General features: G+C 69.3%; 92 protein-coding genes, 1 tRNA gene and 2 pseudogenes (2 of these 95 only partly in view). 28 read left to right on the forward strand and 67 right to left on the reverse strand.

Annotated features, from left to right (window positions below):
* Positions 1 to 871, reverse strand: partial view of an acyl-CoA mutase large subunit family protein gene (locus tag SALPAC6_RS0115095; protein WP_018254229.1) — the 5' portion only. The gene continues 713 nt to the left of window position 1, outside the view; 871 of the gene's 1,584 nt are visible here — the first part of the coding sequence; its start codon is at positions 869 to 871; its stop codon lies off the left edge, out of view.
* Positions 872 to 1,074: 203 nt separating this feature from the next.
* On the opposite strand from SALPAC6_RS0115095, the gene SALPAC6_RS0115100 reads away from it, so the two are divergent.
* Together SALPAC6_RS0115100 and SALPAC6_RS0115105 are read left to right on the forward strand one after the other, a co-directional pair.
* Complete coding sequence (locus SALPAC6_RS0115100) at positions 1,075 to 3,057, forward strand: serine/threonine-protein kinase (RefSeq protein WP_026189697.1); 1,983 nt, start codon at positions 1,075 to 1,077, stop codon at positions 3,055 to 3,057.
* 47 nt (positions 3,058 to 3,104) lie between these two features.
* Positions 3,105 to 4,796, forward strand: a complete 1,692-nt coding sequence (locus SALPAC6_RS0115105; protein WP_018254231.1) for a phospho-sugar mutase — start codon at positions 3,105 to 3,107, stop codon at positions 4,794 to 4,796.
* Positions 4,797 to 4,933: 137 nt separating this feature from the next.
* Here the strand turns inward: SALPAC6_RS0115105 and upp are convergent, their stop codons facing one another.
* Positions 4,934 to 5,566, reverse strand: coding sequence for a uracil phosphoribosyltransferase (gene upp / locus SALPAC6_RS0115110; RefSeq protein WP_018254232.1), 633 nt, complete (start codon positions 5,564 to 5,566; stop codon positions 4,934 to 4,936).
* A gap of 122 nt (positions 5,567 to 5,688) precedes the next feature.
* On the opposite strand from upp, the gene deoC reads away from it, so the two are divergent.
* The 9 genes from deoC to SALPAC6_RS0115155 all read left to right on the forward strand — a co-directional run bounded on the left by deoC (position 5,689) and on the right by SALPAC6_RS0115155 (position 17,377).
* Complete coding sequence (deoC, locus tag SALPAC6_RS0115115; RefSeq protein ID WP_020493591.1) at positions 5,689 to 6,699, forward strand: deoxyribose-phosphate aldolase; 1,011 nt, start codon at positions 5,689 to 5,691, stop codon at positions 6,697 to 6,699.
* 5 nt (positions 6,700 to 6,704) lie between these two features.
* Positions 6,705 to 8,135 (forward strand): aldehyde dehydrogenase family protein, encoded by a 1,431-nt coding sequence (locus tag SALPAC6_RS0115120; protein ID WP_018254234.1) that lies wholly within the window; start codon positions 6,705 to 6,707, stop codon positions 8,133 to 8,135.
* On the forward strand, positions 8,128 to 8,967 hold the full coding sequence (locus SALPAC6_RS0115125) for an aldehyde dehydrogenase family protein (protein ID WP_018254235.1): 840 nt from the start codon (positions 8,128 to 8,130) through the stop codon (positions 8,965 to 8,967). Before SALPAC6_RS0115120 ends, SALPAC6_RS0115125 begins: the two co-directional genes overlap by 8 nt.
* Positions 8,968 to 8,998: 31 nt before the next feature.
* Positions 8,999 to 9,451 carry a BlaI/MecI/CopY family transcriptional regulator gene (locus SALPAC6_RS0115130; RefSeq protein ID WP_018254236.1) on the forward strand — a complete coding sequence of 151 codons (453 nt, stop codon included), beginning with the start codon at positions 8,999 to 9,001 and terminating at the stop codon, positions 9,449 to 9,451.
* Positions 9,452 to 9,461: 10 nt separating this feature from the next.
* Positions 9,462 to 10,367 carry a M56 family metallopeptidase gene (locus SALPAC6_RS0115135; protein WP_018254237.1) on the forward strand — a complete coding sequence of 302 codons (906 nt, stop codon included), beginning with the start codon at positions 9,462 to 9,464 and terminating at the stop codon, positions 10,365 to 10,367.
* Between the two features lie 97 nt (positions 10,368 to 10,464).
* Entirely contained in the window at positions 10,465 to 12,138 is a 1,674-nt protein-coding gene (cydD, locus tag SALPAC6_RS0115140; RefSeq protein WP_018254238.1) for a thiol reductant ABC exporter subunit CydD, read from the forward strand.
* Entirely contained in the window at positions 12,138 to 13,973 is a 1,836-nt protein-coding gene (cydC, locus tag SALPAC6_RS0115145) for a thiol reductant ABC exporter subunit CydC (RefSeq protein ID WP_018254239.1), read from the forward strand. Before cydD ends, cydC begins: the two co-directional genes overlap by 1 nt.
* Before the next feature lie 167 nt (positions 13,974 to 14,140).
* Positions 14,141 to 15,076: a hypothetical protein gene (locus tag SALPAC6_RS0115150; RefSeq protein WP_018254240.1), complete on the forward strand. Its 936-nt coding sequence runs from the start codon at positions 14,141 to 14,143 to the stop codon at positions 15,074 to 15,076.
* 60 nt (positions 15,077 to 15,136) lie between these two features.
* Positions 15,137 to 17,377, forward strand: a complete 2,241-nt coding sequence (locus tag SALPAC6_RS0115155) for a hypothetical protein (RefSeq protein ID WP_018254241.1) — start codon at positions 15,137 to 15,139, stop codon at positions 17,375 to 17,377.
* A 213-nt stretch (positions 17,378 to 17,590) separates the two neighbouring features.
* Here the strand turns inward: SALPAC6_RS0115155 and SALPAC6_RS0115160 are convergent, their stop codons facing one another.
* The 5 genes from SALPAC6_RS0115160 to SALPAC6_RS0115180 all read right to left on the reverse strand — a co-directional run bounded on the left by SALPAC6_RS0115160 (position 17,591) and on the right by SALPAC6_RS0115180 (position 24,246).
* The gene (locus SALPAC6_RS0115160) at positions 17,591 to 18,181 is read right to left on the reverse strand and encodes a GTP-binding protein (protein ID WP_026189698.1); all 591 of its coding nucleotides are present in this window, start codon (positions 18,179 to 18,181) and stop codon (positions 17,591 to 17,593) included.
* 1 nt (position 18,182) lies between these two features.
* Complete coding sequence (locus SALPAC6_RS0115165) at positions 18,183 to 18,560, reverse strand: DUF742 domain-containing protein (RefSeq protein WP_033666474.1); 378 nt, start codon at positions 18,558 to 18,560, stop codon at positions 18,183 to 18,185.
* Positions 18,561 to 18,655: 95 nt separating this feature from the next.
* On the reverse strand, positions 18,656 to 19,060 hold the full coding sequence (locus SALPAC6_RS0115170) for a roadblock/LC7 domain-containing protein (protein ID WP_011904728.1): 405 nt from the start codon (positions 19,058 to 19,060) through the stop codon (positions 18,656 to 18,658).
* Positions 19,057 to 22,566, reverse strand: coding sequence for a sensor histidine kinase (locus SALPAC6_RS0115175; RefSeq protein ID WP_018254244.1), 3,510 nt, complete (start codon positions 22,564 to 22,566; stop codon positions 19,057 to 19,059). Before SALPAC6_RS0115175 ends, SALPAC6_RS0115170 begins: the two co-directional genes overlap by 4 nt.
* Before the next feature lie 585 nt (positions 22,567 to 23,151).
* A complete protein-coding gene (locus SALPAC6_RS0115180; RefSeq protein ID WP_018254245.1) occupies positions 23,152 to 24,246 on the reverse strand; it encodes an adenosine deaminase in 1,095 nt (364 codons plus the stop codon).
* A 170-nt stretch (positions 24,247 to 24,416) separates the two neighbouring features.
* Between SALPAC6_RS0115180 and SALPAC6_RS0115185 the strand changes: the two genes are divergently transcribed.
* Entirely contained in the window at positions 24,417 to 25,304 is an 888-nt protein-coding gene (locus SALPAC6_RS0115185; RefSeq protein ID WP_018254246.1) for a putative RNA methyltransferase, read from the forward strand.
* Here SALPAC6_RS0115185 and SALPAC6_RS0115190 read toward each other — a convergent pair.
* The 11 genes from SALPAC6_RS0115190 to SALPAC6_RS0115240 all read right to left on the reverse strand — a co-directional run bounded on the left by SALPAC6_RS0115190 (position 25,301) and on the right by SALPAC6_RS0115240 (position 37,575).
* On the reverse strand, positions 25,301 to 25,954 hold the full coding sequence (locus tag SALPAC6_RS0115190) for a DUF4272 domain-containing protein (protein ID WP_018254247.1): 654 nt from the start codon (positions 25,952 to 25,954) through the stop codon (positions 25,301 to 25,303). The two genes, SALPAC6_RS0115185 and SALPAC6_RS0115190, sit on opposite strands and share 4 nt — an antisense overlap.
* Positions 25,955 to 26,072: 118 nt before the next feature.
* A complete protein-coding gene (locus tag SALPAC6_RS0115195; protein WP_018254248.1) occupies positions 26,073 to 27,353 on the reverse strand; it encodes a thymidine phosphorylase in 1,281 nt (426 codons plus the stop codon).
* Positions 27,354 to 27,376: 23 nt separating this feature from the next.
* Complete coding sequence (locus SALPAC6_RS0115200; protein ID WP_018254249.1) at positions 27,377 to 28,093, reverse strand: cytidine deaminase; 717 nt, start codon at positions 28,091 to 28,093, stop codon at positions 27,377 to 27,379.
* Positions 28,093 to 29,373: an ABC transporter permease gene (locus SALPAC6_RS0115205; protein WP_018254250.1), complete on the reverse strand. Its 1,281-nt coding sequence runs from the start codon at positions 29,371 to 29,373 to the stop codon at positions 28,093 to 28,095. Before SALPAC6_RS0115205 ends, SALPAC6_RS0115200 begins: the two co-directional genes overlap by 1 nt.
* A gap of 5 nt (positions 29,374 to 29,378) precedes the next feature.
* Positions 29,379 to 30,692 (reverse strand): ABC transporter permease, encoded by a 1,314-nt coding sequence (locus SALPAC6_RS0115210; RefSeq protein ID WP_018254251.1) that lies wholly within the window; start codon positions 30,690 to 30,692, stop codon positions 29,379 to 29,381.
* On the reverse strand, positions 30,689 to 32,344 hold the full coding sequence (locus tag SALPAC6_RS0115215; RefSeq protein ID WP_018254252.1) for an ABC transporter ATP-binding protein: 1,656 nt from the start codon (positions 32,342 to 32,344) through the stop codon (positions 30,689 to 30,691). Before SALPAC6_RS0115215 ends, SALPAC6_RS0115210 begins: the two co-directional genes overlap by 4 nt.
* A gap of 130 nt (positions 32,345 to 32,474) precedes the next feature.
* A complete protein-coding gene (locus SALPAC6_RS0115220) occupies positions 32,475 to 33,536 on the reverse strand; it encodes a BMP family lipoprotein (RefSeq protein ID WP_018254253.1) in 1,062 nt (353 codons plus the stop codon).
* A gap of 276 nt (positions 33,537 to 33,812) precedes the next feature.
* Positions 33,813 to 34,154: a hypothetical protein gene (locus SALPAC6_RS0115225; protein ID WP_018254254.1), complete on the reverse strand. Its 342-nt coding sequence runs from the start codon at positions 34,152 to 34,154 to the stop codon at positions 33,813 to 33,815.
* Positions 34,155 to 34,214: 60 nt separating this feature from the next.
* Complete coding sequence (locus SALPAC6_RS0115230; protein ID WP_018254255.1) at positions 34,215 to 35,150, reverse strand: sugar ABC transporter permease; 936 nt, start codon at positions 35,148 to 35,150, stop codon at positions 34,215 to 34,217.
* Positions 35,150 to 36,163 carry a carbohydrate ABC transporter permease gene (locus SALPAC6_RS0115235; RefSeq protein ID WP_018254256.1) on the reverse strand — a complete coding sequence of 338 codons (1,014 nt, stop codon included), beginning with the start codon at positions 36,161 to 36,163 and terminating at the stop codon, positions 35,150 to 35,152. Before SALPAC6_RS0115235 ends, SALPAC6_RS0115230 begins: the two co-directional genes overlap by 1 nt.
* Positions 36,164 to 36,273: 110 nt before the next feature.
* The gene (locus SALPAC6_RS0115240) at positions 36,274 to 37,575 is read right to left on the reverse strand and encodes an extracellular solute-binding protein (RefSeq protein ID WP_018254257.1); all 1,302 of its coding nucleotides are present in this window, start codon (positions 37,573 to 37,575) and stop codon (positions 36,274 to 36,276) included.
* Between the two features lie 347 nt (positions 37,576 to 37,922).
* Here SALPAC6_RS0115240 and SALPAC6_RS0115245 point away from each other — a divergent pair, with 347 nt between their 5' ends.
* Together SALPAC6_RS0115245 and SALPAC6_RS0115250 are read left to right on the forward strand one after the other, a co-directional pair.
* Positions 37,923 to 38,990: a LacI family DNA-binding transcriptional regulator gene (locus tag SALPAC6_RS0115245; RefSeq protein ID WP_018254258.1), complete on the forward strand. Its 1,068-nt coding sequence runs from the start codon at positions 37,923 to 37,925 to the stop codon at positions 38,988 to 38,990.
* A 170-nt stretch (positions 38,991 to 39,160) separates the two neighbouring features.
* Positions 39,161 to 40,792, forward strand: coding sequence for a glycoside hydrolase family 13 protein (locus SALPAC6_RS0115250; RefSeq protein WP_018254259.1), 1,632 nt, complete (start codon positions 39,161 to 39,163; stop codon positions 40,790 to 40,792).
* 76 nt (positions 40,793 to 40,868) lie between these two features.
* Here SALPAC6_RS0115250 and SALPAC6_RS0115255 read toward each other — a convergent pair whose 3' ends face one another.
* The 7 genes from SALPAC6_RS0115255 to SALPAC6_RS30255 all read right to left on the reverse strand — a co-directional run bounded on the left by SALPAC6_RS0115255 (position 40,869) and on the right by SALPAC6_RS30255 (position 47,368).
* Entirely contained in the window at positions 40,869 to 41,309 is a 441-nt protein-coding gene (locus SALPAC6_RS0115255) for a hypothetical protein (RefSeq protein ID WP_018254260.1), read from the reverse strand.
* 7 nt (positions 41,310 to 41,316) lie between these two features.
* Positions 41,317 to 42,306: a YihY/virulence factor BrkB family protein gene (locus SALPAC6_RS0115260; protein ID WP_018254261.1), complete on the reverse strand. Its 990-nt coding sequence runs from the start codon at positions 42,304 to 42,306 to the stop codon at positions 41,317 to 41,319.
* 117 nt (positions 42,307 to 42,423) lie between these two features.
* Positions 42,424 to 43,002 carry a 2'-5' RNA ligase family protein gene (locus tag SALPAC6_RS0115265; RefSeq protein ID WP_026189702.1) on the reverse strand — a complete coding sequence of 193 codons (579 nt, stop codon included), beginning with the start codon at positions 43,000 to 43,002 and terminating at the stop codon, positions 42,424 to 42,426.
* 30 nt (positions 43,003 to 43,032) lie between these two features.
* Positions 43,033 to 44,058, reverse strand: coding sequence for a tryptophan--tRNA ligase (gene trpS, locus SALPAC6_RS0115270; RefSeq protein ID WP_018254263.1), 1,026 nt, complete (start codon positions 44,056 to 44,058; stop codon positions 43,033 to 43,035).
* Positions 44,059 to 44,091: 33 nt separating this feature from the next.
* Positions 44,092 to 45,114 carry a hemolysin family protein gene (locus SALPAC6_RS0115275; RefSeq protein ID WP_033666463.1) on the reverse strand — a complete coding sequence of 341 codons (1,023 nt, stop codon included), beginning with the start codon at positions 45,112 to 45,114 and terminating at the stop codon, positions 44,092 to 44,094.
* A gap of 1,038 nt (positions 45,115 to 46,152) precedes the next feature.
* Entirely contained in the window at positions 46,153 to 46,959 is an 807-nt protein-coding gene (locus SALPAC6_RS0115285) for a class I SAM-dependent methyltransferase (RefSeq protein ID WP_018254266.1), read from the reverse strand.
* Between the two features lie 220 nt (positions 46,960 to 47,179).
* Complete coding sequence (locus tag SALPAC6_RS30255; RefSeq protein ID WP_080636159.1) at positions 47,180 to 47,368, reverse strand: hypothetical protein; 189 nt, start codon at positions 47,366 to 47,368, stop codon at positions 47,180 to 47,182.
* Positions 47,369 to 47,894: 526 nt separating this feature from the next.
* On the opposite strand from SALPAC6_RS30255, the gene SALPAC6_RS0115290 reads away from it, so the two are divergent.
* The 3 genes from SALPAC6_RS0115290 to galE all read left to right on the forward strand — a co-directional run bounded on the left by SALPAC6_RS0115290 (position 47,895) and on the right by galE (position 50,103).
* Positions 47,895 to 48,641, forward strand: a complete 747-nt coding sequence (locus SALPAC6_RS0115290; RefSeq protein WP_026189705.1) for a helix-turn-helix domain-containing protein — start codon at positions 47,895 to 47,897, stop codon at positions 48,639 to 48,641.
* Positions 48,629 to 48,823: a DUF397 domain-containing protein gene (locus SALPAC6_RS0115295; RefSeq protein ID WP_018254268.1), complete on the forward strand. Its 195-nt coding sequence runs from the start codon at positions 48,629 to 48,631 to the stop codon at positions 48,821 to 48,823. The genes SALPAC6_RS0115290 and SALPAC6_RS0115295 overlap by 13 nt, the downstream gene beginning before the upstream one ends.
* A gap of 299 nt (positions 48,824 to 49,122) precedes the next feature.
* Positions 49,123 to 50,103, forward strand: coding sequence for a UDP-glucose 4-epimerase GalE (galE, locus tag SALPAC6_RS0115300; RefSeq protein WP_026189706.1), 981 nt, complete (start codon positions 49,123 to 49,125; stop codon positions 50,101 to 50,103).
* A 55-nt stretch (positions 50,104 to 50,158) separates the two neighbouring features.
* On the opposite strand, the gene SALPAC6_RS0115305 is transcribed toward galE, so the two are convergent.
* The 8 genes from SALPAC6_RS0115305 to SALPAC6_RS0115340 all read right to left on the reverse strand — a co-directional run bounded on the left by SALPAC6_RS0115305 (position 50,159) and on the right by SALPAC6_RS0115340 (position 57,830).
* Complete coding sequence (locus tag SALPAC6_RS0115305) at positions 50,159 to 51,466, reverse strand: sulfate adenylyltransferase subunit 1 (protein ID WP_018254270.1); 1,308 nt, start codon at positions 51,464 to 51,466, stop codon at positions 50,159 to 50,161.
* Positions 51,466 to 52,377, reverse strand: coding sequence for a sulfate adenylyltransferase subunit CysD (cysD, locus tag SALPAC6_RS0115310; RefSeq protein WP_018254271.1), 912 nt, complete (start codon positions 52,375 to 52,377; stop codon positions 51,466 to 51,468). Before cysD ends, SALPAC6_RS0115305 begins: the two co-directional genes overlap by 1 nt.
* Before the next feature lie 69 nt (positions 52,378 to 52,446).
* Entirely contained in the window at positions 52,447 to 53,271 is an 825-nt protein-coding gene (locus SALPAC6_RS0115315) for an inositol monophosphatase family protein (RefSeq protein WP_026189707.1), read from the reverse strand.
* A 62-nt stretch (positions 53,272 to 53,333) separates the two neighbouring features.
* Positions 53,334 to 53,924, reverse strand: a complete 591-nt coding sequence (pth, locus tag SALPAC6_RS0115320; protein WP_018254273.1) for an aminoacyl-tRNA hydrolase — start codon at positions 53,922 to 53,924, stop codon at positions 53,334 to 53,336.
* A 93-nt stretch (positions 53,925 to 54,017) separates the two neighbouring features.
* Positions 54,018 to 54,719, reverse strand: coding sequence for a 50S ribosomal protein L25/general stress protein Ctc (locus SALPAC6_RS0115325; RefSeq protein WP_018254274.1), 702 nt, complete (start codon positions 54,717 to 54,719; stop codon positions 54,018 to 54,020).
* A gap of 367 nt (positions 54,720 to 55,086) precedes the next feature.
* Complete coding sequence (locus SALPAC6_RS0115330; protein WP_018254275.1) at positions 55,087 to 56,067, reverse strand: ribose-phosphate diphosphokinase; 981 nt, start codon at positions 56,065 to 56,067, stop codon at positions 55,087 to 55,089.
* A 52-nt stretch (positions 56,068 to 56,119) separates the two neighbouring features.
* Positions 56,120 to 57,658, reverse strand: a complete 1,539-nt coding sequence (glmU, locus tag SALPAC6_RS0115335) for a bifunctional UDP-N-acetylglucosamine diphosphorylase/glucosamine-1-phosphate N-acetyltransferase GlmU (protein ID WP_026189708.1) — start codon at positions 57,656 to 57,658, stop codon at positions 56,120 to 56,122.
* Between the two features lie 100 nt (positions 57,659 to 57,758).
* A tRNA-Gln gene (locus tag SALPAC6_RS0115340) sits at positions 57,759 to 57,830 on the reverse strand.
* 298 nt (positions 57,831 to 58,128) lie between these two features.
* On the opposite strand from SALPAC6_RS0115340, the gene SALPAC6_RS0115345 reads away from it, so the two are divergent.
* Positions 58,129 to 58,812: a TetR/AcrR family transcriptional regulator gene (locus SALPAC6_RS0115345; protein ID WP_018254277.1), complete on the forward strand. Its 684-nt coding sequence runs from the start codon at positions 58,129 to 58,131 to the stop codon at positions 58,810 to 58,812.
* A gap of 1 nt (position 58,813) precedes the next feature.
* Here the strand turns inward: SALPAC6_RS0115345 and SALPAC6_RS0115350 are convergent, their stop codons facing one another.
* The 8 genes from SALPAC6_RS0115350 to rsmI all read right to left on the reverse strand — a co-directional run bounded on the left by SALPAC6_RS0115350 (position 58,814) and on the right by rsmI (position 67,669).
* Positions 58,814 to 59,290: a DUF4383 domain-containing protein gene (locus tag SALPAC6_RS0115350; protein WP_018254278.1), complete on the reverse strand. Its 477-nt coding sequence runs from the start codon at positions 59,288 to 59,290 to the stop codon at positions 58,814 to 58,816.
* 146 nt (positions 59,291 to 59,436) lie between these two features.
* On the reverse strand, positions 59,437 to 59,892 hold the full coding sequence (locus SALPAC6_RS0115355; protein ID WP_018254279.1) for a DUF4383 domain-containing protein: 456 nt from the start codon (positions 59,890 to 59,892) through the stop codon (positions 59,437 to 59,439).
* A gap of 128 nt (positions 59,893 to 60,020) precedes the next feature.
* Positions 60,021 to 61,820: an ABC-F family ATP-binding cassette domain-containing protein gene (locus SALPAC6_RS0115360; protein ID WP_018254280.1), complete on the reverse strand. Its 1,800-nt coding sequence runs from the start codon at positions 61,818 to 61,820 to the stop codon at positions 60,021 to 60,023.
* Positions 61,821 to 61,919: 99 nt separating this feature from the next.
* Positions 61,920 to 62,867, reverse strand: a complete 948-nt coding sequence (locus tag SALPAC6_RS0115365) for a 4-(cytidine 5'-diphospho)-2-C-methyl-D-erythritol kinase (protein ID WP_018254281.1) — start codon at positions 62,865 to 62,867, stop codon at positions 61,920 to 61,922.
* 96 nt (positions 62,868 to 62,963) lie between these two features.
* Positions 62,964 to 63,836, reverse strand: a complete 873-nt coding sequence (gene rsmA / locus SALPAC6_RS0115370; protein WP_018254282.1) for a 16S rRNA (adenine(1518)-N(6)/adenine(1519)-N(6))-dimethyltransferase RsmA — start codon at positions 63,834 to 63,836, stop codon at positions 62,964 to 62,966.
* Between the two features lie 79 nt (positions 63,837 to 63,915).
* Complete coding sequence (locus tag SALPAC6_RS0115375; RefSeq protein ID WP_018254283.1) at positions 63,916 to 64,896, reverse strand: TatD family hydrolase; 981 nt, start codon at positions 64,894 to 64,896, stop codon at positions 63,916 to 63,918.
* Positions 64,897 to 64,928: 32 nt separating this feature from the next.
* A complete protein-coding gene (metG, locus tag SALPAC6_RS0115380) occupies positions 64,929 to 66,731 on the reverse strand; it encodes a methionine--tRNA ligase (RefSeq protein WP_018254284.1) in 1,803 nt (600 codons plus the stop codon).
* Positions 66,732 to 66,820: 89 nt separating this feature from the next.
* Positions 66,821 to 67,669 carry a 16S rRNA (cytidine(1402)-2'-O)-methyltransferase gene (gene rsmI, locus SALPAC6_RS0115385; RefSeq protein ID WP_018254285.1) on the reverse strand — a complete coding sequence of 283 codons (849 nt, stop codon included), beginning with the start codon at positions 67,667 to 67,669 and terminating at the stop codon, positions 66,821 to 66,823.
* 85 nt (positions 67,670 to 67,754) lie between these two features.
* Here rsmI and SALPAC6_RS0115390 point away from each other — a divergent pair, with 85 nt between their 5' ends.
* Together SALPAC6_RS0115390 and SALPAC6_RS0115395 are read left to right on the forward strand one after the other, a co-directional pair.
* Positions 67,755 to 69,446: a dolichyl-phosphate-mannose--protein mannosyltransferase gene (locus tag SALPAC6_RS0115390; protein WP_018254286.1), complete on the forward strand. Its 1,692-nt coding sequence runs from the start codon at positions 67,755 to 67,757 to the stop codon at positions 69,444 to 69,446.
* Between the two features lie 418 nt (positions 69,447 to 69,864).
* Positions 69,865 to 70,521: a 4'-phosphopantetheinyl transferase family protein gene (locus SALPAC6_RS0115395; RefSeq protein ID WP_018254287.1), complete on the forward strand. Its 657-nt coding sequence runs from the start codon at positions 69,865 to 69,867 to the stop codon at positions 70,519 to 70,521.
* A 278-nt stretch (positions 70,522 to 70,799) separates the two neighbouring features.
* Here SALPAC6_RS0115395 and SALPAC6_RS0115400 read toward each other — a convergent pair whose 3' ends face one another.
* The 8 genes from SALPAC6_RS0115400 to SALPAC6_RS0115435 are packed head-to-tail and all read right to left on the reverse strand — an operon-like array spanning position 70,800 to position 78,796.
* On the reverse strand, positions 70,800 to 72,200 hold the full coding sequence (locus SALPAC6_RS0115400) for an NADH-quinone oxidoreductase subunit N (protein ID WP_018254288.1): 1,401 nt from the start codon (positions 72,198 to 72,200) through the stop codon (positions 70,800 to 70,802).
* Positions 72,201 to 72,203: 3 nt separating this feature from the next.
* Positions 72,204 to 73,694, reverse strand: coding sequence for a complex I subunit 4 family protein (locus tag SALPAC6_RS0115405; protein WP_026189709.1), 1,491 nt, complete (start codon positions 73,692 to 73,694; stop codon positions 72,204 to 72,206).
* A 4-nt stretch (positions 73,695 to 73,698) separates the two neighbouring features.
* Positions 73,699 to 75,564 carry a proton-conducting transporter transmembrane domain-containing protein gene (locus tag SALPAC6_RS0115410; RefSeq protein WP_018254290.1) on the reverse strand — a complete coding sequence of 622 codons (1,866 nt, stop codon included), beginning with the start codon at positions 75,562 to 75,564 and terminating at the stop codon, positions 73,699 to 73,701.
* On the reverse strand, positions 75,561 to 75,863 hold the full coding sequence (locus SALPAC6_RS0115415; protein WP_018254291.1) for an NADH-quinone oxidoreductase subunit NuoK: 303 nt from the start codon (positions 75,861 to 75,863) through the stop codon (positions 75,561 to 75,563). Before SALPAC6_RS0115415 ends, SALPAC6_RS0115410 begins: the two co-directional genes overlap by 4 nt.
* On the reverse strand, positions 75,860 to 76,423 hold the full coding sequence (locus SALPAC6_RS0115420) for an NADH:ubiquinone oxidoreductase subunit 6 (chain J) (RefSeq protein ID WP_018254292.1): 564 nt from the start codon (positions 76,421 to 76,423) through the stop codon (positions 75,860 to 75,862). The genes SALPAC6_RS0115415 and SALPAC6_RS0115420 overlap by 4 nt, the downstream gene beginning before the upstream one ends.
* Before the next feature lie 3 nt (positions 76,424 to 76,426).
* Positions 76,427 to 77,356, reverse strand: a complete 930-nt coding sequence (locus SALPAC6_RS0115425) for a complex I subunit 1 family protein (RefSeq protein WP_018254293.1) — start codon at positions 77,354 to 77,356, stop codon at positions 76,427 to 76,429.
* Positions 77,349 to 78,482: a hypothetical protein gene (locus SALPAC6_RS0115430; RefSeq protein WP_018254294.1), complete on the reverse strand. Its 1,134-nt coding sequence runs from the start codon at positions 78,480 to 78,482 to the stop codon at positions 77,349 to 77,351. The genes SALPAC6_RS0115425 and SALPAC6_RS0115430 overlap by 8 nt, the downstream gene beginning before the upstream one ends.
* The gene (locus SALPAC6_RS0115435; protein WP_018254295.1) at positions 78,473 to 78,796 is read right to left on the reverse strand and encodes an NADH-quinone oxidoreductase subunit A; all 324 of its coding nucleotides are present in this window, start codon (positions 78,794 to 78,796) and stop codon (positions 78,473 to 78,475) included. The genes SALPAC6_RS0115430 and SALPAC6_RS0115435 overlap by 10 nt, the downstream gene beginning before the upstream one ends.
* Before the next feature lie 136 nt (positions 78,797 to 78,932).
* Here SALPAC6_RS0115435 and SALPAC6_RS27875 point away from each other — a divergent pair.
* From SALPAC6_RS27875 to SALPAC6_RS31405, 3 genes and pseudogenes are all read left to right on the forward strand, one after another.
* A pseudogene (locus SALPAC6_RS27875) lies at positions 78,933 to 79,156 on the forward strand (alkaline phosphatase D family protein); the annotation flags it as partial.
* 163 nt (positions 79,157 to 79,319) lie between these two features.
* A complete protein-coding gene (locus SALPAC6_RS0115440; RefSeq protein ID WP_018254296.1) occupies positions 79,320 to 79,988 on the forward strand; it encodes an esterase/lipase family protein in 669 nt (222 codons plus the stop codon).
* A gap of 203 nt (positions 79,989 to 80,191) precedes the next feature.
* Positions 80,192 to 80,312: pseudogene (locus tag SALPAC6_RS31405) on the forward strand (DinB family protein); the annotation flags it as partial.
* 301 nt (positions 80,313 to 80,613) lie between these two features.
* Here the strand turns inward: SALPAC6_RS31405 and SALPAC6_RS0115445 are convergent.
* Complete coding sequence (locus SALPAC6_RS0115445) at positions 80,614 to 84,129, reverse strand: bifunctional glycosyltransferase/CDP-glycerol:glycerophosphate glycerophosphotransferase (RefSeq protein ID WP_018254297.1); 3,516 nt, start codon at positions 84,127 to 84,129, stop codon at positions 80,614 to 80,616.
* A 590-nt stretch (positions 84,130 to 84,719) separates the two neighbouring features.
* Between SALPAC6_RS0115445 and SALPAC6_RS0115450 the strand changes: the two genes are divergently transcribed.
* Entirely contained in the window at positions 84,720 to 85,718 is a 999-nt protein-coding gene (locus SALPAC6_RS0115450; protein WP_018254298.1) for a CDP-alcohol phosphatidyltransferase family protein, read from the forward strand.
* A gap of 776 nt (positions 85,719 to 86,494) precedes the next feature.
* Here SALPAC6_RS0115450 and SALPAC6_RS0115460 read toward each other — a convergent pair.
* The 3 genes from SALPAC6_RS0115460 to SALPAC6_RS0115470 are packed head-to-tail and all read right to left on the reverse strand — an operon-like array spanning position 86,495 to position 88,831.
* Positions 86,495 to 87,289, reverse strand: coding sequence for an ABC transporter permease (locus SALPAC6_RS0115460; protein WP_018254299.1), 795 nt, complete (start codon positions 87,287 to 87,289; stop codon positions 86,495 to 86,497).
* On the reverse strand, positions 87,286 to 88,263 hold the full coding sequence (locus SALPAC6_RS0115465; protein WP_018254300.1) for a daunorubicin resistance protein DrrA family ABC transporter ATP-binding protein: 978 nt from the start codon (positions 88,261 to 88,263) through the stop codon (positions 87,286 to 87,288). Before SALPAC6_RS0115465 ends, SALPAC6_RS0115460 begins: the two co-directional genes overlap by 4 nt.
* 28 nt (positions 88,264 to 88,291) lie before the next feature.
* Positions 88,292 to 88,831, reverse strand: coding sequence for an EXLDI protein (locus tag SALPAC6_RS0115470; protein ID WP_018254301.1), 540 nt, complete (start codon positions 88,829 to 88,831; stop codon positions 88,292 to 88,294).
* 240 nt (positions 88,832 to 89,071) lie between these two features.
* Here SALPAC6_RS0115470 and SALPAC6_RS0115475 point away from each other — a divergent pair, with 240 nt between their 5' ends.
* A complete protein-coding gene (locus SALPAC6_RS0115475; protein ID WP_018254302.1) occupies positions 89,072 to 90,292 on the forward strand; it encodes a cytochrome P450 family protein in 1,221 nt (406 codons plus the stop codon).
* A gap of 142 nt (positions 90,293 to 90,434) precedes the next feature.
* On the opposite strand, the gene SALPAC6_RS26065 is transcribed toward SALPAC6_RS0115475, so the two are convergent.
* Complete coding sequence (locus SALPAC6_RS26065; protein WP_027661643.1) at positions 90,435 to 91,100, reverse strand: FMN-binding negative transcriptional regulator; 666 nt, start codon at positions 91,098 to 91,100, stop codon at positions 90,435 to 90,437.
* A gap of 127 nt (positions 91,101 to 91,227) precedes the next feature.
* Between SALPAC6_RS26065 and SALPAC6_RS26070 the strand changes: the two genes are divergently transcribed.
* Genes SALPAC6_RS26070 through SALPAC6_RS0115495 form a run of 3 tightly spaced genes read left to right on the forward strand, consistent with a single transcriptional unit; the run spans position 91,228 to position 93,771 of the window.
* The gene (locus SALPAC6_RS26070; RefSeq protein ID WP_050563449.1) at positions 91,228 to 92,205 is read left to right on the forward strand and encodes an ACP S-malonyltransferase; all 978 of its coding nucleotides are present in this window, start codon (positions 91,228 to 91,230) and stop codon (positions 92,203 to 92,205) included.
* Between the two features lie 22 nt (positions 92,206 to 92,227).
* Complete coding sequence (locus tag SALPAC6_RS0115490) at positions 92,228 to 92,482, forward strand: acyl carrier protein (protein WP_018254305.1); 255 nt, start codon at positions 92,228 to 92,230, stop codon at positions 92,480 to 92,482.
* 29 nt (positions 92,483 to 92,511) lie between these two features.
* Positions 92,512 to 93,771: a beta-ketoacyl-[acyl-carrier-protein] synthase family protein gene (locus SALPAC6_RS0115495; protein WP_018254306.1), complete on the forward strand. Its 1,260-nt coding sequence runs from the start codon at positions 92,512 to 92,514 to the stop codon at positions 93,769 to 93,771.
* 67 nt (positions 93,772 to 93,838) lie between these two features.
* Here the strand turns inward: SALPAC6_RS0115495 and SALPAC6_RS0115500 are convergent, their stop codons facing one another.
* From SALPAC6_RS0115500 to SALPAC6_RS30800, 13 genes are all read right to left on the reverse strand, one after another.
* Positions 93,839 to 94,582, reverse strand: a complete 744-nt coding sequence (locus SALPAC6_RS0115500) for a thioesterase II family protein (protein ID WP_026189712.1) — start codon at positions 94,580 to 94,582, stop codon at positions 93,839 to 93,841.
* Positions 94,579 to 95,826 (reverse strand): cytochrome P450, encoded by a 1,248-nt coding sequence (locus SALPAC6_RS0115505; RefSeq protein ID WP_018254308.1) that lies wholly within the window; start codon positions 95,824 to 95,826, stop codon positions 94,579 to 94,581. Before SALPAC6_RS0115505 ends, SALPAC6_RS0115500 begins: the two co-directional genes overlap by 4 nt.
* On the reverse strand, positions 95,823 to 96,830 hold the full coding sequence (locus tag SALPAC6_RS26075; RefSeq protein ID WP_223874251.1) for an alpha/beta fold hydrolase: 1,008 nt from the start codon (positions 96,828 to 96,830) through the stop codon (positions 95,823 to 95,825). Before SALPAC6_RS26075 ends, SALPAC6_RS0115505 begins: the two co-directional genes overlap by 4 nt.
* A gap of 1 nt (position 96,831) precedes the next feature.
* Positions 96,832 to 97,608, reverse strand: a complete 777-nt coding sequence (locus tag SALPAC6_RS0115515) for a thioesterase II family protein (protein WP_050563450.1) — start codon at positions 97,606 to 97,608, stop codon at positions 96,832 to 96,834.
* A 22-nt stretch (positions 97,609 to 97,630) separates the two neighbouring features.
* On the reverse strand, positions 97,631 to 97,855 hold the full coding sequence (locus SALPAC6_RS0115520) for an MbtH family protein (RefSeq protein ID WP_018254311.1): 225 nt from the start codon (positions 97,853 to 97,855) through the stop codon (positions 97,631 to 97,633).
* Positions 97,856 to 97,908: 53 nt separating this feature from the next.
* Complete coding sequence (locus tag SALPAC6_RS0115525; protein WP_026189713.1) at positions 97,909 to 99,258, reverse strand: lysine N(6)-hydroxylase/L-ornithine N(5)-oxygenase family protein; 1,350 nt, start codon at positions 99,256 to 99,258, stop codon at positions 97,909 to 97,911.
* Between the two features lie 17 nt (positions 99,259 to 99,275).
* A complete protein-coding gene (locus SALPAC6_RS0115530) occupies positions 99,276 to 103,067 on the reverse strand; it encodes a non-ribosomal peptide synthetase (RefSeq protein WP_018254313.1) in 3,792 nt (1,263 codons plus the stop codon).
* Positions 103,064 to 104,281: an NAD(P)/FAD-dependent oxidoreductase gene (locus SALPAC6_RS0115535; RefSeq protein WP_018254314.1), complete on the reverse strand. Its 1,218-nt coding sequence runs from the start codon at positions 104,279 to 104,281 to the stop codon at positions 103,064 to 103,066. The genes SALPAC6_RS0115530 and SALPAC6_RS0115535 overlap by 4 nt, the downstream gene beginning before the upstream one ends.
* A gap of 58 nt (positions 104,282 to 104,339) precedes the next feature.
* On the reverse strand, positions 104,340 to 110,672 hold the full coding sequence (locus SALPAC6_RS26080) for a non-ribosomal peptide synthetase (protein WP_080636068.1): 6,333 nt from the start codon (positions 110,670 to 110,672) through the stop codon (positions 104,340 to 104,342).
* 269 nt (positions 110,673 to 110,941) lie between these two features.
* Positions 110,942 to 111,169: an acyl carrier protein gene (locus SALPAC6_RS0115545; protein WP_018254316.1), complete on the reverse strand. Its 228-nt coding sequence runs from the start codon at positions 111,167 to 111,169 to the stop codon at positions 110,942 to 110,944.
* A 26-nt stretch (positions 111,170 to 111,195) separates the two neighbouring features.
* Positions 111,196 to 112,728 (reverse strand): amino acid adenylation domain-containing protein, encoded by a 1,533-nt coding sequence (locus SALPAC6_RS26085; protein WP_263404717.1) that lies wholly within the window; start codon positions 112,726 to 112,728, stop codon positions 111,196 to 111,198.
* Positions 112,729 to 112,801: 73 nt separating this feature from the next.
* Positions 112,802 to 114,061, reverse strand: coding sequence for a cytochrome P450 family protein (locus SALPAC6_RS0115555; RefSeq protein ID WP_027661642.1), 1,260 nt, complete (start codon positions 114,059 to 114,061; stop codon positions 112,802 to 112,804).
* An 8-nt stretch (positions 114,062 to 114,069) separates the two neighbouring features.
* On the reverse strand, positions 114,070 to 115,343 hold part of the coding region annotated (locus SALPAC6_RS30800; RefSeq protein ID WP_018254319.1) for a non-ribosomal peptide synthetase (this coding region is incomplete at its 5' end). 8,209 nt of the annotated region lie beyond the right edge of the window; 1,274 of 9,483 annotated nt are visible.

Below are 115,343 nucleotides of genomic sequence, written 5' to 3' on the forward strand. Positions count from 1 at the left end.
ACTTCGGATTCTTCGCCCCGAACTCGTCCCGCATCAGCCGCGCCCAGATCCGCCGGGCGGCACGGAACTTCGCCACCTCCTCCAACAGCGTCGTCCGGGCGACGAAGAAGAACGACAGCCGAGGCGCGAAGTCATCCACCGCGAGCCCCGCGGCGATCGCCGCACGCACGTACTCGACCCCGTTGGCCAGGGTGAAGGCGATCTCCTGAACGGGTGACGCGCCCGCCTCGGCCATGTGGTAGCCGGAGATGGAGATAGTGTTCCACTTCGGTACCTCGGTGCGACAGTAGGCGAAGGTGTCCGCGACCAGGCGCAGCGAGGGCTTCGGCGGGAAGATGTACGTCCCGCGGGCGATGTACTCCTTGAGGATGTCGTTCTGGATCGTGCCGTTCAACGCCGCCCCGGGCACGCCGTTCTCCTCGGCGACCAACTGGTAGAGCAGGAGCAACACCGAACCCGGTGCGTTGATCGTCATCGACGTGGAGACCTTGTCCAGCGGGATGCCGTCGAAGAGCAGTCGCATGTCCTCGATGGAGTCAATGGCGACACCGACCTTGCCCACCTCACCGTGCGCGATCGGCTCGTCCGAGTCGTACCCCATCTGGGTGGGCAGGTCGAAGGCGACGGAGAGTCCCATCGTGCCCGCCCGAAGCAGCTGGTGGTAGCGCGCGTTGGACTCCGCGGCGGTACCGAAGCCGGCATACTGGCGCATCGTCCAGGGACGCGCCGTGTACATCGTGGGATAGACCCCGCGGGTGTACGGGTACTCCCCCGGGTCACCCAGCCGGGAGTCCAGGTCCTCCGGGAGGTCGGCCGCCGTGTAGACGCCCTGAATCGGGAAACCGGACTCGCTTGACCGCCGTTCGCTCATTACCGGATGGTAAGACGACCTGCTCCGGCACCGAATGCGGGATTGGGCACACGCCCCCACCTGGCCAACCCGGCGCACCCGGTCGGACACGCATCGTCGACTTTGCCAAATGTCCGTCGCGGCGGCTTTCGCAACCGGCATCCGACCCAGCAAGATAGGGGGGTTGTGTCCCAGCCCCCCTCGAAATCCCCGGTGGCTCTTCAGTGACTCAGATCCCGACGTGGAGCGGCGGACCTGTCAGTCCTCCCAGCGACCGCGCAACACCCAACACCATCATCGGCGGGCGCTACTCATTGCGCTCGGCAGTGGGCAACGGCGGCATGGGCACGGTCTGGCGTGCCGCAGACACCCTCCTGCGCCGAGACGTGGCCGTCAAGGAGGTCGTCCTACCCCAAGGACTGGCCCCCTCAGACCGCGACGCCATGTACGAACGCACCCTGCGTGAGGCCCGTGCCGCAGCAGCGATCCAACACCCCGCCGTCGTCCAGGTTTACGACGTGGTCACCGAGGGTGGCCGGCCGTGGATCGTGATGGAGCTACTCGATTCCCGCAGCCTCGCGGACATGGTGATCGAAGACGGACCGTTAGCCCAGCGGGTGGTAGCCAAGATCGGCGTCTCGCTGCTCGGCGCGCTGGAGGTGGCGCACGCGATCGGCGTGCTGCATCGTGATGTCAAGCCCGCCAACGTGCTGATCTGCTCGGACGGCCGCTGTGTGCTGACCGACTTCGGCGTGGCCCGGATGCCCACCGACGTGCAGCTCACCACGCCCGGCATGGTGCTCGGCTCCCCACACTTCATCTCCCCCGAACGGGCGATGGGCCAGGACTTCGGGCCGCCCAGCGACCTGTTCTCCCTCGGGGTGACCCTCTACACAGCCGTCGAGGGGCGCCCGCCCTTCGACAAGGGCGATCCGATCGAGACGATGCACGCAGTCGTCGAGGACCCGCCGGCCCCGCCCCAGCGCAGTGGCCCGTTGGTGCCGGTGCTGATGGGGCTGCTGGAGAAGGACCCGGACCGCCGGTTGCCGGTGGACACGGCCCGGGCCATGCTCCGCGAACTACTCGCCGGCCCGCTGACCAGCAACGCGGCTGCGGTCAACTCGGTGACCGACCCGTACTCCGTGGTGCGGGTCCAGCAACGACCAGCAGCGGTCCCACAACCGGCCGCACCCGCCCAGCCGGCCCCACCAGCCCGGCCGAAGCCGAGCGGCACGATTGGCGGTCGGGCGATGCTCGCGGCCGGTGAGTCACTCACCGACCGACTGGCCGCACTGCGCCGGGGCGAGCGGCCCGCGGTGGAGTCCCGGGCCACCCCCGCCGCCCTGGAGGACACCAGCGCCGACGCGCTCGCCGGTCCGGTGAACACACCTACCGGGGCGATGCCGGTGCCGAGCCGCACCTACGGCGGGGATGTCACCCAACGCATCGGCGGCTACCCGGGCCCAGCCGCTCCCACCGCGGGCGGGGCCCAGTGGTCGGTTCCGGGCACCGGTCAGGCGTGGACCAGCGCACCGCAGCCGCCGGCACCGGCCGGCGGTCTCGCCGACCGGGCGCGGGCCACCGGCGACCAACTCGTTCGCCGGGTGAAGGGCTGGCCGGGCAAGGTCCAACTCGCCGTCGCGGGCGGCCTGGCCGTGGTGCTCCTGATCGGCATGTTCACCCTCACCGGCGGAGACGATTCAGAGATCCCGGCGGCACCACAGACGGCTCCGACGTCAGCCGCTCCCGCCGTCGAGCTCCCCGAGTTGGTGGAGCACTCGGCCCGGGGGGTACGGGTCCTGGTGCCGAAGGGTTGGGAAGAGAAGGTCGGCGGGCTGTACACCGACTACGTCGATCCGGAGGACAACGGCCGACGGGTCCGCGTCATCACCGAGAAGTGGACCAACACCTCAGCCCGCTGGGTACAGATCGCCGAGAACGGGTTGCAGACCCGCTCCACCTCCTGTGTGAAGCCGTACCGTCAGATCGCCATGGACGTCGATACGGAGCTGGCCGGCAAACCGGCGGCCGAGTTCGAATACACCTGTGGCGAAGGCGCGGAGATGCGGCACGGCATCTGGCGTGGCGTCGCCCACGAGGGCCAGTCGTACTCGTTCTACCTGACCGTCACCGACGCCCGGTTCGAGGAGAGTCGACCGATCTTCGACGAGATGGTCAAGTCCTTCCAGCTGACCGCAGCCGGCTGAGCCTGGGCGAGCCGACGCGGTGATCCGCCGACGTGCTATCAAGAGGCATGTCGGCGGATCACCACCACCTCAATGACCTTCGCGAGCAGGCCCAACGTTGGCTCGACGACGATCCGGACCCGGCCAGCCGCGCCGAGCTACAGGCGGTGCTCGACCGGCTTCCGGCCAGCGCCCCGGAGCTGGCCGACCGCTTCGCCGGCCCGCTGACCTTCGGCACCGCGGGCCTGCGCGGCCCGTTGCGTGCCGGCCCGAACGGAATGAATCTCGCGGTGGTCACGCAGGCCGCCGCCGGGTTGGTCGCCTGGCTCACCGACCACGGCGGCACCGGTCCGCTGGTGATCGGGTACGACGCCCGCACCGGCTCCCGCGCCTTCGCGGAACGGACCGCGCAGGTCGCCACCGGTGCTGGCCGCCCGGCGCTGCTGCTCCCCCGCCCGCTACCAACGCCGGTGCTGGCCCACGCGGTACGCCAACACGGGGCGGTCGCCGGAGTGATGGTGACGGCCAGCCACAACCCGCCCCAGGACAACGGCTACAAGGTCTACCTGGGCGCGCAACTCGGTGGCGAACTGGGCGCGGGGGCGCAGATCGTGCCGCCGGCGGACGCCGAGATCGAGTCCGCTATCCGCGCGGTCGGCCCGCTGACAGCCGTACCGCTGGGCCCACCCGGGCAGCTCCTCGACGACACCCTGGTGGCGTCGTACGTGCAGCAGGCCGTCGCGGTGATCGCACCGGACGGGGCGCGCGACCTGAAAGTGGCGTACACGCCGCTACACGGAGTCGGCGCAGCGGTGCTCGCCGCGGCGTTCACCCACGCCGGTTTCCCCACCCCGCAGCTCGTGCCAGACCAGGCTGAGCCGGACCCGAAGTTCCCCACGGTCGCCTTCCCCAACCCGGAGGAGCCCGGCGCCGTTGACCGGCTCACCGCCCTGGCCGACGCGACCGGCGCGGACCTCGCGATCGCCAACGACCCGGACGCGGACCGCTGTGCCGTGGTGATCCGGGAGCCGGCCGACCCCACGGTAGACCGGGACGCTCCGGGGTGGCGGATGCTCCGCGGTGACGAGGTGGGGGCTCTCCTCGCCGACCATCTGATGCGACGCGGTCGAGCCGGCCTCTACGCGACCACCATCGTGTCCTCGGCGCTGCTGCGCGCGATGTGCACCGCCCGCAACCTGCCGTATGACGAAACCCTGACCGGATTCAAGTGGATTGTCCGGGCCGGTGGTGGGTCCACCCCGCTGGTCTTCGGCTACGAGGAGGCGCTGGGCTACTGCGTCGCCCCCGATCATGTCCGGGACAAGGACGGCATCACCGCAGCACTGACCATCGCCGAGCTCGCCGCTGGGCTCAAGGCGGAGGGGCGCAGCCTGGCCGACCGGCTGGACGAGTTGGCGGCCGAGTTCGGCGTGCACCACACCGACCAGCTCTCGGTACGCGTGGACGACCTACGGGTGATCACAGACGCGATGGCCCGAATCCGCGCCGCGACCCCGAACACGCTGCTCGGAGAGTCGCTTATCGAGTCCCGGGACCTGCTCCCGTCGGCCGATGTGGTGATCCTGCGCAGCGCCGCCGCCCGGGTGGTGATCCGACCGTCTGGCACCGAACCGAAGCTCAAGGCATACCTGGAGGTGGTGCAGCCGGTCGTGACGGGTGACATCGCCACGGCCCGCCGCCGCGCCGCGGCGGCCGTCGCCACGTTGCGCAGCGAAGTCGCCGCCAGCCTGGGGGTGTAGGGCGGAGCGCGACGCAGCAACGCCGACCATGCCGGGCCGGAAGCGGCGCCACCCAGACCGACGCCCTCGCCGAGCGCCGCCGACCTGGGCGGAGGCGGCGCCGGCTGCCACCCAAACGCCGGCCGTGGACCGGTCGGTCAGAAGCGGGGCATACCGCCGAACTGTCGGTCACCGGCGTCGCCCAGGCCAGGGACGATGAACCGACGGTCGTTGAGGCCCTCGTCGACTGCGGCCGTTACCAGGCGCAGGGGCAGGCCGGAGCGGTCCAGCCGGTCAATCCCGACCGGCGCGGCGAGCACGCAGAGCACCGTGATGTCGGTACACCCCCGATCGGCGAGCAGCCGGCAACAGTGCTCCAACGAGCCACCGGTGGCGAGCATCGGGTCGAGCACCAGCACCGGCAGTCCGGTGAGGTCAGCCGGGAGCGACTCCATGTACGCGCGGGGCTCGAAGGTCTCCTCGTCCCGGGCCAGGCCGACGAAGCCCATCGACGACTCCGGCAACAGACTCAGCGCGGCGTCGGCCATGCCGAGGCCGGCCCGCAGCACCGGCACCAGCAGCGGCGGATTGGCGAGTCGGGTGCCCTGAGTGCTGGTGACCGGGGTTTGCACCGGGTAACGCTCGACGGAAAGGGAGCGGGCCGCCTCGTACACCAGCATGGTGGTGAGTTCGTGTAGCGCGGCGCGGAACGAGGCCGAGTCGGTCCGGGCGTCGCGCATCGCGGTCAACCGCGCCTGGGCGAGCGGGTGGTCAATGACGTGTACGTCCACGGTCGCTCAACCTACCCGCCCACGGCCCTGGGCACCCTCGGTGTGGCCGGAACGAGGGCGCTGGCACGCACCGTCACCGTGGCCAAGATCACAGTCTCGAGCTCCGGCGTAGACTCCGGCTCATGACGGCGACAGCGATGTCGGCCCGGTCGGACCTCACCGAGCTGGGACGATCCGAGACCGCCCTCCGGGCGTTCCTTCACGGCCTGCCCGGCGTGGACCAGGTCGGCGCCGAGCAGCGGGCGGCGCAGCTCGGCACCCGTTCGATCAAGGCCACGGCGAAGGCCTGGGCGATCGACCTGGCGATCCGGATGGTCGACCTGACCACGCTGGAGGGGGCCGACACCCCCGGGAAGGTGCGGGCGCTCGCCGCCAAGGCCCTACGCCCCGACCCCGCCGACCCGTCCTGTCCGCACGTCGGCGCCGTCTGCGTCTACCCGTCGATGGTCCCGTACGTGGCCGAGGTCCTTCGCGGGCCGGCCGGCGGGGCAGGACCGGCCGGCGCCGCAGCGGCACCAGCCGGAGCCGGCGTGGTACACCTGGCCAGCGTGGCGACCGCCTTCCCCTCCGGCCAGGCACCGCTGGAGGTCAAGCTCGCCGACACCCGAGCTGCGGTCGCAGCCGGCGCCGACGAGATCGACATGGTGATTAACCGGAGCGCCTTCCTGACCGGCCAGTACCAGGAGGTCTACGACGAGATCGTGGCCGTCCGGGAAGCCAGCGGCCCGGCCCACCTCAAGGTGATCCTGGAAACCGGGGAGCTCTCCACCTACGACAACGTCCGCCGCGCATCCTGGCTCGCCATGCTGGCCGGCGCGGACTTCATCAAGACCTCCACCGGCAAGGTCCCGGCGGCGGCCACCCCGCCCGTGACGCTGGTGATGCTGGAGGCAGTCCGGGACTTCCGTGCCGCGACCGGACGGCAGGTCGGCGTGAAGCCGGCCGGCGGCATCAAGACCACCAAAGATGCCATCAGGTACCTCGTGCTGGTCAACGAGACGGTCGGTGCGGACTGGCTGGACCCGGACTGGTTCCGGTTCGGCGCCTCCAGCCTCCTCAACGACCTGCTGATGCAGCGCACCAAGCTGACGACCGGCGACTATGCCGGTCCCGACCACTTCACCCGGGACTGAGCGCGATGTTCGAATACGCCCCCGCCCCCGAGTCGCGCTCGGTGGTACGGCTTCAGCCCGCGTACGGGCTCTTCGTCGGCGGTGAGTTCGTCGACCCGACCGACGGCGGTAGCTTCACGTCGATCAACCCCGCCTCCGAGGAGGTCCTCGCCGAAGTCGCCGCGGGCGGCGTCGGTGATGTCGACCGAGCGGTCCGCGCCGCGCGAACCGCGTACGACCGGGTCTGGGGTCCGATGCCGGGCCGGGACCGGGCCAAGTACCTGTTCCGGATCGCCCGCCTCATCCAGGAGCGTTCCCGCGAGTTGGCGGTGCTGGAGTCGTTGGACAACGGCAAACCGATCAAAGAGTCCCGGGACGTTGACCTTCCGCTGGTAGCCGCCCACTTCTTCTACTACGCCGGCTGGGCGGACAAGCTCGACCACGCGGGGTTCGGGCCCGGCCCCCGGCCGCTCGGGGTGGCCGCGCAAATCATCCCGTGGAACTTCCCCCTGCTCATGTTGGCGTGGAAGATCGCCCCGGCGCTGGCCACCGGCAACACCGTGGTGCTCAAACCCGCGGAGACGACCTCACTGACCGCGCTGCTCTTCGCCGAGATCTGCCAGCAGGCCGACCTCCCCGCCGGCGTGGTGAACATCGTCACCGGCGCGGGTGAAACCGGCCGGGCCCTGGTCGAGCACCACGACGTGGACAAGGTCGCCTTCACCGGCTCCACCGAGGTGGGCAAGGCCATCGCCCGCGCCGTCGCCGGCACCGACACGAAGCTCACCCTGGAGCTGGGCGGTAAGGCCGCCAACATCGTCTTCGACGACGCCCCGGTGGACCAGGCGGTCGAGGGCATCGTCAACGGCATCTTCTTCAACCAGGGGCACGTCTGCTGCGCCGGCTCCCGCCTGCTGCTCCAGGAGTCGGTCGCCGACCAGGTACTCGCGTCGCTCAGACGGCGGATGGCCCTGCTGCGCGTGGGTGACCCGCTGGACAAGAACACCGACATCGGGGCGATCAACTCGGCGGCGCAGCTGGCCCGGATCAGAGAGCTCGCCGACGCCGGCACGGCCGAGGGTACTCAGCGCTGGTCGCCCCCGTGCGAGCTGCCCGAGCGCGGCTTCTGGTTCGCGCCCACCATCTTCACCGGGGTCATCCAGGCCCACCGGATCGCCCGCGAGGAGATCTTCGGCCCGGTGCTGTCCGTACTGACCTTCCGCACCCCGGCGGAGGCCGTCGAGAAGGCCAACAACACTCCGTACGGGCTCTCGGCCGGCGTGTGGACGGAGAAGGGCTCCCGGATGCTGTGGCTGGCCGACCGGCTCCGCGCCGGCGTGGTCTGGGCCAACACCTTCAACAAATTCGACCCCACCTCGCCGTTCGGCGGTTACCAGGAGTCGGGCTACGGTCGCGAGGGCGGCCGGCACGGGCTGGAGGCGTACCTGAATGTCTGAGCGGGTCGCGGTACGAAAGACGTACAAGCTCTACATCGGCGGGAAGTTCCCGCGCAGCGAGTCGGGACGGTCGTATCTCGTGCAGTCAGGTGAGAACAGCACGGCCAACGTGGCGCTCGCCTCGCGCAAGGACGCACGGGACGCTGTCGTGGCGGCCCGGGCCGCCGGTTCGGGTTGGGCCGGCGCGACCGCGTACAACCGGGGTCAGATCCTCTACCGCGCCGCCGAGATGCTGGAGGGCCGACGCGAGCAGTTCGTGGCCCTGGGCATCCCCGGTGACGAGGTGGACGCCGCGACCGACCGTTGGGTCTGGTACGCCGGCTGGTCGGACAAGCTGCCCCAGGTGCGGGGCGGTGTGAACCCGGTCGCTGGCCCGTACCTCAACCTGTCGACGCCGGAGCCGACCGGCGTGGTGGCGGTGGTGGCCCCCGCGGCACCGGCGCTGCTCGGCCTGGTCAGTGTGATCGCCCCGGCGATCGTGAGCGGAAACACGGTGGTCGTGGCGGCCTCGCCCACCGACCCCCTCGCCGCGGTGACGCTGGCCGAGGTGCTGGCCACCGCCGACCTGCCCGCCGGGGTGGTCAACATCCTGACCGGTCGCCTCCAGGAGACCGTCCCGTCGCTGGCGGGCCATCGGGATGTCAACGCCCTCGACCTGACGGGCGTGGCCGACGCCGAGCTGGCGACGAGTCTGGAGGTCAAGGCGGCGGAGAACCTCAAGCGGGTACTGCGTCCCGTCCCAGCCAACCACGACTGGTACGCCGATCCCGGCCTGGCCCGGATGACGGCACTGCTGGAGACGAAGACGGTCTGGCACCCCAAGGGCGGGTAGCGGACACTACTACGCAGGGTAGGATTACCGGGTGACCCGGCTCGGCGAGCTCGAACGCGCAGTGATGGATGTGCTGTGGGACCTACTCCCCGGCAGGTCAGCGGGGCTCATGGTGCGGGAGGTCGTCGATGCCCTCGCCGGGCGCGAGCTGGCCTACACCACCGTGCTGACCGTGCTGGACCGACTCTCCGGCAAGGGCATGGTGCGGCGGGAACGCGAGGGGCGGGCCTGGCGCTACCGGGCCGCCGCAAGCCGAGAGGCGCACATCGCCAAGCTCATGCTCGACGCGCTGGATCTCGGCGGTAGCCGAGACGCCGCCCTGGTGCGCTTCGCCCGGTCGGTGACCGGCACCGAGGCGGAGGTGCTGCGCGCCGCGTTGAGCGCGGCGGGCGAGCCCAGCACACCGGCCAGCCCCGTCACACCGGCGGACCCCACCACACCGACGGTCCCGGCCACACCGGCCGCCAAGGCGCCGGAGCACTAGGGCGGCCCGCATGACGTACGCGCTGCATTTCGGGCTCGCGGTGCTGGCCTGCTGGCTCACCGCGCAGGTGTTGGCCAGTTCGACCTGGACCTGGCGCAGCCCGCGGGTGGCCATTCTCTGCTGGCAGGCGGTCGGCCTGGCGGCTGGCCTGGCGGCGATGGGTCTCCCGATGGCCCTCGGCCTGGCCGCCTACGACCTACCGACCGGCAGCGCCCTCTGGGCCCTCGCCGGGGAGCTGCGGCGCGGCGCGTGGCCAGCCGGGGTATCCGCGCTCCAGCTCGGGCTCGTCGGTCTCGGCTGCGGAATCGGCGTGGTGCTGTTCACCACCACCCTCCGCAGCCTGTACAGCGCTGTCCGGGCCCAACGCCGCCACCGGGATCTGCTCACGCTGGTCGCCCGGCAGGATCCGACGGTGCCCGGCGCACTGGTGCTCGACCATCCGAGTGCGGCCGCGTACTGCCTGCCCGGGGTACGGCCTCGGGTTGTCGTGAGTGCCGGCACCCTCGACCTGCTGGACCGGGCCGAACTGGCGGCCGTGCTCACCCACGAACGGGCCCACGCCCAGGAACGGCACGATCTCGTCCTGTTGCCGTTCACCGCGCTCCGCCGGGTGCTGCCCTGGCTCCGCTGGGTACGGGACGCACACGAGCGAGTCGCCCTGCTCGTCGAGATGCGCGCCGATGACAAGGCCCGCGAGCGGCATGCCGAGGCACCCCTGGCGGGCGCGCTGCGCCGGTTCGCCGCCGCTGGTGACCGACTCACCCCGGCCGGCACCCTGGGCCTTGGCGACCACGACCTCGAACTGCGGGTCCACCGGCTGCTGGAGTCGGGACGACCGCCCCGGCTGGTCGGGGCCACCGCGCTGGCGGTGACGACCACGCTGGTCGCCCTACCGGTCTCGCTGTTCCTGAGCTGATGGCCGCGGCACCACCGGAGTCCGGCCCGACTAGGCTTTGCGAAATGTGCAGGTGGGTGTTCCGGGGACGGACTGACCGTAGGGCACCGGGACAGCGGTGAACCGTCGTCCCTTCGATCCACGTCTGCTGCGACGGGTCCCCGCGGCCCGGCGCGACCTCGCCGTGCTCGCGCTCCTCGGCGTACTCGCCGCGGGTCTGGTGCTGGCGCAGGCGACCGCGCTCGCCGCACTGCTCGCCACCGCGTTCGACGGACAGCTCAACCGACCCGCGTTGGCCGGCTTCGTCGCCGCGATCAGCGCCCGATCGCTGCTGGTGTGGGCGCAGGGAACGGTGTCGGCCCGGGTCGCCGCGACGGTCAAGGCAGCGCTGCGGGCCGAGTTGCTCGGCGCGGTCGGTCGACACGGCCCGACCTGGGTCGCCGGGCAGCGAGCGGGACAGCTGGCCACCCTGGCCGGGCGCGGGCTGGACGCGCTGGACGCCTACTTCACCGGGTACCTGCCGCAGCTTGTACTCAGCGTCACCGTGCCGATCGCCGTACTCGCCCGGATCTTCGTCGCCGACTGGAGCTCCGCCCTCATCATCGCGGTCACCCTCCCCCTCATCCCGATCTTCGGTGCGCTGCTCGGCTGGCAGGCGCAGGCGGCGACGGAACGTCAGTGGCGGCGGCTCGCGCTGCTCGGCGGGCACTTCCTGGACATGATCGCCGGCCTCCCGACGCTGTGGACGTTCGGCCGGGCCCGGTCGCAGACCGAGGTGGTCCGCCGGATGGCCGACGGGCACCGGGTGGCGACCATGCGAACGCTGCGCATCGCGTTCCTCTCCGCGCTGGTGCTGGAGTTGGTCGCCACCCTCTCCGTCGCGCTGGTCGCGGTGCCGGTCGGCGTCCGGCTGCTCGGCGGCGGGCTGACCCTGCAGACCGCGCTGCTGGTGCTGCTCCTCACCCCCGAGGCGTATCTGCCGCTGCGGGCTGCCGGCAGCCGCTTCCACGCCAGCATGGAGGGGCTCACCGCGCTGGACGAGGCGCTCACCCTCTCTGCCGGGGCACCCGACGCCGGCGCCGGGGCAGGCCCGGCCCAGCCGAACGGCCGGGGCGTGATCCGGTTCGAGGGTGTCACCGTCGCCTACGATCGGACCACGGCGCTACGCGATGTCACGCTGACCATCCAGCCCGGCGAGCGGATCGCGGTGGTCGGGCCGAGCGGCGCCGGCAAGAGCACCCTGCTGAACCTGCTGCTTGGATTTGTTCGGCCTACCTCCGGCCGGCTGACCGTGGACGGCGTCGACCTGGCCCAGGCCGACCTGGACGCCTGGCGCCGCCACCTCGCCTGGGTTCCGCAGCGGGCCCACCTCTTCGCCGCCTCACTGGCCGACAACATCCGTCTCGGCTCCCCTGACCTGCCCGACGCCGCGCTGTCCGACGCCGTACGCGACGCGGCGCTGACCGATGTCGTCGCCGCGCTCCCCGACGGGCTGTTCACCCGCCTCGGTGAGCGGGGGCACGGCCTCTCCAGTGGTCAACGACAACGGGTCGCGCTGGCCCGTGCCTTCCTCCGGGACGCACCGGTGGTGCTGCTCGACGAACCGACCGCCCGCCTGGACTCAGCGAGCGAGTCCGCCGTCCTCAGGTCCACCCGCGCGCTGGTGGCCGGTCGCACCGCGCTGCTGGTGGCCCATCGTCCCGCGCTGCTGGCCGACGCGGACCGCGTGCTGCGGGTCGCCGACGGGCGGGTTACCGAGCTCACCTCGACCCCTGCCGCGAGGACGACCTGATGAGTGTCTCCGACCCGACCAGCTATCCGGGTGCTCCCCCGACCGACGGCACCGAGGACGATGCGGCGGCGCGGTCCACCGGGCGTGCCGACGCGCCGGAGTGGGTGGTGCTGCGACTGGCCCGCCCCTATGTGAACCGGCTAATCGGGGCGGGCCTACTCGCCGCCGCCACCGAATTCGCCGCGCTGGCCCTGATGTCCACCGCGACATGGCTGCTGATGAGCGCCGCGGGCCGCCCGCCGCTGGACCGGCTGACGGTGGCGATCGTCGCCGTCCGCGCGCTCGCCATCGGGCGCGGCGTGCTGCGCTACACCGAGCGCCTGGCCGGGCACGACGCGGTGCTGCGGCTGGTCACCGATGTCCGTACCCGCGTCTTCGCTGCCCTGGCGTCCCGGCGGGACAGCGCCGGGCAGCGCTCCGGCGACGCCCTGAGCCGGCTGGTCTCCGATGTCGAAGCCGTCCAGGACCTGCTGCTACGGGTCCTCGTACCGGCCACGGCAGCCGGGGTGGTAGGCGTGGTGGCCGTCGCCGCGACCACCTTCGTCTCACCGGCCGCCGCCGGAGCGCTCGCGGTGGGACTACTGCTTGCGGGGGTCGCGCTGCCGGCGTTGGCCACCGCGCTGACCCGACGCGCCGCCGCCGAGCTGGCGCCGTTACGCGGCGCCCTGGCCACCGACGCCGTTGACCTCACCCACGGCGCTGCCGACCTCGCCGCCTTCGGGGCCACCGATCGGGCCTGGGGGGCGGCAACCGGCCGGATCCGGCGGTTGGCCCGAATCGAGCGACGGTTGGCCGCGACCGGCTTCGCGGTGGACGCGCTGGGGGTCCTGGTGGCCGGGCTGACCGCCGGAGCGGTGCTGCTGGTGGCCTTGGCCGACGGCGTAGCCGGGGTGCTGGTCGGCGTCCTCGCCGTCGGCACGCTGGTCGCCGTCGAGGTCGCGCTCGCCCTCGTCGGCGCCGCCCGGCAGTGGACCGGCCTCCGCGCCGGCCTCACCCGGGTCGCCGCGCTACTCCAGGAGGCGCCGGCAGCATCCGCGGCCACCCCGCCGGTGCGCCCCGCCCCCACCGCCGCGGAGATCCGATTCAGCAATGTCACCGTCCGCTACCGCAGCGAGGGGCCGCCCGCCCTCGACCGGCTCCGCCTGGACCTGCCCGCCGGCCGGCGAGTCGCCGTGGTGGGGCCGAGCGGCGCCGGCAAGAGCACGCTCGCCGCCGTCCTGACCGGAAGCGTACGGCCGACCACCGGACAGATCTTCCTGGACGGACAGGAGCTCTCCGCCTACCCGGCGGAGCTGCTCCCCCGCTTCGTCGGGGGCCTCCTCGCCGAGACGTACGTCTTTCACGCCACGGTCCGGGAGAACCTGTTGCTCGGTCGCCCCGGCGCGACCGAGGCGGACCTTGCGGCGGCGACCGGCACCGCCGGGCTGGCAGGTTGGATACGGGAGCAGCCTGACGGCTGGGACACGGTGGTAGGGGAAGAGGGCGGGCAGCTCTCCGGTGGCCAGCGGCAGCGTCTCGCGCTGGCTCGGGCGCTCCTCGCCGAGCCGGCGGTGCTGGTGCTCGACGAACCGACCGAAGGGCTCGACCCGGTGGCCGCGGACGACGTACTGGCGTCCGTGCTGGCCGCCACGCCGGCCCAACGCTCCGTCCTGCTGATCAGCCACCGGCTGCGCGGCCTCGACGCGGTTGACGAGATCCTGGTGCTCGAATCTGGTCGGGTGGTCCAACGCGGCCGGCATGCCGACCTGGTCGCCACCCCTGGCTGGTATCGGGATCAGTGGCAGCTCCAGGAGGCTGCCGAGCGCGGCTATCTCGCTCTCCACCCGCTGCCCTGACCGGGCCAGCGGTTCCGGACTGACGCGCGGTCCGGGCTACCTCCCGCCGGCGGTCTCGGTCGGTCGCACGTCCGTAATTCCCGATCGCCGCCGGGGTGCCGACACCACAGTCCGCTGTTGCCCACTAGGGTATGTGCGCGTAGTCACCCGCCGGGTCGACCTGGTGGGTGGGCAATCCGAAGCACACGGAGGTCAGCGTGGCCCGCAAGTCGCCTCAACGACCCGACTCCGACGAGCCTGAACTCGACGAACCGGCGGCCTCCGGCACCGCCGCCGCGTCGGTTGAGGCCTCCCGCGCGCTCTGGGCGGAGCTGCGGATCGACCCGGTGGAGATCGCGCTACCCACCGGTACCGGCTACACGCTGCGGGCCTACCGCCCAGCTCGGGAGCTGACCCCGACCGAGGTCGAAGAGCGCGACCAGGACGATCCCTTCCTCGCCCGGCGACAGGTGGTGACCGAAGAGGACGACGACGATGAGGTCGTCATTCTCGACGAGGAGGTCGCCCAGGAGTTCGCGGAGAGCGACGAGGAGGAGCGCAAGGCCCGCGGCGACTCCGGCGACGAGACGGAGGCAGCCCCGGCCGAGGACGCGGACGACGCGGACGACGCGGACGACGAAGAGGTACCGGTCTTCCTCAGTCACAAGGGTCGGCTGCTGCTCTTCAAGACGGCCGAGTCCCTGGTCAGTTTCGTGCGCTCCGGCGCTCCCAACGATCTGTCCCAGCTAGACAGTTGGGGTGAACTGTCCGAGCGGCTGGAGCCGGCCGATGTCACGCCGCTCGACGAGGACACCTACGAGCTCGACCTGGTCGTGGAGAACCTGCGCGGCGGGCACGACGCGTGGGACTCGACGCTGCTCATCGAAGCCGGAGAGATCGCCCGCGACCTCTCGTACGCGCTGCGGCTGCCCGCCGTGCTGGAAATGCTCTCCGCCGGCTCCAGCCTTGACGACCTGGACGAGGCGCTACGGGCGGCTGCCAACGGGGGGATCGGCGCGTTTCGCGGCCGGCGCCGGCTCAAGAAGATCGGGGCACAAACCGCAAGCCTGGGCTGGCGGACCATTGTCGGCAAGATCTCTGCCGTTGTGGACTGGCGCGACTGACCCGTACCAGGGAGCATCATTCTGGCAGAGAAGACCTGTGTCCCGGGAGGAGGACGACGCGTGGCGCTCGTGCGCGTGTACTGCGGTCTGGCCTCGGCGGATCCGGCTGAGCGGCCAGCTTCCGTCGGTTCGACGCTGACATCCGCTGTGGTGGACGACGCTGGTCGTCTGCTACACGTCTGCGAGATCAGCGACGACCCCGCCGGCTACGCCCAGTTGGTCACGCTGCTCGTGGAGCGGTCAGGCGGACCCAGCGGCGCGGCGATCGCCGCCGACAACGATGACCACACAGTCACCTCCCTCGTCAGCGCCGCTGGTCGTCCGCTGGCGATCGCCGACGACGACTCGGTGGACGACTTCGCCGAGCGGTTCGCCGACGACGACTCCCTTGAGGAGGTGCAGGCATCAGCGGTGCAGCGACGGGCCATCGGCCTCGCCCGCGCCCTGCAGGCCGGTGCACTCTCCGCCGTCGCGCTCCCCGCTCCTCGGGACCTGGCCGGTTACAAGCCGGTCCTCGCCGCGCACGCCGCGCTCGCCAGCGGCCGGCATTCGGCCGCGGTCGCGCTACGGGAAGTGCTGCGGGAGCTCTTCCCGGCGGCCCTACAGGCCTACCCGGATCCGGCCGAACCGGTTGCGCTGGCCGTGCTGGACGCCCTTCCCGAGCCCGGGATGCTGACCAGCACCGAGCCTGACGAGCCGACCGGCCGAGTCGTCGCGGACCTCACCGCCGAAGGCATCGCCGCACCAGAGGTGGTCGAGGCCGCGATCACCTCCCTCCGGGTCGCGGTCTCCGAGACCCCGCGCCGCGCCTCGGTCAGCCGGGCCCTCACCTCAGCGGTGTCAACAACCGTCCGGCAGGCCGTCGCCGCGGTCCGGGCCTGCGACGTCGGCTGCGAGACGTTGGTCGGCGTGCTCCACGATCGAGCGGGCGCTCCGGTGCCGGGCCGACGGGCCGCCGCCGGACGCGGTGCACCGATCGACGACCCCGTGTCCGCCGGCGCTGCCCTCTCCACCCGGCCGACTGCGGCCCGCCGGCCCCGACCAGAGGCGATGCCGGGCCAGACCGCCCCGCCGTCCCCGCGCCCGATCGGCCCCCCACCGGTTGCGCCGATGCCGGTTACACCCCCGCCGGTGGCCCCGGAGCCAATCACACCCGCGGCCGTGGCCGGTCCGCCGGTGACTGCGGCACCGGCTCAGCCGGCGGCGACGCCAAGCCCTGTTGACGGCCCGACGAACCGCCTCATCTCGTCGCCCGGCAGCACCCCCGCCCCGCCGTCGCAACGCGGCTCGGGCTCACCGGCGGAGGCGGGTGAGCCGTTCCGGGCGACGTTGACCACCGCGGCGATCCAGAATGCCCGCGCTGAGCGGCAACACACCATCACCCCGCCGCGACCCAACACGAAAGCCGAATCGCCGACACCGAGCGGCGGGTTCAGCGTGACCGACCCCAGCGTGCCGGTGCCCACTCCGCGCCCCAGCCGCGATCCCGCTCCCCCGGGCTCGCGGGCAAACTGGCCGCTGGTCAACAACCCGGACCCGGCGGACAGTTCCGCGCTCAACCCGATGGCCGACTCGTATGGCGGGCAGGGGGTGGACGCTCCGACCGATCCAGGCGCGGAGAATCGGGTGCCACCGCCGTGGCTGGCCGACGACATGCCGCAGGAGCCGCCGGCGCTCCGCCTGGTCGAGCCACCACCGCTGGCCGACCGCGCGCTGCGCGACGGGGCCGACCCACAGCTCGAGACGCCACCGCTCCGCCTCGTTGACCAGGATGGGCCCCGCAGCCACCAGCCCGCCGAGCACCCCAGCGGGCGGCAGTTGCCGGCGGTGGAGCACCGTCCCCCACCGATCGCCGACGACGGGGACGGGGACCTGCTCATCTTCGCCCAGGCGAAGTCGGCCTGGTTCGTCGGTCAGAGCGAAGACGACGAGGTGGACTGGTCGTCGCTGAACGACACTGGCTGGCAGGCGGCCGAGCAGGCAGCGGAGCAGGCGGCGAAGGCGACGGCCGCCTCCGAGACTGCAGCGGGCCTTCCCATTCGGGTGCCGCAGGCCAACCTGGTCCCCGGTTCACCGAAGCGGGACGAACGGCCGCTGCGGATTGTTCGCGATCCGGCCAGCCTCGCCGAGAACACCACCGGCTACTTCCGCGGCTGGCGTCGGGGACAGGAGATCGGGGGCTTCGCGGTCGGCGGCCGACCGGGGCGCGAAGCCGCTGGCGGCTGGGACTTCACCCGGGACACCGGTGACCGTGACGAGGAACGAGAGTACGAGTACCGCTCAGCCGGATACCGATCCTGACTCCTGGGGCCCGGCCCCTCAACCAGCACCAGCTAGATCGCGAACAGCCCTCGGCAGTTGGCCGGGGGCTGTTCGACTTCCTCGGCCCAGCATGCTGCGGCATCGGTACGGCGAGTACGGGACCGGTACAGCTCAGCTACTCCTGGCCAGCGGCGTTGAGGGGGGTTGACTGTCCGGCAACGGCAAAGCCGTCGCCGGACAGCCGCACGTCAGTCAGGCCCGGGCGACGGCCCGGGACCGGCGCATGGTGAGCACGTACTCCACAAGCGAGATCAGCACGTGTTTCGTGGACTCTCGGTTGCGGGCGTCACACGCCACCACCGGCACGTTGCTGGAGATCGCCAGCGCGTCCCGGACCTCCTGCGGGTTGTGGTACTGCATCCCATCGAAGCAGTTGATGGCCACCAGGTAGGGCAGCCGCCGATGCTCGAAGAAGTCGATCGCCGCGAAGCAGTCAGCGAGTCGACGGGTGTCGACCAGGACAACCGCGCCGATGGCGCCACGGACCAGTTCGTCCCACATGAACCAGAACCGAGTCTGACCGGGCGTACCGAACAGGTAAAGGATTAGGTCCCGGTCGATGGTGATCCGGCCAAAGTCCATGGCCACCGTGGTCGTCGACTTCCCCGGCACCTGCCGATTGTCGTCTACGCCCACGCTTGCGGAGGTCATGATCGCCTCCGTGGTCAGCGGCGTGATCTCCGAGACCGAGCCGACCAGAGTCGTCTTACCGACGCCGAATCCACCGGCAATGACAATCTTCGCCGATGTCACGCGGCCGCTCGAGGTCGGCGGACGCGCCACGTCAGAGCCTGCGAAGTCCACTCAGCACCCTTTCCAGCAGTTCAGTGCCCACCACGTCGTCCGAGTCGTCCAGAATAGTCGGCTCATGGACCGCGACCAGGCCGTCTGTCGCCATGTCGGCGATGAGCACCCGGGCCACCCCGAGCGGAAGCTGCATACGCGCCGCGATCTCGGCTAACGACTGCACACGTCCATCACAGAGCGCGGCGATGTACTGGTACTCACGGCCGTGTCCGCCGTTGCCGGTGGCAACGGCTCGCCCGCGCACTGTCGTCTCGATAAGCGCTTCCATCGCGATGTCAAGCCGCGGACGGGTGCGACCCCGGGTCACGGCGTACGGACGGACCAGCGCGCCGGTCGGTTCGTCATGATCGTTCATGTCGCCGCTCACCTCCTTCACACCCGGGACCGGCCGGCGCGGACCGCCCCCCTCGTTGTTGTCCTTGCCCCGCCGACCACCCGGCCAGCGAAACGTCAGCCCGGCATGCCCGCAGCCGCACGCGGCTGCGGGGTCAGCGCATCACCCACCCGGTCAACCAGGAGGGCCATCTCGTAGCCGACCTGCCCCACGTCAGAGTTACGGGCGGCGAGCACGGCAAACGACGAGCCATCCGAAATCGACATCAGGAAGAGGAAACCGTTGTCCATCTCTACCACGGTCTGAAGCACGGCGCCGCCCTCAAAGCAGCGGGCTGCTCCCTGGGTAAGGCTGACCAAGCCGGATGCGATGGCAGCCAACTGGTCGGCCCGGTCCCGCGGAAGGTCCCGTGAGGCCGCGAGGAGTAGGCCGTCCGCCGACACGGCGACCGCATGCGCGACTCCTGGCACCCGATCGGCGAAGTTGGCGAGAAGCCAGCCGAGGTCCTGCGTAGTAGTCATCCTTCTTGCTCCTTCTGCCCGCTCCCGGCCATTGGGCCTGAGCCAGATTGCGAGGACTGCCCACCCGGATTCCCCTCCGGGCCGGTCCGGTTGCTGTCCGAGGGGTTCTTGCGCCCCCGCTGGACCCCACGGTGATACGCGGAGAGCAGCCCTCGGACCGACTCGGGCGTACGCCGCTGAACCGCTGCCGATGGTTTCTCCACCGCGCCCGGTACCAGCTGCGCCATCGGCGTGCGCTTCGGCAGGCCAGTAGAGGTGGTCGCCACCACCTGTACGTCGCTGGCCGCAGTAGCGGCCCGCCACCCATCATCGGCGGCGGTGCTCCAGCTTTCACCAGCTCTTCCCCGCCGCTGGGCGAACCCGCCCGTGGGGGATGTGCTCCCGTTCGCTGTTATGCCGTTCTGACGCGACGTACCACCGGTCGTCGGGGTTTCTGCCATTGGTGTGTTACCTGTCGTTGCGGGTGGTGTCTGCTGCTGCCTGTCCGCATCTATCCTGGCGAACTGCTGGGGCGCGGCACCACCCGCCCCCATGGCACCGCCGCCCCCGGCAGCGTCGGAGCCCTTTGCTGTCTCCTCTGGACCGGGTCGTCGGGTGCGGAACCAGGCTGACTCCAGTTCCCGGAAGATCGGCAGTTCCATCGTCGCGTCGGCCAGCGGCTGCTGGCTCTGAGGCGGTGCGGTCGACGGTGTGGTTGGCATCCCCGGCGCCGCGGTTGGCTGGGGGCCCGGCACCGGGGCGGCGGGACCGGCCGACGCGGGAGCGGCGGGGTATGCGGCGGACGGAGGGCCAGCCGGACCGGCTACCCGGGGCAGCTCGGTGGTCAGGTCGGGGGCTGCGGAGACCCGTTCGGAGGCCGGGGCAGCGGTGCTGTCTCCGGCTGCGCTGGGCACCGGTGGCCACACCGGCGGGGCGGCGCTGCTCGGGGCCGTGGTGGCCGGACGCTGTGGCAACGGCGCCGCATACGGCTGGCCGGAGGCCGGCGCCGGGGACGTCGGTTGCCCGAAAGCCGGCGCCGCGGAGGTCGGGGTAGCCGACACCGGCGACGCGGAGATCGGCATGCCCGCGGCTGGCGGCCCGGATACCGACCACCCGGAGTACGGAGTCGGCGGCGGGGCGTACGGCTGGGCCTCTGGGCTGCTCGGCAGCTGTCGCGGAATCCCCGGCTGCTGACCGGTGACCTCCGGCTCGCCCGAGGGACGCCGTTGCGGTAACACGTCGCTCGGTTGCCCGTTGGTAAGGAACGGGGCAGACGACTCGCCGCCGGTGGTGGCGCTGTTCGCGCCGGTGAGATCGGACCACGCCGGCATCGCCCGCGGCGAGCCCGTGGGCGTGCCCGCACCGTTGCTGTGCGCCGGGTCGAAGGGCCGGCCACCGAGCGTTACCTGGTTACCCGACTCACCCGGGCGGGGTCCGGAGAGCGAACCACTTGATGCGGAGAACGCCTCAAAAGACGACGTCGAGCTGGTGTTCGCCGCTGACGGCAGGCCAGGGGGCAGCTGCGACCCGGCAGCGAGCGCCCGGGGCACCAGCACGCCCGCCGGCAGGCTCACCTCCGCGACGCTTCCCCGATCGGCGGCGGAACGCAGCTCCACCGTGACCCCGTGCCGGGAGGCCAGCCGGGCAACCACGACCAGACCCATCATCCGAGAAACCGCCACGTCCACCTGTGGCGGGGTGGCGAGCTTCTCGTTCAGTTCCCGTAGCTGCTCCGGGCTGATGCCGATGCCGCGGTCCTCCACGTAGAGGGAGGCACGGTCACCGACCCGGCGCGCTTCCACGACGACCTGCGACTCGGGCGGCGAGAACGCCGTCGCGTTGTCGAACAGCTCGGCGACGAGGTGTACCAGGTCGTTGACGGCGGCGGCGACGACCTCGATGTCGCGATCAATGACGCCGAACTCGATCCGCGTGTAGTGCTCTACCTCGGACTGGGCGGCGCGCAGCACGTCGATCAGGGCGGCCGGCTCCCGCTGCACGCGGCTGGAGTCAGCGGCGGCGAGGACCAGCAGATTCTCGTCGTTGCGGCGCATCCGGGTGGCGAGGTGGTCGAGCTGGAACAACTCGGCCAGCCGGTCCGGGTCCTCCTCGCCCCGTTCGAGTCGGTCGAGTTGGCCGATGAGTCGGTCGACCAGGGTCTGCGACCGGCGGGCGAGGTTGACGAACATGGTCGCCACGGAAGCCCGCAGGGCGGCCTGCTCCGCCGCGGTACGCACCGCCTCCAGGTGAACCGCGTTGAACGCCTCGGTCACCTGACCGAACTCATCCTTGCTACGCACCGGCAGCGGCTCGGCGATCCGGTTGGCGAGCTGTACCGGAGTTTGCTGGCCGCCGGCGGCCTGCGTCTCCCGCAGCCGGGCGACGGCCTGCGGCAGCCCGTGCCGGGCGATCATAAGAGCGCCCTGTCGCAGTTCGCGTAGCGACCGCGCCATCGAGCGGGCGACCAGGTAGGCAAAGAGGATGGCGAGCAGCAGCATGCTGAGCAGCAGCCCGGTCTCCAGGAACACCTGCAGCCGTACGGCCGACCGGAGTTCGTCAGCGAGCTGGACGGCATCTCTGTCGACCTTCGCCTCCACCTCCCGGACCAGGGCGGCGTACGCGACCATCGCGTTGTCCCACTGGTCGGGGGTGAAGCCGGCGCTCGCCAGGTTTCTGGCGTCGGAGAGGCCACGCAGGTTGCTGTTGTAGGAATCCGCCTCGCGGGCGTCGGGACCGGCCACCGTTTGGTCGTACAGCTCCTGGTCGGCACGGTCGGCGACGGCGGCGAAGGTCTCCAGCCACTGTCGCTGACCGGTCCAGGTGGAGATGTAGGTGTTCCGCAGCTCGGGTGTGAGCTGCTGCCGGATGAGGGCGATGTGCACCACGTCCCGCTGCTGGGAGAGGTACTCCTTGTTCCGGGTGAGGGCGGTCGCGGCCCGCATCTGGTCGCTGAGCTCGGAGTCACCGGCCAGCTGGGTGGCCGAGTCCCGCAGGTTGATCAGATCGGTGAGCAGCGCGTCGTACTGCTGCTGCGCCTGGGTGATGCTGAGCCGACCGTTGGTGACCTGGCTTCGCGTTCCGGGCAGGTCGGTGAGGGTCTGGTCGATGAAGCGGAGCTGGTTCTCCAGCGTGGTGGGCAGGTCCTCGACCTCGCCCCGCCGCTCGGCGTAGGGTTCCTTCGCCCGGTCGACGCGGGCGGAAGCCTCCTCGTACGCCGTGCTGCGTTCCTCCCGCTGGGCCGCCCGGTCCTCACCGAGTAGCCGGATCGCCTCCGTCCGCTCATCCTGAAGCTGACCGACCAGGTCACCCGAGTAGGCGACCAGACTGGCGAGGTCGCCGGAACGATTGGCGCTGTTGAGTGTCTGCAGGTGGTCAACGATGCCACTGGTGCCCACGACGACCGTTGCGACGGTCGGCACGATCAAGATGAGACCGAGCTTGGACCAGATCGGCAGGTCGCGGAGCCGACCAGCCGGCCGACGCAGACGCGACAGGAGAGAACCTGCCGTCTTCGGTCGTTTGCTCACGTCACCGCCCTCGCGATTGCAGCCTTTGCGTTGCCCTCGGGCAACACCAGGTGACCGACCCATTGGTTCGGACCATCCGAGATTCCACCACGCCGCCCCGGAAAGAGAAAGCCCAGGCTGCTCTTGACCGCTGCGACAGCGCGATGTTTAGGGGTTTCGATCGCATTCAGTCTGACCTGAGTTACCCAAAGCAATGGAGTGCCTCCTCCACGTGGCCATACCAGCCGCCTCGTCGGCGAGTAAAGTCGTACATATCCTGATGAACCAGGCTTCTCAGTTCGGCTCAAACAGCTACTGCCCGAATTCTGGGAACCCACTGCTGCCGACACCGAAGGGGTGGGTCGATCGGGAGCGATGCCCCCTGACGTCAGGGCGCGGCGGGGAAGGGCGCTCCAACAACCCAGCGATGAGACCGGCGCGCCATCGTACGCAGTCGGCAACGAATTAGGTACAGCTAATCGGTCAAGTTAAACAGCCATCTCGCCGCTCTTGGCCACCGAAGGGACGTTTGCCACTCACGCCAGCAGCGCCGCCAGCGACGGGGTGCACACCGAGCGGCCGACGCACCGACACCGGCGCACCACCCTACGACTGCCCGGCACCGCTCAACAGCCGCCCGTACGCCGGCTTGATGACCTCGTCGATAATCTGTAGCCGCTGGTCAAACGGGATAAAGGCACTCTTCATGGCGTTAATCGTCAGCCACTGCAGTTCCCGCCAGCCGTACCCGAACGCGTCCACCAACAAAGCCATCTCCCGTGACATGGAGGTGCCGCTCATCAGCCGGTTGTCGGTGTTGACCGTGACCCGGAACCGCAGATCCCGCAGCAGCCCGATCGGGTGGTCGGCGATCGAGGGGGCCGCCCCGGTCTGCACGTTCGACGAGGGGCAGAGCTCCAAGGGAATACGCTTGTCCCGCACGTAGGCGGCCAGCCGGCCAAGCACCGGCTCCGATCCGGGCGTAATGTCATCCACAATCCGGACACCGTGGCCGAGCCGATCTGCTCCGCACCACTGGATGGCCTGCCAGATCGACGGCAGCCCAAACGCCTCACCGGCGTGGATCGTAAAGTGGAAGTTCTCCCGCTGCAGGTACTCGAAGGCATCCAGGTGCCGGGTGGGCGGGAAGCCGGCCTCGGCCCCGGCGATGTCGAAACCCACGACGCCGATGTCCCGGTGCCGCACGGCCAGTTCGGCGATCTCCTGCGACCGGGCGGCGTGTCGCATGGCGGTCAGCAGCGTGCCGACCCGAATCGGCGTGCCCTGCGCCGCGGCAAGGTCACTGCCCTCGGCGAAGCCGGCGATCACCGCCGCGACCACCTCGTCCAGGGTGAGACCCCGCTCCAGGTGCAGCTCCGGCGCGAACCGGACCTCCGCGTAGACAACACCGTCGGCGGCCAGGTCCAGCGCGCACTCCCGGGCCACCCGCTGCAGCGCCGAAGCGGTCTGCATGACCTGAACGGTGTGCGCGAAGGTCTCCAGATACCGCTCCAACGAGCCGGAGCTGGCCGCTTCGACGAACCAGTGGCCCAACGCCTCCGGGTCGGTCGTCGGCAGCGCGTGCCCCGCCTCAGCGGCCAGCTCGACGACCGTCGCTGGTCGCAGGCCACCATCGAGGTGATCGTGCAGCAGCGCCTTGGGGACCTGGACGATGTCCTCGTATCGGAGAGTCGCGACCATGTTCAGACCCTAGTCGGCACCGGCGTCTGCGCAGCGTCAGACCCGGCGGCGCGTTGCCCGGGTCACGTCCGCCTGCCGGGCGCGCAGTAATCGGTGCGGCGACCCGGTCGATAGGATGCCGGTCCACCGGGTGACCGCCCGGCTCGCCACCGACCGGCCCGGAGCCCGACATGGATCCCCGCATCTGCCACCGGCTGCGCTGCTCAATCTGCGCCCTTCCGCTGGCCGAGGCGACCGCTGGCACCATCCAGACGCTGACCTGTCCGCGCCGGCACAGCTTCGACATTGCCCGACAGGGCTATGTGAACCTCCTGGCCGGCCGGGCACCACACGTCGGGGACACCAGCGAGATGGTCACCGCCCGCGCCGACTTCCTCGCCGCCGGTCACTACGACCTGATCTCCCGGGCGCTGGCCGAAGCGGCCGCGGTCGCCGTCGCCCGCCACCGGGCCGCGCACCTCCAGCCTGGGGCAACCGCCGCGGCGCACCCCCTGGTGGTGGAGCCCGGTGCCGGCACCGGCCGGCACCTCGCCGCGGTGCTGACGACGCTGCCGGACGCCGTCGGCCTGGCCCTGGATGTGTCGAAGCCGGCGCTGCGCCGCGCGGCCCGAGCGCACGAACGAGCCGGGGCGGTGCTGGCCGACACCTGGCAGCAGCTGCCCCTGCCCGACGCGTCGGTGGCCGTGTTGTTGAACGTCTTCGCCCCGCGCAACGGAGCGGAGTTTCACCGGGTGCTCGATCCGGCCGGCGCGTTGCTGGTCGTCACGCCGGCCGCCGACCACCTCAGCGAGTTGGTCGGCGCACTTGGCCTGCTTCGGGTAGATCCGGCGAAGCCCGACCGGGTGGCCGGGCACCTCGGGGAGCGCTTCGCCACCGAGTCGGAGACCGAACACCGAACCCGGCTGACGTTGACCCGCCCGGAGATCGCCGCTCTGGTCGGGATGGGACCCAGCGCCTGGCACACCAATCCGGCCGGGCTCACCGAACGGATCGCCACCCTGCCCGACCCGGTCGAGGTGACCGTGGCCGTCCGGCTCGGCGTCCACCGCCGCCGCTAGGTGGAGAGATCCACCTCTTCCCAGCCGGTGGGCTCGTCGTGGTAGGGGCCGCGGAGGACCACCGCCCACTCCAGCGCCCACCGACGCTGCCCGATCGCATTCGCGTCCACCAGGCCGGGTGGGGTTCGCCGGGCGTGCTCCACCTCGAGATAGGCCCAGTCCAGGCAGTAGTGCAGGTCAAGCAGGGCCGCCGCGTCCGCCGGATGCCGTGGGGCGGTGAGGGTCCTCGACTGCCAGTGCCGGACCGTCTCGCCGGCCAGAATATTCGGCAGCCGCTCCACCAGCCGCTCGTCCACCGGCAGCGTCGGGTCCAGCTGCCGGGTTAGGCCGAGTACCCAGGCCAGGGCGTACAGCGCGTCGAAGTGCAGCACGAACGAGCGGTGGTCACCCTTACCGCCGGTAACGAACTGCCACTCCGGCGGGGTGACTGTCTCCACCAGATGCGAGGCGAGCAGCCAACTCATCGCGGCCTGCGGCGGCATGCCGAAACAGCGGGCCAGGATGAGGTGCAGCACCGCGACGCGCGTCTCGATCTCACCGGTCGGGCGCAGCTCGATCTCGTCGCCGGGCTCCCACACCAGTGGAAAGTGTGCCGGCGGCAGCGGCAGACCCAGCCGAGACAACTCCTCCAGGCTGGCCGCACGCACCATTCGGGGGTTTGGGGCAGGTACCGCCACGACGGTAATCCTCGTCTGTGTGGACTGGCTGGCCAGATCATCCTCCTGGCCAGGCAGGATAGCCCTCCGCTGCGGGAAACGGAACGGACGGTCAGCTGATTCGCTCAAGCACCAGCGGCCGCTGTTCCGGGGCGGACGCCGCGATCCGTACCGCCCGCACCGCCTCGGTCCGGGCCGCCGGGATCCGGTCGGCCTCCTCGGCCCGCAGCTCAAAGAGGGGCTCACCCGCCCGGACCAGATCACCGGGGCGCTTGTGCAGCAGCACCCCCGCCGGCGCGGACACCGCGTCCTCCTTGCGGGCCCGACCGGCACCGAGCCGCCACGCGGCCACCCCCATCCCGTACGCGTCGATCTGGGCCACCACACCATTGTCCTCAGCGCGGACCACCTCGACCTCCGGGGCGGTGGGCAGCGGGGCATCCGGGTCCCCGCCCTGGGCCCGGAGCATCGCCCGCCAGGCGTCCATCGCCCGGCCGTCGCGCAACGCCGCCGCCGGGTCGGCGTCCGGCAGCCCGGCCGCGTCCAGCATCTCGCGGGCCAGGGCCAGGGTCAGCTCCACCACGTCGGCCGGTCCGCCGCCCGCCAGCACCTCCACGGATTCGGTCACCTCGACCGCGTTGCCGATGGCCAGCCCCAGTGGGGTGGACATGTCGGTCAGCAGGGCGACCGTGCGGACGCCCTGCGCACCGCCCAGTTCGACCATGGTGTGGGCCAGTTGCCGGGCCTGGTCGACCGACTTCATGAACGCACCGGAGCCGACCTTGACGTCGAGTACCAGAGCGCCGGTCCCCTCAGCGATCTTCTTGCTCATGATCGAGCTGGCGATCAGCGGGATGGCCTCCACCGTGCCGGTCACGTCCCGCAACGCGTACAGCTTGCGGTCGGCCGGCGCGAGACTGGCACCGGCCGCGCAGATCACCGCGCCGACGCCGCGGAGCTGGGCGATGAACTCCTCGTTGCCCAGCGATGCCCGCCAGCCCGGAATGGACTCCAGCTTGTCCAGCGTGCCGCCGGTGTGCCCGAGGCCCCGGCCGCTCAGCTGCGGTACCGCCGCGCCACAGGCCGCCACCAACGGAGTCAGCGGCAGGGTGATCTTGTCTCCGACACCGCCGGTCGAGTGCTTGTCAACCGTCGGTCGGTCGACCGCCGAGAGGTCCAGCCGCTCTCCACTGGAGATCATCGCCGCGGTCCACCGGGCGATCTCCGGCATGGTCATCCCGTTCAGCAGGATCGCCATCGCGAGCGCCGCCATCTGCTCGTCCGCCACCTGGCCCCGGGTGTAGGCGTCCACCACCCAGTCGACCTGTGCGTCGGAGAGGACCGCGCCGTCCCGCTTGGCCCGAATGACATCAACCGCCGCAAATTCCGCCATGAGATAACCCTCTCCCCACGTCCTCAGCCCGGCCAGCGGATCGGGATCTCCAACGGCGGCTCACCCTCACCCGCCCAGAAGATCGTCCCCGCCGCGTCCACCACCACAACCCGGGGTACCCGGGCCAGCCCCCAGGTGATCGCCTCCGCTGGATCGTCCCAGCTCGGTCCCTCCTCGAGAACGCCGGTCTCGCCGTCGCCGGCCTCCCCCGCCGAGCGTTCCCAGTACGCCGTCCACACCTGCTGCCCCGCCGACAGGTCCGGGTGCACGAAGACCGTCCCGCGTCCCCGCCAGGCAGCCAGCCGCTCCGGCACCACCGGAACCGGGTCCGCCCCGGTCACCGCCTCCAGATCCGCCGCGTCGAAGGCGTACGGCAGCAGCTCGGCCATCCGTAACGCTCCGTTCTTCGCCTCGATCAGACATTCCGGGCCACCGTGCTCCCAGAGCAGCTGCCGGCACCGCCCGCACGGCATCAGTGGCTCCCCGGTGGCGTCAACGCAGGAGAGCGCGATGATCCGCCCGCCACCGGTGGCGCGCAGTGCGGAGATCACCCCGCACTCGGCGCAGAGCACCATGCCGTACGACGCGTTCTCCACGTTGCAGCCGACCACGACGCGACCATCGTCAACCAGGGCGGCCGCCCCTACCGGAAACTTCGAGTACGGCACGTACGCGTACCGCATCACCTCGGTCGCCGCGGCGCGCAGCCGCTCCCAGTCGATCTCCATCTGGCGTCCCATCAACCCTTGATGTACGGCTTTCCGTCGGCGGCCGGCGCCCGGACCCTACCCACCAGCCCCGCCACCGCCAGGATCGTCGCCAGGTACGGCAGCATCGCCAGGAACTGACTCGGGATGGCGCTGTTGATTGCGCTCAGATAGGTGGCGAGCTGGTCGGCGAAGCCGAAGAAGAGCGCCGCGAGCAGCGCACCGGTCGGGCTCCACCGGCCGAAGATCAGCGCTGCCAGGGCGATGAAGCCCTTACCACCGATCATGTTCTTGGTGAACGAGAAGAGGGCGAGCGTGTAGGACGCACCACCGATGCCGGCGACTGCCCCCGCCAGCAGCACATTGCGGTAGCGCAGCCGCAGCACCCGGACGCCGAGGGTGTCGGCGGCGGTCGGGTGCTCACCGACCGAACGGGTACGCAAGCCCCACCGGGTACGGAACAGCCCGATGTGAATCACCAGGACCAGGAGAAGGCCGAGGTAGAGGAAGATGTTGCCGGCGAACAGCGCCGGCCCGAGCACCGGAATCTCCGACAGCAGCGGGATTTCCCAGTCGCTGAACCGTGGGGCGCTGTTGTACTTCGCCGGGTCGGGCTGCATCAGCCGCTCGTAGAGGAAGCCGGTGATGCCCACCGCGAGCAGGTTGAGCACGATCCCCATGACCACCTGGTCCACCAGGTAGCGAATGGCGAAGACCGCGAGCAGCAGCGAGATGAAGGTGCCGCCGATCGCCGCGGCGATGAGGCCCACCCAGAGGTTGCCGCTGAGGCTACCGAAGAGGGCGCCGCTGAAGGCGCCCATCAGTAGCTGACCCTCGATGGCCACGTTGACCACGCCGGAGCGTTCACAGAGCACACCGGCCAGCGCCCCGAAGATCAGCGGAAGAGCCAGGATGAAGGTGCCTCGGACAATGTTGACCAGGGGCATGAAGTTCTGCCCGGCCGGCGCGGTGGAGACCTGCCAGCAGAGGAAGCTCACCACGAAACCAACCAGGCCGACACCGAGCACGAGAGTGAACCAGCGCGTCGGCAGCCCGGCGAGGATCGCCACACCGGCGGCGAGGGCGACCGCCCCGAAGAGGGCCGCGCCGACCGTACCGTTGATCTTCAACGCGGCGCCGCTGGCGTCCTCGCTGAGGGTGAACCGGGCTGGCTCACTGCTGGCGAGCGCGGTGAAGAGCAGCACCGCCAGCAGGCCGAGCGCGGTCAGCACCAGGCCGGCCTTCCGGGTCCGGGTCCAGAACCCCTCGTTGACCGGGGCGACCGCGACGTCGTCAACAGCCATGGTGGACATGCGCGTCACCAGCCCTTCGCGAGGCTCGTCTGCGGCCGGGCGGCCCGGGCGGCCCGAAGCTGGAAGATCGCCTTCACCAGGGCCGGTGCGGCGATGAAGATGACGATCAGCGCTTGGAGCACAGTAACCAGTTCCAGCGAGACACCCGAGTACGACTGCATCCGGTTACCGCCGGCCTGTAGCGCACCGAAGAGCAGCGCGGCGAGCAACACGCCCCACGGCTTCACCCGGCCGAGTAGCGCCACCAGGATGCCGTCGAAACCGACCTGGGCCACAACCAGCGGGGTCAACGCGGCGGCGGTGGTGCCGAGCACCATCTGCGAGCCGCCGAGGCCGGCCAGGGCACCGGCGAAGACCATGATCAACACGTAGGTTCGGGTGACACTGATGCCGGCGGTACGCGAGGCCGCCGGGTTACTCCCCACGGCCCGCAGCTCGAAGCCGAGGGTCGACCGGTTCAGCAGCCAGGCAACCGCCCAGGTCACCAGCACGGCGAGGATGATTCCGGCGTGCACCCGCAGGTTGTCCCCGAACAGCCGGGGGAACTGCGCGGAGGCGTCCAGCGGCCGGCTGATGGCATCCGAGCGGTTCGGATCCTGCACCCCGTTCTGCACGATCAACCAGACCAGGAAGTACGCCGCGACGTAGTTGAGCATGATCGTGTTGATCACCTCGTGGGCGCCGGTGCGGGCCTTGAGAATCCCCGGGATGAAGCCCCACACGGCACCGCCAAGTGCACCGGCGAAGACCGCGACGAGCAGGTGCAGCCCGGCCGGCAGCGGCAGCAGGAACCCGGCCAGCCCGGCCGCGATGACGCCCATCGTGGCCTGACCCTGGGCACCGATGTTGAACAGGCCACCACGGAAGGCGAGCGCCACGGAGAGCCCGGTGAAGACCAGCGGGGCGGTGTAGGTCAGCGTCTCCGAGATCGGGCTCAGCGCCGCGGTGAGGCCGACCGCGTCGGGGTCGAGGATCGCGCCCTTGAACAGGTTCGTGTACGCCTCGCTGACCAACGTCCAGCTGGCGTTGAGGGCGTCGCCCGGGCGGGCGGTGAAGTAACTGTAGGTGCCCAGCACGTCCGGATCAGAGACGATCATCAGGATCCCACCGACGACCATCGCCAGAAGCAGCGACAGCACCGTCACCGTGAGGGTGTTGGCGGCCCAGAGATTCTCCACGAAGAGCCGCCCGAGCGCGGGGCGCTCCGGTGGCTGCTGACTCGTCGGCTCGGCTCGCTCGGTGTTGTCGAGCGCCATCCTGGCCGCCTGGTCCGCGGTCGCCGGTTCCTTGTCCGGGGAGCCGGACCCTGTGTTGGTCATGCCTCGTCCTCGCTGCCGGGGCCCGATGGGGCGGGCGTCCCGCCGTCGGTACCCGCCGTCGCCCCGTTCGCCCCGGCTCCCGCCGTGTCCGGACCGATGCCCGACATCCGCAGGCCGATCTCCTCACGGGGGACATCCGGGCCGACGATGTCGACGATCCGACCGCGGCACATCACCGCGATCCGGTCCGCCAGGCCGATCACCTCGTCGAGTTCGCTGGAGACAAGCAGGACGGCGGTTCCGGCATCCCGCTCGTGAATGACCTGACTGTGAATAAACTCGATGGAGCCGACATCGACGCCGCGGGTCGGCTGGGCGGCGATGAGAAGCTTCAGCGGCCGGGACAGTTCCCGGGCGACGATCACCTTTTGTTGGTTGCCGCCGGACAGCGTGCCCACCGCCGCCTCCGCCGACGAGGTACGGACATCGAACTGGGCGATCCGCTCCTGCGCTGACTTCCTGATCTCATCCGGTCGGAGCGCGAGCCCCTTGCCGAACGGTGGTCGGTCGTACATGTCCAGCACCAGGTTCTCCGCGATGCTGAGTTCCTTGACCAGCCCGTCGACGCTGCGGTCCTCGGGCACGTAGCCGACGCCCGCGCGGAGGACCTCCTTGGTTGACCAGTCGTCGATCCGCTCCCCGCACAGCTGCACCGAGCCGGCGAGCACCGGACGCAGCCCCATGACCGCCTCGACCAGCTCCTTCTGGCCGTTACCCTGCACCCCGGCGATGCCGAGCACCTCGCCCGCGTACACGGTCAGGTCAACGCCGTCCACCGTACGTACCTGCCGGTCGTCGTCTACCGTCAACCCGGAGAGCTCGAGAACCGGCTTGCCCGGCGTCGCGGGCCGCTTGTCCACGGTGAGCCGAACGGTCCGGCCGACCATCAGTGCGGCCAGTTCGTCCCGGCTCGCCTCCGGCGCGGCGGTGCCGACGATCCGTCCGTGCCGGATCACGGTGATCCGGTCGGCGATGGCCTTCACCTCACCGAGCTTGTGGGTGATGAAGACGATCGACCTACCAGCGGCCTTGAGCGCCCGCATGACGGCGAGCAGTTCCTCGGTCTCCTGCGGCGTGAGCACCGCGGTCGGCTCGTCGAGGATGAGCAGGTCAGCATCGCGGGTGAGCGCCTTGACGATCTCGACCCGCTGCTGGATGCCGACCGGAAGGTCCTCGATGATCGCGTCCGGGTCAACCTGGAGGTGGTAGCGGGCGGATACCTCCGCGACCTTGCGCCGGGCACGTCGACGGTCGAGGAAGCCGACGATGCCACCCCGGACCTGCTCGGCCCCGAGCATGATGTTCTCTGCCACGGTGAGGACCGGTACCAGCATGAAGTGCTGGTGGACCATTCCGATCCCGGCCGCGATGGCGTCCGCCGGGCCGCGAAGCTGCAGCGGCTTCCCGTCCACCAGGATCTCGCCCTCGTCGGGCTGGTAAAGCCCGTACAGCACGTTCATCAGGGTCGACTTGCCCGCGCCGTTCTCCCCGAGCAGGGCGTGGATCTCCCCCGGCTCCACCGTCAGATCGATGTGGTCGTTGGCGACCAGATCACCGAAGCGTTTGGTGATGCCGCGCAGTTCGAGTCTCAGCGCAACCTCCCGGGTACGAAGCGGTAGTGCGGGGAGTTGCCGGTTCACCGGCAACGGCACTCGTCGATGGAGCCGATCGGCCGCCCCGGCACCAGCGGGAGATCCTCTGGTGCCAAGGCGGCCGGACCGTCGTGCGATGCGCTCGCCGAGCAGCGCGGTAGGCGCCCCATCACGGCGAGCCGGCATCAGCTCACTGCGGTTGGGACTGCGACTCAACCTTGATCAGGCCGGCGGCGATGTCCGCCTTCAGCTTATCGACCTCGGCCTTCAGCTCAGCCGGGATCTTGCTGTCGAACTCGTGGTACGGCGCGAGCGAGACGCCCTCGTTGGCCAGGGTGCCGGTGAAGCCCGGGTTCGCCTCCAGCTTCTCGCCGGCGGCGGCCTTGAGCACGGCCTCCTGAACGGCGCCGGGGATGTTCTTCACCACCGTGGTGATGATCGCCGGGCAGTTCGAGGTGCTCTCGCAGCCGTCGACGTCGACCCAGATGATGTTGTACTTACCGCCGGAGGCCTGGGCCGCCGTGGTGGTGCCGAGACCCGCACCCCCGGCGACGGGCATGATGATGTCCGCGCCCTGGGCGACCAGCGCGTCGCTGACCTTCTTGCCCTCGTCCTGCTTGACGAAGTCGTTGGCGAACGAGCCGTTCTGGCTGGCCTTGTCCCAGCCCAGGACCTGGACGTCCTTCCCCTTGGCCTCGTTGTAGTGGTCGACCCCGTCGGCGTAGCCGTCCATGAAGATGGTCACCGGCGGGATCTTCAGGCCGCCGTAGGTGCCCACCTTGCCCGTCTCGCTGAGGCCGGCGGCCAGATAACCGGCGAGGAAGCCGGCCTGGGCGGTGTCGAACTGCATCGGGTAGACGTTGCTCTCCGGCAGCTTCGTGTCCACGATGCCGAACTGCTGGTCCGGGTTCGCCGCCGCGGCCCTGGAGGTGGCGTCCCCCATCAGCCCGCCGACGGCGAGGATGAAGTCGCAGCCCTGGTTGACGTACTGCGTCAGGTTCGGCTCGTAGTCCGCCTCGGCCTTCGACGCGACGTACTTGATGTCGATGTCCTTGTTCTCGTCCTTGGCTGCCTCCAGGCCCTTCCAGGCCGAGGTGTTGAAGGACTTGTCGTCGATCCCGCCGACGTCGGTCACCATGCAGGCACTGAACTTCTCGCCGCCGTTGCCGGCGTTGTCCTCCTCGGGCGCCTCACCGCAGGCGGTGGCGGCCAGCACGAGGCCACTCACCGCGAAGACCGAGGCGATCCGCATCCCACGCACCGAGCGCAAGACGTCTCCTTCCGTTGCGCACCGCGTCTACGCGCGGTGGCAGCCCTTATGAACCGGCCTGCACTGTGCCGCCGGTGTCTCACGTTCCGGACGCCGAGCGTACGCCCAGACGCCTACCCAGGCCGACAATCATGCGTGACTGTTGGGTGCCTGTTACCCCGACGTGATCCTGGGGTATTTCGGTCACTCGACATGCCGGTCAAAGGAGCGCGGGTGGGACGATTTCTCCTCCGGAGGGGAGTTCTCCCCAGTCGGACGCTACCGCCAGAAGACCGCCACCGCAGCGTTGACCAGGGTCAGCCCGATGATCGCGAGGAAATGTCCACGGTTGACCGCTTCCCGCTTCCGCGAGAAGAAGACCATGACGAAGATGAGCAGCGCGAGCGCCAGCTTGGTGACGAGCTTCGCGGGGTCCGGCTCACCCCCGTCCCGCAACGGCGCGGAGAGGCCGATTCCGGTCAGCAACGTGAGCGCCGCACCCCAGAGCATGGCCGGGTTGATCCGGAACCTGCCCTTGAGGTACTGCACCACCGCGCCACCGAGCAGCAGCGCGAACCCGATCAGGTGAATGTAGCGGAGAATGAGTCGTAGAGCTTCCACGCGGCCTATCTTCCCGCACCAACGACGGGTCGTAGTAGAGGGGCTTGGTCGATCGGCGCGTCAGCCCTTCGTACCACCCGCGGTCAGTCCCGAGACCAGGTGCCGTTGGGCGAACAGGAAGACCAGACCGGCCGGGACCGTCACCAGCACCGCCGCCGCCGTCAGGTACTCCCACTGCGGGTTGTACTGCGGCACGAACTGCCGAAGCCCGTACGCCAGGGTGAACTGGTTGTCGGTCTGGATGAAGGCTGACGCGTACGCGACCTCCCCCCACGCAGTCAGGAAGGTGTAGAAGGCGGTGACCGCGACGGCCGGACGGGCCAGCGGCAGCACCACCCGCCAGAAGGTGGCGAACGGGCCGCAGCCGTCCAGCGCCGCCGCCTCGTCCAGCGAGGTCGGGATGGAGTCGAAGTAGCCCTTCAGCATCCAGGAGCAGAACGGAACGGCGATGGTCAGGTAGGCGATCACCAGCGACGGCAACGTGTTGATCAACCCGAGCCGCGCCATGATCGTGTAAATCGGCACGATCAGGATGGCCACCGGAAACATCTGGGTGATCAGGAAGACCATCATCAACGGCCGGCGGCCCGGGAAGTTGAACCGGGAGACGGCGTAGCCGGTGGTCGCCGAGAGGAAGATGCCGATCCCCATCGTGCCGGCGGCCACGAACACCGAGTTCAGCAGCCACCGCAGAAAGCTGGTGTCGAAGAGCACGTAGCGGTAGTTGGCCAGGGTCGGATCCTGGACCAGGGTCAGGTTGGTGCTCTGCACCGCGTACCCGGGCTTGAACGAGGAGAGCAGCACCCAGACGATCGGACCGATCGCGACCAGCGACGCGACGATCAAGGTCCCGTGCAACAGCAGCGACGTCGCCCGGCTACGCCGACTACGGCCGGCCCGCCGCGAGGTCTGGACCGGAGCGGACCCGGCCCTGATCGGGGCCGTCGGCGTCCGCGCCGTGGACACGGCCGTCCCGGAGCTGGTCGATTGGCTCATCACCACACCTCGCCTTGCTTACGCAGTGCCCGCCGGTAGAACACGGAGAAGACCAAGAGAATGGAGAGAATCAACACGCCGTACGTGGAGGCGAGCGAGTAGTTGCGGATGCCCTCGAAGGCGGCCCGGTACGCGCCGGTCACCAGGATCTCGGTCTCTCCGGCCGGCTCTCCCTCGGTCACCAGGAAGATGACCGGGAAGAGGTTGAACGTCCAGATGGTGCCGAGCAGGATCACGGTCATGCTGGTCGGGCGCAGACCCGGCAACGTGATGGCACGGAACCGCTGCCACGGCGACGCGCCGTCGATCTCCGCCGCCTCGTAGAGCTCACCGGGAATGGTCTGCAGCCCGCCGAGCAGCGCCACCATCATGAACGGCACGCCGAGCCAGACGTTGGTGACGATCGCGGTGAACAGTGATGTCCACCGTTCGGAGAACCACGGGAGCGGGTCGGCCCCGAGCGTGGTGAGCAGCGAGTTCGCCAGGCCGAAGCGCTCGTTGAAGATGAACTTCCAGGCGAAGGCGCTGACGAAGGCCGGCACCGCCCACGGCAGCACCAGCAGTACCCGGTAGAGGCCACGGCCGCGCATCGGGCGGTTCAGCAGGATGGCGAGGCCAAGCCCGAGACCATAGTGGAAGGCCACACCGACGAAGGTCCAGATCAGGGTGATCCCGGTCCACTCCCAGAACCGGCCGACCTCGCCGGTGAGGACCCGGACGTAGTTGTCCAGCCCCGCATACTCCCACCGGTTGGGGTTCTCCTCGCAGACCTCACCGCCGGTGATCGACTTGGTGCAGATCTCCGCCACCTGGTTGGCCTCGTTGAGGTTGGTGAAGGAGAGCCAGATCCCCCGGCCGAGCGGATAGAAGATCAAGACTGCCAGGACGATCACCACCGGCAGGACCATCGCCCAGGCGTACCAGTTCCGGTCCCAGCTACGACGAAGTCGAGACGGACGGGCGAGGCGACGGTCGGGCGGCGGGGACGCTGGCGCGACGGTCACGGTGCGCATATCAGCTGAGCTCCAGTAGGTGAGCCGGCTGGCCGGCGACCGGAACGGTCGCCGGCCCGGCCGGATGCCGAGGGACGAGTGGTCGCCGGCCCCTGCCCGCCGGCGGTGGATCAGAACCCGTACGCGGTGACGACCTCAGCCTGGTACCGCTTCGCGACCTCGTCGAGCGCGTCCTTCGGGTCCCGGTTCTGGATCAGGACCTCGGTGGCCATCTGGTCCAGCGGTTCGAAGAACTGGCCGGCCTCGGGGATCCAGGGGCGACCGACCGCGGCCTCGACGGCCGGCTGGTACCCGGTCACGATCGGGTTGCTCCGCACCGCGTCGAGGTCGTAGGCCGACTTGCGCGTCGGCAGCAGCCCGAGCTTCTCCGCGAGGAAGGCCTGTGATTCGGTGGAGCTCATGAAGGCCACGAAGGCGACGGCGGCCTCGACCTTCTCCTCCGGCATGCCGGACCAGACGGTGTAGTTGTGCCCACCGACCGGACCGCCGGCCCGGGCCGAGCCGCCGGGGACCGGGGCGATGCCGAGGTTCTCCAGGCCGCCGAAGGTCGGCGCCTGCGACACGTTGTTGACCTCCCAGGGACCATTAATGATCATGGCGACCTTCTCTTCCTTGAAGAGGGTCATCATGGTTCCGTAGGAGTCCGTCGCGGATGGCTGGACGGCCGCGCCGCTGTCGATCAGATCCTTGGCGATCTTCAGTCCGGCCACGTTCTGGTCCGAGCCGACGACGATCTTCTTGGCCGGGACATCCACCAGGTCCCCGCCCTCGCCGTAGAGGAACGGCAGCAGGAAGTAGCCCGCCGGGTTGAGGTAGAGGCCGTCCGCGCCGGTCTTCTCCTTGACGGCCTGGGCGGCGGTCTTCAGCTCGGCCCACGTCGTCGGCGCCGCGGCGACACCCGCCTCAGCGAACAGCTTCTTGTTGTACATGAGCGACAGCGTGTCGGTCACCTGCGGGACGCCGTAGGTCTTGCCGTCGTACTTGTTCGAGGCGAGCGGAGTCGCCAGGAAGTCCGACTCGTCGGCGAGTAGTTCGGAGCCGTCCAGCGCGTAGAGGTAGCCCAGCGAGGCGAACTCCGGGACCCAGGCCACCTCCGCCCGTAGGATGTCCGGCGCACCCGTCCCGGCCTGCGCTGCCGTCTTGAACTGGTTCTGGGCCTCACCGAACGGAACCGACTGATGATTGATCTTCACGTTCGGATAGGTCTGGTTGAACTTGGCGATCAGCTCCTGGAAAACCGGACCCTCGTTCTTCGGGTCCGAGGTGTCCCACCAGGTCAGCTCGGCCTTCATGGCTGCGGGGTCGGTCGTTGACCCTTCCCCCGCGCTCTGCTCGTCCTCGCCACAGGCGACGAGGGTCAGAGCAAGGGCGGCGGAGGCGAGTACGGCGACTCCCTTGGCTGTGCGACGCATGTTCGCTCCTAGATTGCCTGCCGGTGTCGGCGGGACACTAGCAAGAGTTTTCTAAGTTAGAAACCCTTTGCGAACCGTCTTGCAACAACCGGGGCCATCTTGTCATCTAGACCCGTCTTATGTCGGGACTTCCGCGACAAAACGGCGAGGTCCGGACGACGGCCGACCATCACCCCCGCCCGCTGCGACCCACGTCAACCGCCGCGATGATGCTGCTCGATGCAGTCGACCCCGGGGGGCCGCACGGACCAAACGCCGTCACCGGCTCCGGCCAGCAGGCTCCGGAACCACGGCTGCAAGAACTTGCCTAGAAGCGCAAGAACCATCCGGTGAGCTACAGTGCCGCCATGCGCGCTCGACTGTCCGACATCGCCCAGCAGGCAGAGGTCAGTGAGGCCACCGTGTCGCGGGTGCTCAACGACCGACCCGGAGTGGCGCCCGAGACCCGACAGGCCGTCCTGACCGCCCTCGACGTGCTTGGCTACGAACGTCCAGCCCGGCTGCGCAAACGCTGCGCCGGACTGGTGGGCCTGGTCGTCCCGGAGCTCGACAACCCGATCTTTCCCGCCTTCGCGCAGATCATCGAGTCGGCCCTGGCGCCGACCGGCTTCACCCCCGTGCTCTGCACCCAGACCCCTGGGGGAATCCGGGAGGACGAATACGTCGAGATGCTGCTCGACCGACAGGTCTCCGGCATCGTCTTCGTCTCCGGCCTGCACGCCGACACCGCCGCCGACCACGAGCGGTACCGCGCACTGATCGCCCGCCCACTGCCGGTTGTCATGGTCAACGGCTACGCACCGAACCTCCCCGCGCCCTTCATCTCCTGTGACGACCGCGAGGCCGCCGAGCTGGCCGTCACCCACCTGGTCGCGCTGGGGCACCGACGGATCGGCCTGATCACCGGACCGGACCGGTTCGTCCCGGTGCAGCGCAAGGTCGCCGGCTACAAGGCCGCCATGCGGCGCTGTACCGATGTCTCCGCGGTCGAGCTCACCGAGCTGACCGAGCTCTCCCTCTTCGGCGTCGAGGGGGGCGAGGCCGCCGCCACCCGCCTGCTGGACCGCGGCGTCACCGGCCTGGTCTGCGGCTCCGACCCGATGGCGCTGGGCGCCATCCGCGCCGCCCGGCAGCGCGGGCTCGCCGTGCCCCGCGACATCTCCATCGTCGGATACGACGACTCCCCGCTGATGGCCTTCACCAACCCGCCCCTGACCACCGTGCGTCAGCCAGTCGCGGCGATGGCGGTTGCCGCCGTCCGGGCCCTGGTGGACGAGATCAACGGGCACGCCGCCCCACACTCGGAGTACCTGTTCCGGCCAGAGCTGGTGGTGCGCGGCTCGACCGCGGTCGCCCGGACGCCCAGCGCCGACCCCGGAGATCCCAGCCCGTCCCCCCTGGCGGTCTCGGTCTGAACACCCCGACGTCCACCCGTCGGGTTCCCACCAGGAAGTGAGCCCGGGCCAACTTGCGCAAGGTCTGCTTGACTCTTGCAAGCTCTTGCCGGCATTCTGCACAGCAACCGGCGCCACCACCCCTGCCCGCGCCGGAGACCGCCGTACCGCGCGAGATCGGGGAACCCCTCATGACCGTCCGCAACCCCACCCCGCCGAGCTCCGACGCTGACTGGTGGCGCTCCGCCGCCATCTATCAGGTCTACCTCCGCAGCTTCGCCGACGCGAACGGCGACGGGATCGGTGACCTGGCGGGCCTGCGGCAACGCCTGCCGTACCTGCGGGACCTCGGGGTGGACGCGCTCTGGTTGACCCCCTTCTACCCCTCACCCATGATTGACGGCGGCTACGACGTCGCTGACTACCGGGATGTCGACCCGGTGTTCGGCACCCTCACCGAGTTCGACGACGTGATCGTTGACGCGCACGCACTGGGCCTACGGATCATCGTCGACCTGGTACCCAATCACACGTCGAGCGTTCACCCCTGGTTCCAGGCCGCCCTCGCGGCGGCCCCCGACTCCCCCGAGCGGGCCCGCTACCACTTCGCCACGGGGCGCGGAGCGGCGGGCGAGCTGCCGCCGAACGACTGGGAGAGCATCTTCGGCGGACCGGCCTGGACCCGACTGCCCGACGGGCAGTGGTACCTGCACCTGTTCGACTCGGCGCAGCCGGACCTGAACTGGCGCAACCCCGAGGTCCGCGCCGAGTTCGAGGACGTGCTCCGGTTCTGGTTGGACCGCGGCGTCGACGGCTTCCGAATCGACGTCGCCCACGGAATGATCAAAGCGGAGGGCCTGCCGGATGTCGGCTTCGGCCAACAGACCGGCCAACGACAGGTCGAACTGCTCGGCAAGAGCCGACTGCCCTACTTCGACCAGGACGAGGTGCACGACATCTACCGCGCCTGGCGGCCGATCCTGGACAGCTACCCCGGCGACCGAATGGCGGTGGCCGAGGCGTGGGCGGAGACCCCCCAACGGCTCGCCCGCTACATCGGTCCAGACGAGCTGCACCAGGCGTTCAGCTTCGACTTCCTCGACGCCCACTGGTCGGCCGACTCCTTCCGCAAGGTGATCGACAGCGCGCTCGCCGAGTCAGCGGTCATCAACGCACCCACCACCTGGGTGCTGTCAAACCACGACAAGCAGCGACACGTCACCCGGTACGGGGATGGGCCAGCAGGGCTGCGCCGCGCCCGCGCCGCAGCCCTGCTGATGCTCGCGCTGCCCGGCTGCGCCTACGTCTACCAGGGTGAGGAGCTGGGCCTACCCGAGGTCCTCGACCTCCCCGACGACCTGCGGCAGGACCCGCAGTACCTGCGGACCGGCGAGAGCCGGGACGGCTGCCGGGTGCCGATCCCGTGGAGCGGCGAGCTGGCCCCGTACGGCTTCAGCCCCGCCGGCAGCGCGCTGAGCTGGCTGCCCGCCCCAGCCACCTGGCGTGAACTCTCGGTGGCTGCCCAGATCGGCGTCCCCGACTCCACCCTCGAGCTGTATCGCACCGCGCTACGGATCCGCCGAGCGCACCCGGCGCTCTCCACCGCCGCAGCCCAGATTGTCTGGGAGGAGACCCGGCCGGGCGTCCTCGCCTTCACCCGTACCGCCGGCGGTACGGCGCTCACCTGTGTGGTCAACATCAGCGACGCACCCGCGGTCAGCACCGAGTACGGCGAGCCGCTCGTCGCCAGCGCCACGCTCACCCCGGAGGGCTCCGGCTACCTGGTTCCGGTCGACGCGGCTGCCTGGTTCGAACGGCGCTGAGCGGGTAAGCCCCCATCAACCTGGTCGTTCGGCGTGCCCCGGGCCGCCGGGCGGCTAGGCAGCCGACCGGCGCGGGTCAACGCTCGAGGCCGGGCAACTTCGCCGCGATCCGGGCAAAACCCGCCCGGATCGCGGCCTCACTCGGCGGCATCGCCGGCTGGGCCGCCGGCTCCCGCTCCGCCGCCAGCTCCTCGTCGAAGGTGTCCTCGAAGCTGCCGTAGAGCTCGGCGCTGTCCACCTGCCCCGCCGCCTCCTCCTCGGCGGCGGCCTGGGCCGCGGTGATCTCATCGCGGATCTGCTCCGCCGACACCGCCGGCAGCAGCGGCTCGACCACCGCCATCAGCGCCTCCTCCGCCACCATCACCTCGGCCAGCGCCAACGCGGGCGCCCGCTCGTACGGCCCGCAGACCACCGGCTCCCACTCGTCGGCGTCGCCGAGCGGCCCGAAGGTGATGATCCACGGCAGGTCGAGCATCGGCGAGTCGTCCGGCAGATCGAGTGTCACGAGAGCGCCCACCCGCCAATCATCGTTCCCCGGCCGTGGGCGGATCCCCGGTTCGAGGCTCCGTCCCTTGTTTGGGTGCCGTCGGCCTGTTCGCACTCGCCTGCTCGGGAGGTGGGGAACCCTCCTCCCGATCGACCGCCACCTGCTCCGCCGCGAGGTCCACCACCTGTCCCCGGGTGCCGGTGGCCACCAACGCCGCGCCGAAGAGCACAAGTTGGTTGAGCAGATAGAGGTAGAGCAGCAGCCCCACCGCGCCCGCCACCACCGTGTACGCCGGGTTTCGCTCGGTCCGCACCACGTAGTGCCGCCCGATGGTGTTGAGCAGGGTGATACCCACCGCCACCAGCAGCACCGCCGGACGCAGCCGGACCCGGCTGGGCCGCAGCCGAGGTACCACCGCCAGCAGCAGGGTCGCCAGCACCGCGTTCACGAAGACGCTGAGCACCGCGCTGATCGTGGTGAGCCCGGCCGAGCCGGCACTGCCCAACAACCACCGCAGCAGCGCCTCCAACGTGTCCACCGCCGCTACCGAGACGCCGAGTAGCACGAACACCACCAGCAGCACGCCCAGGTCGACCAGCCGACGAACAACAAAGTTGCCGGGTTGTTGGTCAAGGCCGTACAGCAGCCGCTGGGAGGAGCGGATCGCCTCCACCCAGCCGACCCCGGTGAAGACCAGGATGGTCAGCCCCACCACGCCGACGGCCCCGCTGCTCTCTGCCACCTGCACCGGGTCAAGGAAGGGCAGGTTCTCCCGGAGGAATCCCGCCGCGGCGGCATTGACCTCGGCGTTGCCCTCCAGGATCGCCCCGAAGACGGAGTAGGCGACGAGGGCGAGCGCGAAGACCGCAAAGAAGCCGTAGTACGCGATCGCGGCGGCGAGCCGACTGCCGAACTGGCGGTTGTAGAGCAGGGCCGCCCGCAACCCGTGGTCGAAGGCCGAATAGCGGCGCCGCGCGGTGGTGATCCGCCCGTGGACACCCGCCCGGATACGGCGGAACACGTTCACCCCGCCATCCTCGCCGACAAGTCACCCACGCGCCGGCATCCGCCGCGGTAAGCCCGGACCGACGCGGACCCCCGGGGAGCGGGGTACGGGTTGCGCCGTCGGGGGCGGGGCACCGGCTCAGCCGCCGAGCCGAAAGTCCCGCCGGGGCTGCCACCGCGTCTGGCCACTATGGGAGAAGAGGGTGAACGCCTCCACCCCGAACATCGCCGAGAAGTCGGCCAGGTCCTCGTACGCCTGGTCCAGCGCCTCGGGTGAGACATCCTGCGCCACCGTGACGTGCGGATGGTAGGGAAAACGGGTTTCCCGGTGCAGCTCCGGAGCCGCCCGGATCGCCGCGGCGAGCAGTTCGCACTCGCTGATCCCGGTCGCCACCGTTACGAAAACCACCTGGGTGACCGGCCGGAACGTCCCGGTCCCCCGCAGGTGCAGGGTGAACGGGAGGTGCGCGGCGGCGACCGCGGTCAGGTGCCGTTCGACGGCCGGCAGGGCAGCACCTGGGATCTCGGTCGGCCCGAGCAGCGTCACGTGCGCCGGGACGGCCTGTTGGTCCCCCGCCGCCATCCGCCGCTGGGTCAGCACATTCCCCCAGGGCTCGGGGATGTCCACAGCGATGCCGATCTGGATTGTGCCGCCGGCTGCCGACGACCCGTCCCGCAGGTCCACGCCTCGTGCCACCCCTTTGGCCACCGCTTCCACTCCGCTCACCCGCGCACGTCGTGTCGCTGCCTACTCGCCGCGCACCGGCGGGAAGAAGCCCACCCGCTCGTACACCGCCTGTAGGGTCGGTGCCGCCACCCCCCGCGCCTTCTGCGCCCCGGCGGCGAGCAGCTTGTCGAGCTGGGCCGGGTCGTCCAGGTAGCCCCGGGTGCGTTCCTGGATCGGCGTCACGAACTCGCGCACCACCTCTCCAAGGTCCTTCTTCAGGTCACCGTAGCCCTTGCCCGCGTAGGCGCCGACCAGGTCGTCAATGCTCCGGCCGGAGAGCGCCGAGTAGATCGTCAGCAGGTTGGAGACACCCGGTTTCTGCTGGACATCAAAGACGATCTCGCGGCCGGTGTCGGTGACCGCCGAACGGATCTTCTTGACCGACCGGGCCGCCTCCTCCAGGAACAGGACGATACCCGCCGGCGAGGAGGACGACTTCGACATCTTCGCCGTTGGGTCCTGCAAGTCCGTGATCTTCGCAGTGTCCTTGACGATGTGCGCCGCGGGAACCGTGAAGGTTGACCCGAACCGGGTGTTGAACCGCTGCGCCAGATCGCGGCTGAGCTCCAGGTGCTGCCGCTGGTCCTCGCCGACCGGCACCGCGTCCGCCTGGTAGAGAAGGATGTCGGCCGCCTGCAGGACCGGGTACGTGAACAGGCCGACGCTGGCCCGCTCGTTGCCCTGCTTCTGCGACTTGTCCTTGAACTGGGTCATCCGGCCCGCCTCGCCGAACCCGGTGATGCACCCCAACACCCAGGCCAACTGCGCGTGCTCGGGCACCTGGGACTGCACGAAGAGGGTGCAGCGCTCCGGGTCCAACCCCACCGCGAGAAGCTGCGCGGCGGCCACCCGGGACCGCTGCGCCAACACCCGGGGGTCGTGCCCGGCGGTGATCGCATGCAGATCAACCACACAGTAGGTGGCGTCGTGCGTCTCCTGTAACGCCACCCAGTGCTGAACCGCGCCCAGGTAGTTGCCGAGATGGAACGAGTCGGCGGTCGGCTGGATGCCAGAGAATACGCGCGGTCGAACGGGTACGTTGGGCATGCTGGCAATTCTGTCAGCAACCCGGGGCATCCGTCAGGACGGGCCGGCGGGTCGATCGCGGCCGGACTGGGTGGGGAGCCCCGTCTCCCGTCGCGACTCGGGGAGCCGAGCGGCGGCTACCGTCACCCGAGCCACCCGACGCCCCTCCAGCGCCAGCACCCGCAGCCGCCAACCCGCCGGTGCCTCCCGCACCGGCTCCACCGGGGCGGCCGGAGCGACGGTCACCGACACCTCGTCGCCGGCCACCGGCAGCCGGCCCAGCGCGGCCATGACATAGCCACCAACCGTCTCGTACGGTCCGTCTGGCAGGTTCACCCCGGTCCGCTCGGCGAAGTCGGCCAGGTTCAGCCGGCCGTCAACCGTGGTGGGCAGGCCGGCGGTCGTCGGCTCCGGCGGTGTGTCGTACCCGTCGTGCACTTCGCCGACCAGTTCCTCAATCAGGTCCTCACAGGTGACGATGCCGGCGGTCCCCCCGTACTCGTCAACGACCACCGCCAGGTGATGCCCCTCCCGGCGCATCTCGGCCAGGGCCGGGAGCACCCGTTTACTGCCAGGCAGGCGCTTGACCTCCCGGGCCAGCTCGCCGACCGTGACCCGGGGGTCCTTGTCGGTACGCAGCAGCACGTCGTGTAGGTGCACGAAGCCGACCACGTCGTCGTGGGTCCCGTCAACCACCGGGTAGCGGGTGTGCGGCTCGGCCCGGACCACGCGCTCGGCCTGGGCGGTGCTCAGCGCGGTGGAGAGGAAGACGACGTCGGTGCGCGGCATCATCACCTCACGTACCAGGCTCGCACCGGTCACGAGGACCTCGTCGATGATCCGCCGCTCCACCGGACCCAGCACGGTCGCCGCGGCGACCAGGTCGCGTAACTCGTCCTCGCTGATCCGTTCCCGGCCGGCCGCCGGGCTGGTGCCGAGCAGGCCGGTCACCAGCCGGGTGGCGGCGGTAGCGGTGCGGACCACGACCCGGGCGACCGCCCAGGCCAGCGGGCCGGGTTCGCGCGGGGGTCGTCCCCGCACACTGCGCCGGAGCCTGGGACGACCCGCTTCCCGCATGAGATGGATGGTAGACACCCATCGCAGTGGCGGGACAGCACTGCACCGTATTCCATCCTCGGTGTGCTCCGTCAGCCTGGCCCCAGGCAGGTACAGCCGGAGCCACCCCCGAAAGTCCAGGTCGTCAACGTGGTTCCCCTCAATAGGACCGGGGCCCGATCACATGGCCGGACCCCGGATGGCGCGTCAGAAATTCATGCCACCCAAACAGCCTCTTTGGGGGCCCCATACCTTTCGGATACCGTCACTCGACCAGGGTCGATACACATGTATGTCCGCATCGGCAAGTCCCACATGTTCACCAACAGCCCAGCCCGCCACGCCGCATCGGCCAACAACGGGTCCAGCCTGTAATCGCACTCGACCGTCATCGGCAAAGTTTGTGCTGGATTCCGCATCTCCGCACTGAACCTGTCATCAATAAGCGCGACCAAAGCGACCGCAAACCGGTCGGCCTGCGCACGGCTAAAGTGTCTCCGCAACATCGTTGCGGAAACTGTTACGCCATCGTCCGTGCCGCTGGTGAGCTTATCGGCCCACCACTGGGCGGCGGCGGTGGCCTCGGGACTCGGGACAATAGAGGGCGTCATGGTGTGACTCGGGAGCGCAGCAGCCAGCCGAGGCTGTCAAACACCCCGTCCGGTTGGTATGGCCGCCAATGAGCCTGTGCCGGTGGCACCACCCAGCCGACCGTCAGCCCATCAGGGGTGCGCCCTGGCGGTGCCGGCACCCAGTCTTCCGGCCCGTGGTGAAGCCGCCCGCCGTCCCGGGCGACGTGGTCAGGATCTAGAAAGCCCGAGGCGAATACGAACATCCACCGCATCCGGTCTCCAGGGCCCAGCAGCATTGACCACCACGGCGGGCGGATGGTGGCGGTAGGTACGCGGGTGAGCAGCCGGTGGTGGATTGTCGCCCCGATCGGCGAGGCAATCTCCAATATGTCGAACTGCGATGCCCGCAACACAACCCCCCTGGGGCGCGGTTGTGCTGGCCAGCCGTGAGCGGTGTACTCGGCAATAGCACGAGCCGCCCTGGCGGTCATCGTGCGCCCACCGGGACCCGGCTGACCGCCAGCAGGTTAGCGCTAGCGTGGATCAGCTCGGGACAGCGGTCACCCATCCGGGCACCTTGTAGTGCGGAGCTGAACATACGCTCTCCGTCATCCAGCTTGTGTCGGTCAACCGCGACCGCCAACCATCCACCGGGCCCGCCGACCCCGTGCACGTTGACCACCTCCAACCCCGCCCCGGTCAGCTCACTAGTTAGCTCCGGGACAGAATGGAAATAGGTCGTTGCCGGCCATCGATCGTTACGGCTACTCCAACCCTGCTTTTGGATATCCTCGACAATAGCCCGACGCTCGATGAGCTGCCCGGCGATGGCCGCGCCGAGCAGGTTGGCGTGTCGTCCCAGTGCCACCACCGCCACTATGCCTCCAGGGCGGGTCACCCTTACCGCTTCGGCCAACGCCACCCGCCGGTCTTGCGGGTCGGTCAGGTGATACAGGGGCCCAGCCAGGAGTGCGGCATCAAACTCGCTCGCATCCCAGGGCAGGCTTCGGGCATCCCCGACAACCGCCGATACGCCCTCCCTACGAGCTTGCTCAACGTGGAGGGCCACCGGGTCGAGCAGCTCGACCGAGTATCCCCGGCCCTTCATCCATGCTGCGTGCGCGCCCGGCCCGCCCCCAATGTCGGCGACCCGACAGGGTGCCGACGGCAGGTAGCGAACCAGCAGCTCACGCAACCGGACTGACTCCAGCCGGCCCCGGATGGTTGCCCGTAGGCGGCCTCCCTCGTCATAGCTGTGCACGTAGTGATCGATCAGGTTCTGACTATCGCTCACGAGTCCTCCACATTGACGAAAAGTTCCCGCTTCCGGACCGCTTTACAGTTCGGTCCGTCCAACTCGTAGCCCTCCAGCCACGGCCACCCGGGATAGGTAGGCCGAATCAAGAACCCGGATCACTCGAACCATGATCGGGCGAACGAACTGTGGAAAGGCACAGCGGTCAAGGCGGATTGCGTCCCCCGGCCACAGCCCGTGGCTGCTGTTAGAGGACCGGTCACCTCAACTGCCCGATCACCACAGCAGCAACAACGATCACTATCACCAGCACTGCCGTCAGCCGTTGCCTGGTTGTCGGCGGATCGGGCTCCCTCGGCACCACCGGAACTCCCTCGCCATCTGGCAACGGAGGCGATCCATGAGGATCACGGTTGCGGTGTAGCGGAGATCTACTGTCGGCTGCCATCACAGCCTGCGCAGACCGGCAAGCACAGCCTGCAAAACCGCTAGGTCCGGAGGGCTGGCGCGTACAGCTCGCAAAGCGGCCCCTACGTCCAGAGGGTCAGCGGAGTCCTCCGGAGCGGGGGTGTGGTACACCCGCGCTCGCCCGATGGCGAGCGAACTCTGTTGGCAAAGATCGGTTGCAACGGGTGTGGGGGTTGGCGGAGCTGCCGCCTCCTGATCTACTCGGTGCCGATCGGCATTCGCTTGAGTACCCGCAATCACGCCTAGGAGCAGGCCAAAGGTACCCGCCACAGCGGCTACAGAGATCATCATTAGGGTGGCAGGCATAACAGCTCCTGAATGTGAATGACCGTTGGAAACCGCCCTCACCCCCAGTGAGGGCGGTTCTGACAGCGCCTCCGGCGAGTTCGGATACCTCCACCGGCTCACGTCGTCCTATGAGCACCCTGCCGGAGGGTTGCGGAGCAATAACACCGCGTTGCACGATGTATCCGAGACATCTAGGACGAACACTATGGGGTGACAAAATGAACCGTGTAGTGCAGATCGCAATGGCCGAGGCAGGCGAAACGGCCGACAGCATCGCCCGTCAGGTGGGGGTCGACCCAAAGACCGTGGCGCGGTGGGTCAGTCAGGACCGGATTCCTCAGATCAGGCACCGCGCTCAGATTGCCGAGATCCTGAAGCGGGACGTACTAGATCTTTGGCCGGACGCACACCGACGCAAGGAACCTTCGTGGTTCAAACCGTGGACGGAGCTTGAGCGCGACGCCATCGGGCTACGGTGGTTTGAGTCGGCCGTACTCCCTGGCCTGTTACAGACCGAGGAGTACGCGCGGGCTGTCCTCGGCGGAGGCCCGCTGGGGGCCGCCGTGGAGAACCACATCGCATCTCGGCTACAACGCCAGAAGGCGGTGTTCGACCGCCCTAAACGGCCGCTGTCCGTCTTCGTGATCGATGAGGCCGCCCTTCGCCGTGGAGCGGCCGAGATCATGAAGCCCCAGCTCGACCACCTCATCACGATGGCAGAGCAGCCAAACATCATGGTCCATGTGCTGCCCCTCGCCGCCGGTTTGCACCCAGGGCAGGCAGGACCCTTCGTAATCGCCACCCCACCTGAGGGCGGCGACGTGGGTTACGTTGACGATCAAGCAGCGGGCCGCATCACAAAGGACGTTACGCCGCTCTGGGCTGTCTGGGATATCGTCAGATCGGTGGCGCTTCCGCGTGACCAGACCATCGAGTTTTTGAGAGCGCGATCATGGCTGACCTGACCAGCGCCCGGTGGCGCAAGAGCACCCGCAGCAGCTCCAACGGTGGGGCGTGCGTCGAAGTTGCCGACAACCTCCCCGGCATCGTCGGCGTCCGGGACAGCAAGGACCCGACCGGCCCGGCGCTCGTGTTCGGGCCGGAGGCGTGGCGGTCGTTCGTCGCCCAGCTCCCCGAGCAGCACTGACCAACCACAAGGGCAAAACCCTCTAGAAACCCAAAAAGCCCCAACCCGGATCTCTTCCGGGTTGGGGCTCTGCGGTGCTACCGGTCGTTGCCGGCCGGGGTGGTGGTGTTGGCGTCTGCCGTTGCTGTTGGAGCTGGTGCCAGGAGCGCAACCGCATACCTCATCAGATCGTAGAGAACAACAGGGTTGTCTTTGAGATACCGAAAATAGCCCACAGGCATCCTTTATTGGGTGCAAGCCGCCGTAGGGTGACCACGGAGGGATCGCTGGCGTGGCGGCCCCGGCAGGAGGAGATCGACGTGAAACTGCTCGTCACCGGCGGCGCCGGCTTCATCGGCAGCGTGGTGACCCGTCTGCTGCTCGACGCCGGCCACGAGGTGGTCGTCCTGGACGACCTACGGACCGGGCACCGCGTCGCCGTGGCGCCCGACGCCACCCACGTCGTCGCCCCCCTGGACGACGTGGCGCAGGTGGTAACCCCGCAGGCGGGCTTCGACGGGGTGCTGCACCTCGCCGCACTGATCGCCGCCGGTGAGTCGATGGTCCGACCAGAGCTGTACTGGCATACCAACGTGGCCGGCTCCCTCGCCCTGCTCGACGCCGTACGCGTCGCCGGGGTGCCGAGGCTCGTCTTCTCCTCCACCGCCGCCGTCTACGGCAACCCGGTCGAGCTGCCCATCTCGGAGACGGCGATCACCGCCCCCACCAACACGTACGGGGCCACCAAGCTCACCGTCGACATGGCGCTCACCTCGGCGGCGGCCGGCAACGGGCTGGCTGCCGTCTCGTTGCGCTACTTCAACGTCGCCGGCGCGCACCTGGATGCCCCGGTGCCCCTCGGGGAACGGCACGACCCGGAGACGCACCTCATCCCCATCGCATTCGACGTCGCCGCCGGCCGCCGGGAGAAGCTCCAGCTCTTCGGCGACGACTACCCGACCGTTGACGGCACCTGCGTCCGCGACTACATCCATGTCACCGACCTCGCCCGGGCTCACCTGCTCGCGCTCGACGCCGCGGTCGGCGGACAGCACCGGATCTACAACCTCGGCAGTGGCAGCGGGTTCACCAACCGTCAGGTCGTCGAGGTGGTCCGCGAGGTCACCGGCTGTCCGGTTCCGGTGGTGGTCGCCCCACGCCGCGTCGGCGACCCCGCCGAGTTGGTCGCCGCCGCCGACCTGGCCCGCACCGAGCTGGGCTGGACGCCGGCCAAGCCCACCCTGCACGACATCGTCCGCGACGCCTGGACCTTCTACCACGACCTGCCGGAACGGGGGTAACCAGCACGGTGCCGGCGGCGTGTGCCGGGGGCACGTCGCCGCCGGCCGGGGCGGGTCAGCCCGCCTCGACAATCATGCCGGCGCCAACCGTCCGGTTCGTCGTCTCATCGATAATCACAAACCCACCAGTGGTGCGGTTCCGGCGGTACTCGTCCACCAGCAGCGGAACCATCGTCCGGAACCGGACCCGGCCGATCTCGTTGAGCTTCAACTCCCCCGCCGACTCGTCCCGGTGTAGCGAGTTGATGTCCAATCGGTAGTGCAGTCCGCGGACGATGGCCCGCGCCGACCGGGTGGTGTGCTTGATCACGTACCTGCCACCGAGCTGCAACGGTCGGGTCTCGTCCATCCAGCAGACCATCGCCTCGATGTCCTGGGCGACGGCCGGGGCATTGTTCGGCCGACAGATCATGTCGCCCCGGGAGATGTCAATCTCGTCAGTCAACCGTACGGTCACCGACATCGGCGGAAACGCCTCCGGGACCGGCCCGTCGGCGGTCTCCACCGCGGCGATCCGGCTGGTGAAGCCGCTCGGCAGCACCATCACCTCGTCATCGGGCTTGAGTACGCCGGAGGCGACCTGACCCGCGTACCCACGGTAGTCGGTGACGGTGGTGGACTGCGGGCGGATCACGTACTGCACCGGGAAGCGCACGTCGACCAGGTTGCGATCGCTGGCGATGTGCACCCGTTCCAGGTGGTGCAGCAGGGACGGCCCCTCGTACCAGGGCATCTTCTCCGACCGGGAGACGATGTTGTCGCCGTGCAGCGCGGAGACCGGCACCACCGTCAGGTCGGGTACGTCGAGCTTCGCCGCGAACGCGGTGAACTCGTCGGCGATCTTCTCGTAGACCTCGTGCGACCAGTCCACCAGGTCCATCTTGTTGACACAGAGGACCAGGTGCGGCACCCGCAGCAGGGAGCAGAGGAAGGCGTGCCGACGGGACTGCTCCACCAGCCCCTTCCGGGCGTCGACCAGGATCAGTGCAAGGTCGGCGGTGGAGGCACCGGTGACCATGTTCCGGGTGTACTGGATGTGCCCCGGGGTGTCGGCGATGATGAACTTCCGCCGGGGGGTGGCGAAGTAACGGTACGCCACATCGATTGTGATGCCCTGCTCCCGCTCGGCCCGCAGGCCGTCGGTGAGCAGCGCGAGGTTGGTGTACTCGTCGCCGCGGGCCGCGCTGACCGCCTCCACGGCGGCGAGCTGGTCGGTGAAGAGGGACCGGGTGTCATAGAGCAGGCGGCCGATCAGGGTCGACTTGCCGTCATCCACGCTGCCGGCGGTGGCGAACCGCAGCAGGTCCATCGGGCGGACGGACGCCGCTTCGGCACCGACCTCGGCGGTCGTCTCGGTGGTCATCAGAAGTAGCCCTCCCGCTTGCGGTCCTCCATCGCGGCCTCGCTGACCCGGTCGTCACCGCGGGTCGCGCCCCGCTCGGTGATCCGGGTGGCTGCCACCTCCTCGATGACCTTCGCCACCGTGTCGGCGTCCGAGCGGACCGCCGCCGTGCAGGAGGCGTCGCCCACGGTCCGATAGCGCACCCGGGCCTTGAACCGCTCCTCACCGGCGCGGGGGCGGATGAACTCGTTCACCGCGTACAGCATCCCGTCGCGTTCGATCACCTCACGCTCGTGCGCGTAGTAGATCGAGGGTGCCTCGATCCGTTCCCGGGCGATGTAGTGCCAGACGTCCAGCTCGGTCCAGTTGGACAGCGGAAACGCCCGGATCGACTCACCCGGCTGGTGCCGGCCGTTGTAGAGCGACCAGAGCTCCGGACGCTGGTTCTTCGGATCCCACTGGCCGAACTCGTCCCGGAAGCTGAACACCCGTTCCTTGGCCCGCGCCTTCTCCTCGTCCCGACGGGCACCACCGAAGAGCGCGTCGAAGCGGTGCTGCTCGACGGCGGCCAGGAGCACCGGGGTCTGGATCCGGTTGCGCATGCCGTCCGCGCTCTCCCGCACCAGCCCGTTGGCCAGGGCCTCCGGCACGCTCGCCACCACCAGCTGCAGGCCCAGCTCGGCGACCCGCTGGTCCCGGTACGCCAACACCTCGGGGAAGTTGTGCCCGGTGTCGACGTGCAGCACCGGGAACGGAATGTTCGCCGGGGCGAACGCCTTCTGCGCCAGCCACAGCATGACAATTGAGTCTTTGCCGCCGGAGAAGAGCAGCACCGGTCGTTCCATCTCCGCGACCACCTCGCGCAGCACGAAGATGCTCTCCGCCTCCAGCGCGTCGAGGTGGGACACCTGGTATGCGGCCGTCGTGGTCATGACATCGACTCGATTCCCGCACTCATTTCCAGACCTTTCCGGTCGGCTTTGCCAGAAGTAGCGCTCAGGCTACCCGCAATGGCGGCGCAACGCCGCAAGCAGCCGGCTGGCGAGATCCTTGCGACAGACCAACAGGTCGGGCAGTCGCGGGTTGGCATCGTTGTACCCCAGCGCGGAGCCGTCGACTCGGGACGCATGCAGACCAGCGGCGGTCGCCACCGCCACCGGTGCCGCCGAATCCCACTCGTACTGCCCGCCCGCGTGGATGTACGCGTCCACCTCGCCGGTGATCACCGCCGCGATCTTCGCACCGGCCGACCCCATCGGCACCAGCTCGGCACCCACCTCGGCGGCCAGCTCGGTGAGGAAGGCCGGGGGGCGGCTACGACTGGCGGCCAACCGGATCGGCGCTTGACCGGCGGTGGCCGCCGGCACCGGGGGGTACCCGGGTGGGTAGTCCGTTCCCAGCACCCGGTCCTGGGCCGGCAACCCGACCGCGCCCGCCACCAGTCCGTGCGGCGTAGGGGCATGCCGGGCCCAGAGCGCCACATGCACCGCCCAGTCCGCCCGGCCCGCCTCGGCGAACTCCCGGGTCCCGTCCAGGGGGTCGATGATCCACACTCGGTCGCTGGTCAGTCGGGGGGCCGTCGACGCGCCCGCCTCCGCCGCCCAGGCCAGCCGGGAGCCCTCGTCCTCCTCCGACAGGACCGCATCCTGCGGACGCCACGTCGCCAGTTCGGTGCGGAGCAGGTCGTGCGAGACCTTGTCCCCCGCGGCCTTCAGGGCACCCGGGTCACCGAAGCCCACCTCGTCGCGCAGGTTGATCAACGCCTGCCCGGCCCGGACCGCCAACCAACGGGCGAACGCCCCATCGATCATCGGAGGACTGCTCATTCCCGTGCTCCCGTCACCGCGCCACCCGCCTGAAGGAGCGGAGACCATCACCGGACCGGCCGTCAGGCACCGTGATAGAGGTTCTGGGTCGGTTCCACCCCGCGGTGGAGAACCGACTCCACGACATCCGCCGCCCGATCCACCAGGAACTCCAGCTCCTTACGCTCGACGGTACCGAAATCCGACAGTACGAAGTCCGCCGGGTCACGCCGCGCCGGCGGCCGGCCGACCCCGAACCGCACCCGGGCGTAGTCCTTCGTCCCCAGGGACTTCGTCATCGACCGCAGACCGTTGTGGCCGCCCTCGCCGCCACCGCACTTCACCCGAATCTGGCCGTAGGGGATATCCAGCTCGTCATGGATGGCCACCACCCGTGCCGGTGGCACCCGGTAGAACTGCGCCAGGCCGGCCGCCGCCGCGCCGGAGAGGTTCATGTACGTCAGCGGCTTCACCAGCACCAGCCGCGGTCCGCCGAGGCCCAGCCGTCCCTCGGCAACCTCCGCCATCGCCCGCTTGTGTCGACTGAAGCGGGCCCCCAGCCGCCCGGCCAGCAGGTCGGCCACGAGGAAGCCGACGTTGTGCCGGTTCCCGGCGTACTGCCGACCGGGGTTACCCAGACCGACGACCAGCCACGGCCCTGTCTCCTCCGCCACCGTCTGCCCCTTCCGCTCGTACCGTACCGCCCACCAATACGCCAACAGGCGCCCCCGACGAGCGGGGACGCCTGGCACCTGCGCAGCGAACGATCAGGCCTCGGCCTTCGCCTCGGCACCCGCCTCCTGCTCGGCGACCGGAGCCCCGGCCTCGGCGCCCTCCGAGCCCTCGGTGACCTCGCCGACCTCGGCCTCGGCCTCGGCAGCGGCCTCCGCCACCTCCGGCAGCGTCGCCTCGAGCTGCTCCTCGGTCGGGGCGGCGGTCACCGCGGCGACCGGCAGCTCCGGATCGGTGGCCAGCTCGACTCCGGCCGGCAGCCGCACGTCGGCGGCGGCCACCTGCGTACCCGCCTCCAGGCCCTCAATGGTGGCGTCGAGGTGGTCCGGCACCTTGGTGGCGTCAGCGGTCACCGAGAGGCTGTCGTGGTCGTGCACGATCAGGGTGCCCTTCGCAGCCTCCCCGACCAGCTGCACCGGGACCTCAACCGTGACCTGCTCGCCGCGGCGGACAAGCAGCAGGTCCACGTGCTCGAAGGTGTCCTTGATCGGGTCCCGCTGGATCGCCTTCGGCAGCGCCAGCACCTGCGTGCCGTCGCTGATGTCGATGGTGAAGAGCTGGTTGGCGCCACCGCGTCGAATCGCCGCGGCGAACTCACGGGCCGGCAGCGCGATGTGCTTGGGCTTCTCGCCGTGGCCGTACAGCACGGCAGGCACCTTGCCGGCCCGGCGGGTACGGCGGGCACCACCCTTGCCGAACTCGGTACGGGGCTCGGCGCTGATCTTTACCTCGGACACGGGGAAACTCCTGATGCTTCGCTGCGGCGATGGTCGTCTCGGTGCCGGGTGAGGGGCTCGCTGGGGCTCCTGCGTCATGACCGACCGCCTCGGAGCGCCGCGTCGATGACGGCACCTCCGTGCGGTCCTGGTCAGCGGCCCGCAGGGCACCCTCGCCGTGGCAACCGCACCAGTCTACCCGAAGGTTGTCCGCGCACTCCGGCGGCACCCCGCGATTCAATCGCTCCTGCCGGAGCCTCCCACCATCGCGCCGAGGCCGAAGCCGGCACGGTGGCCGCGGTTTCATTGATCGTGGCGACGCCGAGGCCGCCGGAGAAGCCCGGTCCGGCGGCGCTGACCACCCCGGACCGGGCTCCGACAGCGCAACTCAGCTCAGACCACCGAAGAGGGTGGTCACCGAGCCGTCGTCGAAGACCTCCCGGATCGCCCGGGCCAGCAGCGGTGCGATCGACAGGACAGTGACCTTGTCGAGCTGCTTCTCGGGCGGCAACGGCAACGTGTTCGTCACCAGCACCTCGCTGATCGGGCTGTTCTTCAGCCGCTCGGTCGCCGGATCCGAGAAGAGCGCGTGGGTAGAGGCGACGACAATCTCGGCCGCACCCAACTCCTTGAGGATCTCCGCGGCCTTGGTGATCGTGCCGCCCGTGTCGATCATGTCGTCGACGATCAGGCAGACCCGGCCCTCGACCTCACCGACGACCCGGTTCGCCACCACCTGGTTCGGCTTCGAGGGGTCCCGGGTCTTGTGAATGAACGCCAGCGGGCAACCGCCCAGCCGGTCGGTCCACCGTTCGGCGACCCGGACCCGACCCGAATCCGGGGCGACCACCGTCATGGGGCGCCCGGCATACCGACGCTCCACCTCCTCGGCGAGCACGTCCATCGCGAAGAGGTGGTCCACCGGGCCGTCGAAGAAGCCCTGGATCTGGGCGGTGTGCAGATCCACGGTGAGGATCCGGTTCGCCCCGGCGGTCTTCAACAGGTCCGCGATCAGCCGGCCCGAGATCGGCTCCCGGCCCCGGTGCTTCTTGTCCTGCCGCGAGTACGGGTAGAAGGGCAGGACCACGGTGATCCGCTTGGCCGACCCACGCTTCAACGCGTCGATCATGATCAGCGTCTCCATGACCCAGGTGTTGACCCCGTGCGTGACGGACTGCACCACGAAGGCGTCCGAACCGCGCACCGATTCCTTGTAGCGGACGAAGATCTCACCGTTGGCGAAATCGTAGGCGTCGGCCGGTGTCGGGGCGACCCCGAGCACCTCACCGATCTCCTTGGCTAACTCCGGAAAGCCACGTCCGGAGAAGAGCATCAGGCTCTTGCGGTTTTCGGCGACGATGCTGCCCATGGCCCGTCTGCTCCTGTTGGTTGGTGGTGCCCGGCGCGGTGGTGGGCCGGGGCTAGTCGGTTGCAGTATTCCCGGTGCCGTGCGCCCCAGCCGCCGGCTTGGCCCCCGCGTGCATTGCCTCACCTTCACTTGCCGCCGCCCCCGAGGACACCTCCGGGTCACCGGCCCGCCCGGCGCGCTCGGCAGCCGCCGCGGCGGCCGTGCCGGCCCGCCGCTTGAGCACCCAGCCCTCGATGTTGCGCTGCCGCGATCGGGCCACCCCCATCGCCCCGGGCGGCACGTCCTCGGCGATCACCGAACCGGCCGCCGTGTACGCCCCGTCGCCGACCTCGACCGGCGCCACGAACATGTTGTCCGCGCCGGTACGGACGTGGTCACCGATGACAGTGCGGTGCTTGCGTACCCCGTCGTAGTTCACGAACACGGTCGCCGCGCCGATATTGGTCTGCTCGCCGATCGTGGCGTCCCCGACGTAGGTCAGGTGCGGGACCTTCGACCCCACGCCGACCTCGGAGTTCTTCACCTCGACGAAGGTGCCCACCTTCGACTTCTCCGCCAGCCGCGCCGCCGGCCGCAGATAGGCGTACGGGCCGACGCCGGCCGCCGGGCCGATCTCCGCTCCGACCGCGTGGCTGCGGACCACGGTGGCGCCGGGCCCGACCAGGGTGTCCACCAGCGTGACGTCCGGGCCGACCTGCGCACCGGCACCGACCACGGTGGCACCCCGGAGCTGCGTGTTCTGATCGACCACCGCGTCCCGGTCCAGCGCCACCGTCACGTCGATCCAGGTGGTCGCCGGGTCGAGCAGGCTGACCCCGCTGCGCATCCAGGCCTCGTTGACCCGGTCGCGCAGCAGTCGCCGCAGCCCGGCCAACTCCACCCGGTCGTTGCAGCCCAGCGTCTCGATGTGGTCCGGCGCCACGTGCACCGCCACCGGCTCGCCCGCCGACCGCAGCAGGCTGAAGACGTCGGTCAGGTACTCCTCGCCCTGGGCGTTGTCGGTCGACAGCTTGCCGAGCGCGCCCCGCAGCCGGTCCGCGTCGAACGCGTAGATGCCGGCGTTGATCTCCCGAATCTCCCGCTGACCGGCGGTCGTGTCGCGCTGCTCCACGATCTGCTGGAGCTGCCCCTCAGCGTCCCGGACGACCCGGCCGAGCCCGGTCGGATCGGGTACCTCCGCGGCCAGCACCGTCGCGGCGGCACCCGCCCGCTCGTGCGCCTCGACCAACCCGCCGAGGGTCTCCGGCCGGAGCAGCGGCACGTCTCCGTTGAGAACCACCACGGTGCCACTGCTCTCCGGGACGGCGGCCAACGCGATCCGCACCGCGTGCCCGGTGCCGAGCTGTTCGGCCTGGAGCACCGGAAGGGCCTGCGGGGTGATCTCCGCCAGGTGGGTCCGGACCTGGTCAGCGCCGTGGCCGACCACCACCACGGTGCGGTCGGCGGCGAGCGGTGCGGCGGCGTTGAGCACGTGGCCGACGAGAGTGCGGCCGAGCAGTGGATGCAGCACCTTCGGGAGCCCGGACTTCATCCGCTTACCCGCACCAGCGGCGAGCACGACGACGGTACGGGAAGGGGGCTGCTGGGACACGGAAGGGCTCCCGTCGGTGCGGCGACAGTCTCGCGGTCATGCTAACCAGACATCGACGCGGCATCGGCGGAGCCTTCACAATGCTGACCGGTGGCATGAGCTGGGGTGCCTGGATTCGAACCAGGAGCTCAAGGCTCCAAAGGCCTGCGGGTTGCCGTTACCCCACACCCCATCGCCATGTCATCCGAAGGCGCAGTCGGGCAGACCTACGATCCGGAACAGCTCGGTGATCATACCTGCGATCCGCCCGGACAGCGCCCGACCGCATGTCGGATTACCGAAAACCACGATAGTCCCCGCCGCCTGAGGGCCAACCGGGTGGTGGGGCCGGCGCGGGCCACGCGCGGTACGCGACGGCGGCACTGCTCCCGACCGCCGCCGAACGGAGCACCCGAACCGACCTGGCAGGATGGCCGGTGACCGGCTCGACCCCACGACCGGACGGCACCGAGCGCCGATGAGGTGACGACATGATGGATGGCCTGGGCAGCGACCACACCCCCGGTCGGCGTCGGGGAGCCGCGGCGACCGGCAAGACCGCACGGGTACGCATGTCGGCGGCGCAGCGGCGCGAACAACTCATCTCGACCGCGCGCCAACTCTTCGCCGAACGCGGCTTCGACGCCACCTCGATCGAAGAGGTGGCGGCGCGGGCGAAGGTCTCCAAACCGGTGGTGTACGAGCACTTCGGCGGCAAGGAGGGGCTGTACGCGGTGGTGGTGGACCGGGAGGTCCGCAGCCTGCTCGACCGGATCACCACCGCCCTGACCGCCGGCCACCCACGAGAACTGCTCGAACAGGCCGCGCTGACCCTGCTCACGTACATCGAGGAGGAGACCAGCGGGTTCCGGGTGTTGGTCCGGGAGTCACCCCTGATGTCGTCGACGGGCAACTTCAGCAGCGTCATGAACGACGTCGCGCACCAGGTGGAGCACATCCTGGGCGCCGAGTTCTCCAGCCGCGGGTACGACCCGAAACTCGCCGAACTCTACGCCCAGGCCCTGGTGGGAATGGTGGCGCTGACCGGCCGCTGGTGGCTGGAGGTACGCCGGCCGCGCAAGGAGACGGTGGCGGCGCACCTGGTGAACCTGGCCTGGAACGGCCTGTCCCACCTTGAGGCGAAGCCGGGCCTGATCACCCTCCGCGGACGCTGAGTCAGGACCGGTTCGGGTCGGCGGCCGGACGGCCCGGGCCATCCGGCTCGGTCTCGGCCGGCTCCACCGGCCCGACCTTGTCGTAGAGGCCGGTGCCGAGCAGGATCAGGCCGAAGAGCATCGACACGATCACGGTCGACATCGAGAAGCTGAGGACGTTGGCCGAGGTCTGCAGCACCGACATCATCAGGATGCTGGTCACCAGGAAGACGACCCCGGCGATCAGGTTCATGTAGTGGCCGAGATTGCCCCGCCGGGACGCCCCCATCAGGAGGAAAGCGCCGAAGACCACCGAGGCCAGCGCGAACGCGAGGTTGGTGCGGAGGCCGAGCACCCATTCCCCGTCCCGGTCGAAGAGCGGGTCGCCCAGCGTCTGCGCGGTGCCCCAGACACCGAAGACCAGGATGTAGAGACCGATCAGCCCGGCAAGAACCCGGTAGATCGGCCGCGCCGGATGGTTCAGCGGGATGTGCGCCATGACGCCCTCCGACCGCTCGACGACAGCCAGGGGTCATTGTCACCCGGGCCGGGACCGCGCGTACGGAGAATCGACCGGTAGCCGCAAGCGGCACGGAGCCCGGCCAACCCCCACTGGGCGCGGCCGGGCTCCGTGGCGGAAGACGGTCAGAGCACCAGCCGCGCCCGCTGCCAGGCCTCCTGCTCCGCGTCGGTGCCGACCTTGCCGTACATCCCGACCATGAGCAGGACCAGGCCGGTCACCATCAGCACGAGGACGGTGGCGATGCTGAAGTTGAAGATGTTCGCCTCGGTCCGGAGGAAGGCGAGGCCGGCGAGGCTGAGCACGATACCCCCGTACCCCAGCCCCTGATTGATCAACACATCGACGTTACGGCCGATCGCCGTACCGGCCAGCACGGCGCCGCCGAGCAGCACGCTGAGCAACGAGAAGCCGAGGTTCGTGCCCTGGCCGAGCACCGCGCTGTCGCCCTGGGCCAAGAGCTCGTCGCCGACGGTCGCGATGAGACCGAGCACGCCGAAGGCGACCAGGTACAGGCCGGTCAGCCCGCCGATCGCCCGGTAGATCGGCCGCGCGGGGTGGTTCACGGGGGTGTGGGCCATGGCTGAGTCTCCAACGACGTTACGGTGAGGGTCGGTGCCGATTGTCCCGCACCGGCCGGTGTGACGCCGCACACGGTCCGGGCGTGCCACGACGCATCGGCGGTGCCGTTGCGGCTTGGTAGCTGCGGTCAGCCGCTCGGGATCTCGTCGGCGAGGGTCAGCCAGGCCTGTTCCACCTGCTCCCGCTCGCCCCGGACATCCTTGAGCTGGCTGTCCAGCTCAGCGACCCGCGCGTAGTCGGTCGCGTTCGCGGCAAGCTGGTCGAGCAGCTCCGCCTCCCGCTGCTCCAGCCGGCCGACCTGCCGCTCGAGCCGGGACAACTCCTTGCGGGCCTGGCGGACCTGCGCGGCAGACATCCCGGTCGCCTTCGCTGGCGCCGGCTCCGCATTGCCGGTCGCCGATGCCGGACGGCCGCCGTCGGTGGCCCGAGCCAGGTACTCGTCAACCCCGCCGGGCAGGTGCACCAGCTCGCCGTCGCCGAACATGCCGTACACGGTGTCGGCGACCCGTTCCACCAGGTACCGGTCGTGGCTGGCCACGACGATCACGCCGGGCCAGGAGTCGAGCAGATCCTCGAGCGCGGCGAGGGTGTCGGTATCCAGGTCGTTGGTGGGCTCGTCCAGCAGGAGCACATTCGGCTCACCGGCGAGCAGGCGCAGCAGCTGCAGCCGCCGCCGCTCGCCACCGGAAAGATCAGCCACCGGGGTCCAGAGCCGGCGGTCGTCGAAGCCGAAGACCTCGGCGAGCTGGGCGGCGGAGATCTCCCGGTCACCGAGCCGGACCCGGCGGGCGATCTCCTCGACCGCCTCGAGGACGCGCAGCCGGCCGGGGAGTTCGGCGAGTTCCTGGGAGAGGAACGCGGGGCGCACGGTGGAACCGGCCACGAACCGGCCGTGATCCGGTCGGGTGACGCCGGCGAGCATCCGCAGCAGCGTGGTCTTGCCGGCACCGTTGCGGCCGAGGACAGCGATCCGGTCCCCGGGACCGACCTGCCAGTCGAGGTCGCGCAGGATCTCCTTCGGCCCCGCGTCCAACCGGACGTGCTCCAGGTCATACACCTGTTTGCCGAGCCGGGCGGTGGCGAGCCGCTGCAGCGACATGCTGTCCCGCGGCGGCGGAACGTCGGCGATCAGCGCGTTCGCCGCGTCGATGCGGAACTTCGGCTTGGAGGTTCGGGCCGGCGCACCGCGGCGCAGCCAGGCGATCTCCTTACGGAGTAGGTTCTGGCGGCGCGCCTCGGTGGCGGCGGCGACCCGTTCCCGTTCCGCGCGGGCGAGGGTCCAGGCGGCGAACCCGCCCTCGTACGCCCGGACGGTCTGGTCGGCGACCTCCCAGGTGGTGGTGCAGACGGCGTCGAGGAACCACCGGTCGTGGGTGACCACGACGAGCGCACCCCGGCGGGTGAGCAGGTGCCGGGCCAGCCAGTCGATGCCGCCGACATCGAGGTGGTTGGTGGGCTCGTCGAGGATCAGCAGGTCGGCGTCGCGGACCAGCAGCGCGGCCAGGGCGACCCGCCGGCGCTCGCCGCCGGACATCGGGCCGACCGGAGTCTCGAGGCCGAGGTGCGGCATCCCGAGGCCGTCGAGGACCGCCCGGACTCCGGCGTCGCCGGCCCACTCGTGCTCGGCGCCCATCCCCTCGGCCAGCCACGCGGTGCCGAGGACCACGTCTCGGACGGTCGCGTCGGGGGCGAGTTGCAGGGTCTGCGGCAACCCGGCGACGCGCAGGTCACGACGGTGGGTCACCCGGCCGTCGTCCGGCTCCTCCTGCCGGGTGAGCAGGCGCAGCAGGGTGGATTTGCCGGCACCGTTGAGCCCCACCACACCGATCCGGTCGGCGTCGTCGAGACCGAGCGAGACATCGGTGAGCAGCGGCCCGGCAGCGCCGTAGCCCTTGGACACCCGGTCCAGGTTGACGATGTTGGCCACTACGCCCCTTCCATGGTCAGGGCGCCCGGCACCGGATCGGCAGCCAAGGACGCCCGAGGCAAGGGTACGCGGGCACCCGGCAGGCGGCGCCGGGGACGGTCAGCCGATCCGGGCCCCGGCGACCGGGCCGTGCGCGGTGCGCGCCTCTCGGCACACGTCGAGAGCGTCCAGTTCGGCGGCGATCCCCTCCGCGTCGGCCGCTCCGGTGGCGAGGAAGACACAGGTCGGCCCGGAGCCGGAGACGATGCCCGCGAGCGCCCCCGCCGCCTCGCCCGCCTTCAGGGTGGCGGCCAGGGACGGCCGCAGGGCGAGCGCGGCGTCCTGGAGGTCGTTACCGAGGGCCGCGGCGAGCACCCCGGGGTCGGGCTGCCGGAGGGCGGCGAGGAGGGTGTCGGTGCTGCCGAGCGGGGGGCCGGCGGCCCTGGCGGCTCGGAGCCGATCGAGTTCCCGGTACGCGACCGGCGTGGAGAGACCGCCCTCGGCGACCGCGACGACCCAGTGCCAGACAGTCGGCCGGGCCAGTACCGGGCTGACCGCCTCGCCCCGGCCGGTGCCGAGCGCGGTGCCGCCGTGGATCAGAAAGGGCACGTCGGAACCGAGGCCGGCGGCGATCTCCGCCAGTTCGTCGCGGGAGAGCCCGGTCCCCCAGAGGGCATCGCAGGCGACCAGCGCGGCGGCGGCATCGGCGCTGCCCCCGGCGAGCCCACCGGCCAGGGGAATCTGCTTGCGCAGGTGCAGCCGGGCGTGCGGCGGCACCCCGGTGGACCTGGCGAGGGCACGGGCGGCACGGATGACCAGGTTTGACTCGTCCAGGGCCAGTTCGCCGGTCCCCTCACCCGCCATGGTGAGGGTGAGGGTGTCACCCCGGCGGGCGGTCAACTCGTCGTGGATGGAGATCGCGTGGTAGACGGTGTTGAGCTCGTGATAGCCGTCCTGGCGGAGCGGCCCCACTCCCAGATGTAGGTTGATCTTGGCGGGGACTCGTACGCGAACCGGGCCGCTGACACCGCGAGGTTCGTCATCCTCCGGTCGCCATGCCTCGGTCACAGGGCAGTGTCCCAGGCTGAGTCCCGGCTGCCCGTCCCGGGCGCGACGGGCAGGGGCAGCGGCGTGGCATTTCGTACTTCCTCGGCGGGCACGGCGTCAGCCTACTGCCCGGTCGGAGGCGGCCAGGGCCGACGCGGCGATAGCGGCGAACTGCTCGACCGGGAGCGCCTCCCCGCGGGCGCCGGGATCCACTCCGGCGGCGGTGAGCACCGCGGCGGCCCGGTCCACGCCGCCGGCCCAGCCGGCCAGGGCCGCCCGAAGGGTTTTGCGACGCTGGGCGAACGCGGCATCCACCACCGCGAAGACCCGCTCCCGGGAACCACCCACGCCCGGTGGTTCCCGACGGGTGAAGGCGACCAGCCCGGAGTCGACGTTCGGCACCGGCCAGAACACGTTTGGCGGCACCTTCCCGGCCGCGTGGACGTGGGCGTACCAGGCGAGTTTGACCGACGGCACGCCGTACACCCGGGAACCGGGACCGGCGACGAGCCGATCGGCGACCTCCTTCTGCACCATGACCAGGCCGTGCCGCAGCGTCGGCACCTCGGCGAGCAGGTGCAGCACCACCGGCACGGCGACGTTGTACGGCAGGTTGGCGACCAACGCGGTCGGCGCGGGATCGGCGAGCTGCTCGGCGGTGACTCGAAGCGCGTCGGCGCGGTGCACGGAGAGCCGGCCGGCGGCGGGACCGGCGTGCCGGGCGGCGGTCTCCGGTAGGGCGGCGGCGAGGACCGGGTCGATCTCGACGGCGTGCACGTGCGCGGCGGCCGGCAGCAGCGCGAGAGTCAGCGAACCGAGACCCGGCCCGACCTCCAGCACCACGTCGTCGGCGGTCAGGCCGGCGGTGGTGACGATCCGCCGCACCGTGTTGGGGTCATGGACGAAGTTCTGGCCGAGTCGCTTGGTGGGGGCGACGCCGAGGCGGGCGGCGAGGTCCCGGATCTCCGCCGGGCCGAGGAGACCGGTCACGCCCGCTAGCGTAGGTGGGCGCCGGGGTGCCCCGGGCAGGGGCCCGCCGTCTCCCGGCAGATTCCCGCCAGCCCCACCGTCACCAGGGGCCGAAGGCCCGCTCGCCGGTACGGGAGAGGGCCGCACAGAGCTCGTCCAGGTCGCTGCCGGTGGTGACGGCGAGCGTGCGGACGGTGAGCGGGATCAGGTACGACGCGTTGGGCCGACCCCGGTGCGGCACCGGAGTGAGATACGGCGCGTCCGTCTCCACGAGAAGGTGATCCAGCGGGGTCACCGCAGCGGCCTCGCGCAGTGCCGCGGCGCTGCTGAAGGTGACGGTGCCGGCGAAGCTGAGCAGGTAGCCGCGGCGCACGCAGGCGCGGGCGAACTCGGCGTCGCCCGAGAAGCAGTGCATCACCACCGTCTCCGGAGCGCCCTCGTCGTCCAGGATCCGCAACACGTCGTCGTGCGCCTCCCGGTCGTGGACCACCAGCGTGCGGCCGTACCGCTTGGCGATGTCGATGTGCGCCCGGAAGCTCAGCTCCTGCGCGGCGCGCCCCTGCTCACCGGTACGGAAGAAGTCCATTCCGGTCTCGCCGACACCCCGTACCCGGTCCTGGCCGGCCAGCGACTCGACGACCCGCAGCGCCTCGTCCAGCTCCGCCAGCCGGGGCGCCTCGTTGGGGTGCAGCGCGACGGTGGCGACGACCGCCGGGGAGCGCTGGGCCACCTCCGCCCCCCACCGGGACGAGTCGACGTCAACCCCCACCTGGACCAACCGGTCCACCCCGACCTCCGCAGCCGCCTCGACCGCGGCCTGGATCGGGTCAACGGCGGAACGGGGGTCGACGGCGGTGTGGATCGGCTCGGCGGCCGGGCCGCCGTCGGCGCCCACACCGTAGCCCGGCGCGGTCGGCGTAGGGCGCGGCGGGACCCCGGCCTCGCTGATCGTGATGTCGAGGTGGGTGTGGCTGTCTGGCACCGGTTGCGGCAGCGGCGCGGGCGCCGGCGGAAACTCCCCGGCCCGCCGGGCCGCGCGCTGCTTACGGGATTCGGTCTGCTCGGTCATCGACGCAAGCATCACACACCGGGTACGCCCCCGCGGGGTGTGCCTCAGCCCGCCAGGCGGGCCAGCTCCTCATCCACGATCGACGGGTCGAGCTTGCGGAACACCGGCGTGGGCGGGTCGAGTGCCCGCCCCACCTCCAACGGCACCGACTCCCACCGGGCGCCGACCGTGTAGTCGCCGGTCAGCACCGGGTAGGCCGGCCCGCCGTCGAGGTCCTCAACCTCCTCGATCACCGGCATCGGTGCGTGCACCCCGGTGCCGCCGAGCAGCTGGTGGATCTTCTGCGCGGAGTGCGGCAGGAAGGGGGTGAGCAGTGTGTTCGCGTCGCTGACCACCTGGAGGGCGACGTGCAGGACGGTGCCCATCCGCGGCCGGTCCGCCTCGCCCTTGAGCTTCCACGGTGCCTGCTCGGAGAGGTAGCGGTTGGCCTCGGCGACCACCTTCATCGCCTCGCCGATCGCCTGTTTCTGCCGGTGCCGGCCGATCAGCTCGCCGACCGTGGCGAAGCCGGCCCGGGCCACCGCGAGCAGCCCCTCGTCGGCCTCGGTGAGCCCGGCCGGGTCGACCGGCGGGATCACGCCGAAGTTCTTCGCGGCCATCGAGATGGAGCGGTTGACCAGGTTGCCCCAGCCGGCGACCAGCTCGTCGTTGTTGCGGCGGAGGAACTCCGCCCAGGTGAAGTCGGTGTCGTTGCTCTCCGGCCCGGCCACCGCGATGAAGTAGCGCAACGCGTCGGCGTCGTAGCGCTCCAGGAAGTCACGGACGTAGATGACCACGCGTCGGGACGAGGAGAACTTGCGCCCCTCCATGGTCAGGAACTCGCTGGAGACCACCTCGGTGGGCAGGTTCAGCCGACCCAGCTCGCCCGGCTGCCCGTCGTGGGAGCCTTCGCCGGAGTAGCCGGCGAGCAGCGCCGGCCAGATCACCGAGTGGAAGACGATGTTGTCCTTGCCCATGAAGTAGTGGCTGGGGGCGTCCTTGCCCGGCCCGTCCGCCGACCACCACCGGCGCCACGCCGCTGGATCACCGGAGCGGCGGGCCCACTCGATCGAGGCGGAGAGGTAGCCGATCACCGCGTCGAACCACACGTAGATGCGCTTGTCGCCACGCTCCCGCCAGCCGTCGAGCGGGACCGGCACCCCCCACTCCAGGTCCCGGGTGATCGCCCGGGGCTGGAGATCGTCCAACAGGTTCTTGGAGAAGCGCAGCACGTTCGGCCGCCAGCCCTCCCGTGTGTCCAACCACTGCCCCAGGACGTCGGCGAGCGCCGGTAGGTCGAGGAAGAAGTGTTCGGTCTCGACGAACTTCGGCGTCTCTCCGTTGATCTTCGACTTCGGGTTGCGCAGGTCGATCGGGTCGAGCTGGTTGCCGCAGCTGTCGCACTGGTCGCCGCGGGCGCTCTCGTAGCCGCAGATCGGGCAGGTGCCCTCGATGTAGCGATCGGGCAGGGTCCGACCGGTGGACGGGGAGATGGCGCCCATGGTGGTCTTCGGCACGATGTAGCCGTTGCGGTACATCCCCTCGAACAGCTCCTGCACCACGGCGTAGTGGTTGCCGGTGGTGGTGCGGGTGAACAGGTCGTAGGAGAGCCCGAGCCCGTGCAGGTCCGCCACGATCACCCGGTTGTAGCGGTCGGCCAACTCGCGGGGGGTGACCCCCTCCGCGTCGGCCTGCACCTGGATCGGCGTGCCGTGTTCGTCGGTGCCAGAGACCATGAGCACGTCGTGGCCGGCCATCCGCATGTACCGGGCGAAGACGTCGGAGGGAACGCCGAAGCCGGAGACGTGGCCGATGTGGCGCGGGCCGTTGGCGTAAGGCCAGGCAACCGCCGCGAGAACGTGACTCATGGCCAACAAGCCTAGTGACCCCGGCCGCGGGGCCGCGAACCGATGGGCCCGCCCGGGCCGCCCTGGTCACTTCACTTCCTCGCCCCACCTCACCGGTGGACGATGTCGTAGACCTCACGTCGGCGTAGCCCGTACTCGACGGCGACCTCGGTGACCGCATCCCGACGGGAACGGCCAGCCGCTTCCCGAGCGGCGACCGCCGCCCGCAACGTCTCGTCGTCCGGCCGTTGCCGGGCTGGACCCGAGGCGCCCGCCACCACCAGCGTGATCTCGCCACGCGCCGGTTCCTCGGCGGCCCAGGCCGCCAACTCACCGAGCGGACGACGAAGCACCTGTTCGTAGGTCTTGGTCAGCTCCCGGCAGAGCGCCGCCGGCCGGTGGGCGCCGAACGCCGCGGCAAGGTCGGCGAGGGCCGCGGCGACCCGGTGCGGCGCCTCGAAGAAGACCAGGGTGCGTTCCTCGGTGGCGAGCGCGGTCAGCCGGGCGCGGCGCGAACCCGGGCTGCGGGGCAGGAAGCCCTCGAAGCAGAACCGGTCACTGGCCAGCCCGGAGAGGGTGAGGGCGGTGGTGACCGCGCTGGGGCCGGGAGCGGCGGTGACCGGCACCCCGGCGTCCACCGCCGCCCGGACCAGCCGGTAGCCCGGGTCAGAGACGCTGGGCATGCCGCCGTCGGTGATCAGGGCGACGCCGAGGCCAGCGCGGAGCGCATCGACAAGTTCCGGCGTACGGCGCTCCTCGTTCCCCTCAAAATATGAGACTATCCGCCCAGAAATGGTCACCTCGAGCTCCCGGGCCAACCGGGCCAGGCGCCGGGTGTCCTCGGCTGCCACCAGGTCAGCCGTGGCGAGCACCTCGCGGAGCCGGGCGGAGGCGTCGGCCGGGTTTCCGAGCGGCGCGCCGAGCAGGACCAGGCGTCCGACATCGGACTTCGCATCCACGAAAGGACGCTCCTTCATCGACAGTTATGAGTCTTACGTGAAACGGTGTGCGCGCGGGCCCACCTCCGCAGCCTACGATCACGGGGTGACCCAGGCGTCAACAGCGCACCCCGCCGGCCAGGCCGGGCCGGAGCAGCCCGAGCAGACGGACCGGGGCCGCCACCTCGGCAGGGGCCTTCCCGACATCGTCCGCCGCCGGCTGGCCACCATTGACAACCGGCTCGACCGGCGGTCCTGGCTGGCCACCGCGGTGATCGTCACGATCGCGGCGGTCCTGCGCTTCGTCAACCTCGGAAACCCGCCGGGCAAGATTTTCGACGAGGTCTACTACGCCCGCGACGGCTGGGCACTGGTCGACCGGGGCGTCGAGTGGAACTACCAGGACGGCGGCCCGTCATACGTGGTCCACCCACCCCTGGGCAAGTGGCTCATCGGGCTCGGCGAGTGGGCCTTCGGCTACAGCGACACCGAACAGGGGGTCTACGCCGCCGGGCACCTGATCACCACCGCTCCCGAGGTGGGCTGGCGATTCTCCGCGGCCCTGATCAGCACCCTCTCGGTGCTGCTGCTGGTCCGGATCGCGCGCCGGCTGTTCGGCTCCACCGTGCTGGGCTGCGCCGCCGGGCTTCTGCTGGCCCTGGACGGCTTCCACCTGGTGCTGTCCCGCACCGCGCTGCTCGACATCTTTCTGCTCTTCTTCGTGCTGGCGTCGTTCGGCGCACTGGTTCTCGACCGCGACGCCCGGCGCCGGCGCTGGGCGGAGACCCTCACCCCCGGGCCGGACCCGGGCGACCCGCCAACCACCGACCGACCAGTTGGTGGCTGGCGGAGGTGGCCGTGGTGGCGACTGGCCGCCGGGGTGCTGTTCGGCTGCGCCTGCGCGGTGAAGTGGAGTGCGCTGTACTTCCTCCCGGCATTCGTGCTCCTGGTGGTCTTCTGGGAGGTCGGTGCCCGCCGCTCCGCCGGGGTACGCCGGCCGTGGCGGCGCACCCTGCTCGACGAGACCCCCTGGCTGCTGCTGGCCGGGTTGCTGATGGTGGTGGCCTACCTCGCCGCCTGGTCTGGGTGGCTGCTGGGCGACGAGGGGTATTACCGGGTGCCCGACGCACAGCGGTGGCCGAACGCCCCGCTGAGCGACACCCCCGTCATCGGGGCGCTCCAGAACCTCATCGAGTACCACAAGGCCGCGTACGGCTTCCACGCGCAACTCGACGACGCGCACACATACCAGTCCTGGCCCTGGCAGTGGCTCCTCCTGGCGCGCCCGGTCGCCTTCTACTGGTCGTCCGAGGGACCCTGCGCCGCGGCGAGCTGCGCCACCGAGGTTCTGCTGCTGGGCACGCCGCTGCTCTGGTGGTCATTCCTGCCCGCCCTGGCCGCGCTCGCCTGGCTGGGCCTCGCGCGACGCGACTGGCGGGCCGGGGCGATCCTGCTCTGTGTCGCGTCCGGCCTGCTGCCCTGGTTCTGGTACGCGGCGGACAGTGGGCGCACCATGTTCTCCTTCTACACCGCCCCGGCCCTGCCGTTCCTGGTGCTCGCCGTGACCTACGTGCTGGGTGTGATCATAGGTGCGCCGGCGACGGCCGGTCCGGAGAGCACGCCGGAGACCGCACCAACGGGCAGTGGAGATCGACTACTCGTCGGCGCCGTCATCGCCGGGGGGTACGTGTTGCTGGTGGCGCTCAACTTCGCCTACTTCTATCCGATCTTCGTCGGCGAGCCGCTTCCCTACGACAGCTGGTCCAACCGAATGTGGCTGGACAGCCGGTGGATCTGACCGGTCCTGCGGGTTCTGACACGTCCTGTTGAATCTGACCGGTCCTGCCCTCGGCACCCGTGATAGCGGCAGGGCCCGCACGCTCACGTGCGGGCCCTGCAACGAAAAGCGCGCTCCGATCGCCTGCCACGGGGGAAGCGGGCGATTGGAGCGCGCAGCAAAAGCTTAACCAGGTTGCAGCGACGGCACAACTGGCCGGGTTGGGTCAGATTCCCGACGATCGCCATGCCGGGCGGTCGTTGCAGTCGAGATCGATGAGCCGCCATTGACCGGGGCCGGGAGGCGGGGGCTTCCGCACGGAGTTCGGGCTCCAGCAGCAGCACCGCGAGTGCGCTACCTTGGGCAGCCATGGCCGTCACACAGACCCTGGACCGCGCCGCACGGGCCTTCCGTCGGCGACACCTCATGGGAGCAATCGATGCGTGACCTGCTGCCTACCACCGTCGCGGTCGTGGTCGCGGAGCCGCCCGACTGGGAGGGCGTGCTGTTGCCCGAGGAGCAGGCGGGCCTCGGCGACCGAGCTGTGGCCGGCCGGCGTCGTGACTTCACCGCTGGCCGCGTCTGCGCACGCCGCGCCATCTCCGCGCTCGGCCGGTCGCCGGTCGCCCTCCCCACCGCCGCCAACCGAGCACCGGTCTGGCCGGCCGGGGTGGTCGGGGCGATCACCCACACCCGCGGCTACTGCGCCGCCGCCGTGGCCCGGGCCGACGAGATCCGGTCGGTCGGCCTCGACGCCGAGCAGCACCGGCCGCTGGACCCGGGGGTGGTCCGGGCGATCTGCCTGCCGGAGGAGGAGGCGCTGTTTCCACGGCTGCCCAGCGGCGTCTCCTGGCCGACCGTGGTGTTCAGCGCGAAGGAGACTGTCTACAAGGTCTGGCACCCGGTCGTCGGCACCTGGTTGGACTTCCATGACGCAACCGTGACGCTGGATCCGGAGGCGGGACGATTCACCGCCCGGATCGCCCCCGCACGGGTAGCCGCCGCCACGGTGCACGCCCCACCGGCCACGGTGTCCGGCCGGTTCGCCGTTGACGGCGGCCTGGTCCGCACCGCGGCGGTGTTGCTTCCGGCGTAGCGACCGGACTCATTGGCGCCGATCGGCGCGACACCACCCTGCGGTCGGAGCGCCAGCCCGCGCCTGAGAGCACGCCTTGAGCCCGCACCCGGATCCTGACCTAGCCACCCAGTACAGACATAACCAAAAACATTACAAATTCACTCACGTAAATTACTCTCTTTTGGTGCCGCCGACCAACGGGAGGGGATGCGGGCCTTTCTCGACAAGCGGACGCCCCGGCTCACCGGTCGGTAGCGGCCCGGTGAACCCCGCCGCTGACCTCGTGCTCCGGCTCGCTACCCGCCGGCGGCCCGCCACACCAGGCCGGCGGCGACCCCACCGACGAGGCTGAGCGCGGCTGCCACGACGGCCACCGTCGTACTCCATCGCCCTGGGCGGTCGGGCGGGGCGAGCGCCCAGGGCTGATAGAGCGGAACCAGCCACCGCAGGTAGTAGAAGAGGCTGAGTGCGGAGTTGCCGAAGACGACGACCGCCAGCACCGCGTATCCGCCGTCCCAGGCAGCGCTCGCAGCGGTCAGCTTCCCGACGAAGATCGCCGTCGGCGGGGTGCCGACCAGACCGAGCAGTGCCACCACCAGGGCGGCGGCCAGCCACGGCGCGGCCGCCGCCACCCCACGCCAGGACGTACGGTCGCGGTGCCGGGGTAGCGCGGCGGTGACCGCGAAGGCGGCGACGTTGGTGACGGTGTAGCCGGCGAGATAGACCAACAACGACGGCTGGGCGAGGTCGCTGCGTCCGGTGGCGACCACGGGCACCAGCAGGTAGCCGACCTGACTCACCGTTGACCAGCCAAGCAGCCGCCGCACGTCGGTCTGCCAGTACGCGGCGAGGTTACCCAGCAGCATGGACGCCACGGCCAGCGTGGCCACCACCGCCGGCCAGTTCGAGGTGCCGGGGAGGACCCCGGCGAGCCGGTGGACCGCGAGCAACGCACCGATCTTGGGCACGGTGGTGAGGAACGTCGCCGCCATGGCCGTACCGCCCTGGGCCGCGTCGGGCACCCAGAAGTGCGCGGGGAATCCGCCGGCCTTGAACATCAACCCACCGATCACCGCGACGGCGGCGGCGGTGACCACCACGCGCGGCGCCGCCGGCAGCCGAGCGGCGAGTTCGGCGTAGGCCGTGGCGCCGGTGATCCCGGAGAGCAGCGTGACACCGAGCAGGAGCAGGATGCCGAAGAGGGCGCCGAGGAGGTACGTCTTGAGCACCGCTTCGGCGCCGGCGCCGGTGCCGGCCAGACCGATCAGCGCGTACAGCGGAATGCTGGCCAGCAGAAAGCCGACTACCAGGGCGAGCAGGTCGGTGGCGCCGGCGAGCAGCACCGCACCGGCGGTGGCGAAGAGCAGCAGCGCGTAGGCGTCGCTCTCCCGGGCCTCTCCGGCGAGCTCGTCCCCGGCGAGGGCGAGGACGAGGAGGCAGCCGGCGGCGGCGAGGATCCGGGCGACGCCGGTGCCGGTGTCGACCGCGTAGGAGCCGGCAAAGGCGGTGTTGGCCGGAGCGGAGAGCGTGACCGCGGCGGCGATGATCACCGTGACACAGACGGTGGCGGCGACCGCCCGCAGGATCCACTGCCGGTGGCGGGGCGTGAACGAGCCACCGAGCAGGACGACGAGCGCACCGCCGGCGAGCAGCATCTCCGGCAGCAGCAGCTCGGTGCGCATCATCTCCGCCGCCACCGGTCACCGGCCAAGCAGGTCAACGACAGTACGGGCAGCGGGCTCGATGAGATCGAGCAACGGGCGCGGCAGCACCCCAATGATCAGGGACAGCGCCAGCAGCGGCCCCACCGACCACAGCTCGGTGGCGCGCAGGTCACCGAAGCCCTTCGCAGAGCCGACGGTGGGGCCGGTCAGCAACGCCTGCCCGGCGCGGAGGAACAACGCGGCCGTGACGAGGATGCCGAGCAGCGCCACCGCCGTCACGGGGGCGGTGGCGATGCTGCCGGCGAAGACCTGAAACTCAGCGATGAAGCCGGAGAAGGCCGGCAGGCCGAGGGAGGCGAAGGCACCGACGGCTAAGAACGCGGCGAACACCGGTGCGGGGGCGGCGAGACCGCCATACGCGTGCAGGTCGTAACTGCCGGCCCGCTCGTACAGGACCCCGGCGAGCAGGAACAGGGCGGAGGTGATCAGACCGTGGCTGACCATCTGGGTGACCGCGCCGGTCACCGCGACCGCCCGCGGTTCGACGGTGTCCACGCTGACCAGACCGGCGGCCCCCACCGCGAGCACGACGTAACCCATGTGATTGATCGAGGTGTAGGCGATCATCCGCTTGAGGTTGGTCTGGGCCAGGGCGACCAGCGCACCGTAGAGGACCGACACCACCCCGACGGCGACGATGACCCACGCCCAACCCCGCCACGCCTGGGGCAGCATCGGTGCGGCGATCCGCACGAAGCCGTAGGTACCCAGCTTCAACAGCACCCCGGCCAGAACAGCGGAGCCGACGGCGGGAGCGTCGGTGTGCGCCGGCGGCAACCAGGTGTGAAACGGCACGGTGGGGGTCTTCACCGCCAGGCCGATCAGGATCGCGGCGAGCACCACTCCCCCGGCCAGGGGGCGCCCCGCGAGCGGATTCTCCGCGGTGAGGGTCGGCATGTCGAAGGTGTGCGGGTCGGCTGCCGCGTACAGGCCGATGAACCCGGTGAGCAGCGCCAGCGAGCCGAGGAAGGTGTAGAGAAAGAACGTCAGCGCCGACCGAGCCCGGTCGCCGTGCCCCCAGCCGGCGATCACCGCGTACATCCCGACGATGGACAGGTCGAAGAAGACGAAGAAGAGAATCAGGTCGGCCGCGGCGAAGACCCCGAGGCACACGCTCTGGAGGAACAGGAAGAGCGACGCCTGGACGCGGGGCCGGTGCCGCTCCCGCAGCGCATACACGGCGCAGGCGAGGAAGACCACCGAGGTCATCGCCATCAGGGGCAGGGAGAGCCCGTCCACACCGAGGTGGTAGCTGCTGCCCACCCCGGGAATCCACGCCGCCCGTTCGGCAAAGGCCAGCTGTCCCGGCGGCGGAGTCTCGTACCCTGCCCAGACGACGCCGACCAGCGCCAGCTCGACCGTCGCCGCACCCACCCAGACCCGCCGCGCGGCGGTGTCGCCGCACCCGGGGACGACGGCCAGCAGCACCGCGACGAGCAGGGGCAGGAAGACGATCACTGTGAGCATCCGGCTACCCCAGTACCACGAGGACGACGGCACCGACGACGAGCACCACCACGGCCTGGAGGTAGTACTGGTGCAGTTGCCCGGTCTGCGGCCGGCGCGCGAGGTGCCCCAGCCGCCGCAGCCCGGCGGCGACAACCTCCACCATCCGGTTGATCCGGCGCTGATCGACGTGCGCGGCCCGCTGGGCCAGGAGGGCGGTGGCCCGCGCCGCCTGCGCGACGCCCCGGTCCAGCACCCGGTCGTCGAACCGAGCCGCCACCGCACCGAGCGCCTGGGTCGGACGCGTCACCAGAGCCGAGGCCGCTTGTTGCAGACCCAGCCATCGCCGCGCCCAGCGTGGTGCCGGCGCCCGCCACCGCGCCACGACGACGAGGGTCGCCAGGGCGATCAGCGCCGACGCGACCAGTTCCGATACCGGAACCGGCTGGTAGCCGCCGGGCTGACCAACGGCGTGGGCGACCACGGCGCCGGTCGGTGGCAACGCCAGCAACCCGGCACCCACGGCGGCGACCGCCAACACCAGCAGCGGCAACCACCCGGCGAGGGGAATCCGCCCGGTGCCGGTCTCCTCCTGGTCCCGGTACGCGTCCACCGCGCCCTGCTGGTCAGCGGGGACCCGCCGCCAGATCACGACGAGAACCCTCCCCGCGTAGGCGGCGGAGAGCGCTGCGGCCGCGAGGCCGACCGCGTACAGCACCGGTGACTCTTCGCGGACGGCAGCGAGGATGGCGTCCTTGGTCGCCCAGAGCGACAGCGGCGCGATCCCGGCCAACGCGAGCAGCGCGACCGTGGCCGACCAGCCGACCAGCGACCACCGCCGGCTCACCCCGGCCAGACCAGCGAGCTGTTTGGTGCCCAGCGCGGCAAGCCACGCCCCGGCGGCGAGGAACAACAGCGCCTTGACCGCGGCGTGCGCCACCAGATGCGCGGCCCCACCCGCCACCGCGCCGGCCCCGGCGGCCAACACCACGAACCCGAGTTGCGCGCAGGTGGAGGCGGCGAGGAGTTGCTTGAGGTCAGGCTGGGTAAGCGCGACCGCGCCGAGCAGCAGCGCGGTCCCCGCGCCGACCCACATGGCCGCCGACGGGGCCCAGCCGGTGGCGGCCAGCAGCGGCTGCGTCCGCAGGAGCAGGTAGCCGCCCATCGCCACCATCGCCGCGGAGTGCAGCAGCGCGCTGACCGGGCTCGGCCCGGCCATCGCCCGGGACAGCCAGAAGGAGAACGGTAGCTGCGCGGCCTTGCCGAGCGCCGCGACAAGAACTCCGGCCGCCAGGACGTGTCGCCACCCCGGGCTGCTGGCGGCGAGGTCCGTCAGCGCCAGGCCCGCGCCGCCGGCCAGAGCCGCCCCGGCCGCCAGGTAGAGGCCGAGGTCCGCAGTCCGGGTAGTGACAAATGCGGTGAAGCCGGCGGTGACTCGGCCCTCGTCCCACCACCAAAACCCGATCAACGCGTACGACGCGGCGCCCATCAGCTCCCAGGCGAAGAGCAACGTCGGCAGGGTGCCCGCCGTGACGGTAAGCGCGGCCGCGGCGGCGAACAAGAGCATCAGGCCGTGGAACCGCGCCGCCGGGGTGAGTGCCTCGCCGACGGCGGCCACCAAGACCAGTAGCGTCACCACCAGCACCGTCGGCAGGACCAGCGCGGCCAACCCATCCACCGTCAGGACGAGGTCCGCACCGGCCAGGAACGGCACCGCCACCGTCGGCCGGGCGACGGCGACCACTGCGGACAGCAGCACGGCGGTGGCCGCGACCGCCAACGCGACCCGCACCGCGACCCGGTCCCTGGGCCGGGCGACGACCAGCGCGGCGCCGGCGGTGGCGGGCAGGCCGACCACCGCCCACAAGGCTGCGGTCCCGAGCGTGGTCATCCGGACAGGTCCGCGGCCGTGTCGGTCAGATCCGACCGCCGTACGCGGTGCAGCGAAGTGGCGACGGCGAAGCCCATCGCCATCTCCACCGTCATCGCCGCGAGGATGACCAGGAGCAGCACCTGCCCGGACGGGTCGGGGGCGCAGAACCACCAGAGCCCGGCCACGGCCAGGATCAGGCCGTTGAGCATCAGCTCCAGGCCCATCATCACCATCACCACGACCTGTTGGGACAGGGCGCCGTACAAGCCCACGGAGATCAGGGCCGCAGCCACCAGCAGCACGGTCCGTACCGTCACCGTCGAACTCCCCCCGGCTGCGGATCGGCCGGCCGACGGCGGCGGAGGTCGTCCCCGAACCGGTCGTAGCGGGTGCGGTGCGCGGCCAGGACGATCCCACTGACGATGGTGGCCGCCATGACCACACCCACCACAGCCATGGCCAACATCTTCGGACCCATCAGCTCCACGCCGAGGGCGGCGGTGACATCCGCCGGCGGGCTGCCGCGACGGCTCGGCCACGGCGCGAACAGCGCCCCGGCGGCCAGGAGCAGAAAGACCCCAACCGACACCGGTAGGGCATGGCGAGCACCGTGGACCATGTTCATCGACATCATCGCCGGATTCATTCCCATGAACATGTTCATGTAGACGGCCATGATCGCCATCTCCATCACCATCATCAGAATGACCAGCACGCCGACGTAGAGCTGCTGTAGCAGGAGCACCTGGAGACCGACCGCGATGAAGGACAGCGCCAGGGAGTAGCTGGCCCGGGCCATCGAGTTGACGACGAAGACGGCGACCCCGGCGAGCACCGCGATGACCGCGAGGCCCCAGAAGGCGAGGTGGGTGACCATGCCTCAGCCCCCGATCACGACGACGGCGACGAGGAGGTCCTGCAGCAGCACCGCCGGCAGCAGCACCAGCCAGCCCACCTCCATGAACACGTCCGGACGCAGCGCGGGCGCCCGACGGCGCAGCCACACCAACCCCGCCAGCAGTACCGTGGCCTTCACCAGCACCCAGGCCCAGGCCGGCAGCAGCGGCCCGGCCCCACCACCGAGAAACATCGGTACGGCGAAGGCGGCGCCCGCCGCCAGCAGCGCGTACCGCCCGGCCAGAAACAACAGCCGGTCCACACCGGAGAGCTCCGCCGTCACCCCACCCGCCACGTCGCGACCGAGCGCCGGCGAGAAGGGCCCCCACACCGCGATCGCCACCACGCCGAGGCAGTAGACGACGAAGGCCACCGGCATCCACACCACGAACCACAACCCCTGCTGCGCGGCGGCGACCTCTCCCACCCGCAGACTGGACGCCGCAACCGCCGGCGCCACCAGCGCGAACATCAGCGGCAACTCGTACGCCAATCCGTGCGCGAGGAACCGATAGCCGCCAACCAGCGCGTACGCGGAGTTGGCGCCCCACCCGGTCAGCCACACGAACGCCCACGCCAGGACATCGAGCGCGTTTACCCACACCACCCCGACGTCCAGGTCGAACAGGGTCCACCGCCCGAGCGGCACCACCGTGATGATCATCAGCGCCATCCCGAGTAACCCCGCGCCGCCGATCCGCCACAGCAACCGGTCCGCGGCGACGGTGGTTCGCCGGCGCTGCCGAAGCAACCGCGCCACCTCACCCACCGGCCGCCCCATCCCGGACCGGACACCGGCCGCCCGCCCGGCCAGGGCGCCGTCGAGCAGCGCCGCGGCGACCGCGAGCGCCCCCAGCAGCACCGCCGCGACCGGCGCCCAGCCACCGGAGACGGCTGCCGGCACTTCAGCCATCGGTAACCACATCCAGCGCAGTAATATCGAGGCTGGCCACAATGAGCCGGGCGGTGGCCACGTCCCACCCGGACACCACGCTGGCGACCGCCGCCGGCGATGTGACCGGCCCGCCGACCACGACGTCGACGGGACCACCGACCGCCACACCGGCAGGACCACCGTCCACCACACCGGCGGGACCACCGTCCACCACACCGGCGGGACCACCGACCGCGACTGCCGCCCGGCCGAGCATGCCGTTGAGTCGGTCCCACACGTCGCCGGTGAGATCCGGGGCGAGCCCCAACCGAGCCAGTTCGTCGGGCGGCAGTGGCCCCACTCTCCGCAGCGACCAGCGCAGCAGCCACGAGCGGCGTACCCGGCGCCGTAGCCGCGCCAACTCCGCGGTCGCCGCCGACCGCTCGCCGGTCAAGAGTCGATCACGGATGGCGCGGGCCCCCCCGGCCGCGTCCGGCCAGCCCGCCAACGCCAGCAGCCGGGCCGCGTTGTCGCACCGCCGGGCGGCGACCTCTCCGGCGACTGCCGGCCTGACCTCGTCGGATGGGTCACCACCGGCTACGTGCGCACCGCCGGCAGGCCCGTGCCCAGCGTCAATGACACCCGCCTGCGCCTCGGCAATGAGATCGCCGTGCAGGTGAGCGCGGAGGACCAGGCCGGCTGGCCACTCCGGCAGCACCGGGCCGAGTCGCACGTGCAGCACGTCCATCTCCAGCCCATCGCGATCCGCGCTGCCGTGCGCCAGGGCAATGTCCCCGCCCGCAGCATCGTCAAACCCCCGCCCATCGCGGGCGGTACTGTCCCGCCGCTGGCCTGGCGTATCCCGCAGCATGGCCGCCGCCTGGTCCAGGCCGGCGGCCACCAGATCCGGTGTGGTGACATCGATCCGGGCCCGCGGCCCGGGTAGCTGTTCCCACAGGCTCGCCACCACCAGCGCCAGCTCCGGTCCGGGCGATCCACACACCACCAGGATGTCGGCGTCCGCCGGTGACACCGCCAGCCGCCACCCCCGGACGCCCGCGAGCCGCTCGACGGCGACCCGAGTCAGCCAGTACCCGGGCACCTCGATGACCAGCAGATGGGCGTGCCGGAGGGCGAGCCGCGCCAGCGCACCGCTCACACCCATCGCAGCGCGCCTTCCCGCCAAGCCCACACCACCGCGACGAGCACACCCGCCAGGAAGACGAACATCTCCACCACGGCGGTGGCACCCAGGTCGGCGACGACCACCGCCCACGGATACATGAAGAGCATCTCCACGTCGAACGCCAGAAACAGCACCGTCACCAGGTACCAACGGACGTGGTACCGAGACAGGGCGTGCTCCTCCGGACGCCAGCCCGACTGAAACGGCGAAACCAGCAGCGGCGTTCGGGCGATCGCCACCACCTGGTGCAGCAGGTAGCAGCTCGCCACGACCACCACGGCGACCAGCGCCATACCCGCCGCCCCTGCGTACATCGCCCTTCACCCCGCCCGGCCCCACCCGCGAGGGCGCGCTATCACATTAGGAACCAAGCGGGACTTTTCACCCAGCGGGCGAGCCCCCTCACCCATTTGGGGCCTACCGCCGCAGTCTCGCCTCGGTGCGAGTCTGATCCGCGCGACCAATCCGCACGTGCGCTGGACCGAGCTGGACGGACACGGCTACGGCGGGCGGTGCCCAGGGCCTCGCGCCGAATGGACTGGCACCACCTGGCGGACCGGACCAGGCCGCAAACATCCACCCAGTGGGTTGCCGCCTGGTCGGTCAACGCCGGGTCGACGAAGCTACGCCAAGAGCATTCACCCCTGCCCTGACCGGCATCATCACCGGGCCCTGATGGGTGTTATCTGATCGAAACATAACGCCACTAGCACCCCAGTCACCTTCATGTCACATTGACGATTATGACTGAATAATCTCCCACCCACCACCGCCAGGTCCGAGGTTCTGGACCTGCCCGGATCGAAAGAGACCCCCATGAGACGCTTCGTCCGCACCCTCGTCGCCGCCGCCCTGGTGGCGACGGTGACACTGGTCGCGCCGTCGGCCGCGCAGGCCGCAGTCCGCAATCCCGTCCTCTTCGTCCACGGCCTGAGCAGCTCCGCCAGCACCTGGAACGCCTGGATCAGCAAGTTCAAGGCGGACGGCTACCAGGACTCCGAGCTATACAACTGGTCCTACGACTGGAAGAAGTCCAACGCGACCACCGGCTCGAAGCTCATCGCCAAGGTGCAGGAGGTGCTCGACGCGAGCGGCGCCACCAAGGTTGATATCGTCGCCCACTCGATGGGAACGCTGAGCTCCCGCTGGTACCTGAAGAACGGCGGCGGGACCGAAACCGTGGATGACTTTGTCTCCGTGGCCGGGGTAAACCACGGAACGGACGTCTCCTTGTTCTGCTCCTTCTACGTATCGTGCCGGGAAATGATTCGGGGCAGCAGCTTCCTCGACTCCCTGAACTCCGGCGACGAAACCCCCGGGAACGTAAACTACGCCACCCTGTGGTCGACGTGTGACGCACTGATCAACCCCGACAGTTCGGCGAAGCTCGACGGCGCGGTGAACACCTCCGTGGGGTGCAAGGGGCACACCGACATGAACGACGACCCCAGTAACTACACCAAGGTCCGAGACTTCATCGCCTGATCACTCCGGTCAGGGGCGGGTTCTCACCCAGCCGAGACCCGACCCTGACCGCTTACGCCCGAAGGGACGCTCGCGACAGCCCCACGACCGGGGAGTGGGGCACTCACGGATATCGGCTGTCGCGACGTGTCGGACGATTCGAGCCCGTCCCAGCGACGTGACTCGGGGCGGGAAATCACCAACAGTGGACTAAGATCCCGGGCATGGTTACGAGGAACATCGATCCCACTGTTGGTCTTGTGCATCCGCACGGGCAGTGAGCGCGCGGTGCTCGAATCCTTCCTCGACTTCCACCGCGACGTGGTGCTGCGCAAGCTGCGTGGGCCACAGCGCGGCCCAGGTAGGCCCACCACGAGTAGAGTCACCAGCGACTGGCGGGCACGGCCTGGCCCGGGGCACCCGCTCCTACGCCTGGTGGCGCGACGAGGTCGGCCCGGGGTGGCGATCCGATGCAGCTACCACACACCCCGGCTACGGCTTCGGTGTGTGCGTCCAGCCCTGGAGTTGTCGCTCGACGCACACCGGAAGAACATCCGCAACTTCCTGGCCATAGGCGACCCAAACACGGGTACATCGAAACTGACCGAGCAGCGAAGCCGGCTCGCGCCGCCACCGCCGGCCTCGCTCAGCCCAGCAGCCGTTCGATGACCCGCGAGGTTGCTTTGCCGTCGTCCAGGTCGCAGAAGCGTGCGACGAAGGCGTCGTAACGCTCCTGGTACTGACGGGATTCCACATCGACGCGAAGAATTGCGTCGATCAACTCGGAAGAGGTACCGACCAGGGGTCCGGGCGCGTCGGATTCGAAGTCGAAGTAGAAGCCGCGCAGCCGGTCCCCCCGGTAGTGCTCGAGGTCGTAGGTGAAGAACAGCATCGGCCGGCGCGTGTTCGCGTAGTCGAACATCAGGGACGAGTAGTCGGTGACCAGCACGTCCGCCAGGGCCAGCAGGTCCGCGACGTCCGGGTACCGGGACACGTCCCACACGAAGCCATCGCCGGCGCCCGGGATCTCGTCAACCATGTTCGGGTGCCGCCGGATCAGCAGGACATGGTCGTCCCCGAGCTTCCGGCGAGCTTCGGCCACGTCCAGCATCAGGGTCATCTTGGACCGGCCCATGGCGTGGAACTGGTCGTCGCGCCAGGTCGGCGCGTAGAGGACGACCTTCTTTCCGGCCGGCAGGCCCAACCGCCGCCGGACGGCGGCGGCAACCGCGTCGCGACGGTGGTAGAGCACGTCGTTGCGGGGGTAGCCGGCATCCAGGATCTCGCCTTCGTACCGGAATGCCCGCTGTAGAATTGGGGTGCTGAACCGGTTGGGCGAAACGAGAAACGACCAGTTCGGCACCTCCTTCTCCAGCCGGCTCAGGTACTTGCCATCTGCGTGCCGGATGTCAGTGACGTCGAACGCAATTCGCTTCAGCGGCGTGCCGTGCCACAGCTGCGCGACCGTCTGCTCGGAGGCTCGTTCGAACCAGTCGGGCAGATGGGTGTTGGTGACGATGTACCGACAGGAGGCCAGCGCCTCGTACCAATCACGCCCGCCATGTCGGACCGCACGAGCGGTCGGCGGCACGCTGCACTGGCCCTCCCGCACGACCCAGAGACGCTCTGCCGGGCCCACCCCCCGCTCGACCATCTCCTCGTACACCGCCCGCGGGCTGTCGGAGTACTGCCGTCCGCTGAAGCTGTCGAACAACACGGCGTCCCGCCGCGGGCGGAGGCGCGCCGCCCGGTAGGCCTCGCGGAGCTGCTTGCGGTGGAACGCCCCCCGCTCGTCCGGAAGCAGGACCGAGCCGGCGCGCAACTTGGCGCTCTCCGCTCCAGTTGCCTCGACGGCGAAGGTACGACCGTTGATCTCCGTCGCTGCGGGCAGCCGTCGAAGCACCGACTCCGCAAAGGTGAGATTGGTGAACGCGAGCGACCCATCGGCGGCGAGCCGGCACAGTAGGTCCCACGGCCCCGGCCGCAGTTCGACGGTGCCGTCGAACAGCGGCAGCGCCCGCGGCGCGAACTCAACCCGCCAGCAGTCGCCATCCCAGGTGGCGGGGAGGACACGGGACTCACCGGTGTCGCGCAACCGGAGCGTGAACTCCGGCTCGCCGATCGTACGGTCGTGGTCACCGGTCAGCACAAGGGTTCCCTGGCCGGTCCAGGTCAGCTCAGTAACGACCGGTGCAGCGGCCCGGGCACACAACCAGACGTAGCCGGCGGCAGTGGCACGCAGATAGACGTCCCGGCCACGGTAGCGCGTACGAGCCTGGCGCAGGTCGTCGTTCGCGATGAGCTGGACGACCTGTGCTCCGCCGCTGTAGAGGGCGATCTCCACCCTCCAGCGGTCCATCGCGGCGCCGGGTGGGGGCGTCCAGGCCGGGGCGTCCGCGCCCGGGAACAGGGTGGCCAGCGGTATGACGGCGCGGAACGACGTCCATTTGCCGGACTGCTCGCCGAACGTTGCCGGCACCCAATGCTCGGGCACGCCGGCGGCGCGGCTGAGCTGGATTCGGCCGGCGACCGGGGACGGGCCACGGATCCCACCGGTGATGTGCAGCGCCTCGTCGATGAGTTCGCACGACGTGATCCGGGCCCGCACCCGCTCTACCTGGAGCGAGACGCCCTTGCTGTTGGCGAGTGGCACAAGCCGCACGTCGTCGTCGAGGTACCGCGGGGCGAGCCAGGCGGAGACGGGCTCACCGTCCAACTTGACTTGAGACTTGCGCAGGCCGGCCCGGCTGACGACACCCACGGTCAATCGCCAGACACCCTCAACCCATTCGCCGTCTTCTTTCAACGACGCCGGGTCGACCACGGCCTCGAAGCCCGACCACTCGTAGCTGCTGTCACCGTGCGTAGAGTCAATCGTGGCGTCGGGACACCGGCGCGGACGGGCGGAGAGCATCACCGCCCGGCGCGTCTGCTTCTCGCGCAACCAGAGCAGCCGTGCTGAACTCCAGGGGCGCGGGGACGCGATCCCGTCGACGTACGCATGCCCGCGCAGCACGAGCCGGCCGTCGTGCCAGGTGAGATCGTGTAGCTTGCTCTGCACCGCCGGGTCGGGCAGCTGATAGAGCTCGCGGGGAAGCGCGGCCTGCGGATCGTCCAGGTAGGGCAACGCGGCGTAGCGTCGCAGACCCCGCATCACGGACGGAACCGCAAGCCCTCCGCGGGTCGCCAGGGCGACCTCGACCAGTTCCGGGATCATCCGTTTCCGTACCAGGTGCCACTGCACTCGGTACTTCGCAGGCAGACTTCTCAACACCTTGGGGTCAACCCGGTCGAGGAAGTCGTTGCTCCGATCGACGAATGCCTCGCGGAAGTCGTCGTCGGCGTCGGGGAGCGCCCGCAGCACGAGGGCAAGGTCGTCCACAAGGGCGTTGGCGTCGTACCTGCGCTTGATGACCTTCTGCCCGTGGTCGGCCAGGAACCGGCTGACCCGGTCGACGGCGCGCAGCCGGTCGGCGACCGTGGCCCAGTCGGTCCTCCGCTGGGTGATCGATGCCTCGCCGGACTCACGGCGCCGCCAGTAGTAGATCGGCACGCCGAGCACGTCGACCGTGTCGGCCATCGCGTGCGCCAGCATCGCCACCGGCACGTCCTCGAAGACCACCCCCTCCGGGAAGGTCAGGCCGTGTTCGTCCCAAAAGCGGCGACGGAAGACCTTGTTCCAGACCGTCCGGTCCTTCAGCAGCGCGCGGTGCAACGACACGTGTGTACGCAGCTTCGTCTTCGGGAAGATCTTCGCGTGCATTGGCGAGCGGGTCGCGCCGCGGGATGTGAACTGCCGGACGCCGCCGCAGACGAAGTCGGAGCCGGTGCGGACGAGGCAGGCGATCGCGAGCGCGTAGGCGTACGGAGGAAGCACGTCGTCGCCGTCGACGAAGGCGAGATACGTCCCGGTAGCCGCTCGGATGCCAGTGTTACGGGCCGCTCCCGGCCCACCCTCATCCTGCTTGATCACCCGGAACCGCGGATCCCGGGCGGCGAACTCCGCTGCGATCAGCCCGGTGCCGTCGACCGATCCGTCGTCGACAACGATCACCTCGAGGTTGCGGTAGGTCTGACCGGCGATCGAGTGGAGGCATTCGGCGAGGAACGCCTCGACGTCATGGGCGGGCACGACGATGCTGAGCAGTCCCCCGTCGCTCACACTTCGGTCGCTCAGGACATCGGGGGATTCCGACGTCACACCGTGAGAAGGGCCCCAGCCCCCCGCGCTTTCCATCTACCTAAAACCACCCGATCATGCCATTGCGCTCTGTCTTACCTGATCGCCCCCGGTTCCGGCGTCTGGCCAGCGGCCTGCACGTGCGGTCGGTGCGAAGGCGGCGCTGCCGGACGCGGCTCCGGCGTCGCTGAGCGGCACCAACGGCCGGAATGCTAGCACCTTGTGAACAACCGAAAGTCACTCACCCGATCGATCGGACAGGGTAAGGGGCCGCTTCCACACCCCGTCGCTAGCGCCTGAAAGCCGGCGTTCTCCGCCATCCTCTGGGGCATTCCAAAGTCCCGATCAGGGAGATTCCCGGCATGGGGATGACCTTCGGCCGGATCACCGCGCGGAGGCGCTTCGCCCGCCTGCCCGCTGCCTCCACATCGATGGGAGCCGGAAGGCACATTTCGGTACAGGAACATGAATCTACTAGCATACGGGAAGATACCAGTAGTTAACGATTTTTCAACTGTGAAGCAAACCTGAGGTAGCCTCTTGCCGGAGTTCGGGCTCGGCGCGGAGGCGGGATGATGGCCAGCGGTGTAACTGTTGCGGAAGTTCAGGCCAAGACATACAAGGAACGCGACTCTTGGTGGACCGTCTACCTTGTCGATCCGCTCGCGTCGAGGCTGGTCTGGCTCGTCGCCCGCTACCCCTGGGTGACCCCCAACCGGCTCTCCGTCGCCGCGTTCATACTTGGGCTCGGCTCCGCTGCGGCCTTCGCCGCAGCGACACCAGGGTGGCTGATCGTGGGCGCGGTGATCTTCCACCTGAGCTTCGTCGTCGACTGCATGGACGGCAAGGTAGCCCGCCTCAACGGCACCGGCAGCCTGTTCGGGGCCTGGCTGGACTACATCCTTGACCGTGTCCGCGTCCTGGTTTGCACCATCGCGCTGATGGGCGGGCAGTACGCACGAACCGGCGACGTGACCTTCCTGGTCGTCGGTGGCGGGATCGTCTTCCTCGACATGTTCCGCTACCTCAACGCCATGCAGCTGGCGAAGGTCAAGCGCAAGATGAGGCAGAACTTGGCAATACGGATCAATGCCTTGCCGGACCAGACGAGCGTGGTTGCACCGGACTACGACGAGGCCGACCTGGAAGGCGCCGATTCCAGCGTGGTCGCCGTCATGCAACGCCCCGAGCTGGTGATGGAGCGGGAGTTCCGGTCGCGCTTCACCGGTTTCACCCGCCTCCGCGACCTACTCATCCGCTCCCGGGTACGGGTGCACATCTTCAGCGGCATCGAGTTCCACATGGCGGTCTTCATCATCGGCCCGCTCACCGGAGCCGTGCTTGCCGTGTCCATAGTGGCCGGCGCACTGCTGCTGCTGTTCGAGCTCGCGCTCATCTTCAAGCTCTGGCTGTCGACCAGGTCGTACGCACACTACGACAGCTCCCTCGCCGCCGAGGCCGACGCCGCCGGATTCGGGGAGGGGCACGACCAGCCGGCGACGGCGGCAGTGCTGGAAGCCGAGGCGGTCGCCCTGAGCGGCGCGCGGCACGGCGCCGACACCGCCCGCTAGCCTGAGGTTCCCGGGGGCTGTCCGGCGACAACCGGATAGCCCCCGACCTGCGGTGGCTCATCCACCGACATAGAGTGCGGTGGCGAGGGTGTCCAGATCGACGTTCACGTGGCCTCCATGGTCATCGTTGTGTAGCAACGTCGATTTACGCCCTCGTCTTCATGTGCTGTCCGTATCCCTTGGAATAGATCGCTCGAACAACCCCAGGCCACGCCACACAGGTCAAAGATCACGTTAGGTCGGTCAACGGGATCGCGGATACTATGACGAGGTGTTTGACCCCATCAGCTTGCTCACCGGGGCAGCGCTCCTCGGCGCCGGATACGGCCTCGGCCTCGTTCAACGGCGTCGCTCCCGGTCGGCGGCTCCGGCTACTGCTTTGTGCTCCTGTAGCCACGGCCTCGAGGAACACGAGCCACCGAGCGGAGCATGCCGAGCTGAGGTGGAGCGGGATAGGTTCGACGAGGGCCGCTGGAGTGGCCATGACCATGTGCCGTGCACATGCCGGCAATATGTGGGACCGATCCCCATCGAACGGTTCATCCAGACCGAGATCTTGCCGCCCGCACCGCTGCAGATCGACAAGCATCATTAACCGTTAACTCTGTCGACACTGCAACCGACAGACGAAACGACACCGACGTGGCCTTCGTTGAGGCGTCAGCGAAGGCCACGTCGATGGTTAGCACGCATTCTCAGGATCCCCATGACAGCCCAGTCCGCGCGGTACGGGAACCCACGCTGGCATGTGATATCCGTCGCTATCCGGTGGACAGCTAGCGGGGTGAGGGGTCGCGGTTGTACAGCCTCTTAGCCCAGAGATAGCTGGCGAGCGCAATGCCGAGGCACCAGGCCACCGCGAGGATGCTGTCATTGCCGACATCGCGGCCGAGCAACAGCCCGCGAATCGTGTTGATGATCGGGGTGAAGGGCTGATTCTCGGCGAACCAGCGCAGTCCCGACGGCATGGACTCGGTGGGGACGAAGCCGCTGCCCAGCAGCGGCAGGAACATGAGCGGTACGAGCAGGGTGCTGGCGGTGTCGGCACTTCCGGACACGAGGCCGAGCGCCACGGCCAGCCAGGTCAGCGCCAGAGCGAGCAGCACGATCAAGCCGGCCAGGGCCAGCCAGCCCGCGGCGTCGGCGTTTGCGTGGAAGCCGATGAGCACGGCGACGCCGAACACCGCCGCCACCGCGAGAATCGTCTGGAAGATCGCGCCGATAACGTGGCCGGTCAGGACCGACACGCGAGCGATGGCCATCGTCCGGAAGCGGGCGATCACACCCTCAGACATGTCCATGGCAACCGACAGGGCCGTTCCCTGCGTCACCGCCGCGACGGCCATCATGATGATGCCTGGCGTGACGAACTCAATGTACTCGTCGCGACCGCCTGTCGGTCCACCCAGCCCGTTGCCAAGGGTATCGCCGAATACATAGACAAACATGAGCAGAAAGAGGATCGGCATTCCGATTGTCAGAATGGTCACGGACGGATTGCGTAGCATGTGCTTCAGATTGCGTTGCAGCATCGTCAACGAATCGCTCACGGCATGGGTCAGGGTAGTCATCGCGCGAGCTCCTCCTCGCTCTCGGCACGAGCACCGTCGTGGTAATGGCCGGTGAGAGCGAGAAAGACATCGTCAAGGTTAGGGCTGTGCCCGGTCAGCTCCTCGACCTCGATCGAAGCCCGCTCAAGCTTGTCGAGTAGCTCCTTGAGCCCACGAACGCTGCCGTCGCCCGGCACCTGAAGAGTGAGCGTCTCGTCGTTGCGCTTCGGCTGGCCGAGCAGGCCCGCGGCCATGTCGAGCGTGTGCGCGTTGGCGAAGCGGAGAATGACGTGACTACCGGGAATGCTCCGCTTGAGCTCCTCAGGTGTCCCCTCGGCCACCAGCTTGCCCCGATCGAGCACCGCCACCCGGTCGGCCAGTTCATCCGCCTCTTCGAGGTACTGAGTGGTCAGGAAGATGGTGGCGCCGCCGGCCACCAGCTCACGGACGATCTGCCACATGGCCCGCCGGCTGCGCGGGTCCAGACCCGCGGTCGGCTCATCCAGAAAGATCAGTCGCGGGTTCCCGACCAGCGTCATCGCCAGATCGAGCCGTCGCTTCATGCCGCCGGAATAGGTGGCCACCAACTTGTCACGAGCGTCAACGAGGTCGAACTGCTCGAGCAGTTCGGTCGCCCGGTGCCGGCGCTCGGCCCGTCCCAGGTGATGCAGCTTGGCCATCAGCAACAGGTTCTCTTCACCGGTGAGCAGCGTGTCGACCGCGGAGAACTGACCGGTGACACCGATCGAGGCCCGGACCGCGGAAGGATCACGCGCGAGATCATGACCAGCGACATGAATCGTACCGCCGTCGGCGGTGATAAGGGTGGAGAGGATCTGCACGGTGGTCGTCTTACCCGAACCGTTGGGCCCCAGCAGGCCAAATACGGTCCCCTGCCCCACGCGGAGGTCGATGCCGTCGAGTACTCGATGTTCGCCGTATGCCTTACGGAGGTCCACCGCCGCGATCGCCGGGATGGTATGTGTCGTTGTCATGGCCCCTCGTTTTGGTGACGTCATCTGCTCAGATATCCCAGTCATCTACTGTGGATTCAATATCAATGTCGGACAGGTACGCGGAGAACTCGGCAGGGAGCTTCTCGCGCAATTCGTCGAGCGAGTCCGTCACGTCGAGGGTGGCCTCTCCCTCGACAAAGGCCCATGTCTGGCCGCCGACGCCGACGTATCCCAGGTAGTCGCGCCATCCGCCGGTGGGCGACCCGTCAGAGGACGCACCACCTTTCCAATACCCCGTCGGCGCCTTGTCCCTGTGGACGGCGAACCGCCCCGCGCGTGTGCGATAAATCCGGTAGACCTCGACACCGCCCTCGGAGGACCGCCCCCACTCGCCCAGCAGGACGCCCAAGAAGCGGACCTTGCGGCCAGCTCCGCGGCCGACCTTGACAACCACCTCCTCATAGCCGTCCTGGCGAGCCGACTCCACCTCGACGTACCGCCGCAGGGCAGTAGTGATCGCCGCGGAGAGTTTCCCACCGGCCAGTTCCTGAGCCTTCCGGTAGAGCGGCAGGTCGCCATCGGACACGTAGATCGTGCGGTTCGGCATCAGAGCTTCACCCCCCACACAGGATCCATTGTACGTATGAGTATACGCATACGCGGTGGTGCACGGAAGCCCGAGTGTCCCGCCGCCGAGACACGGCGGGCGCCGTCGTACGTGATCCACGAGACCTCGCCGGCCGCACCGCCGCCGCCGTCCCTGTATCCGGCGAGCGCCACTTGATAATTTTCGAACACAGCTTCGCGAAACAAAAATAAGATGTCGGCCGCAGGAAAGGAAAATAACATGACCGAGCCGGTTGTCAGCCTGATGGATCCGGAATTCTGGAACGACCCGGTCAGCGCCTACGAACGCCTTCGGGGATCTGGTCCACTGATCAGAATGGGCCTTCCTGGCGTGCCTCCGGTCTGGCTGGTCACGAGCTGCGAACACGTCAAAAGCGCACTCAGTGATCCGCGGTTCGTCGTGGACGCAGCGAATGTTCCCGGCCATCACGGCCCAGGGATCGTAGATCAGATGATGGCTGCCTCCGGCATGCCGGACGAGTTCCGAGATTACATGACGAACATGATGTTCACCGACGGCAAAGACCACTCCCGGCTTCGTCGTCTGGTGACTCCCGGATTTTCCGCCCGGCGAATCAGGGCGATGCGTCCCAGGGTGGATCAGATCGCCGGAGAATTGGTCGAGTCGCTGGCGGAGAAGGGCTCCGGGGAACTGATTGCTGATTTCTCCGCTCCGCTGACTACCACGGTGATCTGTGAGCTCATCGGCGTGGACCGGGCCGATCAGGCCCAGATGGGCGCATGGATGCGCGACTACACGACCGGCGAGCGGGTGGTAAGCGGGCGCGCGATGGTGAACTACACCAGGGACCTGATCGAGCGGCGGCGGGCCGAGCCGGCCGATGACATGATCTCGGCCATGATCCGCAGCGGCGACGAGGCGGGCGACCGACTCAGCGATGCGGAGATCATCGCCATGGCCCTCCTACTGATCAACGCCGGACACCATTCGACCGCCCAGTTCATTCCCAACGCCGTGCTCGTGCTCCTGGACCACCCGGAGCAGCTGGCCCGGCTACGCGCGGAGCCGGGCCAGCTGCCCGGTGCCATGGACGAGCTGATGCGGCTGGCCAATCCCGTCCCGATCGCCACGCCGCGGTATGCCACCGAGGACATGGAGTTCGCCGGTGTCGCGGTCCGACGGGGAGAGGCGCTCACCGGCTCCCTCGAGGCGGCCAATTTCGACCCCGAGAGGTTCCCCGCTCCACGCCAGCTCGACACCGGCCGTGACCTGGGCCGTGGCGACGGCCACCTCAGCTTCGGAGCGGGCCCGCACTATTGCCCAGGCGCGGCGCTGGCCCGGCTCGAAGGAGAGATCGCGCTGGACCACCTCCTGCTGCGCCGGGACAGCCTTCGGCTCGCGGTAGAGCGGGACGAGGTGGACTACGTCGACGTCAGCCTGGGACTACGGATGCTCTCCAGCCTGCCGGTGCGACTGTAGGCCCCAGTCGCCGATCCTGGAGCGTGTCCGCGGATCCCGCTACCGGAGCGCTTCCATGATCACGACCCTGGAATCAGGGGATAGCTCACCGGTAGCGCGCGCTCCGCGGGCTTCCGTCCCGCCGGCGGGACAGGGCCATGGCTCACACGGTGACCTGCTTCGGCACGGCCAGCCGGTTCATGAGACCGGCCACCTCACGATGTCGGGTGGATGCGCTCTCGGCGAAGGCGCAGCCCACCCGATCTCGTACCTCGGGCGGCTGTTCCTGGCTAAGCTTGAACATGCTGTCGATGCTCGACACCGCGATACGGAAAGCCCCGACCCCCGGGAGGATCTTGCGGAAGTAGCCGACCGATTGGGTCATGTCCCAATCGGTGCCGAAGTCGGCCTCGAACGCCCGCACGGTGGAACCGATCACCCCGAGCGTCTCCTCGGCCGACTCGATCTTCTCCAGTACCCCGCGCGCATGCGCCGCCGTGAAATTCCACGTCGGCGCGGCGGGAGACTTGTCGTAGACGGTGGGCGAGACGTAGGCGTGTGAGCCGGAGAATACGACCAGCGTCGGCATTCCGGTGGCCAACGCTTTCCAGTGCGGGTTCGCTCGATTCATGTGACCGAGCAAGACAAAACGTGCCGGATCGGAATAATCTTCTTCGGGCATGCATGGATCGAAGATCACCGGCAGATGCGTCGCATAGGGGACATCGGTCTTATCGCTGCTCGTCACCAACAAGGCCAGTGGATTGCGCCTCATCAGATCAACCGTCCAGGATCCGTCAGGTTCACGATACGGGCTGGGAACAAACATCAGTCGCACCCTTCTAGCGGGCCTCGGAATTGACGCGTGGATTCACGAACAACAGCGTCACCACTCGCCGACAGTATCGACAGTCCAGCGATTGCTGAAGACAGGGCGAGCCTGGGATGCTGTTGGGGTGCTTGCCATAGTCGCACCCGGGCAGGGCGCCCAAAAACCTGGGGCATTGACTCCTTGGCTCAAGGATTCACAATTCGCAGAACGACTATTCTGGTTTTCTGAGGTTTGTGGCATTGACCTTGCACACTACGGCACGGCGGCGGGACCGGACACTATCCGGGACACCGCGGTCGCGCAGCCGTTGCTCGTAGCCTCCGGGTTACTGTCGGCACGGGCGTTATTTTCCACGGTGGATGATCTGTCACTACGGGCCGGGCTGGCAGCAGGGCACAGCCTGGGCGAGGTCACGATGGCCGCGATCGTCGGCATCCTGAACGACGAGCAGGCCATGGTATTCGCCCGTGCGCGGGGTCGGGCCATGGCCGACTTCGCGGCGGACGGAGATTCCGGCATGGCCGCGATCCTCGGCGGAGACGCTGCCGAGGTGTTGGCCGCCGCCCAGCGCAACAACCTGGACATCGTCAACCGCAACGGGCCTGGGCAGGTCGTCGTCGCCGGCGATGTCGCAGACCTGGAACGACTGCAGGACCAACCGCCGTCCCTGACACGTATCGTCCGCCTGGAAATCGCCGGTGCGTTCCACACGACGAGGCTGCGCGGTGTCGCAGAACAGCTCGGGCGATACGCCGCCTCGATGTTCTCCCGTGATCCCGCAACGGCGATGCTGTCCAACCGGGACAGCCAGGTCGTGCGCAACGGGAGAACCATGTTGGACCGGATCGCCCAGCAGGTCAGCATGCCTGTGGACTGGATCTCCTGCCTGGAGACGATGCAGCGGATGGGCGTGACCGGCCTGCTGGAGATGCCGCCCGCGGGCAGCCTGACCGGTATCGCACGACGTGCCCTGCCGGGCGTCGAGACGTTCGCGCTGAACACTCCCGACGAGCTCGACGCGGCGAGGAGCTTCGCCGACCGGCACGCCGGACCCGGACCGGCGACGGCCGGCCTGACCGCCGGTACCGATGCCGGGCATTGAAACCGTCAACAAAGGAGTAGTCGTGGCCAGCATCGATCAGCTCAACACGGAACTGTCGGACCTCGTCAACAAGGTCGCCGGCGTCCCTCTCGAGGAGATCCGGCCGGACAAGTCGCTCACCTCCGATCTTGATATCGACTCGCTCTCGGTGGCCGAGATCATCATCGCTGTCGAGGAGGTGTTCGGCGTGCGCATCCCAGATGCTGACATGTCGGATATTTCGACGATCCATGAGGTCGCTGCCTACATCCACAAGGCACAGGCCAAGCAGCTCTGACCCAACACCAACAACATCGAGGAGACGATATGCGCACGGAGGTTGTCGTCACCGGGCTGGGTGCGCTCACCCCGCTCGGTGGCGATGTCGCATCAACCTGGGCCGGGCTGCTCGCCGGGCAATCCGGCATCACCGCACTCACCAGCCCGGAATTCGCTGACCTCCCGGTCCGGATCGGCGGGCGGCTGCCGGTCGATCCCGCGCAGGCACTGCCCCGGGCCACTGCCCGGAAGCTGGACCGGAACCAGCAGATGTTGTTGCTCGCGGCACGGCAGGCGTGGACCGACTCTGGGCTCGCACACCTCGCCGGGACCGGGCAGGCCGTTCCCGGCGAGCGGCTGGCGGTGTCGGTCTCGGCCGGCAGCGGAGGGCTGCTCAGCATCCTTGAAACATGGGAGACGCTGAAGGAAAAGGGTGCCCGGATGGTCTCTCCCTTCACCGTGGCGAGATTCATCGCTGATGGCGCGGCGTCCTGGATCGGTCTGGAGATCGGCGCCAAGGCCGCCTTGGAGACCCCGATCGCGGCCTGCGCGACGGGTAGCGAAGCCTTGCGCCGCGGGGCGGAGCTGATCCGCGCGGGGTGGGCGGATGTGGTCGTGGCTGGCGGCGGCGACGCCTCGGTTCACCCCTTCCTCCTGGCGTCCTTCGCCGCGATGCGAGCACTGTCGCACCGCAACGACGAACCGGCGCGCGCCGCCCGGCCGTTCGACAAGACCCGTGACGGGCTGGTGCTCTCCGAAGGCGCGGCCGTCATGGTGCTGGAATCCGCCGAGCACGCCCGGCAGCGTGGCGCCCGGGTGTACGCGGAGTTGGCCGGTGCAGGCGTCTCGGCGGACTCCTACGACTTCGCCCAGCCGGACCCGACCGGGGAGGGCCAGGCCGCCGCGATGCGGCGGGCACTCACCGACGCACGCCTGGCGCCCGACCAGGTCGTGCACATCAATGCGCACGCGGCCGGGACACCGGTAGGCGACCGGCTCGAGTCCGTCGCCATCCGCCGTACGCTCGGCCATCACACGAGCGACGCCGTCGTCACCGCCCCGAAGTCGATGATGGGTCATCTCCTCGGCGGCGCGGGCGCGGCTGAGGCGCTGGCGACCGTGCTGGCCCTCCACCACCGAGTCGTCCCGCCTACGATCAACATCGACGACTTCGACGACGAGATCGCTTTGGACGTCACGCGTGAGCCCCATGAACTTTCCGGTGGCGTCGTGGGTGCCCTGACCAACTCCTTCGGACTTGGCGGCCACAACTCGGTTCTCGCGTTTCGCTCGGTCGGCGCGACCTGACGCACTGCCTGAACGGTGACGGGGGCCGGTCCGCGGACCGGCCCCCGTCACCGTTCAGACCTCCGGATCATGCCTGACGCCACCCGGTCAGCAGGGCGGTGAGCGCCTCGGGGGCGTCGAGAAAGCCGTACCGGCCGCCATCGATGACATGGATGTCGACCGAGTCGGAGTACCGGTGCCACTCCTTGAGCCGGCCGTAGTCGACATCGGGATCATCCCGCCAGTGCAGCACGGTGATGGGGCAGGGCACTTCGGCCGGCTCGGGCCGGTGATACTCGGCATGGGCGGCACGATCACGGCAGAGCACCGCCAGGCCCATGTCGAGCATGTCGGCCCTCAGCTCTATGCCACGGATGCGAGCCATCGATTCCAGTTCGGCGCGGAGCTCGAGCTCCGACATCGTGAGCATCCGGTCGTGTCCGCGGTCGTGGGGAGCGACCTGACCGGAGACGATCAGGCGTTCGGGAGTACGCAGGCCGGCCGCGGCGAGCACGAGCACGGTCTCGAATGCCTGAAGGGCGCCCGAGCAGTGGCCGAAGAACGCGTACGGCCGATCTAGGTGGGGTGCCAGCGGTTCGATCAGATCGGCGGTGAGATTGCCGTACGTCCGATAGTGAGTTTCGCCCATGCGGTTCTCGCGGCCGGGGAACTGAAGGGGACAGACCTCGACGTCGTCGATCACCGTGGGCCACGCGTGAAACGTGGAGGCCCCGGCACCGGAGTAGGGAAAACAGAAGACGCGCGCTGAGCGTTCTAGGGACGGATTCCGGAGAAACCACGGTGACCTGCGGACGGCCGAGCCGGCAGTCATACTTGCGCTCGCTTCCGGGTGACGACGGGAAGGTGGGTCATCCCCGCGATGAAGTTGGATCTCAGGTGCTGCGGCTCGCCGTCGATCTCGATGGACCAGAACAGCCGGAACAGCTCCTCGAAAAAAATCCGGGCGGTCATCCGGGCCAGCGGGGCGCCGATACAGTAGTGCGGCCCGAACCCGAACGCGACATGGCGGTTCTCGCCGCGGGTCACATCGAACGTGTGCGGATCGGTGAACTGGGATTCGTCGCGGTTGGCCGACGCGATCCAGGCGACGACGGCCTCCCCAGCGGGTACCGTGCCGCCGGTGAGCCGGGTGTCAACGGTGGCGTACCGCATGAAGTTGCACGCCGCCGAGGTCCAGCGCAACCCCTCCTCGACCATCGACGGGATCAACGACGGGTCGGCCCGAACTTTGTCGCACTGCTCGGGCCATTCCACAAGCGTCAACACGATGCCGGACAGGGTGTGCGGTGTTGTCGCGTTGGCGCCTAGGATCAGGCTGTAGCTGTCGTACACGACCTCCTCGTCGGGCAGTGGCCCGGCCCCGGCACGTACGGTCATGAGATGGTCGAGCAGGCTATCGCCGCCGGTCCCGGCCGATCGGCGCCGTCGGACGAGGTCGCTCAGGTAGTCGAAGATCTCGTGGTGCGCGATGGCGAGCGTCGCCGCCTCGCTGCCCAGTCCGAACATCGGATCGGACGGGGCGGTCACCATGCCAGTCAGCTGGACCAGCTTCTCCCAGTCCGATTCGGGGATCCCGAGCAACGAGCCGGCGATGATCAGAGGAAGCTGCTGGGCTCGCTCCGCCAGGTCCCAGCAGCCGCCGTCGAGAGCCGGTTCGAGAAAGCGAACGACCGCCCGCCGGACGAGGTCCTGCCAATGCGCCACCGCGCGCGCGGTCAGCCTCCCGCCGATTGCCCGGCGAACCTCGGTGTGCCGCGGTGGGTCGGTGGAGGTCAGCAACTTGCCGGCCGCGATGTCGTCCGCTCCGAGCTGGGTGAAGACGGTGCCGCGTTCCGAGGTGAACGCGCGATGGTCACCGAGCACCCGGCAGACGTCCTCGTAACGGGTTACCGACCAGAACACCCGGCCGTCCGGCAGGACCTGACGATGCAACGGTGCCTCGGACCGCATCACGTCCCAGACGGAGTGCGGATCACCCGAGGCCAACAGGTCCGGGTCGAACAGATCGATGCTGCCGAGCGCGACCGGCCGGCCGGCTTCCGGGGTCAGCCTCACGAGCCGGCCCTTCCCTCTTCGATCAGTTCCGCCACCCGGGCCGGCGTCTGCGCGAGATAGAAGGCGCGGACGGACAGCTCGGTCCCGTACCTCTCGGCCATCCCCGCGATGATCCGCATCCCGATGAGCGAGTTGCCGCCGAGCTCGAAGAATTCGTCGTCCACGCCCACCTCCCGTCCGTCGAGGTGCTCGTGCCAGAGCTCAGCGACCTCCTGTGCCAGGGATGCCGACGGGCCGCGAGACCGGGCTTCCGGTCGTCCGGCGCCGGGCACTGTGGGGCACAGCCGCCGCACAATCGCCTCGACCACCCGCTCCGGCTGCTCGGTCAGATAGTGGTGGCCACCGTGCATCACCTGGACGTCGAGCTCCACCGAGGTCGCGTCGCGCCAGCTGGCCAGTTCCGCAGGAGGGCACATGTGATCGCTGTCGCCAACGAACGCCGTCACCGGTATCTGCAGCGGCTTCAGGCTCGCCGGCCGGTACCTGTCCGCCATCCGCAGATCCGCCCGCAGCGGTGGCAGGATGACCGGCCAAAGGTCACGTACCTCCAGGGCCTCGAGGCCATGGCCGCCGAACCGTCGTACCTCGGCGACGAGGTCCTCGTCGGAGAGCGTCTGATCGGTCTTGCCGTGGCCGTGGTGCGGCGCCATCCGCCCCGACACGAAGAGATGCTGGGGGCTGCTTTCGAGATCCCGTTCCAGGCGAATGGCGACCTCGTACGCGATGGCCGCCCCGACGCTGTGGCCGAAGAGGGCGATCGGCCGGCCGCGCCACTCACGCAGCTCCGCCGCGACCTGGTCGGCGACCAGCGATACGTCCTCGACGTAGCGCTCGGTCATCCGGTCGTGGCGGCCCGGGTACTGCACGCTGATCAGTTCGATGCCGGCGGGCAGCAGCGGGTACCACGAGGAGAACATCGAGGCAGTTCCCCCTGCGTGTGGCAGGCAGACCAAGGACAGCTCCGGCCGCCCGTCGTTCTCGTATACGCGAAGCCACTTTCCCACGTCAGCTCTTTTCGCTCGCGGCGGCCGACTGCGCGGCAACCGGCCGCCGGTCCTCCGTTGTCTCCCCGAACGACACGGCCTCGATCAACCGCAACAGCTCGTGGGCATGGTCCGCCAGATACATGTGGCCACCGGCCATCTCGGTGAAGCCGAACTCGCTCACCGTCGCGTCCCGCCACTCCTGCGCCTGCTCCGGCGTAGCCAGTTCGTCGGTGCTACCCCGTACGGAGAAGATCGGGATCGACAGCGGCTCGTCAGTGCTCGGCCAGTAGTTCTCGTGCATCTCACAGTCGGCCCGCAGAGCGGGAAGGATCAGATCACGCATCTCGGGGTGGTCCAATGCCTCGTGCCGGAAGCCCGCAAACTCCTCGACGCGGGCGAAGAACTCGTCGTCCGCCAGCCCGGTCGCCCGCCGAGTCCGCTGCGTCCACGGCCCCGGTGAGCCGCTGACGAACAGCCGCTTCAGGCGCCCGCTATCACGCGCGCTCAGCAGGTGTGCCAGCTCGTACATGAGCACGGCGCCGACGCTGTGCCCGAACAGCACCAGCGGAGCGTCGTCCTCGGCGGCCGAGAGAACGGACTCCAACGACGCCTTGGCCGCCTCGTGCACGTCTCGGTGCGGTTCCTCGAGAAGCCGCCGTTCCCGGCCGGCAAGCTCCAGCCCGACGACTCTTACACGGTCACCTGCGAGCGTTCGCCACGGATGATAGAACGATGCGCCCGCTCCGGCGAACGGGGCGCACACCAGCGTGATGTGCTGCATGGGTGCCACAGACATGTGTCCTGCCTCCTCTCGGTGACTAAGACGCGACGTCCGCGTCCATCGCCTCCCGAAGGCTCTTCGGACGCAGGTCGGTCCAGTTCGCCTCGACGAACTCCAGCGACTCAGCCCGGCCGGCCTCACCGAAGACGACCCGCCAGCCGGCCGGCACCTCGGCGAATGCGGGCCAGAGCGAGTACTGCTCCTCGTCGTTGATCAAAACGTAGAAACGGCCCGACTCGTCGTCGAACGGATTCGTGCTCATCTGTTGTGCTCCCTCTCGGTATAACTGCGGAAGTCGGATGCCTTCTCGTCGGACTAACTGCCGGTCGGCACCAGACCCTGCAGCACGCGGCCGTCGTCGTGCGACTGGCTCTGCGCCCTCCTCGCGACCGACGTGGAGATGTCTCCGTTGCGCACCGCCAGGTTGGACAACAGCGACGACGACAGGCCGTGTGTGTGCTCCATGCCACCCTGGAGATAGATCCCGCATCGGAGGTGCTCCGTCGTCGCGAGGCGGTAGTCGCGCTCAACCCGGTAACGACCCTGTTCGTCCCGTATGCAGAACCGGTCAAGCGGGCCTAGCATGTCGCCGATCTCCATCGGCTCGTATCCGGTCGCGCAGATCACGATGTCGGCGTCGACCTCGGACGTCCGGTTGCTGAGCATGGAGTGAATCGATACCACGACTCCGTCGTCCCGCCGACGCACGCCGGAGAGCCGGCTGAGCTCTGCGAACCGCAGCCGGGTCTCACCGGTGACCGCCTCGTCGTACGCCTTCCGGTTCAGGTCCGAGATGAGGTTGCTGTCCACGACGGCATAGTTCGTGTTCCGGTGGTAGCGCCAGAAAGCGTCCTTCGAATTTTCGTCGCCGTAGTAGTAGTCGTCGATAGCGCTCGGATCGAAGACGCGGTTCGCGAACGGCGTGGCGTCGGCGATGCTGTAGCCATACGAAGGAATGACCGCGGTGACCGTCACGCCCGGGACGTTGTCGTAAACGAAATGAGCGATCTCCGCGGCGCTCTGGCCGCCGCCGACCACCAGCACCCGCTTCAGTTTCGTGGTGTCGCACCGCTGGAACTTGCCGAGGAACTCTGAGCTGTGCCAGACCCTGTCGTCCGAGGTCAGGCCGGCTGGGAAGCGCGGGACCAGGCCGGTCCCCAGGACGACGTTCCGCGCCTCCACGGACGACGATTCGGCGCCGGTCGGGCCAGACGCCAGGTTAACGCGTACCCGGTCGATCGGATCCCCGGGCCCACTATCCGGGGGCACGCTGATCGACGTGATCGTCGCGCCGTAGGTGACCTGGTCGGCGAAGTTCGCCGCCGCCCACTCCAGGTATCCGTGGAACTCCTCGCGGGTGGGGAAGAAATCGCAGTTGTTGATAAACCGTGCGAGGCGATTCATCTCGTGCAGATACGAGACGAAAGTAAACCGGGAGTGCGGGTTGCGGAACGTGACGAGGTCTTTCAGGAACGACACTTGCATCTTCGCGGAGGGGAGCAGCATGTTCCGATGCCAGCCGAACGAGGGCTGCTGCTCGAAGAATCTAGCCGCCAGTGGGCGCCCCTCAACATCACCCATCTCGTGCAGCGCGATAGCAAGTGATAGATTGGACGGCCCGAATCCTATGCCTAAGACGTCGTAAACGGACGGTTCGTCGAACACTATGTGCACCTTCCCAGTCACTCGTTCAGCTTGCGATTGATCACGTCGCAGATCTCCGCTGCGGCCGCGGGCATGTGCATGTCGTGGTGGGTGGACTGCACCTGATATTCCTCGACCGAGCCGGCGACATGCGGCTTCCACTTATCCGCCCAGGTTCCACCGTCGTCCCGGAGCGCGGCGTTGAAGAAGATGAGGTCACCACGGAACACAGGCGACTCGAAGCACTTCATAATGCCGATGTTGTTCGACAGGACACTCGCCATGGTGTCGAGGAAGTGATCGTATTCGCCGATTCTGAAAAATTCGCCGAGGAAACCGTCGATAACGGCCCGCTGCGCCGCCGGGTCGAGGTTGTCCAGCACTCCGAAGTCGCTCGCCGGCACGGCGTCGAGCAGCGCGAGGAGCGCCACCTTCCGCCCACGCCGCTCGAGTTCCGCCGCCACAGCATGGGCAACGGTTCCGCCGTACGACCACCCCACGATGTGGAACGGTCCGTCCGGCTGCACAGAAAGAATACTCGCCACGTAGTCGTCGACCATGTCCTCCACGGATGCCGGCAACGACGTCGTGCCGTCGTACCCTCGAGCCTGGAGGGCGTAGACGGGCCGGTCCTTGAGGTACGGCAGAAAGCTGAAGTACGGCCAGCTCACACCGCTGCCCGGATGGACGAACCACAACGGCGTCCGATCCGGCCCACTGTTCAACGACAACACTGCCGCGAAGGGGTCCGCGAACTCCTCCGGAACGCTGCGGCTAACCAGCACCGCGGCCAGTTCCGCGACGGTGGGATAGCGGATGATCGTCCGGATGGGGACATCGACGCCGAAGCGGTCACGGATGTGGCGGCTGAGCTGCGCAGCGAGAAGCGAGTAGCCGCCGTGCTCGAAGAAGTTGTCGTGGATGCCAATCGCCGGCCTTCCGAGCACCTCGGCGAACAGCTCGCAGAGCGTACGTTCGTAGGCGTGTCGAGGCGCCCGGCCGGTGGTGGCACTCCCCTGCTCGGGTGCCGGCAGCGCCTTCCGGTCCACCTTGCCGCTCGGCGTGACCGGCATCTCGGCGAGCGCCACGAAGGCCACGGGAACCATGTACTCGGGCAGCCGCCGCCGCGCAAACTCGGCCAACGCCTCGCCGTCCGTGTCACCGGCACCGGCGACGAAATAGGCGAGCAGCCGCTTGTGGCGGTCCGGGCCCTCATGGGCCACGACGGCGGCTGCGGTGACGCTGGGGTGGCTCAACAGCACATGCTCGATCTCGCCGGGTTCGATCCGGAACCCGCGCATCTTCACCTGCTCGTCGGCACGGCCCAGATACTCGATCTGGCCGTCGCCGTTCCACCGCACCAGATCGCCGGTGCGATAGATCCGGGCCCCGGGGACGAAGGGGGATGCCACAAAGCGCGCCGAGGTCAGCGCAGACCGACCGAGGTAGCCACGGGCCAGCCCGGTCCCGGCGAGATACAGCTCTCCAGGGACCCCGGGCAGCACCGGCTGGAGCTCGGTATCCAGGACATAGACGTGGGTGTTCCAGATCGGAAGTCCGATGGGGACGCTGGCGGCACCCTTGGTGTGGCGCCCGGCGGTCACCTCGACCGCTGCCTCCGTCGGCCCATAGAGGTTGTACACCGCGCAGTCCGGCAACGTCTCCACGACCTGGTTCGCCAGCGCCACGGGGAATGCCTCACCGGCGACCTCGAGCCGGCGCAGCGTCCGGCACTCGGCTGCGGCGGGTTCGGCGATGAAAGCCTCGAGCAGCGAAGGTACGAAGTTGGCGGTAGTCACCTGCTGGACCCGGACGAGCCGCGCCAGTTCCGCGGGATCCTTACGCTCGTCCGTATCGGCTATCACGACCGTGCCGCCCGTATGGAGCGGCCCGAACAGTTCCGGAACCGACACGTCGAACCCGACGGAGGTGCTCCACAGGGCCCGGGTGTCCGGTCCGATGGCGAAGTGGTCGATCCCCCACAGCACTCGGTTCACGATCGACCGGTGCGAGACCACCACACCCTTCGGGCCACCCGTCGATCCCGAGGTGAACATGACGTACGCGGCGCTGTCGGGCAGAACCCGTACGCCGGGATCGGTCGCCGGCATCTCCCCGGTCTCGGGAAGCGTACCGTCGAGGACGAGCAGCGGCTCCGCGCTGCTCAGCATGTCCCTCACCCGAAGGTCCGGCAGGTCGGACTCGATTGGCAGGTAGGCCGCTCCGGCCCGCAACACGCCGAGTACCGCCACGATGAACTCTACTGAACGCGGTATCCGGACGGCGACCACGGTCTCCGGGCCGGCACCCCGCTCGATCAGCCAGTGCGCCAGCCGGTTTGCCCTGGCAAGGAGTTCCCCGTACGTCATCTCCCGGGAGCCGGACACCAAGGCGACACGGCCGGGGTCCGTCTCGGCCTGCCTGGTGAGATTTTCGAGCAGGGACTGCACCCCGGCCGGCTCGGTCGTGTCGTTCACGCCGTACACGAGCCGTTCACGCTCTCCCGGTACGAACGCGCCGATGGCGGACAGGTGGGTCGAGGGTTCGGCGGCGATCTGCTCCAGGACCTGGGTGAAGCGGCTGGCCATTAGCTCGATCGTTTGTCGATCGAACAGCCGTGTCGCGTACTCGATGCCGCCCCGCAGCCGTCCCGAGTCGTCCGAGGTCAGGCTGAAGTGAAGATCAAACTTCGTGGTGTGGGTGATGGCGTGTTCGACGCTGACGCCGAGCCCGGCGAACCGGAAGTCCGGCCGCTGGTTGTTCTGCCACTCGCACATCACCTGGAACAGCGGGTGATAGGCGGCTGACCGATCCGGATTGAGTGACTCCACCAGCTGGTCGAACGGCACGTCCTGGTTCTCGTAGGCCGCCAGCGCCTTGTTCCGCACCTGGCCGAGCAGGTCCAGGAACGTCGGGTCCCCGGACAGGTCGGCCCGCAGCACCCAGGTGTTGATGAAGCAACCGACCATGTCCTGCATGGCCTCGTCGGTACGGCCCGAGATCGGACTGCCGATCGTCAGATCGACTCCGCCGCCCAGCTTGTTCAGCAGCACCGCCACAGCGGCCTGCACGACCATCGACGCGGTCGCGCGACTTTCTGTGGCGATGCGGTGCAGCCCCGTCATGACGTCCGGGCTGACCACGAAGTCGACCTGGTCGCCGTCGTGGGTCAGTTCAGCCGGACGGGGGCGGTCCATCGGCAGCCGCACCGGTTGGGGGACCCCGACCAACTCGTCACACCAGTACATGATCTGCGTCCCGGCGATGCTCTCCGGGTCCGTCTCATCGCCCAGCATCTCCCGCTGCCACAGCGTGTAGTCCCGGTACTGCAATGGCAACGGCGCCCAGCCGGGCGGGGAACCCGCACGCCTCGCGGCGTACGCCTCGGCCAGATCGCGAAGCAGCGGTGCCCCCGAACCGCCGTCCACGGCGATGTGGTGGAACACCAACACCAGCACATGGTCGTCGGACGCCGACCGGAGCAGCGTGGCTCGCACCGGGATCTCGTCGGCCAGGCTGAACCGGTACCGGATGGCGCTGTCGATCAGGCCGGGCACCTCGTCCCGCGACGCGTCGACGACCGGCACGTCGAACGGCACCTCGGTGTCCTCCAGGATCGCCTGATAGGGGACGCCGTTCTCGTCTTCCCGAAAGAGGGTGCGCAGGGCTTCGTGCCGGCCGACCACATCGGTAAGCGCGGCGATCATGGCCGACGTGTCCAGGTTGCCGGTCAGCCGGCAGGCGATCACGACGTTGTAGGTCTCAGACGGTCCCTCGAGCCGGTGCAGGAACCACAACCGGCGCTGCGCGAACGACAGTGGAATCATCATTTCCACCCCTCCCCGGCCGCCCGACCGGCCGGCGCGATCTCCGTCAGTAGCTCGTTGTCGTAGAAGTCGTCGAGGGAGCAGGCACCAGACAGGGTGGAGAAGTACCGGTCGACCAACTCCTGGTTACCGGCCAGTCCCTGCAAGAAAGCGGTCCGCTCGGGGGCCGGGCTAAGACCGGCCACACTCAGCGTGCTCTGGTACGGGCTCAGAAGATGCTCGGTCAGGTCGGACTCGTACCGGCGCCACATGACGTCGGACGCCGGGTCGTCGTGCAACTGCTCCCCGATGTGATCGGTCAGCAGCTCAGCCTGAAGAAAGGCATCGGCAATTCCCCGGGCCGTGATGGAGTCCTTGTGGTGCACCGCGTCGCCGACCAAGACCCAGCCGGGCCCAAACGCCTTGCGGAAGTAGTTCTCCTGATGGCCCGTCCCGTAGAACTGCTCCACCTGGCGGCCCTCGGCCATCCGCTCGTACATACTCGGCGCGGTCGTCCGGACAGCCTCCATGAACGCCGGCTCCACGTTCCCGCGCACCTTGTGGAAGTCGGCCTGCGGGAAGTAAGCCATGATCAGCGTGAGGTCGTCGTTGGTCGGGATGACGCCGATCCACCGGCCGGGCCGTTCATACTGCTCAAGATGCGCGGGGACGCCGGCCCAATAGCTGTAGTAGGTACAGGTCATCCGAGGATGCTCGATGACGGTCCCGGCGCCGACCGTGCGCGCCACGAACGACCGCATGCCGTCCGCGCCCACCACCAGCCGCGCTCGTTCGGTCGTCTCGGTGCCGCCGGAGGTACGGTACTTCACCCCCACGACCCGGCCGTCCTCGACCAGCAGCCCGCTGACCGTGCAGGAGTCCCGGAAGTCGGCGCCAGCGTCGGCCGCCGCACCGGCGAGGATCGGATCGAGGACGAACCGCCGGGGCGCGAAGCCGGCTCGGTACCCGTCAACCGGCAGCGAACAGCCATCCAGCCGAACGCCTGTCGTCTCGTAACTGATGTGGTCGATCGGCGGGCAGTTGCTGTCGCGAACCCGGTCGAGCAACCCCCACTTGGCGAGCAACGCGACACCGGGCTGATGGATGTAGTGCGAGGACAGCGTGTCCTGCGGGAATCGTGCCCGTTCCAGCAGAAGGACGCGGTATCCGCGCCGAGCAAGCAACATCGCCACTGAGGAGCCCGCGCAGCGAGCACCGACAACGATCACGTCGTACATGACGCCTCCCGGCATCGAGAGCTTTCCGGACGGAACACGGCGGTCGTACGGGAGCGGGTCACAGCACTTCCCCGTCCTTCGTCCTGCGACGCAACGCCGGCCGGGCCGACGGAACGGGTTCCTCCAACACGCGCGAAAGACCCGCGACCGTACGTACCTCGAACAGCGAACGAATCGACAGTTCCAGGTGCAGCTCCGACCGGACGAGGTTGACCAGCCGGATCGCCCCCAGCGAGTTGCCGCCGAGGTCGAAGAAGTCGTCATCGATGCCGACCCGATCGACGTCGAGCACCTCAGCGAGCAACGTGCACAGCTTCTCCTCGCGCGGGGTACGCGGCGCGCGGTGCTCTGCCGAGTTCCCGCTCCCCGGCTCGGCCGCCGGTGCCGGCGGCGCGGGCCGGAGCAGTGCGCGCAACCGTTCCCGGGCTGCCGCATCGACCTCGTCGAGAGCACGGACAGTGACGCGAGGATCCTCCGCGATTCGCTCGAGCAGGCGACCAAGCAGGCCGACGATCGCCGTGGCAGTGTCGTGCTCGAGTCGCGCGGTCTGGTAGTCGACGGACAGTTCGAGGTGCGGATCCGCGCTCGCGTTCAGTGTCAAGGGATAGTGCGACCCGTAGTACGGCCGCACGCCGTCGATCGTGAAGCCCGTGGCCGCGGCCGCGTCCGCCAACGTGGCCGGGTCGACCGGATAGGACTCGAAGCCGACGAGCGTGTCGAACAGGGTGCCGTGGCCCACGGCCTGCTGGATGTCTGCCAGCCCGTAGTGGTGGTGGTCGAAGAGCGCACCCTGCCGCCGTTGCAGGTCGCCCAGCAGGTCGGCCACGGTTCGATCCCCGGGGCACGGTACCCGGACCGGGATGGTGTTGATGAGCAGTCCGATGATCGTGTCCGCGCGCGGCAGCGACTCCGGGCGGCCGGAGACGGTCGCGCCGAACACGACGTCCTGCTCTCCCGTGAGCTGGGCCAGCACCAGCGCCCACGCGCCCTGCACCAGGGTGTTGAGCGTGACGCCGCACTCCGCGGCGCGCCGCTCCAGGTCGCGCGCGATGCCGACGCCGAGCTCCGCCTGGATCCGCCGGACGCCGTGGCCGGTGTCGGGCGGATCCCCGGGGAACAGGATGGTGGGCTGAGACAGACCGTCGAGTTCCCGCGCCCACGCATCCGCGGCCGCTCGATGGTCCCGGCCAGCCCGCCAGAAGAGGAAGTGCGCGAATTCGCTCGCCTGCGGCAGGTGGACTCCGGATCGGTCGGCGGCGTAGAGCTCGAGCAGATCCCGCACCAGCAACGGCATGGACCAGCCGTCAACCAGAGCGTGGTGTGCGGTGAGTACCAACTCCGCCCGATCCCCCGCCGTGGCGATCAGGGCAAGCCGGATCAATGGCGGGCATGCCGCGTCGAAGTGGGCGGCCCGGTCCTCGGCGAGGAACGTCTCGATGTCGGCGCCATCGAGAAAACGCCAGGGCAAGACCACGTGCTCCGGTACGACCTCGACCAGCGTCCCGTCACCACCGGTGGCGAACGCCGCCCGCAGATTCGGGTGCCGGTCCAGCAGCGCCTGCCCGGCCCGGCGCATCCGCTCGGCGTCGACCTCGCCGCTGAGATGGAACACGAACTGCAGGTGGTACACGTCGAACGGGCTATCGGCGAACATCGAGTGGAACAGCAGACCGGACTGCACCGGGGTCACGGGCCAGACGGCCGCCAGTGCGCCGTACCGTGCCTCCCACACATCGATCTCGGGCTGAGTCACGGCGACCAGCGACACGTCCGACGGGGTCAGGCCACCGGCGCCGAGCCGCGCGTGCCGCGCCAACGCGGTGAGCGCCTCAACCCAGCGCTGCGACAGCTCGTGCACCTCGGCACGGGTCAGCACCCGGCTCGGAAAGCTGAAGTATGCGAGCATCTCCCTGCTGTCACCGACGACCGCATTGATCTCGAGAGTCGACAGCGCCGGCAGGTCCTCGTCCGGCGTGGGGATCAGCTGCCCCAGCTCCGAGACGGAGGTCCAGCCCGCATCCCGGTACTCCTGCGGAATGTCGGACGCGGAGACGGTGCCCAGGTAGTTGAATCCGATCGACGGGTGACCGAGGCTGTCGAAAGCCTCCTTCGTCTCCGGATTCAGGTAGCGCAGCATTCCGTACCCCACGCCCTTGTCTGGAACCGCGCGCAGCTGCTCCTTGACCACCTTGACCAACTGCCCCGCGGCCGCTCCGCCCGTAAGCGCCTCGTTCGCATCAACTCCGGACAGGTCGAGCCGCACCGGGTACATGGTGGTCAGCCAGCCGACCGTCCGGGAGAGATCCGCCCCCGGGTACAGGGCCTCCTCCCGGCCGTGGCCTTCCATTCGGACCGTGAATGGTACGTCGGCCCAGCCCCGTGCACGCCGCCAACCCGCGACCGCGAGCACCAGGCCGGCCAGCAACCCGTCCTCCACGCTGCCGTGGTACGCCGCCGGCAGCGCGGTCAGGACCGTCTCGGTGACGGCCGCCGGCACACGCACCCGCAGCGTCGTAAGCGAGCCCGCCGTATCGATCGCCGGATCGAGATCGTGTGTCCCGAGCGGTGAGGCGACGGCCGACAGCATCTCCTGCCACAGCGGCAGCTCCGTCTCCCGGTTGGCCGCCTCCTCGATCTGCGCGTGCGCCCAACGCCGCATCGAGGTGCCCACCGCCGGCAGTGCCGGGACACCACCGGTGTTCAGTGCCCGCCACACCGCGGCCAGATCGGCCGACAGGATGCGCCAGGACACGCCGTCGACCACCAGGTGGTGCAGCACCATCAGCAACCATCCGCCGCCCGGCTCAGGAGCGAGCCACACGAACTGCGCCATCACCCCGGAACGGGGGTCCAATCGGCTCGCCGCGTCGTCGAGCGCCGCCTGGACACTCTCGGGGTCCGGCGGCCACTGCGCGCACGGGATCCGGCACAGCAATGGACCGGCGCTCACCGCGTCCGCCGGCGCGGCCAACAATCCCCTACCACCGGGGTCGAGCCGGCTGCGCAGCACGTCGTGTCCGGCGAGGATCGTGTCCAGCACCGTCACCAACCCGGTCTGGTCCACGGCAGTGGGCAGATGCACGGCCGCCGCCATCGAGAGCCGGTCGATGCCACCACCGCGGCCGAGAACGTGCAGTCCCGTGGGAGACAGCGGGATCCAGCCGACACCGCCGCCGGGCAACTCGGGAAGGGTCCTCCGCTCCGCTGTCCGCGCGTTCGCGTACTCGGCGAGGCGGGCGATCGTACGGTGTTCGAAGATCTCCCGGGCACTGAGCTCGATTCCCCGGGCCTTCGCCCGCACCCCGATCTGGATGGACCGGATGCTGTCGCCGCCGATTGCAAAAAAGTCGTCGTTGACGCCGACCTCAGCCACTCCGAGCACGTCGGCGAAGACCTCGGCCAGGACGCGCTCGGTCTCCCCGCGGGGAGCGCAGTACGCCTGGCCACCGCCCGACGGCTCCGGCAACGCGTCCCGGTCCACCTTCCCGTTGCCGGTCAGTGGCAGGTCCTCCAGTACGACGAAGTTCGCAGGCACCATGAAATCCGGCAGCCGGCCTGCGACGAATCTGCGCAGTTCGCCTTCCGAGACCCCGACCCGGAGATCGAGGTCGCCGGCGGCACCGGCGCCATCTCCACCGACACGGCCGCGGCCGGCCGGGACGACGTAACCGACCAGGCGCCGATGACCGGACCGGTCCGCCTTGGCCAGGACCAGCGCCCTGGCCACGCCCGGGTGGGCGGCCATCGCCGCTTCCACCTCGGCCGGTTCGATCCGGAAACCGCGCACCTTCACCTGTTCGTCGGCCCGTCCCACGAATTCGAGCCTGCCGTCCGCGTTCCATCGGACCAGGTCACCGGTGCGGTACATCCGGCTGTACGGCCCGTCGAACGGGCAGGCCACGAAGCGTTCGGCGGTCGGACCGGGCCGGCCCGGATACCCTCGCGCCACTCTGGGCCCCGCCACATACAGTTCGCCGGTCACGCCGGGACCGACTGGCATGAGGCCGGGGCCGAGGACGTACCCGGCCGTGTTGTCGAGGGGCCGTCCGATCGGAACCGAACGCTCCATCCGCTCGCCGTGGCCCAGCTGGTACGACGTCGCGTACACCGTGGTCTCCGTCGGGCCGTAGACATTCACGAACACCGTCGCCGGGCATGCCTCCTGCATCCGCCGCAATGCGGCTACGGAGGCGACGTCGCCGCCCGTCCACACCTCCCGCAGGGTCTGCAGAATCTCCGGGCTCTCCTCCGCGATCGCCGAGAACAGGCCGGTGGTCAGGAACGCTGCGGTGACCCGGCCGCCGACGATCGTCTCCCGCAGCGTCGCCAGATCCGGTTCGCCGGGTGGCGCGACCACCACCTGGCCGCCGGTCAGCAGGGGAACCCACAACTCGTAGATCGACGCGTCGAACGTGTGCGGTGATCGGAACAGCACTCGTTCGTGGCCGCCGGTCTGCCAACGGCGATCGAGTACCAGGCATTCGATGTTCCGGTGGGTGACGCCCACGCCCTTCGGCACGCCGGCCGAACCCGACGTGTAGATGACGTACGCGAGCGAGTCCGGATGGCTTGGCGTCCGTGGCCGCGGTTCGGCCGACCGGCCGGCCGGCATCGCGTCGATCAGCACGACACCTGCCGAACTCGGGCCGGGCAGCGCCGCCGCGGTCGCCGTATCGGTCACCACCACGGTGGCCCCCGCCTCGGCCAGCAGGATCGCGATTCGCTCCGCCGGATAGCGCGGATCGACCGGGAGGTACGCCCCGCCGGCTTTCACCACGGCCAGCAGCGCAACGACCAGATCCGCCGACCGGGGCAGGGCGACCGCCACGACGGTCTCCGGGCCGGTGCCCCGCTCACGCAGGATCTCCGCCAAGCGGTTCGCCGACTCGTCCAGCCTCCGGTACGACAGCGAGCGGCTGCCGGCGACGATCGCGGTGGCATCCGGAGACCTCGTCACCTGGCGTCCGAACAGTTCCGGCACCGTCAGCCCCGGTACCGAGACCCGTGTGTCGTTCAGTTCGTCCAGCAGCCAGTCCCGTTCGGCGTCGGCGAGCACGTCCACCGTGCCGGCCCGCCGTCCCGGATCACCAACCATGGCCCGGATGAACGCGACAAGGCTCGAGGAGAATCGGTCCAGCTCGGCGATGGTGTACATATCCCGCGGCGCGTCCAGGCTGATCGTCAACACCTCGTCCCGACCGGACAGAAGCACGCTGATCATGAGTTCGTCCGGCGAGGGAAGGCACGAACCCGATAGCCGCGCCGGCATCGCGCCGAAGGTGAGGCGCCGGAGCGGGACAAGACTGAGGATCATTCCCATCGGGCTGCGGCTCGCCTCGGTCTCCCCCAGGCTCAGCCGGATGTCGGCGCTCAGGTGACGACTGTGCGGAGCGACGGCCGCCTTCTCCGCCTCGATCGCCTGGGCAATGTCCAGGAAGGTGTCCGTCGGCCGGATGGATGACCGGATCGGCACGAAGTTCGCACCCATTCCGGTGGCCTTCAGGGTAGCCCTCGACCGGTTGCCGACGGCGAGGGAGAAGATCAGCTCGGGCAGCCCGCAGACCTCGTGCAGGAACGCGGAGGCGGCCGCCGTTACCAGTGCAGGGAGTGAGAGGCGTACCGAGGTGGCGGCCCGCCTCCACGCGGCCGCCTCCCCGGCGGCGATCACGGTCGTGCTGTTCGCGATGCCCATCGCGTGCGCCACCCTGGCCGGGCCGGTGGCCGGCATCGCCTCGGCGGTCTCCGGGTCGACACGGCCGCCGTGAACGTTGGGCAGCCTGGCGGCCTCCGGCCGGTCGGCGAGGTAGCTCCGCCAGAAGGCGGCATCCTCGGTGAACTGGGCGGACGCTCGGTAGCTCGCCTCCTCCTTCGCCATGATGTGGGCGTCGGCGACCGAGGCAGACGGAACCGGCCGACCCTCGGTGAGAGCCGTGTATATCTCCGCGCATCGCGCCGCGAAATTGATACACCCGATGCCGTCCATGACGATGTGGTGGAAGAAGAGAAAGAAGATCGATCGATCATCGTTCACGCGAATCGAGCCGAGCCGGAACAAAAGATCCGAGCTCAGATCGAACGGTTCCGCCTGTATCTCGGCAATTGTCGAGAAGACCTGTTCCTCGACCTGCGCGGAACCGCTGAGATCGAAGCATTCGGGCTGCCACGCCCCCAGTTCGCGCGGTACGGCGCGAACACCCTCGCCAGTTTCTTCGAACCCGACCAGCAGGTTGGGATTCTCGCGCAGCGCCTGCTCGAACGCCGTGGCCAACGCGCTCGGTTCGAGCACGCCGTCGACCTCCCACCAAGCGCCCAAATTGTTGCGGATCGACGCCTTGAGCTTGTCGGAAATCCAAAGCCCCACCTGTGACGATGACGCGCCTACAGCAGACAACGAATACCTACCTCAGACATGGTCGAAGGAATCGCAGCGCCCATACGAGGGCAAGGGAATCTCATGACGAATTACGAGGATGCCCGGCGGCACCGGTCTCGTCGACCGTACCGCCGACGGGCGTCCGGGCCGACCGTCTCGCCAGCGAGACGGCCTGCGGCAGTGCAACTATTGCGCGAGAGGTGTCAGTCCCGCTAACTAGCCACGGCGCAGCCTGACGACAGGTACGGGCCCCACACCGACCTCCATTGCCGCTAGCCGGCATCGACTCACGGCGTGAGGCCCTTCGCTTCCAGGTACGACGAGAGCGCCCCGACCGTGGAATTCCGGAACAACTGATCCATGGGAACCTCCACGCCGAGTTCGTCGAGCAGGGTGAGCTGAATGCGAGCCAGGACCACCGAATGCCCGCCGAGGGCGAAAAAGTCGTCGTCGTCGGCCACCTCGTCCACCTTCAGCTCGGCACACCAGATGGCACGAACCCTGTCGGCGATCATCAGGACTTCTCCCTCGTTCATAGTGCTCAGCCGGCCCTGGCATCATCAACGGGCCGGCGCGCCGATCCGTGCAACCGCTCCGCGAGCGCCCTGTGGTCCTTTTTCCCGTGCGGGTTCAGCGGGATCTCCGGCACGGTGATGAACTCGGCCGGAACCATGTTCTGGGGGAGCACCGCGACAAGTCTCGACCGAACGTCATTCGTGACGATTTCCCCGCCATCAGGGACGATGAAAGCGACGAGTTCGACCTCTCCGGATCCGTGCCGCCTGGGCACAACCGCGGATGCCCGTACGCCGGCCAGCCTGTCGAGGTGGCGCTCCACGTCGACCGGGTCGATTCGCATCCCCCGCACCTTCACCTGAGAGTCAAGGCGACCGGCGACGACGAGATCTCCGCCGGCCGTCACCGTGCCACGATCGCCCGTCTTGTACAGCCGGATGGGCACACCGTCACGGACCACCCTGACGAACCGGTCCGATCCGGAACCGCCGGCGTTGAGGTAGCCGACGCCGATGCTGATCCCGGAGATGCAGATCTCGCCGTACTCACCGGGAGCGACGGGGAGTAGCTGCTCGTCCACAATGTGGATGTCCGTGTTGTGAACAGGCTTACCGACCGGAACTACGTCAGTTCCTCCCCCGCCCGCGAGGTAGTCGGCGAGATCGTACGACGACGCGACGTCCGTGCACTCGGCAACACCGTACTGGTGCAGCAGTCTGCACGTGTTTCCTTCGCGATCAGCCCAGGGCACGACACGGTCGGCAGACATCGGTTCGCCGCCGAAGAAAATGTGGCCCACCCGGTCCAGCGCCCCACTCCCGCGTGCGGTCTCCCAGTCGATGAGCAGATACAGCGCACTGGTTCCGCAATGGACTGTCCGAATATGGTGCTCAGCGAGCGTCCGGTAGGCGAGGGCGGTGTCGAAATGCCTGCTCGGTATCAGGTGCTGGGTTGCTCCGCAAAACAGCGGCGCCAGCAGAGCGCGTTGAGTGAGGTCGAACCCGAACGCGCTGACGACGAGGTTGTCCGACCCCTGGTGCAGGCCATACTCGAGCGACAGCCAGTTGAGCAGGTTGAACCAACCCTCGTGCCGTACACCGGCTACCTTCGGTATGCCGGTCGACCCCGACGTGAAGACCGCGTAGCACAGGTCTTGCCCCGTGACTGACACGTCCGGATTGGCCGGCGACTGGGTCGCCAGGAGCTCGGACAGGGCTTCGAGATCGACGAGTTCGGCGTTCGCCGCACTCACCAGCCCCGCCGTCGACGGCGACACGACGATCGAAGCGAGGTCGGTGAGCTGCTCCACCATCGCCCTAAGTCGCTGGGCCGGGTAGGACGGGTCGAGCGGCACGTAGGCGGCACCAGACTTCAACGTGCCGAGAATGGCGACGAGCATGTCGATCGAGTAGTCCAGACAGACCCCGACCCTGGCGCCCGGACCGGTCCCTCGCGACATGAGGAAGTGCGCAAACCGGTTCGCCATCGCGTTGAGTTCCTGATAGGTCGCCCGCTGCCCGCCGCACACCACCGCAAGGTGGTCGGGTGCGTCGTCCACCAGTTCCTCGAATCTCCGGTGCACCACCGGAGCCGGCGGCAGTGCGACCCGTGTTCCGCGTACTCTCATCAGCTCATCCCCCGATTCCGAGCCGTACCGGCAGTGAGTCCAGCCGCCAGGTCAGCGGCAGCCGAGCCCGGCGCAGCCTCTGGGCCGGCACCGCCAGCTCCAGGCCGGGATACCGCTCCAGCAAGGCGGTGATCGCAATCGCCGCCTCATGTTTGGCCAATGCGGCACCCAGACAGTAGTGCAGGCCGTCGCCAAAGCCGACGTGATGGAATCGGCGCTGCTCGTGGACGCGGGTGATGTCCAGCCTGTGCGGGTCCTCGAACACCTCCGGGTCGTAGTTGGCCGACACCAGCACGGGAATCACCGCGTCGCCGCGGCGCACCAGACCGTCTTCCAGTTCCACGTCCTCGGTGGCGTACCGGGGGCGTGCTGCCACGATGGCGCTGCACCACCGCATGAGCTCGTCGAATGCCTGTGGCCCGAGCGAGGGGTCGGCGCGAAGCTTCGCGAGCTGATCCGGATGCGTCAGCAGTGCCGCGAGGCCGTTGCTGAGCAGCAGGCCGGTGGAGTCATGACCCGCCGTCACCAGGGTGATGACCAAGGTGATCATCTCCCGCTCGGACAGGCGATCGCCGTCCGCGTCCCGCACCCGGACCAGGTCGGTAAGGAGATCGTCGGCCGCCTCCGCCCGACGCTGCTCGATCAGCGCACGGATGTTGTCGACCATGCCGGTCACGGCGTCGCCGATCGTCCCGGATTCCATCGAGGTCAGGACGCGGCTCCACCGGATCCAGGCCGCCCGATCGGCGGCGGGTACCCCCACCAGCGCGCAGATTACCGAGATGGGCTGCACGTAGTTGAAGTGCTCGACCAGGTCCACGACACCGTCCTCGGCCTTTGCCGGCAGGAGGTCGAGCAGTTCCTCCGTCAGCTGCATCATGCGCGGTCGCAATGCGGTGATCCGGCGCATGGTGAAGGCGCGCGAGACCAGCCGGCGCAGACGGGCGTGTACCTCGCCGTCGAGTTGAAGCATGCTGCGCACATGCTCCAGGTACTCATGGGGCACGCCTTGTGCGAGCGCGGCATGTGCCCACAGGTCCGGCGTCGACGAGCCCGGAACATTCGTGGGGTCGTTGACGAACCGTCGGTCTCCCAGGACCTTCCGCACGCTCTCGTGCCGCGTGACGAGCCAGACGGGGCCGTCGACGCCGGGCACCATGGCATGCGCGAGGGGACTTTCGTCCCGGATCCGGGAGAAGCCCCCGGCGGGGTCGTCGATGAGGGTGGGATCCATGAGGCTGTGGCAGGGAAGAGTGCGGCTCATAGGTTCTCCTACTGCTCCGGCTGTTCTGGCGTCATCCGGCGCAGCCGGGGCCGCACCGGGCCGGCCAGACTGGCCGAGCGTTCCGAGAGCTCCGCGACGGTGCGGGCCTCGAACAGCTGGCGGATCGGGATGTCGATGTTCAACTCGGTGCGGATCCGGCTGATCAACCGAGTGGCCAGTAGGGAATGCCCGCCCATGGTGAAGAAGTCATCGTCGATGCCGACTCGTTCGACTCCGAGCACCTCGGCGAAGAGACCACACAGGACCTGTTCCCGGTTGTTACGTGGAGCGCGGTACTGCGAGGTGTCGGCATACTCCGGCACCGGGAGCGCCCCGCGGTCGAGTTTGCCGTTGGGTGTCAACGGCAGCGAACTGATCGGCACGATCATCGTCGGCACCATGTACTCGGGCAGCCGCTGTTCCACGAAGGTCCCCAGCGTGCCGATGAGCGCACGGATGGCGCCGGACGTCGAGGGCTCGTTGGCCAGATCCTCGGCTCGACGCCCAGCGCCGCGGTAGGCGCCGTCCATGGCCCGGTCCTCGCCCGGATCTGGCAGCAGCACGGCCTCGAAACACTCCGGCGCCTCGCTGGACGGTGTGAGCACCACGCACAGGCCCTCCGTGGCGGCACGGTCGGCGAGATGCTGAGGGTCGAGCGCATCGCCGGAGCCACTCCGCCGTGGTGCGATGCCGGCGGCCGCCACGACGGCGGCCTCCTCGGTGAGGCGGGCGTTCATGATCCCGGCCACGCGCACCGGGTGACCGTCACCGGCTTGCGCGATCAGCTCGGTGACGTCGGCGACGTCCCGGCCCCACACCAGGACGCGCGCATCCCGGAGAGAGATGACATTCGCCGGCTTCTTGTGCAGCACCACCTCGTAGCGGTGACGAGTGAGCTCGTTGTGAGCGGCGCCGGGCTTCAACCGCACATCGACGGCGTCGATGCCGTTGCCGGCCGCCCAAGCCGAGAACCACTCTGGGTCGACAACCAGTTCCCGCTCTAGCATGGCGGCCTGGTCGACATTGACCTTCCGCGCCCGCGGTCCTGCATCAGGGTGCTTGACCTGATCCACACCCGCAAAGAGCATCGGCAGGGTGCCGTGGTGGCGGACGTCGCCGACAATGAGCCGGCCATTGGCCGCGAGCAGACCCATGGCCTTGCCCAGGACCTCCCCCAGGTAGGAGCTGTCCGGAAAATACTGTACGACCGAGTTGATCACGATTGCGTCGAAGTAGTCCTCAGGCAGACCCTCGACATCGTCGGCGGCCTGGCAGCGCAGGA

The sequence above is a fragment of the Salinispora mooreana genome (genome assembly GCF_000379065.1).
GTDB classification, from domain to species: Bacteria; Actinomycetota; Actinomycetes; order Mycobacteriales; family Micromonosporaceae; genus Micromonospora; species Micromonospora mooreana.

Excerpts from the sequence above, each read along its gene's own strand:
- SALPAC6_RS0115465 (WP_018254300.1), bottom strand. The coding sequence starts at position 88,263 with ATGACAACGACACATACCATCCCGGCGATCGCGGCGGTGGACCTCCGT.
- SALPAC6_RS0115170 (WP_011904728.1), bottom strand. The coding sequence starts at position 19,060 with ATGACTACTACGCAGGACCTCGGCTGGCTTCTCGCCAACTTCGCCGAT.
- SALPAC6_RS0115330 (WP_018254275.1), bottom strand. The coding sequence starts at position 56,067 with ATGGGCAGCATCGTCGCCGAAAACCGCAAGAGCCTGATGCTCTTCTCC.
- SALPAC6_RS26065 (WP_027661643.1), bottom strand. The coding sequence starts at position 91,100 with ATGTTTGTTCCCAGCCCGTATCGTGAACCTGACGGATCCTGGACGGTT.
- SALPAC6_RS0115315 (WP_026189707.1), bottom strand. The coding sequence starts at position 53,271 with ATGAGCAGTCCTCCGATGATCGATGGGGCGTTCGCCCGTTGGTTGGCG.
- trpS (WP_018254263.1), bottom strand. The coding sequence starts at position 44,058 with ATGCCCAACGTACCCGTTCGACCGCGCGTATTCTCTGGCATCCAGCCG.
- cysD (WP_018254271.1), bottom strand. The coding sequence starts at position 52,377 with ATGACCACGACGGCCGCATACCAGGTGTCCCACCTCGACGCGCTGGAG.
- SALPAC6_RS0115355 (WP_018254279.1), bottom strand. The coding sequence starts at position 59,892 with ATGGCCCACACCCCCGTGAACCACCCCGCGCGGCCGATCTACCGGGCG.
- SALPAC6_RS0115420 (WP_018254292.1), bottom strand. The coding sequence starts at position 76,423 with ATGGTCACCCACCTCGCCTTCTGGGGCCTCGCGGTCATCGCGGTGCTC.
- SALPAC6_RS0115495 (WP_018254306.1), top strand. The coding sequence starts at position 92,512 with ATGCGCACGGAGGTTGTCGTCACCGGGCTGGGTGCGCTCACCCCGCTC.
- SALPAC6_RS0115410 (WP_018254290.1), bottom strand. The coding sequence starts at position 75,564 with ATGACCACGCTCGGGACCGCAGCCTTGTGGGCGGTGGTCGGCCTGCCC.
- SALPAC6_RS0115275 (WP_033666463.1), bottom strand. The coding sequence starts at position 45,114 with ATGCGGGAAGCGGGTCGTCCCAGGCTCCGGCGCAGTGTGCGGGGACGA.
- SALPAC6_RS30255 (WP_080636159.1), bottom strand. The coding sequence starts at position 47,368 with ATGGCAGCCGACAGTAGATCTCCGCTACACCGCAACCGTGATCCTCAT.
- metG (WP_018254284.1), bottom strand. The coding sequence starts at position 66,731 with ATGAGTCACGTTCTCGCGGCGGTTGCCTGGCCTTACGCCAACGGCCCG.
- SALPAC6_RS0115290 (WP_026189705.1), top strand. The coding sequence starts at position 47,895 with ATGAACCGTGTAGTGCAGATCGCAATGGCCGAGGCAGGCGAAACGGCC.
- SALPAC6_RS0115205 (WP_018254250.1), bottom strand. The coding sequence starts at position 29,373 with ATGTCCACCATGGCTGTTGACGACGTCGCGGTCGCCCCGGTCAACGAG.
- SALPAC6_RS0115440 (WP_018254296.1), top strand. The coding sequence starts at position 79,320 with ATGAGACGCTTCGTCCGCACCCTCGTCGCCGCCGCCCTGGTGGCGACG.
- SALPAC6_RS0115250 (WP_018254259.1), top strand. The coding sequence starts at position 39,161 with ATGACCGTCCGCAACCCCACCCCGCCGAGCTCCGACGCTGACTGGTGG.
- SALPAC6_RS0115375 (WP_018254283.1), bottom strand. The coding sequence starts at position 64,896 with ATGCTTGCGTCGATGACCGAGCAGACCGAATCCCGTAAGCAGCGCGCG.
- SALPAC6_RS0115230 (WP_018254255.1), bottom strand. The coding sequence starts at position 35,150 with ATGAGCCAATCGACCAGCTCCGGGACGGCCGTGTCCACGGCGCGGACG.
- SALPAC6_RS0115235 (WP_018254256.1), bottom strand. The coding sequence starts at position 36,163 with ATGCGCACCGTGACCGTCGCGCCAGCGTCCCCGCCGCCCGACCGTCGC.
- SALPAC6_RS0115305 (WP_018254270.1), bottom strand. The coding sequence starts at position 51,466 with ATGACCACCGAGACGACCGCCGAGGTCGGTGCCGAAGCGGCGTCCGTC.
- SALPAC6_RS0115185 (WP_018254246.1), top strand. The coding sequence starts at position 24,417 with ATGGATCCCCGCATCTGCCACCGGCTGCGCTGCTCAATCTGCGCCCTT.
- SALPAC6_RS0115425 (WP_018254293.1), bottom strand. The coding sequence starts at position 77,356 with ATGGCTGAAGTGCCGGCAGCCGTCTCCGGTGGCTGGGCGCCGGTCGCG.
- deoC (WP_020493591.1), top strand. The coding sequence starts at position 5,689 with ATGACGGCGACAGCGATGTCGGCCCGGTCGGACCTCACCGAGCTGGGA.
- SALPAC6_RS0115515 (WP_050563450.1), bottom strand. The coding sequence starts at position 97,608 with ATGTCTGTGGCACCCATGCAGCACATCACGCTGGTGTGCGCCCCGTTC.
- SALPAC6_RS0115350 (WP_018254278.1), bottom strand. The coding sequence starts at position 59,290 with ATGGCGCACATCCCGCTGAACCATCCGGCGCGGCCGATCTACCGGGTT.
- SALPAC6_RS0115125 (WP_018254235.1), top strand. The coding sequence starts at position 8,128 with ATGTCTGAGCGGGTCGCGGTACGAAAGACGTACAAGCTCTACATCGGC.
- SALPAC6_RS0115345 (WP_018254277.1), top strand. The coding sequence starts at position 58,129 with ATGATGGATGGCCTGGGCAGCGACCACACCCCCGGTCGGCGTCGGGGA.
- SALPAC6_RS0115430 (WP_018254294.1), bottom strand. The coding sequence starts at position 78,482 with ATGGGTGTGAGCGGTGCGCTGGCGCGGCTCGCCCTCCGGCACGCCCAT.
- SALPAC6_RS0115220 (WP_018254253.1), bottom strand. The coding sequence starts at position 33,536 with ATGCGGATCGCCTCGGTCTTCGCGGTGAGTGGCCTCGTGCTGGCCGCC.
- SALPAC6_RS0115470 (WP_018254301.1), bottom strand. The coding sequence starts at position 88,831 with ATGCCGAACCGCACGATCTACGTGTCCGATGGCGACCTGCCGCTCTAC.
- cydC (WP_018254239.1), top strand. The coding sequence starts at position 12,138 with ATGAGTGTCTCCGACCCGACCAGCTATCCGGGTGCTCCCCCGACCGAC.
- SALPAC6_RS0115200 (WP_018254249.1), bottom strand. The coding sequence starts at position 28,093 with ATGGGACGCCAGATGGAGATCGACTGGGAGCGGCTGCGCGCCGCGGCG.
- SALPAC6_RS0115460 (WP_018254299.1), bottom strand. The coding sequence starts at position 87,289 with ATGACTACCCTGACCCATGCCGTGAGCGATTCGTTGACGATGCTGCAA.
- SALPAC6_RS0115165 (WP_033666474.1), bottom strand. The coding sequence starts at position 18,560 with ATGAACGATCATGACGAACCGACCGGCGCGCTGGTCCGTCCGTACGCC.
- SALPAC6_RS0115475 (WP_018254302.1), top strand. The coding sequence starts at position 89,072 with ATGACCGAGCCGGTTGTCAGCCTGATGGATCCGGAATTCTGGAACGAC.
- SALPAC6_RS0115135 (WP_018254237.1), top strand. The coding sequence starts at position 9,462 with ATGACGTACGCGCTGCATTTCGGGCTCGCGGTGCTGGCCTGCTGGCTC.
- SALPAC6_RS0115530 (WP_018254313.1), bottom strand. The coding sequence starts at position 103,067 with ATGATGATTCCACTGTCGTTCGCGCAGCGCCGGTTGTGGTTCCTGCAC.
- SALPAC6_RS0115180 (WP_018254245.1), bottom strand. The coding sequence starts at position 24,246 with ATGGTCGCGACTCTCCGATACGAGGACATCGTCCAGGTCCCCAAGGCG.
- SALPAC6_RS0115450 (WP_018254298.1), top strand. The coding sequence starts at position 84,720 with ATGATGGCCAGCGGTGTAACTGTTGCGGAAGTTCAGGCCAAGACATAC.
- SALPAC6_RS0115405 (WP_026189709.1), bottom strand. The coding sequence starts at position 73,694 with ATGCTCACAGTGATCGTCTTCCTGCCCCTGCTCGTCGCGGTGCTGCTG.
- SALPAC6_RS0115195 (WP_018254248.1), bottom strand. The coding sequence starts at position 27,353 with ATGGCGGAATTTGCGGCGGTTGATGTCATTCGGGCCAAGCGGGACGGC.
- SALPAC6_RS0115535 (WP_018254314.1), bottom strand. The coding sequence starts at position 104,281 with ATGTACGACGTGATCGTTGTCGGTGCTCGCTGCGCGGGCTCCTCAGTG.
- SALPAC6_RS0115210 (WP_018254251.1), bottom strand. The coding sequence starts at position 30,692 with ATGACCAACACAGGGTCCGGCTCCCCGGACAAGGAACCGGCGACCGCG.
- SALPAC6_RS0115395 (WP_018254287.1), top strand. The coding sequence starts at position 69,865 with ATGCGTGACCTGCTGCCTACCACCGTCGCGGTCGTGGTCGCGGAGCCG.
- SALPAC6_RS0115295 (WP_018254268.1), top strand. The coding sequence starts at position 48,629 with ATGGCTGACCTGACCAGCGCCCGGTGGCGCAAGAGCACCCGCAGCAGC.
- SALPAC6_RS0115435 (WP_018254295.1), bottom strand. The coding sequence starts at position 78,796 with ATGGCGCTGGTCGCCGTGGTGGTCGTGGCGAGCTGCTACCTGCTGCAC.
- SALPAC6_RS0115545 (WP_018254316.1), bottom strand. The coding sequence starts at position 111,169 with ATGATCGCCGACAGGGTTCGTGCCATCTGGTGTGCCGAGCTGAAGGTG.
- SALPAC6_RS0115555 (WP_027661642.1), bottom strand. The coding sequence starts at position 114,061 with ATGAGCCGCACTCTTCCCTGCCACAGCCTCATGGATCCCACCCTCATC.
- SALPAC6_RS0115240 (WP_018254257.1), bottom strand. The coding sequence starts at position 37,575 with ATGCGTCGCACAGCCAAGGGAGTCGCCGTACTCGCCTCCGCCGCCCTT.
- SALPAC6_RS0115520 (WP_018254311.1), bottom strand. The coding sequence starts at position 97,855 with ATGAGCACGAATCCGTTCGACGACGAGTCGGGCCGTTTCTACGTTTTG.
- SALPAC6_RS0115245 (WP_018254258.1), top strand. The coding sequence starts at position 37,923 with ATGCGCGCTCGACTGTCCGACATCGCCCAGCAGGCAGAGGTCAGTGAG.
- SALPAC6_RS0115105 (WP_018254231.1), top strand. The coding sequence starts at position 3,105 with ATGTCGGCGGATCACCACCACCTCAATGACCTTCGCGAGCAGGCCCAA.
- SALPAC6_RS0115120 (WP_018254234.1), top strand. The coding sequence starts at position 6,705 with ATGTTCGAATACGCCCCCGCCCCCGAGTCGCGCTCGGTGGTACGGCTT.
- SALPAC6_RS0115190 (WP_018254247.1), bottom strand. The coding sequence starts at position 25,954 with ATGGTGCGTGCGGCCAGCCTGGAGGAGTTGTCTCGGCTGGGTCTGCCG.
- SALPAC6_RS0115500 (WP_026189712.1), bottom strand. The coding sequence starts at position 94,582 with ATGACTGCCGGCTCGGCCGTCCGCAGGTCACCGTGGTTTCTCCGGAAT.